Origin of the sequence: Gemella sp. 27098_8_92 (assembly GCF_041433685.1) — a bacterium.
Taxonomy (GTDB): domain Bacteria; phylum Bacillota; class Bacilli; order Staphylococcales; family Gemellaceae; genus Gemella.
Window position 1 is genome coordinate 1 of sequence record NZ_JAPWBZ010000007.1, and the last position, 82,046, is coordinate 82,046.

Genomic DNA, 82,046 nt, shown 5'->3' on the forward strand with positions numbered 1-82,046 from the left:
AGACTAGAACGTTGCCAGGCTTTTATTTTGGAGGTTTAGCTCAGCTGGGAGAGCACTTGCCTTACAAGCAAGGGGTCAGCGGTTCGATCCCGTTAACCTCCACCATTTATGCCGGCCTAGCTCAGTTGGTAGAGCAACTGACTTGTAATCAGTAGGTCGGGGGTTCAAGTCCTCTGGCCGGCACCATTTAAATTTAGAGCCATTAGCTCAGTTGGTAGAGCATTTGACTTTTAATCAAAGGGTCGAAGGTTCGAGTCCTTCATGGCTCACCATTCTTTTGCGGGTGTGGCGGAATTGGCAGACGCACTAGACTTAGGATCTAGCGCCTCACGGCGTGGGGGTTCGACTCCCTTCACCCGCACCATTCTAATATTCGCGAAAGTAGTTCAGGGGTAGAACATCACCTTGCCAAGGTGAGGGTCGCGGGTTCAAATCCCGTCTTTCGCTCCAATAGTTAATATAGTGCCGGGGTGGCGGAACTGGCAGACGCACAGGACTTAAAATCCTGCGGTAGCAATACCGTACCGGTTCGATTCCGGTCCTCGGCACCATTATATTAGCGCCCATAGCTCAATTGGATAGAGCGTTTGACTACGGATCAAAAGGTTAGGGGTTCGACTCCTCTTGGGCGCGCCATTTAAAACCTCGGGAAGTAGCTCAGCTTGGTAGAGCACTTGGTTTGGGACCAAGGGGTCGCAGGTTCGAATCCTGTCTTCCCGACCATTGAAAATAATTATTATGGGGCCTTAGCTCAGCTGGGAGAGCGCCTGCTTTGCACGCAGGAGGTCAGCGGTTCGATCCCGCTAGGCTCCACCATTTTAAATTGAATTTAAGCCTTTATTGGCGGCGTAGCTCAGCTGGCTAGAGCGTACGGTTCATACCCGTAAGGTCGGGGGTTCGATCCCCTCTGCCGCCACCAATAATGTTTAGTGAATTCTTAAGGAACACGGACTCTTAGCTCAGTTGGTTAGAGCTATCGGCTCATAACCGATCGGTCGCAGGTTCGAGTCCTGCAGAGTCCACCATATTAAGGAGGAATACCCAAGTCCGGCTGAAGGGATCGGTCTTGAAAACCGACAGGAGTGTAAAAGCTCGCAGGGGTTCGAATCCCCTTTCCTCCTCCATTTTTTATTATCGCGGGATGGAGCAGTCTGGCAGCTCGTTGGGCTCATAACCCAAAGGTCGATGGTTCAAATCCATCTCCCGCAATTTTCAACTAGGTCCCGTGGTGTAGCGGTTATCACGCCTGCCTGTCACGCAGGAGATCGCGGGTTCGATTCCCGTCGGGACCGCCATTTTTTTATGCAAAAATTAATATTTGCCTCGATAGCTCAGTTGGTAGAGCAATGGATTGAAGCTCCATGTGTCGGCAGTTCGACTCTGTCTCGAGGCACCATGTTGCCGGCCTAGCTCAGTTGGTAGAGCAACTGACTTGTAATCAGTAGGTCGGGGGTTCAAGTCCTCTGGCCGGCATTTTTTTATATAGGGAAGATAGCGAAGAGGCTAAACGCGGCGGACTGTAAATCCGCTCCTTAGGGTTCAGTGGTTCGAATCCACTTCTTCCCACCATTTAGGGACGTAGTTTAACGGTAGAACAAAGGTCTCCAAAACCTTTGGTGTGGGTTCGATTCCTGCCGTCCCTGTTCAGATGGATGTAATCTTTATGATTACATCTTTTTTTGTTTTTATTTCAATAAATTATATTCTTAAAACTATATAGTGAGCGTGATCAGTAGGTAAGAATGCAGTAAGCACTTTTTATCTATTTTTATTATCTTGAAATTTAGTAGATTAGGGAAATAATTTCAAGAATGTAATGTGAATAAGCCTTAGTAGATAAAATTTATCGGGAAATATTTTTGACAAACCAATATATATGTGATATTGTATTAGTGTAATATTTACTAATAGGAGGTAAAATATGATAGAGAGTGTAAAACCATTTAGTAAATTATATGATTTGACACACAGAGCTGAGAAAGTTGGTATTTCAGATGATGATGTCCTACGAGAAATATTAGTAGATAAAATAGTACCAAATAAATACCAACCAAGACACGAATTTACAGAAGATAAAATAAAAGAACTAGCAGAATCTATTAAACAAAATGGCTTATTACAGTCTATTACGGTTAGGGATATAGGGAATGGATTCTATGAGTTAATTGCTGGAGAACGTCGACTTCGTGCTATAAAATATTTACAACATGCGACTACTAAAGCAATAGTAAAAGAATTAACTGAAGAGCAAATGGCGACACTAGCGCTTATTGAAAATATTCAACGAGAAGAGTTAACTCCGATAGAAGAGGCACACGCTTATCAAGAGTTATTGCGTATAAACAAATTAACACAAGATGAACTTGCAAAATCATTAGGTAAAACTCAGGCGACAGTTGCTAATAAATTGCGTTTATTAAAATTAAGTAAAAAAGTAATAGAAGCAATTAATTCGAAAAAGATAACAGAGCGTCACGGACGAGCAATGGTAAAACTTGATGAATCTGCTCAAGAAAAGATTTTATCACAAATTTTATCACAAAATTTAAATGTTTCGCAAACAGAAGAAAAAATAGATACATATCTAAAAATTAAAAAAGATGTTAAATCTGTATCTACAAATACTAATTACGATGCACAGAAATTAGTAAGTAAATTAACAAAAGAAATAGCAAAATTAGAAGAAAAATATGGAATAGATTTAAATAAAGAGGAAGAAGAAAATATGGAAAATATAGTTATAAAAGTAACTATTCCTCGTTATTTGAAGAAAGAGGAGAACGATGAAAATTTTAGCGATATGTAACCAAAAAGGTGGAGTAGGTAAAACTACGACTTCAATAAATTTAGCAGCATCTTTAGCACATCTTAAAAAGAAAGTGTTGCTTATAGATACTGATCCACAAGCTAATGCTACTAGCGGTGTTGGAATAGATAAGGCAGGTCTAGAACAATCTATCTATAATATTTTAGTAGATGAGGTTGATATTAATAGCGTTATTATTAAAACTGCTTATGAGAATTTAGACATTGTACCTTCTAGTATTGCTTTAGCAGGTGCAGAGGTAGAATTAGTATCTGCGATTAGCCGTGAACAACGCATGAAAAATGCAATAGCGGATATAAAAGAAAAATATGACTACATAATAATAGATTGTCCACCATCATTAGGATTAATTACTTTAAACTCACTAACGGCTGCCGATGGTGTTATTATCCCTGTTCAAACAGAGTACTATGCTCTTGAAGGTCTTAGCCAATTGATGAATACATTTAATATAGTTCGTAAACATCTTAATTCTAGATTAGATATATTTGGAGTATTGCTTACAATGACAGATAGTCGTACAAATATTTCTAATCAAGTAGGAGATCAAGTGCGTGAGCATTTCAAGGGAAAAGCATTTGAAACAGTTATCTCTAGAACAGTTCGTCTAAGTGAAGCGCCAAGTTTTGGGGAACCAATTATAGAATATGCAAAAAATTCTAATGGAGCAAAACAATATTTATCATTAGCTAAAGAGGTGATTGAACGTGGCTAAAAAGTTAGGAAAAGGATTGGGACGTGGACTAGATGCTATTTTTGCAACGGAGCATATAGAATTAGTAGAAGATAATGATAAAGTAGTGGAAATTCCGCTAGAAGAAATCAAAAAAAATCCATATCAACCACGTACAGTTTTCAACGAAGAAAAATTAAATGAATTAAAAGATTCTATTGAAAAGAATGGATTATTACAGCCGATAGTTGTTAAAAAAGCAGTAAAAGGATATTATATTATCGCTGGAGAACGACGCTTCCGTGCTTTTGAGCTTTTAGGTAAGAAAACTATACCAGCTATTATAAAAGAGATGAGCGACGAAGAGATGATGATTTTCGCCGTTCTAGAAAATTTACAACGTGAAGATTTATCGTCGTTAGAAGAAGCAGAAAGTTATAAAAATCTAATGGACAAGATGGACCTTACTCAAGAAGAGCTTGCTAAAAAACTTGGGAAAAGCCGTCCATATATAGCTAATAGCCTACGCCTTTTGAAATTGCCAGCAGAAATAAAAGCAGAACTAGAAAAAGGAATAATTAGTGCTGCGCATGCAAGAACATTATTAGCGCTTAAAACTAAAAAGGCTATGATTGAAGTGTGTAATCGCGTTAAAGAGCGTCAGATGTCCGTTCGTGAACTAGAAGAGTATATTAATAATCTGACTAAACCCAAAATGACTAAAAAAGTAAAAGCGAAAGATATTTTTATAGAAGAGCAAGAAAATATCTTAAAAAAACGTCTTGGAACAGTTGTTACGATTAAACAAAATCGTAATAAAAAGGGTAAAATAGAAATAGAATTTAAAGATAATGATGAATTCGAAAGAATTATAGCACTATTTAAGGACTAGCGTATGAATTTTATTAATGAAAAAATTTTAAAAATATTCAATAATGTTGATCTTTGGCTTAATATTTTAGAAAAAGCATTATTAATAGTTATAATAATTGTAGTAGCAATAATAGGTGTAAAAATCCTAAACAAAATTATAGATTATATAATGACGACAAGGGACAATGCCAACAAAAAATTCAACATTAAGTTTAACGAAAAAAGATCAGAAACTCTGCATAAACTTGTAAAAAGTACGGTTAGATACACGGTTTACTTTATTGCTTTCTTCCAAATTTTAGCAACTGTAGGAGTGAATACAACTAGTATAGTTGCAAGTGCAGGGATAGCTTCTGTCGCCATTGGTTTTGGTGCTCAAAATTTAGTAAAAGATATTATTTCTGGATTTTTTATAATTCTTGAAGGGCAGTTTGATGTCGGAGATAATGTAAAAATTTATAATCAAGCGGCATTTATTGCGGAAGGAAGTGTTCTTTCACTTGGGCTGCGTTCGACAAAAATTCGCTCTAAAGGTGGAGAGATTTATTTTATTCCTAATGGTACAATTAATCAAGTTATCAATTACTCATTGACTTATAATCTAGCAATCTGTGAGTTTCCAATTAATATTGAGACAACAATAGAGGATTTAGAAAATGAAGTACAATCTATCCTAGACTCTGCTAATAATAATGACGCTTATAAATCTTATTTATACAAAAATGATAAGTTAAGGTTAGATGCAATTGACAAGATAGAAGATAATATAGCTTATATAACAATTGTCGGTAAGGCAAAAGCAGGAAAAAATTCAAGCATAGAAACTATGTTGCGCCGAGATTTTTACAATGTTTTCAAAGATAGGCTTAAAGGAAAAGATGAGAAATAGGAGGAAAGAAGTATGGATTATGGCTTAGGTGATATAGTAGAGATGAAAAAGCAACATCCATGCGGTACAAATAGATGGGAAATCACACGCATGGGAGCAGATATTAAAATAAAATGTCTAAAGTGTGATAATAATATTATGATGCCAAGACGAGATTTTAATAAAAAAATAAAAAAAATTATTGAGAAAAGATCAGAGTAGAAAAAACAGTAGAATTGAGAAATTCTGCTGTTTTTTGCATTATTTCATGTTTTCTTTTACAAAATTAACAAGTCCAGTTGAAATGATTTTGCTGTAAAAAGGAAATAATTCTTGAACCGTTAATTCTGGATGTTCAGTCCAATAATATAGTATAGAAATAAAACTTGCGGCTTGGAAATTAAATAAAAGATCCTTTTCTATATTATTTAATTTGAGTGAAGCGAGAGAGAAAGTTCTTTCAAAAACCTTAAGCATAGTATTATTTAATTTATTTTGAAATGTTATACTACCATTTTCACTCATAAGTATATGCATGGTACCAAGGTGTTTTTCAAATATATTAAAAAAGTTATTATCAACAGTTATATAATCCTTTATTTCGAAAGAAACATCTATATTTTTATTTGGTAAACTACTTATAAAAGTACCATGAAAATTAATAATTTCGGATAAAATACTATCTTCTATTTTTTCTAATACTTCATACTTATCTAAATAGTGGCGATAAAAGGTAGAGCGATTAATATCGATTAAAGTAGTAATATCGTTAACTGTTATAGCTTCAAATTTTTTAGTTTTCATCAATTCAAGTAATGATTCCTGTATTTTTCTTTTTGTTTTTGTTTTTTTATTAATATAACTCACCATAACCTCCATGTAAAAAATAAAAGAAACAAATTATTTAAAATTGTTGAAAATGCAACAATATGATGAAATTTGATTCTCGTTTTTTAGTTAATCAAAGTATATAATAAAATTATCAAAAAAGCAACAATGTGTTGTAAAAATATATAGAAAGGATTTTGAGGGATTTTAGCATAAATAGTTCTAAAACTCAAAAAGTAGGAAAAGAAAATGAAAAAATATGGAAAAATAACAGGACTACTTCTAGCTGTAGTAGTAATAATATTGAGTATATTTATGAGTACTCAAATACCAACAGTAAATCCCAAAATTACAGATTTACCTTTTGCAATAGTAAATCAAGATAAGAATGAAACAACTACTGCGATGATAGAAAAACTTAAAGAGAACTCTACTTTAAATGATAAAGTAAGTTTGAAATGGGTAGAAGTGGGTAGTAAAGATGAAGCTATAGAAAAAATGAATAATAAAGAATACTATGGAGCAATTGTTATTCCAGAAAATTATACAAAATCTTTAGCTACATTAGTGTCTTCAAACGCTAAGGCACCTGAATTCACAGTGCTCGTTAACCAAGGTATGAATAGCCAACTTTCAACTCAAGTCTCACAAATTCTTACACAGGTTGTAAATAAAAGTGGGGAGATGGCTAGTACACAAATAATCAAACAAGCTGAGGCAGCAAATAAGCCTTTGCCAGCAAAAGTAGTTGGGAACTTAATAAATCCAGTTAAAGTTAATGTAGAGGATATTAATGCTACCGGTGATTTCTCAACTGCGCCATCAGCATATTTTTCACCAATTTGGATGTCTTCTTTAGTAGGAAGTGTTATACTATTTATGTATAGTCGTAAAGAGGCGAACACAATTAAAGAAAGAGTAGTGCAAAAAACAGTTCAACTATGTATAATAGGCCTAGTTTCTGTAACAATAGGCTTACTGGCTCCGTATTTCTCAGAATGGATTTTAGGGGTGACAGTAGATAATTATTCAGGAATTGCAACATTTTTAAGTATTTCAACATTCGCATTTATAACGTTGATTTTTGGTATAATTAGCTTAATAGGACTTGCAGGAGTTCCACTGGCTGTTTTACTATTATTCTTTGCGCTACCATTGTTATCATTAGCGCCTGAAATGCTAAGTAGTTTCTATACAGATTGGGTGTTACCATGGTTACCAATGCGTATGTTATTTGACGGAGTAAAAAATATTCTATACTTTGGTCAAGGGGGATGGAATCTGGCTACTAAAGAATTGATTTATGTAGTAATAATTGGGGTGACTTTAATATTATTAAGTATCCTAAAAAAAGATAAAGTAAAAAATAACTTTTAAGTAAACTTTAATTATAGATTAAAGTATATGTAAAGTAGCAATACTATAATATAGTTATACCAAAACTTAATAATATTTTTTTTCATAATATATGGCTCGCCAATTGGCGAGCCGTTCTCCTTTTTTAGACACTTTAATTAAATGCTTTTTATTAATTTTACTTCAATTCCATTAGGATCTTGTATAAATATAGCATCCTCAGTTTCTTTTCTTATAGTAGTATTAGTTGCCTTAATATTTTGAATAAGCTTTAGATATTCATCTTTATCTGTTACGATAATTTCGAAATAAGCTAATCCAGGAAAATCTTTTTGTCTATCATTCAAGTTATTACCTGCCCAATTATTTACAGCAAGATGATGGTGGTAATCTCCATGGGCAATCCAGCTTGCAGATGGCACTGTGAATTTATCTAAAAAGTTTAAAACACTCTGATAAAATGCAGATGATACTTTAGAATCACGGACACTTAGGTGAATATGCCCGATAATAGTGTCAGTGGGTAATTCATATGGGGAGATAGTTTTAGAGATATCAAGTAAATGGTCTGCGTCTAATCTCTCGGTAATGCCGACGATAGTTCCATCAGGACGTCTATCCCAAAAACTTTCGTCTTTATCATAGTATACTTCAATACCATTTCCTTCAGCGTCACTCAAATAAATAGCATTAGAGTAACCGTGTTCAGCCCCACCTTCCAGCCTAGTTTTTGATGTTACAAAATGTTTAAGAATATCTGCTAAATCTTGTTCGGTTGGAACTAGGTATGCAATATGGTATAATCCGTAAGAATTTACAAATTTATGAGAAGTTTTTTGCAGTTTAAGAAGCGGAGTCTTATTTGAAGTACCTAAAAGAACAAAGTCCTTATCTTCTTCCAACACCGTCATTCCCATAATATGTCTATAAAAATTAGTTTGTTTTTCCAAATCTTGAACATTAAGACTTGCGATACCAAGTTTAATATTTGAGTTGTAGTTTTTCATTATTAAGCACCATTCTAACAATTTATTAGATATATTTATATCTTACAATATAGTTTACCTACTAAACTATATTTTGTAAAGTACGCATTTTTAGAATAGTTAGTATCATTTTAGATACTAATGGATAAAATTAATTATAATTTGCAAAAAATAATTCAAATAATATAATATTAAATGCTAAGATATAGTTTTTATGGTATAATATGGTAGTTGAGTAGGTGAAGGCCTAAATATTTAGAAAAATAAAGAAGATTTGTTTTTCGTATATATAAATAATAAAGAGAAAAGGAGTGATTATTACTATGGCATTAACAGCCGGAATAGTAGGATTACCAAACGTAGGGAAAAGTACACTTTTCAATGCAATAACGAAAGCAGGAGCATTAGCAGCAAACTATCCATTCGCAACAATTGATCCAAATGTTGGGATTGTAGAAGTACCTGACCATAGATTAAATAAATTAACAGAATTAGTAGAACCGAAAAAAACAGTACCAACATCATTTGAATTTACTGATATCGCTGGTATTGTAAAAGGTGCATCAAAAGGTGAAGGACTAGGAAATAAATTTTTAAGTCATATCCGTGAAGTAGATGCAATTTGTCAAGTTGTTAGATGTTTTGAAGATGAAAATATTACACACGTAGCAGGTGGTGTAGATCCATTATATGATATTGAAGTAATCAACTTAGAATTGATTTTAGCTGACCTTGAAAGTGTAGAAAAACGCATAGGACGTGTAGAAAAGCAAGCTAAACAAAAAGATAAAGATGCTGTAGCTGAGTTTGGAGTATTATCAAAAGTACGCGATATTCTTAAAGAAGAAAAACCAGCGCGTCTTTTAGAATTAGATAAAGAAGAACAAAAAATCGCTAAAAATCTACACCTATTAACTATGAAACCAATGCTTTATGTAGCAAATGTTAGTGAAGATGATTTACTAGACGTTGACGCTAATAAACACGTAGCAAGTGTTCGCGAATTTGCAGCAAACGAAGGAAGCCAAGTAATCGTGGTTTGTGCAAAAATCGAAGAAGAGATGGCGTCTCTTGAAGACGAAGAAAAAGCAATGTTCTTAGAAGAATTAGGAATTGATGAAAGTGGTCTTGATAAACTTATTAAAGCAAGTTATAGTTTATTAGGTCTTGCGACATACTTTACTGCTGGTGTTCAAGAAGTACGTGCTTGGACTTTCAAAAAAGGAATGTTAGCGCCAGAATGTGCTGGTATCATTCACTCTGATTTTGAACGTGGATTTATCCGTGCAGAGACTGTAAGTTACGATGATTTATTAGAATATGGAAGTATGGTAAAGGCAAAAGAAGCAGGACGTGTTCGTCTTGAAGGAAAAGAATACGAAGTTAAAGATGGCGATATAATGCTATTTAGATTTAATGTATAAGAATAAATAGAGAAGTAACCTTAGAGTTTTATTAAAACTTTAAGGTTATTTAAGTTTTTGATGATATTATATAATTGTTAATTATAAAAAACATTAAAAAATTACTAATTTATTATTTCTACTTAATATGAACTTAAAATTTTGGTAGTTCTTGAAATGAATATATATTCTTATATGAATGAGGTTGAATTTTTTCTTTTTTGATAAACTATAAACCATAATAATTTTAAATAATCAAATTATAAAAAATAACCGCCAAATAGTCATAAAGTGAAGAAAGATAATATGGTAAATATATAGTTGGTAAAAATATAATATATAGGATTTTAATTAAATATATTCGGAGGAGAGTAAGTAACTTTAATAGGATTTCTGTTAGAGCTTTGAGATGAATATAATAATCCTAACAAAGAGAGCATAGCTATTTATACTGTTTTGAAGTTTAAGATAATAAGATAAGGATACTTAATAGCGGTTTTTGGCGAATTTTATATTGCAGACGGTATGAGATTTACAATAAAAATTTGTATATTTATAGTAAAAAAGTAAAAGTATTTCAGTGTGGTAAAACTAAAATTAAAGGTTTTGAACACGATAATATTCTATATTAAAAAAAGATTCCTACATATATAATAGATATAAATCATATATTAGTCATATTATAAAATATAATTATTATATAGAAGAATGATAGGTGTAATTTCTTTAAAAATTTTAATATAGATATACAAAATACTAAAGATTTGGAGAATCTTTGTAAAAATATTACTGTGTATAAATATATAAGGAGTATCCTATAATATTAATATCTTACCTAATAGTAGCTATGTTATTTAATTTACTTAAAAAATAAAGAATTTCTAAAATTTGATAAATAAATGCTCAAATATATTATAAAATAGTATGGATATAATATCTAAGAGTTACTTAAGGTTGAAATTTTAACAGTAAATTACAAATAAAATTAGGAGAATTATATGAATAGAAAACTAAAGACAACTATCACAATTAGTGCAGTAATTGCAGGAAGTATATTAATGGTAAATGCTCAAGAAGCAAAAGCTAATGATGCCAACACAACATCATCTTCTCAGGAAACAGGTTTAATTACTAAAACTAAAGAGGGAACTGTAAAAAAAGCAGACGTTGATAAAGCAAAAGTAGAGTATGAGACGTCGAAAAGTAAAGAGGATGCTTTAAAAAATACGGTACAAGAAAAGACGGAAAAATCTAAAACATTAGAAGAAAAAGTTAAAAAGTTAGAAAATACTAAGAAAAAAGCCGAATCAATCACAGAAGATACGATGAAACAGTTTGCTAAAGAGATTGATAAAACGACTAAAGAAAAAGAAGAAAAAACTAAATCATTAGAGCAACACCGTAGAGATTTGGTTGGAGAAGAAGCAGCTGTAGATCAGGCAAAAACAGAGTTAGAGAAAGCTAAAAATCAAATTAAACTGAAAAAAGAACGTATAGGTGAATTAAAATCTCAAATCCAAGATATATCTACTAATGATAAACAGTTAGAAGATAAAAAATTAGAAAAAAATAACTTAGAGAAAAAAGCTAATGATTTAACTATAGAAAAGACTAAGTTAGAACAAAAAATTAAAGATTTGAAAGCCGGGCCTAAAGATGAGACAAGCACTGACAAACTTAATAAAGCTACAGAAGCTCTAAAAGGCGTTGAGCAAGAATTAGGAGAAGTAACTGAAAAGTTAACTAAAGTTGGAAAACAAATTAAAGATTTAGAAGAAAGAAAAAAAGTTGCTAATCAATTACTAAAAGACTTGACTGATGAATTGACTGAAGTTGAAAAAGATATAAAAACTTTAGAAGGCGCTTTGTCTGAAAATGAGAAAAAAGTAAATGATGGTACAAGCAAAGTAAAAAAATTAGCATTTGAAATTAAAGGATTAGAAGAAGATATTAAATCAATAGAGGATAAGTTGCAAAAATTATTAAATGATCAACAGGAGGCGCAGACTTTACATGCACAGTACCTTAAACTTGTTGAAGATTTAAAAAAAGCAAAAGAAGAATTGACACTGGCAAATGAAGAGTTAAAATCTGCACAGGAAAACTTGACTGCAGCAAGTGCCGATGCTAAAGCAAAATATGATAAATATACAGCTATTTTAAAACAATATGAATTAGAAAAATTAACATATGGTACCACAAAGGATGCTCCAACTATTGAAAAACCAGAATTTGATATTAGTAAGTTAGTTAAACCATCTAAACCAGATGGCTCAACTAAACCTACTAGTCCAACATTATGTGATGGGAATAAAGAAATCGAACGTAATCAAAAGGGGGGAGCGGTATTAGCGAAAACCGGTATAAATACTAAATCATCAGTATTTACGGGAATAATAATGTTAGTCGCTTCATTAATTATGCGCCTTATGAGCCGAAGAAAAACAAAATAGTTATGATAATTAGAGTCTAGAAAAAAAGTCTAGGCTCTTTTTTATTTTTTTACTGAATATTTTTTGTGATATAATATAAAAAGAACTAGAGAGATTGTAGAGAAGAGGGATTAATATGTTTTTACGTTTTTTCCATAATCCGTTACTTTTAGCGAAGTTAACTTGGTATGAGTATTTGATAAAAGGAAATAAGAAGCAAAGCACGGCTGAATATAAAATAAAAAGAATTATTCAAGACGTTACAGGTGAGAAAATAGATGATATAGTAGTCTATAATTGTGGTTTATCGACTCCAAAACTTGCAAAAAATGGTTTTCAAGCAACGGCTATTTATCTGGAAAAGTACAATGAATTGTTGGTAATTTTTCGAGGGACTGAGCTTGATGACATGAGTGATTGGTTTTACAATTATACAGGAATAGTTTCAGGAGAGAATACTAGTCAGATTGATTCTGCATTTGCATTTTTAAAATTTCTTAAGAAAAAAATACCTAATTTTGATGTATGTTATAAAGTTGCAGCTGGACATTCTTTAGGAGGGCACTTAGCTATAACAGTAGAATTATTAAGAAAGACTTTCCAGCGAGTTTATACTTATAATACGGCGTTACCACAATTAAAACAACTACGTAAATACGATAAAAAGTATAATAAGCAGTTAGAAGCATACTTTTTAGAAAAGGATCTAGAAGAAACCAATAAACTTCAAGAATTTACTGAGAATTATTATGCTAAAGATGCGCATCATATTTATAATTATTTAAGAAAAAATGATTTTGTTCAATCACTAAATATGACAGTAGGGACATTTAATGTAGGAAAAACTATAGAATTTCCTCCAGTATTAAAGACATTTGTTCCCCCAGAAGATTTCTTAACAGAAGAAGATACATATGAATTGGATAGAATTTTTGGGGATTTTTATAATAGATTACTAGAAAAAGGCTTTACCCCCGATTTGGTAAAGGAAAAGGAAAAAGAAATTGCTGATGAATTTGTTGCGTTTTTAATTTCTGAGATAAAAGATCCTATACAAAGCCAGGTAACAATCTTGCGCCGTAGGAATAATAAAGAAGAAGGAAATGAGAATATAAAAAAAGCGTATCGTACTTTTAAGGCTGTTTATAATTATATGTTATATCTTGCTCATTCTGGTATTATCTTAGAAGATGTTATAAATAATGAGGATGGGAAAAAGGCTCAATCAATGTTTGAAGAGATTTTGGGCAATGGAACAATAACTAGCTTTAAGAAATTAATAAAACCTCTACAAGAATTTTATACGTTAACGAAAGCAATATATATGATAACTCATGCGAAAGAATTAGATGATATTGAAGGCTGGGCAGAAGTCGCTGATGCTCATGATTTAACAGCTATGTACGATGTATTAGAAGGATAGAAAAGACTTAACAATACCGACTTACAAAGGTCAGGTGTTGTTAAGTCTTTCTTTTTTATGTTTCATAAAGTATAAAGAACAAATTAGTCATCCGTGTCATTATCTGATGAACGCTCATGAGGCTCTTCATTTTTATCTTTGTCATCTTTTTCCTTATCGTCTTTTTCTTTATCGTTTTTCTTCATAATAGTCCTTGGTGCGCCAAAAGTTAAATCTTTATCAATGCTATAACCAAATTTCGCAAGAATTTTGTCTTTAGATAATTCTGTAAAACCATTTGGAATCATATCAGAAATGGAACCTTTTGCGTTGTTGTAAGGATTTATAGAAAAATCTATTACAGAATTTGGTCTAGTGAAGGCTGTATCAGGAGATACAAGCTTACTATCATAGCTATAAATAGCATTCATTATTGCAGCCCAAGATTTGTGAGCATAGTCATAACTTGGTACAGTAGCTGGTTTATCATAACCATTCCAAACACCGACAGTAATATTTTTTGTTCCACCAACAACCCAAAGATCTTTGTAATATTCAGAAGTTCCTGTTTTTACAAATAGGTTTTTACTGCTAAAGTCAAGTTGTTTTGCTATATCAGCTGAAGTACCATAACTTGCATTAATTACATCATTAAGCATATTTAAAATTAAATAACTTGTAGAATCATTGTAAATGCGAATAGGTGTGTGATTGGCTTGGTAGATTATTTCATTATCATTGTTGCGAATTTCTTCTATGATATATGCTTTTTTATGTTCCCCCATATTGGCAAATGTGGAAAAACCACTAGTATTTTCCATTACAGAAACTCCATAACTCATTCCACCGATAGAGGCAGCAAGAGATGTATGATCTGTTTCTGTCATACCTTTGAATTCCATTTTTTCAAGATACTCTTTAACAGGATCTTCTTTTACAAAAGCGGAATATAACCTAATTGTCGATAAGTTAAGTGATTGAGCAAGTGCTTTTCTTGCAGAAATATAGCCGTATTCTATTCTTGTAAAGTTTTCAGGTGTCCAACCGTGATAGTTAAATCGTTTATCTAAGACAGTAGAATTTGGAGTGATATATCCTTTATCAATAGCAGGTCCATAAACCAGTAGAGGTTTGATTGAAGAACCTGGAGAACGTTTAGTACGAGTAGCATGATTTAGCTGTTGTTTTTTATAATTCATTCCACCGATAAAGGCTAAAACCTTGCCAGTGTCATTTTCTATAACTGAAGCCCCAATTTCTAATGGATATGTTGAGCCATCTTGATAAGACGCTGGATAGTTTTCAAATTGTTTTTTTATTTCTTGAAGTTTATCATAAAGTTTTTTATCTAAGGTTGTTTTTACTTTATAACCACCTGTAATAAATTTTGTCTTACTTTTTTCGATTAGTTCAGCGTGATAAGTAGCATTATTTTTAAATTGTTGAAACCTATTATTTTTTATTGCTGTTTGTTCAGCTAAGATTTCTGCAACAGATGCTGTTACTTCATCACGAATATAAGGGTATTCAGTATATTCTTCAACTTTTTGTTTAGTAAAAGATCCTTTAATATCAAAATCAAGAGCCTCTTTATATTGAGAAGAATTGATAAAATTATTCGCCTTCATTCGTGATAGAACATATTTTTGACGCTCTATACCAGCTTGTAGTTCTTCATCTGGTCTAATATTACCTGCATTATCAAATGGAGTATATCTGTATGGTGATTGAACAAAACCTACAAGATAAGCTGCCTGAGCAACATTTAAATCTTTAGCGTGAGTACCGAAAACACCCTGTGCAGCAGTTTCTATTCCGCTGATATTTTGACCTAAACTATTCTTTCCGAAAGAAGCGACATTTAAGTAGTTTTCAAGAATTTCCTTTTTAGAGAAGTGATTATCTACCCTAAGGGCTAATAAAATTTCCTTTGCTTTTCTTTCGTAAGAACGAGAGTTATCTAACAATTGGTTTTTTACAAGTTGCTGCGTTATTGTACTTCCTCCGCTAGTGTGGGCACCAGTAACTTCACTGTAAACAGCACGGATTAATCCAAATATTTCTACACCATTATTAGAATAAAAATTAGAGTCTTCACTAGCAATGGTTGCATTTTTAACATTTTCACCTAAGTCTTCATAACTTACAGTTTTTCTAATGAGCTCTGAGTTAAGGGTACCTAACTTTTCACCGGTACCGAAATAAACTTCACTGTTTTTACTAATATTATTAATTTGTTCTTTCATTTCTTTTTGGTCTAAAATAGGTTGATCCTTAACTAATCCTCCTATAAAACCAAGAGCTATCCCGGCTCCAAAGCTTATGAAAATAGTAAATATTAATAAAAAAATTCTAAGAAATGAAGTTTTAATCTTCTTTTTTTCCATAGAAATCCCCTTGGTTATATATTTTACTACATTATATCATATTTTTGAGAAAACTCTAAATTAAATCATAATAATGATAAAGTTTTATAGTCAAAAAATAGTGAAAAACTATCAAAGAAATAGCTAAATTGTGATATAATGGAAACATACGTATGAAAGAAACAAGGAGGTTAGCATGAGTAACTTGTTAGAAGAACTAAAATATAGAGATTTAGTATATCAACAAACTGATGAAGAAGGTATAAAAAAACTATTAGAAACGGAAAGTGTATCAATTTATTGTGGAACAGACCCTACTGGAGATTCTCTTCATGTTGGGCATTTATTGCCGTTTTTAACATTAAAAAGATTTGCGAAATATGGACACAAGCCAGTAGTTTTAGTTGGGGGAGGAACTGGAATTATTGGGGATCCTTCAGGACGTAGTGAAGAACGTCAATTACAAAGTTTAGAAACTATTGCGGAGAATGCTAAAAAATTAGAAAATCAACTGCGTAATATTTTCAGAGGAGATGAAAATATTAAATTTGTAAATAACGGGGATTGGTTAGGGAAAATGTCTATGATTGAATTTTTACGCGATTATGGAAAACTAATCAACGTTAATTATATGTTGGCAAAAGATTCAGTATCAAGTCGTTTAGAGAATGGTTTGTCATTTACAGAGTTTAGTTACACATTATTACAAGGTATCGACTATGCTTATCTTAACGAACATCATGGGGTAAAAATGCAACTTGGTGGTTCGGATCAATGGGGGAACATTACTACAGGGCTAGAAATTATGCGCAAACTTCGCGGTGATGTAGAAGCGTATGGCTTTACTATTCCGTTAATGTTAAAATCAGATGGAACAAAATTTGGGAAATCAACAGGTGGAGCAGTATGGTTAGACCCGGAAAAAACGACACCTTACGAGTTTTACCAGTTTTGGTTTAATACAGCAGATGGGGATACAATCTCAGCTATTAAAAAATTCACATTCTTAGAAAAAGAAGAAATTGAAAAGTTGGAAGAAAGCTTGGCAAAAGAGCCACACTTACGTCTTGCCCAAAAAGCTCTAGCAGAAGAGTTGGTAAAAATTGTACATGGTGAAGCGGCTTTAGAGAGCGCACTAAATATTACAAAAGCATTATTCTCAGGAAATATTAAAGAACTAACTCTTGATGAATTAAAAGTAGCTGTAAAAGGTATGCCAAAAGCTCAATTACCAAAAGAGGATATCAATATAGTAGATTTCCTAGTTGAAAGTGGTGTAGTTACTTCTAAACGCCAAGCACGTGAAGATGTAAATAACGGAGCAATTTCTATAAATGGGGACAAAGTTACTGATTTAGCTTTCACTGTAGATAGCAGCTCACGTCTTGAAGATAGTTTTACAGTTGTAAGACGTGGTAAGAAAAATTACAAGTTGGTAGAGTACAAATAATATTAAATAAATATATACATCATTAAAAGGGGAACGAAAAATGAATTTAAAAGAAGTTGTTGGTAAAGAAGCTGTTAATTATGTGAAGGATGGTATGATAGTAGGTCTTGGGACAGGCTCTACTGTGTTTTACTTTGTTCATGCACTAGCTGAAAAAGTGAAAGAAGGTTTGAATATAGAGATGGTATCAACATCTATTCAAACAGTGGAACTAGCTAAAAGTTTAGGGCTTGTTATTAAGGAACTAGAAGAAATAGATCATATCGATCTTGCTGTTGACGGTGTAGATGAGATTGATAAAAACTTCAACGCGATAAAAGGCGGTGGAGCTGCACTATTTAGAGAAAAAATAGTTGCGGATATTGCCGAAAAAATAATTTGGATTTTTGATGAAAGTAAAGATGTAGAAAAATTGGGGAACTTTAATCTACCTGTAGAAATTTTACCATTTGGATATAGCCATACTATTAGAAAAATGGAAAAATTAGGACTAAATCCAGTATTGCGCCTAAAAGATGGGAAAACTTTAGTAACTGATAACCATAATTATATTGTAGATTTACATCTAGGTTATGGTTTCGATATAGATGAAGTGAAGAATAAGTTGGCTGGTATTGTTGGTGTAGTTGAACATGGATTATTCTTAAATATGTGCGATTTATGTATTTCAGGAACTCCAAACGGAGCGGTAATAATAGAAAATCCAAATAAAAAATAATTTTAGAAGATAGAAGTTGGGTTAAAAATGAGAAAAAGTTATATAAGAGGATCAAAAGTTTCGATTATAATAGCTATAATATTGTTTGTAGTAAGTTTTGTGTTTACGGTTGCTTCGATAAATAGTTTTAGGAGTTTGGAAACATTATATAAAGAAGGAGACCACTTTTCTGGAGATTCTGGTTACTCAATTATTAAAGTTGCAGCTATAGAAGAACAAAATATAGTTGATGAAAAGCTCAAAGAAGATGAAAAATTTTATTTAGTCGACTATGAGCGAGGCTTTATAATGCTAAAAGCAACGGAAAAAGAATTAGAAAAATTCCTTGACGGTCGAAAACTACAAGATGGGAAACTGACTAATTTATCAAGTGAAAATATTTACAAACGTATTGATGCTATTCCAGAAGTTACTTATGGAAGACGCAGTAGTAGAAAAGTAAATATCACACATGAGCTAAGACGTAAATTTGTAGAATCAGTTCAAAAGAGTAGCTTAATAAAAGAACGTGTAAAGCAGATTCTCGATGAAGTTGGGATTAAAGATAATAAAGATGCTTATACAAGTAAATTGAAAGAAAAACCATTTTATTCTAATATGTACTTGAAACCAATAGGATGGGGATATTATGTTATGACTATAGGGGTACCGTTTGTTTTATCTGCTATAACTATAGGTATAATATTTTCAATAAGAAGAAGAATTCGTCATGCTCGTAGTGAATACGAAGAGCTATTTATTGAATTCCCTGAAACAGAAAGAGACTTGGATATTCTTTTGCGTGAAGCGCAGTACCTAGATGAAGGTCTTAAAGTTTTAATCTATAAAGATTCAATAATTGTTTATAAAGGCGTGTTTAATTTTGAACCTCTACGTGATATTAAGAGACTAGAGTTTAGAAAAGTTATAGATTCCAAAGGACGTTTACAAGGATATATGTTAGATATACTAAGATTAGATGACACATCTAACTTTGACATAAAGATAGGTATGATTAGAAAAGAAACAGAACAACATATAGTTCAACTGGGTAACTATATTAAAGAAGAGTATAAAAAAGGAGTTGGCTACAGATTTTAGGAATAAAATAAAAAGAGTAGCTGAAATAAGTATAAAGTTTTTTTAAACAGGAGGAAAAAAATGGAAACTTTAAAAGATAGAGTTATAGAGGCTTTAGAAAATGTAATTGATCCAGAATTAGGGATTGATATTATGAATTTAGGATTAGTCTATGATGTTAAGATGAGTGACGATAATAAGCATGCTATTGTAGATATGACATTAACATCAATGGGATGTCCTTTAGCACCGGTTATAATCGAACAAGTAGAAACTGCTATGCTAGGTATTGATGAGATAGAAAAAGTTGATGTCAATATAGTTTGGGAGCCAGCGTGGACAAAAGATAGAATGTCACGTTATGCTAAAATAGCCCTAGGAGTAATTGATTACGAATAAAATAAAAAAAAGTCAGATGAGTAGTAAAAAAATTATCTGACTTTTTGTTTAATCCAACAGGAACACCTACTAAAATTTTTAGTAGGTGCATTTGCAAATTATATCAGCTTAGTTACTTCAATAGTATATTTTCAGAGGAAGATTAAATATCCCTAAAATCTTCTACCAAAAATTCTTCTCATAATTACCCCAAAGACAAACTGAATATAAAGAGCCCTAGTATATACACTTATAGAATAACAGTAAATTTTGTCTTTGTCAACAGAGATTTAGTTTTTTTCTCCAAAAATTATTGTGTGATATAACTAGCTAGTAAGTCTAGGATGAGAATAGACTAAGAAGGAAAGAATATGCTAAAATAATAGTAGGAAAAAGAAGGGGGGAGAACGAGATGAAAATTATAAAATTGTTGTTAAACGCGATATTAATTGTTAGTTTTTTATGTGGTTGTAGTAAAAATATAGATAAAAAAGAGGGTGCCCCAACTAAGACGGAGGAGAATAAAAAAGAAGATAATAAAGTAAACCGTCAAGAAAATAATCCTAATGATAAAAATAATATTAATAATAATGAGGTTATAAATAAGACTCAAGATGGAGAAAAATCCCCAAATAATGAAACGTCTCAAGTAAAAGAAACACCAGAAGAAACTAATAGAAAAGTTAGACTTAATGTAACACCACAAGTACAAAAAGTTTGGTATTATTGTGCTCCTACTAGTGTTAGTATGATTTTATCATATCGCGGAGTATATGTAGATCAATTCACATTAGCTAAAGAAATGGGGACTTATGAACCATTTGGAACACATAATAAAGATGCTATAAGAGTATTAAATAAATATATGTTTGGATATGAATTCCCAGCTATAGGACAAGCAGGTTATCGTTTAGAAGCGGTAGTCGGTGGTGAGCAAAGTGTACAAGAAATTTCATTATTTAAGCAGAGATTAAAGAAAAACATAAAGGATGGGTATCCTATGTATTTAACAATGGATGTTTCTAAAATATATCCAGGTTTAAAGGGAGAACATAATGTTACAGCAATCGGCTATATAGAAACAGAAGATGGCTCTGATATAAAATATGTTTATTATTTAGATCCAGCTCCTAAAGTACAAGATAGCGTATATGGTGGGCTAAAAATAGAAACACCAGAGAAATTATTGAATTCAATGCTAACATGTGAAGAACCTAACTATGCATGGTAAGAAAATAAAGAATTAGTTGTTTACAAAAATAAGCTTATTTTTACAAGTGAAATATAGGAATAATTTTGCTTGTAAAAATGCTTAAATAATCTAACAACTAGTTCTTTTATTTTGTGAAAAATAATTGAGAGAAATAGATAATTAAGGTGGAATAAGAAGGAATAATTATGATATAATAAAAAAGATATGAAGAATAAAATGATGAAAGGAGAGAGTATGTATAGAGATGGAAAGCCCCAAAAGGGGGATGTAGTAAAAATAATCGCTTATAAACATGATGGTTCTATACATAGAATTTGGCATAAAAATATTGTTCTTGAAGCGGATGAACAAGTTTTAATTTTGGCAAATAATAGAACATTAGTTACAGAAAATGATGGCCGAACTTGGGTAACAAAAGAGATTGCTTTAGTTTATTTCCATAGTGAGAGTTGGTTTAATATAATATGTATGTTTAGGGAAGATGGCGTACATTATTATTCAAATCTAAGTAGCCCGTTTGCTTATGATGTAGACGGTGTGAAATATATTGATTATGACCTTGACATTAAAAAATATCCAGATGGTAAATACTTCTTATTGGATGAAGATGAGTATAACCAAAACAAAGTTCGTTACAACTATGGGGAGAAGATTGATAAAATATTAAAATATAATGTTAACAAACTGCAAGAATGGATAGATAATAATCAAGGAGCGTTAGCACCGGATTTTGCAGATGTTTGGCTAGAAAATTATGAAAAAATAACAAAAGAGGACAAAAATGTTAAAAGGTAAATTTTGCATAGAGACAAGGGATGATGAAGTTTCAGCAGAAATTGGAAATAAGTTAAAAGAATTTCTTCTTGCTAGTGGTGTGAAAGAAGATTTAGAAGATCCAGATTATGTTTTTGCAATTGGTGGAGATGGGACAGTGCTGCGTACTTTCAATAAGCACATAGATAATTTAGATAAGATAAAATTTCTATCTATACACACAGGTCACCTAGGGTTTTATACAGACTATTCGGTTCAGAATTTTGAAAAATTATTTTTTGATATGTTGGCTTTAGAGCCGAAAATAGAACAATATCCGATATTAAGATTAAAAGCATATTGTGAAGATGGAGAGCTAATAGGGGAGTATTATTCTTTAAATGAAATTACTGTAAATAATCATACAGGAACAACTTATGCGGCTAAAGTTTATATAAATGGTGTTCATTTCGAGAGCTTTAGGGGAGACGGACTATGTATAAGTACACCAACGGGATCTACGGCTTACAATAAAAGTCTTGGTGGGGCTGTAATTCATCCACAATCAGCCGTATATCAAGTTACAGAGATTGCAGCATTAAATAATCTGGTTTATAGAACATTAGGGAATTCTTTAATTTTATCAGAAGATGATGAATTAACTATAAAGCCTATAAATGCTGATAATCATCGTATAAGTGTTGACCATTTACATTTTAATTATGAAACAATATCAAAACTACAAATTACTTTAGCAAAGGATAAAAAGATTTCGTTTATTCGTTACAACGATGATAGTTTTTGGCAACGAGTAAAAAGATCGTTTATTAGCAATGACTAATTTAGTATTAACTTATACAATAGAAAAAGAACAATGTTTACGGGAGTTTTTGTTAGAAAATAACATCTCGCGTAAAACTTTAACAAGGATAAAATTTGATAATGATGGCAGTATTAAGGTAAATGACAAAGAAGAAAATGTCCGCTATATTTTGAAAAATGGTGACAAAGTAACAATAACATTGCCAAGTGAAAAATTTAGCGAACATGTTCGTTTTATAGAAGGGAATCTGGATATTATTTATGAAGACGAGTATTTTCTTGTAGTCAATAAACCTGCTAATCTACCTTCTATTCCTTCAAGAAATGAAGAAGATGCTTCGCTTTTAGAAATAGTTAATACTTATTTTCATGATAATAACTATGTTACTATTCCACATATAGTCACTCGCCTTGACAAAAATACTACAGGACTAGTTTTAATCGCCAAACATCGTCATATTCATGCGCTATTTGACAAAATAGACATAAATAAATTTTATCTTGCACTCGCAAAAGGAAAAGTTGCTGACCAAGTTATAGAAGCCAATATAAAAAGAGAAGCGGATAGTATTATAACCAGATGTGTTGCAGAAGATGGTGATTATGCAAAAACACAAGTTTGGTTAGAAAAATATGACGAAAAGAATGATGCGAGTTTGGTAAAATTAAAATTATTTACGGGACGTACTCATCAAATACGAGTGCATATGAGTCATTTAGGTCATCTGCTTTTAGGAGATGAACTGTATGGAGGGAACAAAGACCTTATAGCAAGACAAGCATTACATTGTCATAACTTGCAATTTAAACATCCGATAACACAAAAAGAACTTTCTTTGGAAGCTCCTTTAGCAGGAGATATTAAAAATATTACAGATAGTATAGGAATAGATTAATTTCTATGCTATTTATTTAATTTTTAAAAAAACAAGTACTTAATGTATTCAAAGTAGTATTTACCAAAATACTAAAGAATTATTTTGTAATAAATTTTCAGAATATTCGAGTTAAATAATTTTCTATAAATATAATTTATGATATAATCGAAGGTAAACAATTTTGTTATTTAATTAAATGAAAAAGGAGAGAGACTATGTTAACATCATCATTAAAATTTGTAGGGAATACACCTATATATCAGTTAGATAACACAAATATCTTCGTGAAACTTGAAAAATATAACTTAGGAGGAAGCGTTAAAGATCGTGCTGTTCTTGGTATGCTGGAAGAAGCAAAACGTCAAGGAAAAGTAAATAGCGATACTATTATCGTAGAACCAACTAGTGGAAACACTGGGATTGCTGTTGCTATTTTAGCATCAGTATTAGGATTGAAGGCTGTTGTTATTATGCCTGAAAGTATGAGTATAGAGCGTCGTACGTTAATTAAAGCATACGGAGCACAATTAATTTTGACACCAAAAGAATTAGGAATTAAAGGATCAATCGATAAAGCAGCAGAAATTCGTGAAAAATATGATAATGCTATTTCTTTAAGCCAATTTGATAATCCTGCAAATCCAGCATATCACTATGCAACTACAGCGAAAGAAATTTTAGAGCAAGTCCCAGATTTAGATATCTTTGTGGCAGGAGTAGGAACTGGCGGAACATTTTCTGGTGTCGCTAAATATTTAAAAGAAAACAAACCAGAAGTTTTAGCGATTGCACTTGAACCAGAAGAATCACCAGCTATTAGTAAAGGACATGGAGGAGTTCACAAAATCCAAGGTATTGGAACAGGATTTATACCAGAGAACTTTAATAAAGAACTTATGGATGAAATCTATACAGTATCAAGCGATGAAGCAATAAGTGAAACTAAAAACTTCGTGAGAACAACTGGTATTGGAGTTGGAATTTCCTCAGGAGCGGCTATTGCTGGTGCAAAAAAAGTAGCGGCTAAGTACCCTGATAAAAAAATTGTAACAATCTTACCTGACGGAGTAGATAAATATCTATCTATGTTAGAGTTTGATGAAGTTACATATGTAGAAGTGTAATGAAGTTTTTTGATAATTTACGCTATAACATTAACCGAGTACTTAGAGAAGATCCTGCTGCTGAGTCTAAACTTATGATATATTTAACATATCCACATATAAAGGCATTGAACTATCACTATTTTGCACATAAGCTATATAAGAAAAACCATCATACTTTGGCAAGAATACTTGCTAAACGCGCTAGACGAATAACAGGTATAGAAATTCATCCAGGAGCCCAAATAGGTAAAGGTCTATTTATAGATCACGGTATGGGAGTTGTAATTGGTGAAACTGCAATTGTAGGGGATAATGTTACTATGTACCATGGAACAACTTTAGGAGGGACTACATTAAATCCGATAAAAAGACATCCAACTATAGGGAATAATGTTATTATCGGTGCAGGGGCCAAGGTTTTAGGTAATATTACAGTAGGAGATAATTCTAAAATAGGAGCAAATGCGGTTTTGAAAAAGAGTGTACCTCCTGGTACAATAGTTTATGAGGCCCGTCCTACAACAAAATGTGAAGAATAAGATCAACTGAAATCCAAGTTATTTTGCTTGGATTTTAGTTTTTTTAATTATAAAATAATGATAAATAAAGCTAATAATTCATTTTTTAGGAGGTGAGATGGTGAAAAAAATAAAAAATTTAATTCTCGATTTAGATAATACATTGTATGACTTTAGTACGGTATGGAAAAAATCTAATAAATTAGTTTTTGAGTACCTTGGATATGATAAGATAACGTCTTATGATGAATTCTTTACAACTTATAAAAGTATAAATAATGAACTTATGAAAGAAATTCATAGAGGGAATCTTAAGTTGATAAATCTTCGTAATGAAAGATTAATTAAGACTATGGAAATATACGGATTGCATTTAACGTTGGAAGATTGCGGTATTTATTATAAAAAGCAGTTTGATTTTATAATAGATTGTATAGAACCGAATGAAGAATTAAATGAGAAGTTAAAAAAATTAAGCAAAAAGTATAAATTAATCCTTTTGAGCAACGGGAAGAGCTATGAACAAAGATTGAAGCTAAAAAAACTTGGTTTAGATGAATTATTTAGCCTGTATATTTCTGAAGAGACGAAAGTAAGTAAACCCAAACCGCAGGCGTTAACGAATATTTTGGATAATGAGAATTTAATTGCAGGTGAAACAATGATGGTAGGTGATTCACTTTTCTACGATATAAAACCAGCTCAAAAATTAGGATTAAAAACTTGTTTAATAGAGAAAAAATGGCACTTTGATGACAAAATACCCCATTATGAAGGATATAAAGTAAAAAATATTAATGAATTTCTTGAACAATTAGAGATGTTATAACATACAAAAATAAAAATTATTTTTCTGATTATAAAGAAAATATTAAAATATTTATGTTGGTAAAAAACTAAACTTACCATGTTAATAAGTTTAGAGTTAATTATTTAATTATATTCCTTGAAAATAAAATTAAAATAATTATTAAGTATTTAAAAAAGTGCTATTGTATGAAACTGTATAATCTGTTATAATGACCATGGAAACAATAACAATATATACAAAGGAGACAATTTTATGAAACAAAGTAAATTGTTAGCTGTAACTATGGCAGCTGTTTTATCATTAACATTAGCGGGGTGCTCATCATCTAAACCTGCAGAAAATAATAGTAATACTCCAGCAGTAAAAGCTATGTCAGGAGAAGATTTAAACAAAATCGAAAAAGATGATAAAGAAAAAGAAAAACACCTTGTAATTGATGTTCGTGCAGAAAACGAATATAAAGAAGGGCATGTTAAACACGCTATCAACATTCCATTAGCTGATATCGAAAAAAATATCGATAGAATCAGTGCTTGGAAAGAAAAATCAGTAATCGTATACTGTAATACTGGTAAGAAAAGTAAAGAAGCTGCTGAAAAATTAGTAAAAGCAGGATTCAAGGATGTAAGTGACGCTAAAGGAGTTAAAGAATATAAAGACTACGAATTAGTTAAATTTACTACATTACTTGCAGACCAATTCCAAGCAGCTATTGATAAAAAAGAAGGTACATTTATCGATGTTCGTGAAGCAAAAGATTTTGAAAAAGGACATGTAGCAGGAGCTAAAAATATTGATGTTAAGAATCTAGATAAAGATCTTGCAGCATTATTACCAGCTGATAAAAACGCACCAGTTTACACTTACTGCTACAGTGGTAACCGTTCAGCTAAAGCTGCTCAAAAAGCTGTAGAATTAGGATATACAAACGTTTATAATGCTTGGGATGGAGCAAAAGAACACGAATACAAATTCTAATAAAAAATTAATAAGTTAGTATCAATTATTAGTAACTAATAGGCCTTTAGGGTATACTAAAAGGACAAGGTGTTAATAAAAGTTTACGTTTCACCTTGTCTTTTATTAAGTAAAGAGGTATGAAGGGAAATAGGTTTAATGAAAAAAAATAAAATTTTAACTGCTAGTATAGCAGCAGTATTATCACTAACATTAGCGGGGTGTTCAGGATCAGCTTATTCAGTAAAAGGCGATGACTTAATGAATATCCAAAAAAATGAACAAGAAAAAGAAAATTATCTTGTTATAGACGTTCGAGATGAAGCAGCTTATAAAGAAGGGCATTTAAAATATGCTATTAATATTCCGGTTGCAAATATCGATAAAAGTATTGAAGGGATAAGCTCATGGCGCGAGAAAAAAGTTGTTGTTTATAGTGATGACAACAATAAATCAAAAGAAGCGCTAGAGAAATTGACAAAACAAGGATTTAAAAATATAAAAATTGCTCAAAATACAAAAGAGTATAAGTATGAATTTGTAAAATATACAGTATTAAATGGAGCTAAGTTCCAAGATGCACTATTAGATCATAATGCTAATAACTTCTTCTTGGATGCACGTGACAAAAAAGACTTTGAAGAACGTCATGCAATGGGTGCTAAAAACGTAGATTCAAAAAATCTAGATAATCTTCATTCTGTTTTACCAGAAGATAAAAACACACCGATATACGTTTATTGTTATACTGGTGATCGTTCATCGGTAATTGCACAAAAACTTATTGATTTAGGGTATAAAAATGTTTTTAATGCATTAGATGGAACAAAAGAACACAATTATAAATTTGAAATAGCAGATTGTTGTAAAGACCCTAGTGAAGTAACAAAAGGTTCAGAAAAATCTCATGAAGGGCATGCTAATCATGATTCTGCTAAAAAAGATGATCATTCAGGACACAATCACGGTTCTGATAAAAAAGATGACCATTCAGGACATAATCATCATTAATTAATGAAAGGAAGGGGGAGCATAGTCTTCCCCTTTTGTAATATTTTATGAAAGAGAAAATTATATTATTTACGCGAGTTCCTAAAGAGGGGACCACGAAAACTCGTCTTTATGACTTTATGTCACCGACAGAAGCTGTTAATATCCAAAAGAAATTGTTGAAGAAAAATTATGACTTATTAGCAGAAACTAATAGAGAACTACTTGTTTGCCATGATGGGAATAGTTCATATGACAAAGGAATGTCAGAACTTATTTCATGCGATAGATTTTATTATCAAAAGGGTGATAACCTAGGCGATAAAATGTATAATGCATTAGAGGAGGTCATCTTGGATAGTAAAGTTATTTTACTTGGTTCTGATATTTTCAACTTGGATAAAGATATAATAGAAGAGGCTTTTGAAAAACTTGAAACACATGATGTTGTTATTAATCCAAGTGAAGATGGGGGGTATTTCTTAATTGGTATGAAGAAGGCTATAAAAGAAGTTTTTGATTTACCGAGTTATGGGGATAGTTCAGTTTTAGAAAATTTAATTAAAGTTTTAGAGAAAAATAATCTTACTTATTATTTAGGTAGAGCTGCTCTTGATATTGATATAAAAGAAGATTTACTTTATGCTGAAACAGGCTATAAAAATATCAAACTATTAGGGGCTGGAGAGTATAATATTAACTTTACATTCGATGAAGATAATATGAAGAAAGTTCTTCGTTTAAATATGAAGAGCCAAATGAACTTGGATAATCAAATAGAATACGAATTTGAGACTTTGGAATTATTAAAAGATAGTGGAGTTACGCCTAAACCATATAAACTTGTGACAACTACCGAGTATTTACCATACAATTATTTGACGATGGAATTTTTAAAAGGTGTCGCATTAGATTATACGAAGGATATGAAGATTGCGAGTTACTTGCTTAGTAAAGTTCACAATACAGCATTTGGTGAGAATAATCTTATTAAAGCGGAGAATCCATTCCAACTTATGTATGACGAGTGCGAGAGCATGGCAAGTAAATATTTAACTTGGGAGAATGCAGACGACAAAGTTTCGCAATATATTAAAGATTTTTTAAGAATTTGTAAAGAGCTTATTCCAGCGGAGTACAAAATAAAAAATCCATGTATTATTAATACAGAGCTTAATTCTGGTAACTTTTTGATTGGAAATAGCAAGGAAGATAGTTATATTATTGATTGGGAAAAAGCTTTAATAGGAGAGTGCGAGCAGGACCTTGCACACTTTTTAGCACCGACAACGACGTTTTGGAAAACAGATATAGTTTTAACACCAAAAGAGATTGATGATTTCTTACAAGATTATAGCCAATATCGCAACTATGATTGTGCTCGCTTTGATAGATATTTGATTTTTAATTGTTTACGAGGCGTAACTTGGTGTTCGATGGCTTACAGAGAATATAGTGAAAGTACAAAGCTGTTGACAGATGAGTTTACTTTCAAGAAAATTTCATCTTATATTAGTTATGAATTTTTAGAAAAGATTTCAAAGTATTTTAATTAGAAAGTATAAAAGGAGAATATTATGACGGAGTTTATACAAAGTTTTGGTGTTGTTGCACCAATTGTCTATGTGTTGATGTTTGCGATACTGCCGGTGTTTTTCTTTCCAGTCCCAATTTTGGCTGTAGCTGGAGGACTTGCATTTGGATTTGTAGAAGGTAGCTTGTTAACATTTTTAGGAGCATCTATAAATTGTTATATAATGTTTGTTATCTCAAGACGTTTTGGGCGTGATTGGGTTCGTAATTACTTAGCGAGAAAGATGAAGCCAGAACAACATGCACGTATTTTTGGAGTGAGTGATGAAAAGTTAATGGTGAGTTTAGTTATATTACGACTTATTCCTTTAGTTCCATATAATATGATAAACTATGGATATGGACTTACTAATATAAGTTTAACAAAATATATGATAGCGAGTGTACTAGGTATTGTCCCAGGAACGATTGTTTTCTTAAACTTTGGGGCAACTAGTTCTAACGTTTTTAGTAAAGAATTTTTAATCGCTTCATTACTAGTGATACTATTAACTGTAGGTTCAATCTACTTATCAAAACTAGTGGAAAAAAGAGAACAACAGAAAAAATCTCAAGAACAAGAATAGAAAAACCTCTTTAAGACGTTTAATTTTATGTCTTAAAGAGATTTTTTTATGTTTAACCGTTAATTTATTATATATAAATTATACTTACTTCAGCAAAAGTAGCATTTCCAGTTAAAATTATTTTAACATCATTAGTATTTGGAGTAGCAAATGGAGTATTAACTTCTCCAAGAATCGAAGAGATTCTATTCTCGACAGACCATTCTTTAGGAACGAATATTTTTACATCTCCAAATGTTGCTGTAATGCTTATATGAACATCTTTGATAGAATAAGTATCTAATTTTTCAAAGTAAATATTTGTGCTACCAAATGTTGTAGTTGATCTGAAATAATCTAGTTCGTTAATATTGATATAGCGGACATTTTCACCAAAAGTAACGTTAGAATAATCCTGAGTTTCTGTTTTTTTAGTATATCCACGGAATCTATCTTTTTTACGTTGGAAGCTATATTTTAACTTTTTAGGAAATAGCATTGATATACCTATGCTAAGAAGAATAGCAATCCAAATTACTTTTCCAGTAGATATAGCTGCAAAATGGAAGTGTTTGTTATAAATAATAAATAGTAGTGCAGCTGGTAACATAGTTCCAAAAACATCAAAATCAGTTAACCCTCTTACAATAAAATACCCTAAAATAATAGTTCCTAAAGTTAGAAATATAGTTCCTGATGGAAAGAAGTTTAATTCGCCAAATGCGATTGATATTGCAAAAATAATAAATAGTAAACCTATTAGACTTTTTCTTCTCATAAGTTTTTACCTCATTTCTTTTAATTTTTCTTTAACAATTTTGTAATAATGTCTTGATATGTGAACAGTTTTTTTGCTTTTTGAAAAAGATGCGGTACTCGCTCCTGAAAAAGATTTTTCAAGCGAGTAAATTGCTCGAAGATTTATTATTGCAGATTTAGAAACTCGACAATAATAAAATGGGATTATACTTTCTAATTCATAAAGTTTGTATTTCACTTCGTAAAAATTATCATAAGAGTGTGCATAAACTTTATTATCATCGGTTTCGAAAAATAAAATATCACTAAGGGGAATAAAATATTCTGTGTCATCTTTATAAAAAATAATTTTTTGGGTACTTGCAAGAGTTTTTTCCACTAAATCTTTTATCGCAATAACATCATTACTTAACTCAGGAGATTTTATAACAACTTCTATATCCGTAATATTTGAATCAAGTTTAATATTAATTTTCATATTGTCTCCTTTCTTTATTCTTATATGTATATCATACTACATATTTGAAAGAAAATTAATAGTTTTTCAGTAAGTGGTAAAGAAGATAAGGTAAGTGGAGAGAAAGTAGTATTAAGATGGTTTGCTTTCTACGGTAAGCTATTGCTTTTTTATATATTTTATTGTATAATAAGTCTTGTTCATGGGAGTGGATGAGTTCTGGTGTGCTCTCTAGTCTTCAAAACTAGTATGAGGGGTTAAGAGCCTCTTGGGTGGGTTCGATTCCCACACATTCCCGCCAGTCTTTATAATTATAGATGGAGTCGGTGCAACGCATCGATTTTTTTTATTATATAGTGATATTATTTAAAATTATATAATTGTTAATAGAAAATAATCGTTTGTAAGAGAGTGAAGTAGAGTGTATAGTAGAATCTTAGGAGGATTATTATGGCGAAATTTTATGCAGTGAAAAATGGAAGAAAAGTAGGGATTTTCTCAACATGGGAAGAATGTCAAAAGCAAGTGGTAGGTTTTAAAGGTGCTATATACAAAAGTTTTAAAACAAAAGAAGAAGCAGAAGCATATTTGAATGAACGTGAAATTATCAGCGAAAAACTAGAGAAAGTCGAAGGAGTTTATGCCTATATAGATGGTAGTTATGATAGGATAAATGGCATTTATGGTTCTGGTGTTGTTATTGTTGATGGAGATCAACATTATGAATATAAGCATGCTGGCAATAAAGGAGAATATGCTGAATTACACAACGTAGCTGGTGAACTAGAAGCAGCAAAATTTGTTATGTGGTATGCAGTTGACAAAAAAATTTCAGAAATAACATTATTCTATGATTACCAAGGTATAGAATCATGGGCAACGGGTAAATGGAAAACAAATCTTGATTATACCAAAAATTATAAGGAATTTGCTGATAAAGTATCAACTAGGGTAAAAGTTAATTTTGTAAAAGTCAAGGCTCACACGGGTGTGGAATTAAATGAACGTGTTGATAAATTAGCAAAAGAAGCTATCACTGAATTTAAGAAGAACAAGATGTAAAGTTAGTTTGAAATAATAAAAGGAGAAACTTCAAAGGTAAATATAAACCTTTGAAGTTTTTTAAAAAAATATAGAGTTGATGTACAATAATTAATTTTCAATCTTTTTTGCTAAGAGCACTACATAAGGATATGAAGAATTTTTTGTTGGTTTTGGGTATTCTTCATATTTTATGATTTCCCAGCCGTTATAGTATTCTAGTAATTCATTTTTTATAAATGTAAATGGAAATGGTACTGCCGGAATATCTATAGTATTTAGTGCACTAACAATAAGGTTATAGCCACCAATATTAGTCTGTTTTTGCATATTGCGAATAACGCTAGAGATACGTGTGGGATTAATATACATAAAAACATCTGTGGCCACAATAAAGTCATAAGTATCCTTTATATTTGCTTCATTTATTTCATGTTTAAAGATATTTAAGTTTAGTTTTTCTTTTACAGAGATATCGACTAAATCTTGTAAAAATTTAGCATTAGTATCAACAGCAGAAATCTGGAAACCAAGTGAAGCAAGAAATAGAGAGTTTCGCCCTTGGCCAGCCCCTAAGTCTAAAACCTTGCATGGAGATAGATAGTTCATTGCATTAACAACTTCGGGGTGAGCAGCGCCTAAGTCATATTTATAGAAGAAGTAATCTTGAACTTCGCAATAAAACTCAATATGAAACTGTAAATCTGTTGAAGTTGGACTTATACGGAAAATACTCTCTGGCTCAATAAATCCAATATCAGTTTTTTTGTTATAATTAAATTCTTTTATACTTTGAAGATGATTATCAAGGAAAGCAAATTTTATTTTCCCTTTTATAATTATTAGTTTAGTCCAAACTCCGCTTTTAGTATAAAATCCTTCCCGATACTCTCTTGGTAATGAAAGAGCAGTAAGGGTAGATGTACGCTTAAAACAAAGAAGATTATGTTCCATGTGCTGCTCCTTACTAAATGATACTTTTTAATATATTATATCATGGGGGATAATTAAATAAAAATGATATCCGAAGAAAATAGAGAAATTAGAGCTATTTTTAAAAATAATTAAAATATAAATATAATCAATACTTTTTTGAATAATACCTTTATTATGAAATATATAAAAGGGCAGGCTTATTAAAGAATATTTTTTAGTTTTAAAATAGATATGATATAATTATATAAGTATATGAAGAAGAGGTAATATTATGGTAAAAGTACTATTTGTTTGTTTAGGGAATATCTGTCGTTCTCCTATGGCTGAAGCGGTATTTCGTAATATGGTAGAAAAAGAAAATTTGAGTGATAGAATAGAAATAGATTCGGCAGCAACATCATCGTGGGAGCACGGGAATCCTGTTCATCACGGAACTCGTGAAAAATTAGCGGAAGTTGGTATAAGTGTTGAGGGGATGTATTCACGACCTTTAAATGATGATGACCTTATAGCTGATTATATTGTTGGAATGGATGATAGTAATATTGATAATATTAAAAGATTTATTCGTGGTAGACAAGCTGGAGAGGTAAGAAAACTTTTAGAGTATGCTGGTCGTAATCATATTATAGATGACCCTTGGTATACAGGTAATTTTGAGGCAACGTACCGCGATGTAGTGCAAGGATGTGCGGCTTTATTAGAAAAGATAAAAAAAGAAAATTTATAGTAGGAGGTTGTTATGCTAGTAAGAGATGTAAACTTAGAAGATGCTGATAGAATAGTTGAAATATACCGCCCCTATGTAGAAGCTACAGCAATAACTTTTGATTATGAAGTTCCAAGTGTAGAATTTTTTGAAGAAAAGATTAGTAATACACTTCAAAAATATCCATTTCTGGTAGCAGAAAAAGATGGAGTAGTTTTGGGTTATGCCTATGCTGGAGAATTTTATCCCAAAGCAGCTTATGCCTGGACAACAGAGATCACAATCTATCTGGATAAACAAGCGCGAGGAGAAGGGGTTGGAGATGAATTGTATAGTGAACTTGAAAAAAGATTATACGATAAAGGGATTTGTCGAATAACCTCTTGTATTTCGTATCCAGATGAGGGAAGTGTGTCATTTCATGAAAAACATGGCTTTAGGAAGGTGGCTCATTTTGAAAATGTAGGCTATAAATTTAATCGTTGGTATGATGTGGTTTGGTATCAAAAAGATATAAGAGATGATAATGATATACCTGAATATATTGTATAAAAAGAATAATTAATTATTAATAAGACTAGTAGTATTCTACAATAGATGTTGTTATACTACTAGTCTTATTTTCTAGCTAAAAAATATAAAAAAGAGCCGAGCACATTTGTCTCGGCCTTTTATAGAAAAGGAAAGTTTATGAAGTTTATAACTATTTACTAGTTATATAAACATTATAAAAACCAAACCTTAAATATACTTAAAATTTATCTTTAGAGATAAATGATATCGACTTTTTTACTAATTGGTAAACAAATTGTTATTTTTTAAAAGAAATATTTCAACAGTGTTACAACATTGAATTTGCATTACAAATTGGAAAATCTATTGAAGTTTGTAACTTAGGGGGAGTATAATATAGGAGACTGTTAAAAGTTTAAAATTAATAAATTAATGAAGGAGAATAATTTGATGAAAAAACAAGGATTAAAGATAACGAGTAAAGTGTTAACAGGTTTAGTATTGTTGGCAGGAGTAACGGCAATGCCAACAAATGCACTAGATATAAATAGTGCAGCAATGGATGTAAATGTTAAAGATGTAAACGTAAGTGTGTATGAAAAAAATGGTCATTATTATGCACGTTTAACATCTGAAAAAGAAGTAGCAAACGTTGTAACGCGTATTGTTGTTGAAGAAAGCAAAGCTGAATTTGTTATCAAAAGGGATATAATAAAACCTGGAGAAGCGATAGAAGTAGAGTTAGATTTAAAATCTAAAACATCTACTAAAAAATTACCACATACAGCAGTAGAAAGAAAAACTATTAATACTACAGTAGAAGCTGGTGGGTATAAATTCAAAATTTCAGTACGTTATGAAATAGCTACACCAGAAGTTAAAGCTCAACAAAATGAAAATAAACAAGCTATTAACGAAAATAAACCATCTGCTAATGTAGATAACGCGGCTAGTGGAAAAGAAGAACAACCAAAAACAGAACCAAAAGAAACAGAAAAACCTGCTGAAGCTCCAAAACCAGAAACACCAGCAGTACCAAAAGAAAACACAGTGCCAAAACCAGAAACAGGTAACGCACAACCTTCTAATAAACCAGCAGGGGCAGAAACATTATTAAATACGCCAGCAGCTACACCAAAAGCTCCAACAGTTATGGATAATGTAACGCCAGCGGCACCTAAAGTAACAAACACTGAGAAAAAACAAGAAGCTCCAAAACAAGCAGCGCAACCAGCAGCTACACCAAAAGCAGCAGCACCAGCGCCACAAGCGATAACTCGTGAGGAGCAAATTAGACAAGCATATATCAGTAAAGTAAATGCTTTACGAGCAATGAATGGTTTAAGCGTATTAAAAGAAAATGCAGCTTTAAATGCAGGAACAAAAGCACGTTCTGTTACAGTATTACAAGGTGCATTTAATGCAGGAATTCATGGACCAGGAGGTTCATATGAAAAAGCAGCAGCAGCACAAGCTGGATATGCGGGAGCACAACATATCCTTTATAATGTAGCTATTAATACAGATAGTGGAACTCCAGATCAAGTAGCACAAAGACTATTAGATACTTTGTACCATGAAATAGGAAATGTAACAACAGCATATCCTTATGGTCACAGAAATACATTATTAGCAAAATCAGCTACTGAAATTGGTGTAGGGGTAACTATTTCTGGAGGAAGAGTAGCATTAGTACACCACCAAAATAACAGTGGAGCATTCCAAGGAACAACTCCTATTCCATCAGTTTACTTGGATGGAAAAAGATACTAAAATATAAGATATTAATTAAGAAGAAAACTTAGGTGAATTCTCACTTAAGTTTTCTTTTTCTTTTATATTAAAAAACTAAATAATACTTTTAAAAATCAATATAAGGTAGTATAATTATATTATATAATAGTACAGGAGGTAAGCATGGCAGAAAAGAAAATGAATATGATTGTTTGTGGAGGTTGAAACTCTAAAATAGGGCCGGGTGCTCTATCAGATATATTAAAAGATCTTCCAAAGAAATATGATGAAAACTTAATAGTAGGATATGAATCATCAGATGATGCAGCAGTTTATAAGATTTCTGATGATAAGGCTATAATCCAGACGTTGGACTTCTTCACAACAATGATAAATGATCCTTACCTTTTTGGCCAAATAGCGGCAACAAATGCATTAAGCGATGTGTGGGCTATGGGTGGTGATGTAATTTCTGCATTAAATATTGTAGCTTTTCCAGAAAATATGGATTTAGAGATTTTACACCAAATATTAAAAGGTGGAGCAGAAAAAGTTCATGAAGCTGGAGGGGTTCTTGCTGGAGGACATTCTATCCATGATGCGACTCCGAAATATGGGTTATCTGTAACGGGAGTAGTGCATCCGGATAAAATCTTACAAAATAATAATTGTAAACCAGGAGACATGCTTATCGTTACTAAACCACTGGGAATTAGTATTATTAATACAGCTCATATGGTAAAAGAATGTTCAGAAGAAGCATTCGCGCAAAGTGTTAAACAAATGACTACTTTGAATAAATATGCTGCTGATATGATGAAAGGATTTAATGTTAATAGCTGTACAGATATTACAGGCTTCGGTTTTTTAGGACATCTTGTAGAAATGTTAGATGGTAAGTATTCTGCAGTGATTAATATTAAAGATATTCCTTATATAGAAGAAGCATATAAATGTGCAAATGAATTTGTTATTACAGCGGGAGGCCAATTAAATAGAACATATGTAGAGCCTAATGTTGATTATCAGGTAAAAGACTTTGCATTGGAAGAGATAATGTATGATCCACAAACTTCAGGAGGTCTATTAATATCTATTCCTGAAGAAGAAGCTCAGCAACTTTTAGAAAATCTAAACACTTTAGAAATAAAGAGTGCAATCGTAGGAAGAGTTATTGAAAAACAAGAAAAAGCAGTAATAGTAAAATAAATTTAAAAAATACAGAAGTAGAAAGTACTACAATAAAAAGGAGATATTCAAATATGAAAAAAGAAAAATTAAATGCTCAAGGGTTAGCATGTCCACTACCAGTTATCCAAACTAAAAAACTATTATTAGAAAATGATGTAGTTGAAACTACAGTTGATAATTTTATAGCGACTCAAAACTTGGGAAAAATGGCGAATCAATTAGGGTACAACTTTAAAATGGTAGAAGAAGCGAAGGATAAATATATTGTTACTATATCAAAAGGGGAAGTAACAGAAGGTGTCGTAATAGATACTCTTTGTGATAAATGTGTTGTTCCAGTAACTCAAGCAAAAAGAACTTTAGAAGAAGAGCCAAAAGTAACTTTATTGGTAAGACTTCAAGAACATGTGGATAGCTTAGAAAAATTTGCAGAAAAGAATAATCACGAAATTAAAGTATCAACTATAGAAGAAGGATTTAAAGTAGAGATTACGCGTAAAGAAGTAGCAACACAAGAAGAATTGCCAGTAGTTAAAGATGAGAGCTACATAGTTGTTATTAATAAAAGTCAAATGGGACATGGTAGTGAAGAATTAGGGAAGCGTTTAATTAAAGGGTATTTATATGCACTTACAGAACAAGAAGTACTACCTAAAAAAATTATTTTCTACAACAGTGGAGGTCTATTAGTAGATAAAGAGAGAAGTCATGTTCTTGATGAACTAAGAGAATTAGAAAATAATGGTGTAGAAATTGTTTGCTGTGGTGCGTGTATAGATTATAACAAGATAGACCTAGCTGTAGGTAATCCAACAAACATGTACTTTATTGTAGAAGACATGAGAAAAGCAAATAGAGTAATTCAGCCGTAGGAGGAAGTATGATAGAAGAGGGATTAGTGGTTTTTAATAGCACACATGATGCGATAAAAGCGGATGATATTTGCGCTACAAAGGATTTAGGGGCATCATTAATTCCGACACATCCATCTATAAGTGCTGGATGCGGATTTATGCTAAAGGTAGCATGGGAAAAGTTTGATGGAGTTGTGAGAGTATTAATAACTGAGAAAATTGAATACAAAGGCCTGTACTATTCAAAAAAAGCAGGAATAAAAAGGGTAGTAACAGAATTGAAAGACTATCAAATAAAATAAATTTTTAAGAGTAGAGATAAAAGTAAATATAGTCTCTACTTTTAATATAAAAGGTGGAATTAGATGAATAATAACGTAATTATTGGAACTGCAGGTCATATTGACCACGGGAAAACAACGTTAATAAAAGCATTGAGTGGTATTGAAACAGATACAACACAAGAAGAAAAAGAACGTGGGATGTCTATAAACCTTGGGTTCGCATATTTTGACCTACCAAGTGGGAAAAGATGCGGAGTGGTAGATGTTCCAGGACATGAAAGATTTATAAAAAATATGTTGGCAGGAGTTAGTGGAATTAACTTAGTATTACTTTTGGTCGATTCACGCGAAGGTATAATGCCGCAAACAAAAGAACATTTCGATATTCTAACACTTCTTGGTATAGAAAACTATATTATTGTTATGACAAAAATAGATTTAGTTGAAGAAGAATATCGCGAGCTGGTAAAAGAAGATATTCGTGCGTTTACAGCAGGTACTCCTCTTGAGGACGCACCGATTATAGAGGTGGATTCAATTAGCAAAAAAGGGTTGGATACTTTATTAGAAACTATTGATAAAAAAACAGAAGATATTCAAGCAAGAAATATTGAAAAAAATGCACGCCTTAATGTCGACCGTGCGTTTCAAGTAAAAGGTTTTGGGACAGTAGTAACAGGGACTTTAACAGAAGGTGTAATAAATGTTGGAGATGAATTAGTCATTTATCCAAAAGAGATAAAAACTAAAGTAAGAAATATCCAAGTTCATGCTCAAGATGTAACACAAGCGACAGCGGGTCAAAGAACAGCTATAAACCTTGCTAATATCAAGTTTGATGATATTAAACGTGGAGATACATTAGCAACAGCGGGAAGTTTAACAAAAACATATATGATTGATACTGAAATTAAACTTATAAATGATGAAAGTGCTAATTTGGAGCTTTGGGATAGAGTGCGCGTTTATATAGGAACTGAAGAAATTATGGCTCGTGTAGTACCTCTTGGAGCAGAAGAATTAGCAGCCGGGGGTAATGGGTTTGCTCAACTTCGTTTAGAAGAAGAAATAGCTGTGAAAAATTATGATAAATTTATTATTAGAACGTACTCGCCGATGATTACTATTGGTGGAGGGGTTATCTTAGATGCTAATCCTAAAAAACATAGTCGATTTAATGAAGAAATTTTAGAAAAATTAAAAGTTCAGTTAGAAGGAAATTCTAGTGATTTAATAGCTAATTATCTATTATCTCACCAAGATTATTTAGTGGCTAAAGACAACATAGTAAAAGAGTTGCAACTTCCAGTAAATGAGGTTGAAGCTGATATAGCGCAGTTATTAGAAGAGGGACTTATTTATCAAACAAAAATAGGCTATATTCACAAGAAAAAATATGAAGAAATCTTAGAAAAATTGAAAAAACTTTTAATCGACTACCATAAACGTTATAAATTAAAAGTAGGAATACCGAAAATTGAAGTTATTTCTAAATTTAAATTATCTCAAAAAGAAGTTTTAGAGATGATAGATTTGTTTATAAAAAATAATGAAGTACGTCTAGAAGGAAATCTAGTTGCAGAAAAAGATTTTGTAGTAAATTATGATAAAAAACAACTGGCAGAAAAAGCACGTATTGAACGTGAATTACTTCAAGGAGGATTCACGCCGCCAACTATAAAAGATTTAACAAATGGAGTAAAAGCAAGTGTTGAATTATTAGATTCATTAGTAGATAATACAATAATTCGATTAGACGCTGATTTAGTACTACATAAAGATATGTTAGATCAAGCAATAAAGAAAGTGGAAGAACATTTTTCAACTAATGACAAGATGGCCCTTGCAGAGTTCCGTGATATGACGGGCTCAAGTAGAAAATATTCAATGGCGATTTTAGAATATATCGACAAATTGGGAGTAACACGTCGAGTAGAAAATTACAGAGTTTTAGCAAAAAAATAAAGAAGGGAGCAGGTTGGAATAATAAATAAAATTATTTTAACTAAAGTACGGAAAAGGTATGAGTTATTATTTTGATTATGGTGCAACATCATTAAAAAAACCAAAAGAAGTTGCTGATAAAGTTTACGAAGTATTATCTTCTGGGAAGTATGCCAATGCTTCAAGAGGAAGTTACTATGAAGCGAACAACGCCTTTCGTGAAGTCTATGAAGCACGTAAAGCAGTAGCGGACTTTTTTGGATTAAAAGAAGAAGATAGAATGGTTTTTACCTCTAATTCAACAGAAAGTTTAAATATTGCAATCTTCGGTTTATTGAATAAAGAAGATCATGTTGTGACAACATCTATGGAGCATAATTCAGTTTTAAGACCAATTTATTTAGCTCATGAAACTATTGGGTGTAACTATACGATAGTACGCGGTGATAAAACAGGTATGATAAGCTATGAAGACTTAGAAGCGGCTATTAGACCTAATACTAAGATGCTTGCTATTACGCATAGTTCTAACGTAACAGGAAATGTTATCGACCTGGAAAAAGTAGCGACGATTTGCAAAAAACATAATATTATTTCGGTTGTAGATGTTTCGCAAACAGCGGGAGTAATACCGATAAATATGGAAGAGTTGGGCATTGATGTATTGTGTTTTACAGGACATAAAAGTCTTTACGGACCACAAGGTATTGGTGGACTTTGCATAAGATTGAAAGAACCAGAAATTCGTCGTTATAAAGTTGGAGGTAGTGGTGTTCGTACTTTTGACAAAGAACATCCTGGAGAATATCCATTACGTTTAGAAGCAGGAACTCTAAATACAGTGGGAATCTTAGGATTGCATGAGGGAATAAAATATATAAACAAAAAAGGTATTAACAATCTTTACAAAAAACAAATAGGTTTTGCCGATAGATTTTATAATGAGTTAAAAGACCTTGATTGTTTAGAATTTTATGGAGATTTTACAAAAGAAAGAACAGCAGTTGTTGCGATGAATTTCAAAGATATTCCTGCCGCTGATGTAGCTGATGTACTTTCAGAACAATATAACATAGCGATACGACCAGGGGCGCATTGTGCACCATTAATGCATGAAGCACTAGGGACTAAAGATCAAGGAATAGTTAGATTTTCATTTTCTAGTATGAATACAGAAGAAGAAGTCGACTATGCTATAAATGCGGTTAAGAGCATAGCAAAAGAACTATAAAAGGAGAGACACTATGTCAAAACACTTACTTTCACAAATACCAGCAATAAATAAGATATTGTTATTAGATGAAATAAAAGAACTAATGAATACTTATACAGAAGTAGCGATAAAATCAGCAATAAAACAATATATTGAAGAAATTAAACAAGCTATTTTGAATGAAGAATTATCAGAAGTGCCAAGCCTTAGTAAAATAGTAGGAGAAGTAGCAAGAATAGTAGAAAAAGAAGATAAAAATTCACTGCGTAGGGTGATAAATGCAACTGGAACAATACTACACACAAATTTAGGACGAAGCTTATTAAGTGAAAAAATAAAGGAAAATATAGAAAGTGTTGCTTTTAATTACTCAAATCTTGAATTTGATATTGATAATAAAAAACGTGGTAGTCGTTATGTTCACCTGATAGATATTATTAAAAAATTAACAGGCGCAGAGGATGTTCTTGTTGTTAATAATAACGCGGCAGCAGTTTTATTAACATTGAACACTTTAGTAAAAGATCAAGAAATTATTGTATCACGTGGAGAATTGGTAGAAATAGGTGGGGCATTCAGAATTCCTGAGATAATCAAACTTAGTGGAGGAGTACCGGTAGAAGTGGGTACAACAAATAAAACGCATTTGAAAGATTATGAGAATGCAATTACTGAAGAAACAGGTGCTTTACTTAAAGTTCACACAAGTAATTACAAAATTTTAGGGTTTACTGAGAGCGTATCTAATGAAGAAATTTCATATTTAGCACGTGAGAATGAATTAGTTTCGATTAATGACTTGGGAAGTGGACAATTTGTTGATTTTTCAAAATTTGGCTTACCATATGAACCAACGGTAAAAGAAATATTAGATAGTGGTATCGATATTGTAACATTTAGTGGAGACAAGCTACTAGGTGGACCGCAAGCAGGAATAATTGTTGGTAAGAAAAAATATATAGAAAAAATGAAAAAAAACCAACTTACTCGTGCATTGCGTGTAGATAAAATGACTCTAGCTTCACTAGAAGCGACATTAAAACTATACCTAGATGAAAAAGATGCTTTAGAACACATACCAACATTACATATGATTTCTTTATCTAAAGAACGTTTATTTGGGAAAGCAGATGTCCTAAAAACAAAATTGAGTGATCTTGATTTTGATATTAGGATAGAAGAAGATAAAGCAGAAGTAGGAGGAGGAAGTTATCCAGCTAGTTATCTTGAAAGTGTTGCTGTAAAACTTACTCATAGAAAACTTCATGCAACAGAAATAGAGCGAAAACTATTAGAAGTAGAGATTCCTATTATTACACGTATTAAAGATAATAGCATTATTCTTGATATGCGTACATTACGCACAAGAGAATTCGATATAGTAAAAGCTGCTTTAGAAGAAGTAACGAAGTAAGTTTAAAAATTATAGTTTTAGGTAAGTAAAATGCTAAGGAATATTACTATATTAGATGCAAAAGAGATTCAAAAAATAAGTGATTATGAGTTGGGGTATGATGTCAATCTAGACATTGTGAAAAAACAAATAGAAAAATTAACTAAGGATAATAACCATCATATAATAATAGGTTTTGAAAATGAACAAACAAGAAAAATAATAGGGTTTGTCCATGCAGAGTCTTATGAAAGCTTATATATGGAGGCGGGTTTAAATATACTTGCATTAGCAGTAGATTGTAATTTTCAAGGGCAAGGAATAGGAAAAAAACTTATGAGTTCTATAGAAGACTATGCTTTGGAAAATAATATTAGTTTTATCAGACTTAATTCAAATGTTTGCCGTAAAGAAGCACATAAGTTTTACGAAAGTATTAGTTACGTATGTGATAAAACTCAAAAACGATTAATTAAGAAACTATAAAAGGAGAAGGCGGTAGAAATATCGTCTTTTCTTGTAATTGAATACAATGATTAGAATAACTAAAATATTGATTATTCATTTATTCGTGATATAATAAATAAGTATTTGAATAAACTATCCAAATAGGAGGTACCATGTCAGATTTAGAAAAATTATTTTTTAAAATAGATAAGCAGGTAGAAGAGACTAAAGGGCAAGGTTTATATTTTGAAGCTTTGACAAAGTATTTAACATTAGAAAATGATAAAGATTATTTTGATATTGTTGATAACTATGATAAAGAGACAATAAGAAAAGTTTACCAATTCTTGCTACTAAAAGCGTTGAAGGAACTAAATAATCCAAGTTATGATATTACACCAGAAGTGATAACGATGTATGTGAGTCATTTAATTGAATGTATTTATGGGGAAGAGAAGATTTCTATCGCTGATTTTGCTAGTGGTAGTGGTAGTTTTCTAATTAATATTGCAGCTTTAGTTAAAGGTGAAAAAGATTTTACATCTGTTGATGTTGATAGCAATTATGTAAAATTACAGCAAAATATTTTTAATCTATTAGAAGTTCCTGCAGAAATTATTAACCAAGACGTCTTAAAACCTCTAAATATCAAAAAACAAGATGTTATTATTAGTGATGTGCCATTTGGTTATTATGCAGATGAGGATAACAGCTTAAATTATAAACTATGTAGTAGTGAAGGATATAGTATTAATGCTTTATTATTCATTGAACAAGTGGCAAATTACTTAACAGAAGATGGTGTAGGAATGTTAGTTGTTCCGAAACAAATTTTGGAATTAGAAGATAATTTTAAAAAGTTTTTAGAAGAAGATATTAATCTAAATGCGGTTATTACACTACCGGAGGAAATGTTTAAAAATTCTTCACAGGCTAAAGCTCTTATTTTAATAACTAGAAAAGGGCAGAAAAAATTACCTAGTCAAGTCTTTTTAGCGGAAGTTCCAAGTTATCAAAATAAAACAGGTTATGCGAGTTTTATTGAGGAATTCAACAGCTGGCTAGAAAGTAAGTAATCAAGTATAAAATAATGAATTTAAAGCGAAGATATAGCCTAATAAAAAAACATTGGAAAATTAGTAAATTAACTTTGTTTAAGGTTGACAACGTCGCAATAATATAATACAATATTTAAGTGGATTGCTCATAGAGCAGTTTTTACTAATTAAATGTTTTGTATTTATTTTGTATTTAAGCATTTGATTACATTTAAATTAGATTTCGTAATATCGGAGGGAGGGAAAATCCAATGTCAAAAACTGTAGTTCGTAAAAATGAATCACTAGAAGATGCACTACGTCGTTTTAAACGTGCTGTTTCTAAAAACGGAACTATCCAAGAAGTTCGTAAACGTGAGTTTTATGAAAAACCAAGCGTTCGTCGTAAGAAAAAATCTGAAGCGGCTAGAAAACGTAAATATTAATAATTGTTAAAATATATACCATTTATTAATAAAATCTAAAATTTTCCCTCTTTTAGATTTATTTAAGACAAAACCTCATCTTCGCGATGGGGTTTTTTTATAAAGTTAGGAGAAGGTATGTTTGCAATAATTTGTTTGAATGTTATGCTATTAATTTCTTGTTGGTATTTAATTGCAGAAAATCAAAAGAATAAAACTAAAATTAATAGTTTGGAAGACGATTTAAATAAAGCAATTAAAAGAATAGCATCACTTGAAGAAAAATAAAAACTTATCGAGAAAATTGTGATGTATTAATCACTATTAATCTCGATAAATTTTTTTAATTTATTTTTCTAATTTTTCCATCTAATTCTTGAATAGTTTTAGCATTCATTAAAACCATTAAAAACTTGATTTCTTTCTTCCATTTTTCTATTTCTTCAATTAAGGCTTCTTTTCCATCATTAAGCAAGATATCTAAGAAGATTTTAGAAACACCAACAGCTTTTGCACCTAAAGCCAAACATTTTACAACGTCTAATGGATTACGAATACCACCGCTAGCGATAATATCAATTTTATCACAATATGGATATGCATTTTCAAGACTTTCAGCTGTAGTATAGCCGATATTTTCTAGATATACCGATTTATTATCTCGACGCCCATTTTCTATACGTGCAAAGTTTGTCCCACCCATACCGCTAACATCAACAGCAGCTAGCTTCAAATCAAGTGCAAGTCTTATTGTTGCTTCATTCATACCAAAGCCAGTTTCTTTTAGTATAACAGGAATAGTTGAATTTTTACTAACTTCTTGTAATGTTGTAAACCAAGATTCAAAGTTGTGATCTCCTTCTGGCATAACTATTTCTTGGAGAGGATTAGTATGCATTTGTAGGTAACGAGCATTTGTATCAGTAATAGCTTTTAAGATAAGAGAAGGTTCTTTATCAAGTCCAAGATTAACAGAATAACCTTTTGGATAAGCTTTGGCATCTTCTTCATTTTTTAATGCAGGCGAATAAGATCCTGGGAAAAATTCGATACCAGTGATTTTACTTATTTCAACAAAATCGTTATTTATTTTATTACAGTCTTCTCCTCCAGCGGTAATAGCATTTATAAAAAATGGAAAGTCCCATTTCACACCACAAACTGTAGTTGAAGTATCTATATCAGCTAGTCCAAAACGTGGAATACTGTTGTAGTCTATTGCGTAGTTATCAAGACTAGTTGCGGTTGTTTTGTCTTGAAGAGCTAGACGGATATGATCTTTTTTTCTCATAGTAATCCTTTCTTGATTATCATATATTTTTATAATTTTTCTAAATTCAATATTAAATTAAACTGCGCATCACTTTTATCAAAGCCAAGAACAATATCACCACTACCAGAACCACTTTGTTTTCCAGCAGGATAAGTATCAATATACTTTTTCATTGCGATAGTCTCCATAGGAATATTCGAAAAACTTTCTAGATAGTGCAAGTTATTTCGTAATTGCCTAAAATTTTCGAGTAATTCAGAAGTATTGCCATCAGATAGATTTACTGCTAAATCAGTTACTAAAGAGTTCGACTTTGAAACAAATTTGGAATATTCTTCTTTAAAATTATCTTTGTTTTCTTTCCAAAGTTTCACATGCTCTTTTGTATCAACACTCTCACCGGTCCAACGTGCAAAAATATTTATAGATGCTTTAGGTATCATATTTTTAATTACAAGCCCATCCCAATCAGCGTTAATAATCTCTACAATAGAATGATTTGCTATTAATTCTTTAACAGATGAACTATTAAATTTTTGATAATAAGTAATACCTTTTGTAAGGCTGGCAGCGACATCTCCCATAGAACCACTGATGTTATGAGTAAGATTAAATAGAGTAACTAATTTAAAAATAGTTATATCATCAAAAGCTATCTTTTCAAAATTCAACATTGCTTTTGCGATAGCGACTAGGACCGCCCCAGAAGAGCCTAGTCCGTATTTTTTATCTTCGCCATGTAGCTCGTTGTAAATAGTAAGAGCAAATGTTTTTTTGCTCTGTGTATATTGTTGCAGGAATATAAGAAATTCCTGAATAAGTTTGAAATTATCATTTTTTTCATAAAGTCCTATTGAGATTTTATGAACAGTATCGAAAATTGTAATTTCATTAGCTGGCTCGACAAAAGCGATTATTTTTTTATCTACACTTGTAATAAGTGCTTTTGAATAATCTTCTAAAATTGCATACTCACCTGCAAGATAGAGTTTGCCATAAGCTATTCCATGCACAAAATTATTTTTTTCTGCCATAATTTAGAAATTTCCTCATATATTTTTTCTTGATCTTCTTTTAAATAAAGAACTTTTACGTTAGGTCCTGCATCCATAGTGAAATAGCAGCGATATCCTTTTTCTCGTAAAGTTTTAACAATTTCCATAGCACGATAACTTTCATCAGTTAAGAAAGTAAAGCTTGGTGTTGATGTTGTCGTTGTTGCGTGCATAGCAAGGGCATTAGCTTCTGTTATTGCTCCAATTTTTTCAAAGTCCGCATTTTCTAAGGCTATCTTCATATCGACAAAATCTTCTTTTGCTTTTTCTACCCAAGCATCAAAAGTTGTGGATGTCTGAACACAGCGTTCCATTGCGATACGGCTAGAAATTTTTTTGCGATCTTCGTTAACAACAAGTACCATCATACCGAAATCTAAATCACAGCTAAGTTCTTCTACGCTACCATCTTCTAACCATGCGGCAAGTCGGTAGAAACTACGACATGAAGAACCTGATCCTTCTTTTGAGATTTCTACTAGTTCTTCAGCAGTCTTATTTAACTTAAAATATTCATTACAAGCTAAAACAAGAGCCATAGTTCCACTAGAACTAGACGATAAACCAGCTGCAGTGGGAACAGTGTTATAACTTTTTATACAAATTTTTTCACGTTCAACAGGTGTGAATTTTGCGATGAATTTCGTTATTTTTTCTACTTCTTCTTGACTTTGTTTTTCATCATTAATATAAAACTCATCTTCATCTGTTAAACTATGTTCAATTTTTGTTTTTGATAATAAGTTGTCTAACCTTAATGAAATATTAGGGTTAAAAGGTAAGACTGGATCTTTTGATTTTTTTCCCCAATATTTTACTAAGGCGATATTAGCATAACCTAAACTGTAACTATCCATGACTTATATCCTTTCTTTGCAAGTTCATTTTGAATTTTTTCGGCATTTTCTTTTGTTTTACTTAGAGCAATACAGCAACCACCAGCTCCGCCACCAGTCAGCTTAGCTCCGAGCGCTCCGTTATTTTTACAAATATTAACTACATCATCATTACTTTCATGACTAACACCAAGTTTTTGAAGTAGGTCATGAGCTTTATACATATAAGCTCCTACTATTTCAATTGCTTTTTTCTTTAATGGTTCAATAACTTTTTCAGTAATTTCCCCAAGTTCATCTATGTATGATTTATAGTTTTCAAAATTTTGTTTAATATGTTTTAAAGTTTCCTTAGTAATACCAATGACTCCAGTGTCGATAATAAGTAAATAACTGTCTAGATTGAAGTTTAGAGGTATAGCACCATCTTTTTTAGAAAATAAAAGCGGAGTATCGCTTAAAACTTGATTAACATCAATACCACTAGGATTTCCATGGATAAATTTTTCACATTTATCAGCAATTTCACGTATGTTAGTTAGTTTTTTCGCGCGTGCTATAGCTATGCTAAGGGCAGCAGAAGAACCAAGTCCGCGACCGACGGGAATAGTGCTATTGATATTAATTTCAGTTCGGTCATTAATACCACAAGCTTCTGATATAAATGATATAATTTCATCTCGTTCCTGTATAATATTTGTTTCTTTAAGTTCAACATCAACAGTCATCTGTGGTAAAGGGATAGTAATTCCCTTATAACCATAAACAACAGCGTGTTCTCCAAAAAAAATTGCTTTAGCATGTGTCATAAATTTTATAAACTCCAGTTAAACTCAATGTATATTTTTACAATAATTATATTAAAATAAATTAATATTTAAATACTTCTAAATACTTCTATATGTACAATAATTATACTTTCAGCAGTGAGATTTGTCAAACAAGTGAAGCTAGTAAAAAAAATAAAACTACCCTTTAAAAATAATAAGTTATTTTTGAGAGTAGTTTACGATTGTGCTTGTAATGTAGGATGACAATCTATACCATGTGGTTCGAGGTGAACTAATGTTTCACAATAATAGAATTCACTTGCAAGTTTTTTCTCTATATTGACGGTGATTTCATGACTCTTTTTAACATTAAGCGTAGGGCTAACCGTAACTGTAATATCAATAAAATACAATAACCCGTGTGTACGTCCTTTAGTATCAACTATAGAAATAACACCATCAATATCTTTGACAAGATCATTAACTTTTTCGATTACTTCGGTGTCAACGCCATCGGTAAGAACATAGGTAGATTCTTTGAAAATATTTATTGCGGTCCAAACTATAAGTGCGCCAACAATAATGGCTACTATAGAATCAGCAATAGGAAAACCTAAATATGTTGCAACAATTCCGATTAAAGTACCTAGAGAAACAAGAGAGTCACTAAGATTATCTAAAGCTGCAGCTTGTAAAGATTTACTACCTAGCTTTTTAGATAGACCAATATTGTAAAAATATACACCTAGCATAATAACACACGCTATAAAAGCAACAATAGCTGATAATATATTAGGTTGTTCATAGCTATTAGTTATAATTTTTTCTACAGCGTAAATTATAACTTCTATTCCTGCATAGAGCATAATAAAAGAGGCGATAAGTGTTGAAATAAGTTCTGCTCTAAAGTGACCATAGAGATGATCTTCATCAGCAGGTTTTCGAGAAATTTTTAGACCTACAAGAACACAAATCGAAGAAATTACGTCGGTTGCATTATTTATTCCATCAGCAACAAGTGCAGAAGAACGGAAGATAAAACCTGCTCCTAATTTTAATATAGTAAGGAATAAGTATGATAAAATACTTAGTTTAGCACCTTGTTCCGCCTTTTTTAAGTTGTCAAAAATAGAATTATGCATAATCTCACCTCCTGTATCATTGTTTTAACATTATAACAAGTTTAAAAAAATTATTCAAGAATAAAAATGTTATTTTTAAAATAAAATTATTTGCTATAGGTGAACTTTTTCAGAAAAGAAAGCTCGACGAATTGTTGTCGAGCATAATAGATTATAATTTTTTAGAATAATATTTTTTAAAAGTTAAATAAACATAAGTAATTGCTAGTATACTAAAGGTAGCATAGAGGTATAAAAAGTTATTTGAAAGTTCAATTCTTACAGTTAGATAATAAGGAAATACACTTAATTTTTCTAAGATTGTGACTAAGAATAAAGATATTTCAAATAATACAAGAGATGTAAAGTAAATTAGCCATTTATTTTTTTCTGTTTTTTTATAAAGTAGTAGATAAATGCACATACCAGATCCTAAAATTAGTACCAAAATAGAAAATACTGTTAAGTATGGTTGGATGCTTTTAGCGAAAATTGAAGGAAATAAAAGACTTATTATTAAAATTAAGATATAGGATAACATAAATCGATATGTAGTTGTTTTATTTTCTTTTGGTAATAATTTAATTATCGAATCAGGTAGTTTGTTTATATCATTACCAAAAGTTTCAGGAAAGTTTTTCCCTTGCTTTTGATATGCAATTAAATCTTGTAATATTTCTAATAATTGAATTTCTAGTACAGCTTCCTTAGCTATTATAGCTTTCGCGCGACAAGCAATCAAAAGTTCTTCGTAATATTTTTTATTTTCTTCATTAAGTTGCATTCTTAGTTTATTATTATATTCTAATAAATTTTGAATGTTCATAAGAGCCCCTCCTTTTTTATCTTAGTCATTTTTTAAAATCTCAGTTATCGTTGTACTTATATTGCTCCATACATCTTTAAAATTAACTATATATTTATTACCTTCCTCAGTAATCAAATAATACTTTCTAGGAGGTCCAAAGTTACTTTCTTTTAAATAACTAACAACCAAATTTTCTTTTTCTAATTTCATAAGTAATGGATAAATAGTTCCTTGAGCAACTATATCTAGACCATATTTGGAAAGTTGTTCAGTAATTTCATAGCCATACATATCTTTATTTTTTATTAGTTGAAGTATACATGCTTCTAAAGTTCCTTTTAATATTTGAGAAGTGTTAATTTCCATTAAAAATCTCCTTTCAACGAGTTGAAAAATCTTATTTGAAAGAACTATCTTGTTATACATAATAGTATCATAAACCCGTTACCTTGTAAAGCAAAATAGCTGGAGGTAATAAATTAGATGAGTTATTATAAAGTAGTAATTTTTAGTAACTTTTATTCCGAAAAAAGTATAAACAACAAAAAAGACAAGGCTTAAAAACCTTGTCTTAATCATTATACCAGCAGCCGGGGTCGAACCGGCACGATGTTGCCATCGCTGGATTTTGAGTCCAGTGCGTCTGCCAATTCCGCCATGCTGGCATAGATATATATTAACACATGAATATCTATTTGTCAATTTCACTTTATAGACTGCAAGTGTCAGGGGAGAAATATTAATTTATTTTTAAAAATTTATGAGAACTCTAACTAAAAATTTTATAGAGAAATTCTTAGAGAATTCATGAAATATTTCGAGGAATAGCTAAAAAAACTAGCTATTAATTTATTAAAAACATTTATTATTAAGGACATATTTTTTAAGGGTTTTCAGTTGGCAAAGTAAAATATTTCTTCAATATTATATTGCCAAAGGAGTATATATGTAGTATAATATAATAGTATATAGAATTATAAAAATATTAATGTTATTTTTATAAAGGAGTGTGAGTGCTGGTGGTTGTTACATTGTTTACATCGCCTAGTTGTACTTCTTGTAGAAAAGCAAAAGCTTGGCTTATAGAAAACCATATTGACTTTGTAGAGAGAAATATTTTTTCTGAGGCACTGACAACGGATGAAATTAAAAATATTTTATCTATTACAGAGCATGGTACAGAGGATATTATTTCTTTTAGATCAAAAACTTTCCAAAAATTAAATCTAGATATTGAGAGTATGTCGATTCAAGAGTTGTATAAAGTTATTCAAGATAATCCAGGGATGCTTAGAAGACCTATCATAGTAGATGATAAAAGATTACAAGTAGGGTATAATGAAGATGAAATAAGAAGGTTCCTCCCTAAGGAGATAAGAGTAAATCAATTAGAACAAATAAAGAATATGGTTAAGTAAGTACACCTTGATACTGCTTTTACCGCGTGATTTAAAGGTTGATATTGGGTGTCAGCCTTTTTTTTATGAAATAAATAGAAGTATGAATTGATATAAGTAATTGAATAAATCTAGAATAATAGTTAAAATATAAAAGAAAGAGGTATTAGATGGAAAAAGAAGATATTAAGTATATAACAGGAGAAATTCACTTTTTGGAGCTAGTGGAGAAAAAGAGTTCGTCATTAGTTTTTAAAGGGCCAAGCGATGAAGAAATAAGTTGTAATGAATCAGATGTAGAGAGTTTAGATGATTATGAAGTTGGCGAAGAATATTCTATGTTTGTTTATCCCTCAAGAAGTGGGAAATTATTCGCCACACCAAATACTCCAGAAGTTATCTATGGTGATTATGCTTTTAGTAAAGTTGTAAAAGTAGAAGAAGATAGAGTAGGATTAGATATTGGATTTTCTCGTGAAATTCCTCTTCTAGGAGAAGATTTACCAAAATTAAAGAGTGTTTGGCCAAAAGAGGGGGATGAATTATTCATAACTCTACGCCGTGACTTTAGTGGACAATTGTTTGCGCGTCTTGCGACAGAAACTATTATAAGTTCTCTTTATTCAAAAGCACCAAAGAGTTTGAAAAATAAAGATATAGAGGCATATCCATATCGTTTGATGCGTGTAGGTACATTCCTATTATCGAAAGATGGTTATAAGATTTTTGTTCACGAAAGCGAACGTGAACGCGAACCACGACTTGGAGAAAAAGTTACTTTGCGTGTTATTGGGGTTAAAGATAATGGTGAAGTTAACGGTTCGTTTTTACCACGTGCTCATGAGAGAATGGATAGTGATGGGCAAGCTATTATGGACTATATTGAAAACAACGGCTACTGCGAATTTACTGATAAATCGTCGCCAGAAGATATTAAAGCTGTGTTTGGTATGAGTAAAGGTAGCTTCAAGCGAGCGGTTGGAAGATTATTTAAAAATAAATTGATAATGATAGAAGAAGATGGATTATATAAACGTAAAGGAAGATAATTATTATGAAAAAAGTAAAATTAGATAAAAATACATTATTAGGTGGAATAATTTTAGAAAATGAACGCTATCAAGTAGTTCATATGAACCTAAAAACAGGGAACCAAACTGACTCATATAGCAATGATAAAACTATATTATTACTGAATATTAGTGGTAAAATAACAGTTGCTTATGATGAACAAGTAGAAATAGTTAATGAATTTGAACTATTAGAAATACCAGCGGGGTCTGAGCATGTTATTACTTGTTTACAAGATGCCCAGGTTTTTGTAGTAAAACTATAAAAAGAAAACTTCAGAGAAGATAGTATTTCCACTCTGAAGTTTTTCTACAGAGTATACTAAAGAACAAGGTAATAATATCAAATCTGAATAATTTGAAAGGAGGATAGAACATATGAAACTACAATTTTTAGGAACAGGAGCAGGACTCCCTGCAAAATTTAGAAATACGCAAAGCTTTGTTTTTAATTTTATGCAAGAGCTAAAGGAGTGTTGGATGTTTGATTGTGGAGAAGCGACACAACACCAAATTTTAAGAACAAATATTAAACCGACTAAAATAACAAAAATATTTATTAGTCACTTGCATGCTGATCATATATTAGGTCTTATCGGCTTTTTATCTTCGCGTAATTTTCTTTTAGACAGTAAGGAATCGGGAGTAACAATATATGGTCCAGTAGGAATAAGGCAATTTGTTGAACAAAATCTTCTGTTCACACATTGTTCACTTAACTTTGATGTTAAATACGTTGAATTTTCTAGCGAACAGTGTATAATAGATAATAAAACTGTAGTAGTATCCGCCTATCCTCTAAACCACAATATAGAGTGTTTTGGCTATAAAATTATCTTTAAAAATCAAAAGGGAAGCTTAGATGCGGAAAAATTAAAAAAATTAGGGATAATGCCGGGACCATTTTATAAAAATATAAAAGAACAGGATAGTTTTGTTTACAACGGAACTACATATAATTCTTCTGAGTTTTTATCGGAAGATAAACCAAAAAAAGAAATTGTAATTATTCCAGATACGAGATATTTTCCACAGTTAAATGAGTTTGTGAAAAATAGTGATATTATTATTTCAGAGTGTACTTATTTAGATGAAAAAGATGCACATCATGCTAGGAAAAATTATCATTTAAGTATTTTGGATATAGAAAACTTTATTATAGAGAGTACAGTAAAAAGATTATTTTTAACGCATATAAGTGCAAGATATGATGTTGATACAGAAAAAAGCGTGGTAGAAAAAATAGATAAAACTATTAAAGTATCAATTGCCCATGATCTTGATGAATATAATTTATAAGTAATTGGAGGAAGTTATGAGAAAAGATTTAGAAGAAAAAACAATATCTATTGAGAAAATTTTTAAAGGTAAAGTTCTTGATGTAGAGGTACATACAGTAAGTTTACCTGATGGAGAAGTGTCAGAACGTGAGCTTATAAATCATAGGGGAGCAATAGCAGTTCTTGCGTTGACAAAAGATAATGAAGTAATTTTAGTTGAACAATATAGAAAAGCAATTGAGGCTGTGACATTAGAAATACCAGCAGGGAAATTAGAGCCTGGAGAAGATAATAAAAAACTTTCTGCAATCCGAGAATTACAGGAAGAAACAGGATATACAGTAACAGAAGATCAATTAGAAAAAATCTGTGATGTCCATGTTGCACTAGGATACAGCTCGGAGTTAATTACGATTTACTTTGTAGAAGGACTAGAACATGCAGGTGAACAAAATCCTGATGATGATGAATTTATTAATTTAAAAAAATACCCATTAGATGAAGCTTTTAGACTTCTTGATGAAAATATTATAACTGACAGTAAGACTATGTTGGCATTAGCGTACTTAAAAAATAGGAAAGGCACGAAATAATATATGAATATTTATGATGAAATAATAAAAATTATTCAAAAATCTCCATATAAACTCACACCACAAAGAGAGAAAATTGTTGAGATTTTAGTAGAGAATAGCGAGCTGCATTTGAGTGCAGAGGAATTGTATTTTATCTTAAAAGAAAAAACACCAGATATTGGTATAGCAACGGTGTATAGAACATTAGATATTTTTTATGAATTAAAAATTTTAGAGAAAATATCATTCAGCAATGGAGTTTCTAAGTATCATTTAAGACAAAGTGTTGATGGACAACTGCACCATCATTTAATATGTACTAACTGTAATACGATAGAAAAAGTTTCTAATCCAATCTTTAATAAACTTATCGAGTACATGAAGAAAGAATATTCTTTTGAAGTACAAGATAATTCATTAGCGTTTTATGGAACTTGCGCTAAGTGTAAAATAAAAGGTGATAGATAATGGTTTTTGAAAAATCAGAAAAAACTTTATTAGTTATTTCAAGTATTGTGTATATTATTTATGTAGTTTTTATTGGCGGAATGATAAGCATATTTAAAGAGTATGTAGGAAATGAATATCTACGAACAAAGATTGTTAATCAGATTCGTGAGCAAACAAGACTAACACAAGATAGTGCTAATGTTTCGACTAAAGATATGCATTTTATTTTTCAAGTAATGGGGCAACTTGCTTGGCCATATTTCGCATTGTTAATAATACTGTTTTTATTATTAATATATGTACTATTTAAGAAAAATATTAATCATAATGTTGTTGCATTTTTATTGTTAGTATATAGTATTTTATTACTTATTTTCAGCCTAGGATTATTATTTATTAGTTGTATAATATACTTCTTTTTAGGCGTTAGAATAATATTGAAAAGGAATTCACAAAAATATAATAGTGTTTAAAAAAGTTTGGGGTATCTTTACTTCAAACCTTTTTTAAAAATTTTTATAAAAATATAGTTTAATTAAAGAAGAATGATGAGATTATATTTATAAAACATGGAGAAAAGTAGAAAATATAAAATAATAAACAAAAGATGAATTATAAAGAATGGAAGTCAGTTTATAAAATATAAAAAGATATGCTTTATCCATTATATATGACAAAAAAGTGTTTAGCATAGAATATTGATATATAGAATACTTATTTCTTAAGAAAACTCCATTTGCAAAACAGTAATATTATTACTATAATTGAAAAATATACTAGTTCATAAGAAAATAGTAGGAGGTATTATGAGTAAAAAAGTATTTAAAATTATTAAAAGATTAGTAATAGGATTATTGGCACTTTTAGTTATTGGTGCTGGTTATGGATATTATTTTGTGAATAAGTCATTACCGACGATAGAAGGAAAAGTCGAGGTGAATTTTTTAGAAAATAATGTCAAAGTAACTCGCAATAACAAAGGTATTCCGACGATAGAAGCACAAAATGAAAAAGATTTATATCGAGCACAAGGATATGTTCATGCTCAAGATAGGTTGTTTCAAATGGATTTAGCTCGTAGACAAGCGAGTGGTAGATTATCTGAAATTGTAGGGAAAGCCGCTTTAGAAACAGATAAAAAGTTTTTAGTATTTTCATTGCGTAAAGCAGCAGAGGATTCATATGCAGGCTATTCAGATGAGGCTAAAAAAATCTTGGAGGATTATGCAGAAGGAGTTAACGCTTATATTGATGAGGCGGTAAAAAATAATAAATTATCATATGAGTTTTCTTTATTAAATTATAAACCAGAAAAATGGACAGCTATTGATTCGCTAACAATTGGGAAGTATATGGCTTATGATCTTGGAGGACATTGGGATCACCTAGGATTTAACTCTTGGGTTCTAAATAATTTAGGAGAAGAAAATTTAAAACAATTATTGCCGGAAAGCTTTTCGAAAAATAAAGATAATGAAGATATTATTAAAGCTAACCTAGGTATAGATGTTAAAGTAGATGAGAAGGTAGCTAATACAGAACGTCCACCTATGGAAAATGGTAGTAATAACTGGGTAGTTTCTGGGAAGAAGACAAAATCAGGGAAACCTTTATTAGCTGATGACCCACACTTAGGGCTTGCAACACCATCAGTATGGTATCAAATGAGTCTAAATACTCCTGACAATAAAGTTTCTGGTGTTATTTTCCCAGGTATCCCAGGAATTATTCTAGGTCATAATGAGCATATAGCTTGGGGTGTTACTAATTTTGGTCCTGATGTTCAAGATTTATATATCGAAAAACGTGATGCAAATAACCCACATCGTTTTGAATATGATGGAAAGTACTACGATGCACAGGTAGATTCTTACAATATAAAAGTTAAAAATGGAAATGATGAAAAATTTGATGTAGTAAGAACAAAACATGGTCCAATTATTGATGAATTATTAAAACCTCTTGGAGAGACTAATAAGAGTTTTTCTATGCAATGGACAGCTTTAGAGTCAACACAAGAATTAGAAGCAATTTTAAAAATTGATAAATCTAAAAACTGGACAGAGTTTGAAAAAGCATTAGAAGACTTTAAAGCACCAGCTCAAAACTTTGTTTTTGCAGATAATGAAGGTAATATTGGCTATAAATCAAACGGTAATGTCCCTATTCGTAAAAAAGGTGATGGGAATTTACCAGTTCCAGGATACAGTAGTGAGTACGGATGGGATGGTTATATTTCTTTTGATAAATTACCAAAAGTTATTAATCCAGAAGAAGGTTTTATTGCGACTGCCAATACAGAAACATATAAAACAGATTATCATACTTCAAACGTTTGGGCACAACCGTATAGAAAAGCAAGAATTGATGAAGTGTTAAAAGCTAAGAATGATTTAACAGTAGATGATATGAAAAATCTTCAAATGGATACCAAAAATCTATATGCACAGGAATTTTTAAAAGATTTATTGAAAAACACATCAGTTTCTAACAAAGATGTATATAATAAATTAAATAGTTGGGATTACATGGATAATAAAGATGAAGCAGCACCGTTAATATATGATACATGGATGCGAGTTATTCGTGAAAAAATCCTAAAAGATAAGATGAGTCCGGAAGCATATAAATTTATGCCGCATAAAGAAAGCTATGTAGATAAGATTTTACGAGATGCTCTTACAGGTAAGAAAATAAATCTTATCGAAGAAAAAGGAGGCCTTAATAAGGTTTTAGAAGAAAGTCTAAACACAGCCATATCAGAACTTAAAACAAAATATGGAGAAGATGTAAATTCATGGAAATGGGGAGCTAATCACAAACTAGGTTTTAGACATCCGTTGTCAAAATCTTCAGATATATTGGCGTATTTCCTAAATCCAAAAGAATATCCGATTTCAGGATCTAAAGTAACTGTCCAAGCAGCTAAACAAACTGACGATGGTTTGGTAAATCATGGTGCTTCTTGGAGATTTGTTTATGATTTCGATACAAAAGTAGGACATCATGTAGTTGGTCCAGGACAAAGTGGACACTTTATGAGTGATTATTATAATGACCAAGTTCTTGATTGGGTAGAAGGAAAATATACACCTGAAACTATAGGAAAGATAGAAGGAAAAACTTTGGAGTTAGTCGCTAAAAAATAAAATAATAAACACAAGGAGTAGAGTTATAGTACTAGGCATTTTGGTGATAGAAAGGGTCTAGTGCAATTAGCCTGCTCCTTATATTTTTGCTTAAAATATGGTAAGATGATATTATAGATTAAATTTAGAGGTAATAAAGGTGAATGTAAAAAACAATTTAGAGAAAATTAATAACGATATAAAAAATATTTGTCAAAAAAGCGGTAGAAATTTCGAAGATATTACCTTAATAGCTGTAACAAAATATGTTGGTGATGAGCGAGTGAAAGAAGCGCAAGAAGCGGGTATTCATGGTTTTGCCGAAAATAGAGCTGTTAATTATGCTGAAAGAAAAGAAAAGTTTCCTGAGGCTACTTGGCATTTGATAGGAAGTTTACAAACAAGAAAAGTACGAGATGTAATAAACAAAGTGGATTATTTTCACGCCTTAGATCGTGAGAGCTTAGCGGTTGAAATAGAAAAAAGAGCAGAACATGTAATTAATTGTTTTGTACAGGTTAATACATCTGGAGAAGAAAGTAAACATGGTTTAACACCTGAAGAGGTATTAGAATTCATTAAAGGTTTAGAAGAATACCCAAAAATTAGAGTTGTTGGACTTATGACAATGGCTCCATTTCTAGAAGATAAGGCAACATTGCGCAGTTGTTTTAGAAAATTAAGAGAACTTCGTGATGAAATAAAAGGCTTATGTTTAGAATATGCCCCGTGTAAGTTTTTATCGATGGGGATGAGTAATGATTACGAAATAGCGATTGAAGAAGGCGCAACCCATATAAGAATAGGAACAGCGCTAGTAGGGAATGAGTTGAAATAATAAGACGAAGGGAGGCTTATTATTGTGAACAAAAAATTAAAAGTAGGGGAGTTAGATGTCACTGTGAAATACCGTAAAGGTATGAAAAGAATTTATCTACGAGTAGAAAAGAATGGTGATATAGTTGTCAAAGCCCCTTTTAGAACGCCAAATTATATAATTAAAAAGTTGATACATGATAATATAGCCGAACTAAAAAAATGTCAAAATAATATTATCAACAATTTACTTGAAAAAAGAGAATATAAAACAGGTGAAACTTATTTTGTTTTCGGGCAAGAGCTGCCTTTAGAAGTTGTAAATTCTAATAAAAATACCTTGATAATAACAGAAGAAAAAATAGTATTAGTTGTAAAAGATGAAAACCAAGATAGAGAGAAAATATTTCAAAAGGGTATAAGAGAAAAACTTCGCCAGCAAAGCCTTTACTTTATAAAAAAATACGAGCTGATAATGAATGTTAAAGCAAACGAATTGCGTATTAAAAAGATGAAAACACGTTGGGGTACATGTAATCTAGAAGCTAAGCGCATATGGATAAATGAAGAACTTGTAAAATATCCAATATCTTGCCTTGAACATATTATAGTTCATGAACTAACGCACCTGTTGGAAATTAATCATACACCTAAATTTTATAAATTATTAGAGTACTATTATCCAAATTATAAACAAAATGATATATTAATAAAAGACTTTAATCGGTATTTAAATGGGAGATAATGAGGAATAATATAGGCTACTTAAGGTGAATTTTGCTAGATACTAGTATGTATAAAAAAAGAGTTAGTATTAAAGCTCATTTGTTAAAAAAATATAGTGTAAAAACTCTTGGAAAGTACATTTTAGGACGCTAATAATTGACTTTTTATTACATTTACTATATAATTAATCAAGAGTTTTTAGTATTTTATACTAATATTTTTGTAATACTAAAAAGTATTTTGGAGGAAGAATAAATGTCACAAATTTTAAATCAAGAAGATGGAAAAGTAGTTATTTCATTTTCAGCATCAAAAGAAGAGTTTGCGAAAGGATTAGATAGTGCATTCAAGCGCGCTGTAAAACGTGTTAATGCACCAGGATTTAGAAAAGGTAAATTACCAAGAGCCGTATTTAACCAAATGTACGGTGAAGAAGCATTATACCAAGATGCAGTAGATGCAGTATTACCAGCTGCCTACACTAAAGCTATTGATGAGTTAAAAGTTTCACCATTAGCTATGCCAGATATCGATGTAAAAGAAATCAGCAAAGAAAATGGAGTAACATTTGAAGCAGTAGTTACTGTTAAACCAAATGTAGAATTAGGTGAATACAAACACTTAGGAATTAAAAAAGAAGAAGTAGAAGTAACTGAAGCTGACGTAGAAGAAAGATTAGAAAGATTACTAAGTAACCAAGCTGAATGGCAAATCAAAGAAGGTGAAGCTAAAAAAGGAGATATTGTAGTTATCGACTTTAAAGGATTCATTGGAGATAAGGCATTTGATGGTGGAGAAGCCAAAGGATATGAATTAGAATTAGGTTCAGGTTCATTCATCCCTGGATTTGAAGATCAATTAGAAGGGAAAGCTGCACCGGTAGATACTGAAGTTAACGTAACGTTCCCAGAAAACTATCAAGTAGCTGACTTAGCTGGAAAAGAAGCAAGATTTGAAGTAACAATTCACGATGTAAAAGAAAAAGTTTTACCAGAATTAACAGATAAGTTTGTTAAAGAATTTTCAAAAGAAGCGGCTTCAACAGTAGCTGAATATAAAGAAAAATTAAAAGAAGAAATTAGAGTTCAAAAAGAAGAAGCGGCTGCAAAAGCTTATTCTGATAAAGTAATTTCTACAGCAGTAGAAAATGCAAAATTAACAGTTCCAACAAAACTAATCGATCAAGAAGTTAATTCTATGTTTGAACAATTCGCTGGAAACTTATCACGTCAAGGGTTATCATTTGAATTATATGAACAATTCACTGGTAAAGGTGCTGATGAGCTTAAAGCAGAAATGCGTTCTGATGCTGAGAATAAAATCAAAACTTCATTCGTATTAGGAGAAATTGCAGAAGTTGAGAAAGTTGAAGTAACAGATGCTGATATCGATGCAGAAGTAAAAGAACTTGCAACTATGTACAATATGACAGAAGAAGGAGTAAGAACACGTATTAGTGTAGAAGACCTTCGTGGAGAATTAGTTATCCAAAAAACTGTTGAATTCCTAAAAGAAAACAACTAATTATATAAAGCAAATAACAAGCTACTATTCTAGAATAGTGGCTTGTTTTTCAAATAAAAATATACCCTTAGATAAATATTTATCTAAGGGTATTAAAATTATTTTATTTATCTTGATCTTCTTGGAATTTTTTAGCGATAGTAGCTTCAAAGTCTTCAGGGATAGAACGTTGTTTAATGATTATTACATCACATTTAGCATATCTAACGATACCTTCAGATACTGATCCCATAAGCATACGTTTGAATCCAGTTAAACCAGAAGATCCACAAACTACTAAGTCGATTTCTTTTTCATCGACGATGTCTTCGCTTAAGACAATTTTTGGGATACCTTGTTCAACAATACCAGTGACTTTAGTAAGACCGTCTGCTTTAGCAGATTCAACATAACTATCAACTAATTCTTTAGTACGTTTGTAGAATGAGTTGAAGATATATGGATCTGATAAACCAGAAGTAGCAATTGTCGCATCAATAACAGAGGCAATGTATAATTCTGCATCTTCATTTCTCTGTGCTATAGCTACGGCATTTTTAAAAGCCCACTCAGCTTGTTTAGAACCATCAACAGCAACTAGTATTTTAGAATATTTGTTTTCCATAATTAAAACCTCCAACCTATTTATTCTTTAATTATATTATAACACATTTACACAAAAAGTAAACGCTATTTTCAAAAAAAATAAAATAACTGATTTTAATTTAGAGCTATAAATTAACCCTTTTTTAGATTATTATTCTAAAAAAAGGGTTAATTATATATTCTTTGGAAAACATATTAGCTGTTTTCATCTATTACAGTGATAGTGCGAGTTCTTTTATGTTCTTTGCCATCGATATTAATTTTATAAACAATATCATAGGTCCCAGGTGTATTATTATCTACATGTCCTTCTATAATAAGATTATCAAGATAAGATTTTCCAGCCTTACGTGCAATAATACCATCTGAGTTTATATTTATTGTTTCGCCTACTCTAATAGAAGTATTCTCTGGAACAATAAAATAAACGGTTCTTTCAAGGCGGCGTTCCAGACGTTTTCTATATTTTTCTTCGTCCTCTGCACTCATTCTATCACGAAGTTTTTCGTCAACTAAAGGCATAAGCTCAACTTCAGTATCGGCAATACAAATTCTACTATTAACAAGGGTAAATGTTTGAGTTCTACCAGGGCCGCAGTACGATTGACAACCTATAATAAATTCAGCATTAGGTGCTTTTTTCTTAAGTTTAGGTATCAATGTTTTAAGGTTGACTCCTAGGCAGGCATCACATACTCTAAATGTTACTTTGTCTTCGGTAACTACATCTTTATTATTTTTAGCCATTATATTTCCTTTCATCAATTTATTATTGCATTAAGATAAGAACAATTATATCACATTCTAGAAATAAATAAAATTTTAAAACACAAGACTTTAATTAGGAAATAATTATCTAAGTATTATATTAAACATAATCAAATAGTCTATTTAGAAGTTATCTTTCTTTTAACAACAATATTTGTTATTAATAACAGGGTAAATACTATAAAAATATGAATAATTATTCTAGTAATTAAGCTAATAAAAAATTCCTCGGGTACCATTTTTATTAAATTAGACTCATCGGGGCTAAGTAGCCATAGGTCATTAGAAAATAAGATAGTATGGAACTTAATCCAAAACGAATTAAAGTTATAAGCAATAATGCCAGCTAATATAGCAATTAACAAGATAAAGATTGCTAAAGTTTTATTAAATGCTTTTGTGATATAAAGTAAAGTTTTAGTTTTCTTAGTAATTATGATGATTATCGTAGTTATAATAAAGATTATTAAGCAAATAATCATTACCTTGAAACTAACATTATAAAGATTTTTAACATCTATCATGTGTAATATATCTTTATCAGAAAACCAATTTTTATTTAATGAGGTATTATCTTTCAAATATGCTAGCAAATTTTCTGTATTATTTATTAATTCAGAACTGGTTGTATTTATAGAAGGAGCTAAATTCTCCTTCTCATAGAAATTTTTGTAAAAATCAAGATTAAAACAATTATAAAAAATGATTGCTAAAATACTGAATATAAATAAAGCAAAGTTTTGAATAGTTATAATGCTATATGTGAAAAAATATTTCATAGTTATACCTCCGCAATACATATTATAACATACCTACTAAATGTGTAAAAAGAAAAAATATAGCGGTGCATAACTTGTTTTAGAGAATGTTGGTTTACATATTTACAGCAAATAACAAAAATAATGTAAATAATGGAAGTTTTTGAGTAAAAACGTTTGATATTGTATCGAATTATGTTAAAATATAGACACAATTATTTATTTTTGGGGGAAATCATGAATAAGTTTTTTAAGATCTATTTAGAATTAAGAGAACAAATAGAAAATAAGCAATACAAAGCTAATAGCATTTTACCAAGTGAGAATGAATTAGCTAAAAAATATAATGTTTCTAGGGAAACTATAAGAAAAGCTTTGTTGTTACTTTTAGAAAATGGTTATATCCATAAAATACAAGGAAAAGGATCAATAGTTTTAGATGTTCATAGATATAGACTACCAGTAACAGGAATATTAAGTTTCAAAGAACGTCATCAATTCCAAGATTTAGAAGCGAAGACAAAAGTAATAGTAAATGAAGAAATTGAAGCTCCTGACTTTTTAGTTAAGCTTGGTGTTGTTCAACCTGGTGAAAAACTTACCTACTTATTGCGTCAACGTATTGTCAATGGCGAGGCGGTAATTTTGGATAAGGATTATATTAGAAAAAATACTATTGGTAATTTACCAACTAATCGTGTTGAAGAATCTTTATATGAGTATTTAGAAAAAGATTTAGGGATTAAAATTTCATATGGAAATAAAGACTTCAAAATTGAACCTGTCAGCGATGAAGATCATGTTTATATTGATTTAAATGGCCATCATCATATTGCAGTTTTAAGAAGTGATGTTTATACAGAAGGAACAGACTTTTTACATTATAATGAGAGCCGTCATAGAGTAGATAACTTCTATTTCTCGGAGTTTGCGCGTAGAGCGGTAAATAAAAATAATTAAACATTGAACAAAAAGATTTTAAGTGATAAGAACTTGCTTAAGATCTTTTTTAAATTTTTTTATCCTAATATTTTCTGTCAATTAAAAAGAAAAACGCGAGTAATTGATGATAGTAATATTAAAAAAAATAATAAATTTTCAAAATAAAAAAGATGAAAAAAATTGAGAAAAATAATTATTGAAAAAAAGAATAATAGAGTGTATAATAATTATTAAGTTAGAAATTTCCGGGAAATAATCTGGAAATATTTTTTGTGGGAGAGTGAGAAAAATGAAAGTAATTTTCTTTTCATTAACAGGTAATTGTAAAAGATTTGTAGAGATGTGTAAACTACCAGAAGAAGATGTTATTGATCTATGGGAAATCGATTATGAAGTTGATTTTGACTATATACTAATAACGCCAACTATTGGTTTTGGAAAAGTTCCAGAAGATGTTGAGAGATTTCTAAAAGGAAACTACAAGCACCTAAAAGGAGTGGTTGGAAGTGGTAATAAAAATTGGGGAAATAGATTTGCAAAAGCTTCTGAAATCATAAGTGAGCAATACAATGTTCCGCTACTAATGAAAATAGAATTACATGGGAATACAAAAGATTTAATAAAATTTAGAAAAATATATTTGGAGAGTGTTGATAATGGAGAAATTTAATCATATAGAGCTTAATAACGAAGTAACTAAAAGAGGAGAAAATGGATTTTTCAAGTTAGAAAAAGACCAGGAAGCTATTGCAGAATTTCTTCGTGAAGTTGATCATAGAACTGTAAAATTCAGTTCAGAAATGAAAAGATTAAGATACTTAGTAGAAGAAAACTTCTATTATAATATTTTTGATAAATATATTGAAGATGAAATAGTAGAATGCCTAGAACTTGCTAAAAACTTTAAGTTTGAATTCAAGAGCTACATGGCAGCAAGTAAGTTTTACAAAGACTACGCATTAAAAACTAATGATAAAAAACAATACTTAGAAAACTTTAATCAACACGTATTTATCGTAGCAATGTATCTTGGTGATGGAAATACAGCATTAGCTAAAGAACTTATGATTGCAATGCTTGAACAAAGATTGCAACCAGCGACACCAACATTCCTAAACTCTGGAAGAAGTCGCCGTGGAGAGTTAGTTTCTTGTTTCTTATTAGAAGTAGGAGACTCGTTAAATTCTATCAACTACATTGATTCAACAGCGAAACAACTTTCAAAAATTGGTGGGGGAGTTGCGATTAACTTATCAAAACTTCGTGCGCGTGGTGAAAGTATTAAAGGTATAAAAGGAGTAGCAAAAGGTGTTATTCCAGTGGCCAAATCACTAGAACAAGGTTTTGCTTATGCAGATCAGCTTGGACAACGTCCTGGAGCAGGAGCGGTATACTTAAATATTTTCCACTATGATGTGTTAGAATTTTTAGATACGAAAAAAGTTAATGCCGATGAGGAATTACGTTTGCCAACTATTTCTACAGGTATTATCGTACCGTCATTATTCTTTGATTTAGCACGTGAGAATAAAGAGTTTTATATGTTTGGACCACATTCTATTTATGAAGAGTATGGTTTAGTACTAGATGATATTGATATTGCAGGATATTATGATGAGTTCGTTGCTAATGAAAATATTATAAAACGTAAATTTGATGCACGTGATATGCTTAACCTTATAGCACAAACACAATTACAATCAGGATATCCATATTTAATGTTCAAAGACAATGCAAACAAAAACCATGCTCTTCGTGAGATTGGTCAAGTTAAAATGAGTAATCTATGTACAGAAATTTTCCAACTTCAAGAAACTTCTGTGATTAAAGACTACGGAGAAGGGGATGTTATCAAACGTGATATTTCATGTAACCTTGCTTCATTAAATATTGTTAATGTAATGGAAAGCAAAAAGCTTAAAGAGTCAATCTATTCAGGTATGGATGCTTTAACGTTTGTTAGTGATTCAACAAAAATCAAAAATGCACCTGGTGTAGTAAAAGCAAATGAAGAGTTCCACTCTGTTGGACTTGGAGCGATGAATTTAAATGGTTACTTGGCGAAAAACTTAATCGCCTATGATAGTGAAGAGGCAAAAGATTTTGCTAATGTCTTCTTTATGATAATGAATTATTATACTATAGAACGCTCAATGCAAATTGCTAAAGAACGTAAAGAAACATTTAAAGATTTTGAAAAATCTGATTACTACAATGGAACATACTTTACCAAATATATTACAAATGATTATCTACCAAAATCAGAAAAAGTTAAAGAATTATTTGAGGGGATTTATATTCCAACAAAAGAAGATTGGCACAGTCTAAAAAATAGAGTAAAAGAAAATGGATTATACCATGCATATAGAATGGCGATAGCTCCAACACAAAGTATTTCATATGTTCAAAATTCAACATCAAGTGTACTACCAATTGTTGATAAAATCGAGCGTAGAAGCTACGGAAATGCAGAGACATTCTATCCAATGCCATATCTAAGTCCAAAAACACAATGGTATTACAAATCGGCATTTACAATAGATCAAATGAAACTTATTGACCTTATGGCTGTAATTCAAGAACATATTGACCAAGGTATTTCTGTAATTTTATATGTAAATTCTGATATTACAACAAGAGAGTTAGCTAGGTATTATATTTATGCTCATCATAAAGGGCTAAAATCACTATACTACACAAGAAACAAACTTCTTTCAGTTGAAGAATGTACATCATGTTCGATATAGAAAAGAGAGGAATTATTATTAATTATGAAAGCAGTAAACTGGAATAAACAAGATGACCTAACATTTATGTATTGGCGTCAAAATATTGCTCAATTTTGGGTAGATACAGAGTTCAAAGTATCAAAAGATATAAAAAGCTGGAATGAAGATTTAAACGATAAAGAAAGAGATGCTTATAAAAAAGTTCTTGCAGGTCTAACAGGATTAGATACGCAACAAGGGGATAAGGGTATGCCCCTAGTATCTCTTCACACAGAAGATATGAGAAAACAAGCTGTTTATAGTTTTATGGGAATGATGGAGCAGATGCACGCAAAGAGTTATTCGACTATCTTTACATCACTTATCCCTAGTAAAGAAACAGATTACTTATTAGATGAGTGGGTTCCAAATAATGAAGAACTTCAATATAAAGCTCAACTTATCGAAAGTTATTATCTAAAACTATTCAAGCCGGAAGTATCAACTTATGATTTATATATGGCGCGTGTTGCTTCGGTATTTCTTGAGAGTTATATTTTCTATAGTGGATTCTTCTATCCATTATATCTAGCTGGGCAAGGAAAACTTACAACATCTGGAGAAATTATCCGTAAAATACTACTAGATGAAACTATCCATGGAAGTTTTACAGGTTTTGATGCGCAGGAAATCTTCAAAACTTTAACACCAGAAGAGCAAGAAAAAGCCAATAAAGAAATGTACACATTATTACTTGACTTATACGAAAATGAGTTGAAATATACAAAAGATATTTACGGAGAAATTGGACTATTCGAAGAGGTTAAAGATTATGTCGAGTACAATGCTAACCGAGCTTTAGCAAACCTGGGATATCCTGGATACTTCGAAGATAAAGAAATCAACCCAATTATCGAAAATGCAATGAATACATCTACTAAAAACCACGATTTCTTTAGTGTTAAAGGAGACGGATATGTAGTTAGTATGAATGTTGAGTCAATTGAAGACGAAGATTTTATTTTTGAATAATTAGGTTGTACTTATGAAAATATTATTAGTAAGACACGGTGAGACCGACTTTAATAAAAATAAACTTATTCAAGGGCATAGTGATATTGTTTTAAACGAAACGGGAAGAGAACAGGCTATAGATGCTGGGCAAAAAATCACCGATTTTAATATTGACGCAGCCTTTAGTAGTCCATTAAAAAGAGCGCTGGAGACAGCACAACTTATGCTTGAAAATTCTAACAATAGCCAAAATGAAAGGCTAGATTTGGTAACTGATTCAAGGTTAATCGAAAAGTATTTCGGAGATTTTGAAGGTTCAACATTCGATGAATATTTCAAAGCGCTAGATACAGGTTCAAACTTAGAAACAATTGAACAAGAAGAAAATGTCTACAAGAGAGCACATTCTTTCTTTTTAGATAAGTATGAAGATTACAATAATAAAACGATACTTGTAGTCTGTCATGGAGCTTTGATACGTATTTTTCTACGAGAATTAGGTCTATATCCTGAAACAAGAGAGCTTATAAAAAACACAGCGTTGAATATTTTACGATTTGACGGAAGTAATTTTATATTGGAAAAGTTTAATATCTAAAATTGATATAAATAAAAAGTTCTAAACAATATATTATTTTGTAATATATTGCATTAGAGCTTTTTTTGTTGTAATAGTACGGGTAAAACCTACTATATTAACTAATTTTTATTTTCTGTTGAAGCTATCTTTATAATATGATAGAATAGAAGAGAGCTTATAGCAATTTTTTTTAATCTTTTGCATTGATAATAGTTATCTCTATCAATTAAACTTTATTATTATCAATGGTATAAAGGATCGCTAAACAGTCTTTTCAAATAATTTATAAGAGGTGAAAACATGAAAAAGAATAACATATTGCCCATGATATTTGCTGGAGTTATTATTACAGCGATGCCGCAGTCTATTTCTAATCATAATTTAGCATTTGCTCAAAAAACAAATGAGTCTTCGACTACAGCTAGCTCTGGAACATTATCAGATAATAATTCTGGAAAAGTAGAAACGGGCGAAGCAGATGTAAAAAATCTTAAGAACGGAAAATACTCTGTACCTGTGAATTTGACGAATTTTTATACAGGGGGGGCCCTCTATGGCTAATGTCGCAGTTTCAGGGAATGCAACATTAACTGTGAAAGATGGAAAGTATACAGTTAGTTTAAATTTTAAACCTATTACATTAAACAATCTTACCGGATATTTGGGTAATCTTAAGTATTATTATGGAGATAAAACAGGAGGGAAACATCAAAATTCTTTAGATGACATTCGTGATGATGAATTTAAAGAGACAACAATAACGGAATATTATTCTGCAGATAAAAAGGATGAATTTTTTGAAACATATAAGAAAAAATATCCGGATCGTACAGCTTATCCAAAAACTATTGAGTATCAAGTAGATAAAGGGAAAATTGATAACAATAAGAAATTAACTACATATGGACAAGTCTTTGTACCTGTTATGGAAACTTTTGGTTCAGGTACACAAAACGTTACCCTTACATATGATTTTAATAATCTTAAAACTATACAGTTAGATGAAAAACCTAGTGTACCAAATACTGAAAAAAGTAAATATGTAGAAATAAAGGTTAAGGATGATACAGTAACAACACCTAAAGTACGTAAAAATGTTGATACTATTGGACAATTAGTTACAAAAGATAATGAGCAATATTTGTTGTTAAGATACTATAGTAAAGTTGGGGAAGGTCGAGATAATGATGGACTGCAAAATATAAAATATGCTTTCTCTGAAAATGCAAGCCCGAGTGACAGAAAAACTCCTGAAACAAAAGTCCTAGAAACAGTTGTTGCCAAAGGAGAAAATGACACTGTTTATGAAATTTCTGAAGCTAAAATACCTGTAACAGGAAAAAATCAAGTAATCGTTTTTGGAGATTTCCAGTATCCAGCAAAAATGGCGACACAATATGGAACAATTACTTGGAGTGATAAAGAAAACATTGTTCAAAAAGATACAACTGTTGATGCTCCGAACTTAGTGGCTATTAAACCAGTTTTACGAGGGGTTACCGTTAAGAAAGCAGGAGATAAGAAACAACCACTTGATTTTTCTAAAAATGGAATCTCTTATTCACCATATAATGGTATCAATGGTGATAAATTTAAGTTAGCTGATAATTATTTCTTTAATATAGATGTTGCTTTTGAGAGAAAAAATCTTATTAATACACAAACACGTCATATTAAATATACCCTTGATGGAAGTGAACCGACGTTTTCTTCTAAAGATGCCACAATAAGATTTGCTAATGCAGATCCGTATAAACCGGAGTTTTATTATAGTTTAACGATAAATCCATTTTCTGACGAATCAAAAGTGCCTGCTGAAGGTGGAGAACTAACTCTTAAAGTGAAAAGTTTTAATGCGGATGGTAGTGTTTCTAGTGAAACTAAAACATATAAGCTTCCTTTTGACAAGATGACTTTAGATAATGTTGATTCTAAGATTACAATATCAGAGAAAGAGTATAATGCGACACTTTCATCTAACAAAAAATTCCTATTAGATGATAATGTTAATGTTAAAACTGCTAATATTGATGAAGAAAGCTTAAATAAAATATTAGAAAGTCAAATTAAGGACTTGGGGCTTTCTAATGCCAAAACATTTAAACTAAATATTACTAAAAAAGATGGTTCTAAATTTACTCCTATTGACAAAGAAGGATGGAATATTTCAGAAAACCCAATATTTAAGTTAAAATTATCTAATTTTTCAGCCGATAAAAATACACATACATATATTTATGAAAATGGTCGCTTGAGATTAATACCATCTAGCACAAGTAGTTCTAGCTATGAATTTAATGTTAATAGTGATGAGGCGTACTTTGTTATAGCGCAAAAAAATACCGAAGCACTTACAAAAGAAAAAATAGATGAACTAAAAAATAAAGTTAATGAAGTGAAAAAAGTTATTTCAGAAACTTCAGATGTTTCTGTTGCAAAATCGAATTTAGAAGCAGAGTTAGTGAAGATTGAAAAAACACTTAAACGACAAAAACCAAGCTTAAATACGATTATTATGCATCTGGAAGTTTTAGATACTAATCTTAAAGCTATAAAATCGAATAAGACAGCTAATCTAAAATATCTACAAGATAATGCTAAATCACTTATTGATATTGTAAACTCTGATGTTTTACATTCTTTATTGACATCAAAAAAACTTACGAAGCTTGAAGATTTAAAAAATAAAGTACATTCTTCTTACAATGATGGTGAACAACTAGCTAAAAATATAAAAGAATTACAAAATGAACTTAATAACCTTGAATACAAGTATCCTACACAAGATATAGAATTTTCGGTGAAAAAATTCTATAGTCCAGAAGATACATCTATGGCCAATAATGTATTTGTTAATAAAGCAAAACTTATCTATGCACCAAATAAAACATATTTAGATATTGATTTAAAAACTATGATTTTTGGGAAAATACATGCACACTTACTTGATTTAGATGTATTTAAAGATGAAATTGATAAAGAAAAATTACCTTATCATGTGGTAAATAAATATGATGATATCAGTTCATTAACTGGAGAAATAACAAACTTCAAGAAAAAATTATTGGTGGAGTTGGAAAAAGATGTTAAAAATACCTATAATATCCGAGTTGCCAATGATGGTATGGGATCAGCTAGACCTGAAGCCAAATTAGTTATTTCGACAAAAATAGAACGTCCAGAAGTTCCTAGTGATGAAGAAGCTGCACGCCAACGTGAAAAATTAGAGAAATTAAATAAATTGAAAGAAATAGCTAAAACAGAGGTTACTAATAAACAAGGTATTCCTGTGCAAGAAAAAGCAAGATTGATAGATATAATAGAAAAAGCAACTTCAAAAGATGAACTTTCTACAAAACTGAATAATAAGGATGTTACAGTATCGCTTGATAATTCAGTTACTAAAGCTAAAGAAGTTGTAGTGAAAAATTCGGGTGTAGATATTGTTGATAAAGTAAAAAAACTTGTTGCAAGTAAGGTATCACCACAAGCAACAATCGCTAATACTTTTGATATTCATCTTGTCGATAAAAATAATAATGTAATTGCAAAAAATGGGGATACACGAGCAGTTACTTTAGATGTTGAGAAAAGTGATGATGAAAAAGTAGAAGTTTACTATGTTAATAATAATGCTCTAGAATTTATACCGAGCGCTTATAAAGATGGGAAATTAACATTCTTTACAAATCACTTTAGTACATTTACTATTGTAAAATCTAAAATTAACAACAATAACAGCAATAACAGCAATAACAACAATAACAACAATAACAATAATAATAACAATAATAACAATAATAACAATAATAACGATGATAAATCAAAAAACAATGGTGGAAATAACAATAATAATTTTGATAATAACCAAAACAATAATCTAAATCAAAATAATAATAGTAATCGAAAAGATAATTTTGGTATATTGCCTAAAACTGGTCTTACATCAGGTACTTCATGTCTGATAGTTGGAGTATTAGTATTGTTTGGAGCATTGTTGATTTCTAGACGTAGAAACTAAAAATCAATAATATAAATAAGAGGTACTTTATAAATTATAAGTATCTCTTATTATTTTTGGTAATAAAAATAAATATTTTGTGCTGTAATTTATATTTAACAATAATTATAAATATAAACAGATTAAGCTTTATTTTTAAAAATGAATATTTTATAATAATGTGTATAGTCAATTATAGAAGGAGAATCAATATGCGTATAATTTTAGCACGACATGGAGAAACGGATTATAATAAAAATAAAAAAGTACAAGGTCATAGCGATATACCGTTGAATGAAGAAGGAATAAAACAGGGGAAAGAAGCGGGGAAGAAAATAACGGATTACGATATAGATGTAGCCTATAGTAGTACTTTGGGGCGTGCTTTCGATACTGCTAGATATATGTTGGATAATTCTAATAATGAGATAAACAAAATGTTAGATGTTATAAAGGATAAACGCTTAATAGAAAAATCATATGGAGATTATGAGGGGGTATCATTTGCTGAGTATGCAGCAGGATTACAAAAAGGAGAAACGCGTGGTATGGAACTAGATGAAGATGCCGCGGATAGAGTAGAAGAATTCTTTAAAGAAAAATACAAAGAGCATCCTGATAAAACTATATTAGCTGTATGTCATGGTGGATTAATTCGTTCATTCTTAACAGAAAAAGGTATTAAAAGAGTTGGACGTGGTGTAATTAAAAATACTTCAGTTAGTATTCTTAAATATGATGGAGAAGTTTTTAAATTGGAAGAGTTTAATATGTAATAAAAGTATAATATTTAGTTAGGAAAATTTGATTTAGTTATAATTAAATTTTACAAGAGGTTTGTGAAAAGTAATATAAACGATATATTCTATCTTTATAGAGCGAAATAATATTCTATTAAAGAAAAAATACTATTCTATTCTCGTACTTATTTTACGTTAAAAATACAGAAATAGGATAAAAATTATTATAAATATATAAAACATATAAATGAAAATAATTTTTTATATAAAGGAATATTATAGCTAAAAATATATTTATAATTTTTTTATAGTTTATAATATAACAAAAAAAGGGCGCAAAATAGTTGTTTTATAGTATTTTTTATTAGGTTTTTGGTTTACAATTTTATAAAAATTTGTTACAATTTGTATAGATATATTTTTTATTTATTATAATAATATTTTTAAAATATTATTATAATAAATCATTACATTATTCAAAAAATTTGAGGAGGATAGAAATGAAAGAAAAAAATATCAAATCTAATACAAAGAGAAGTAGAGGTTTAGCTTATAAAGCTACATCAGCACTTCTTGCGGCATCATTGCTAGTAAGTACGGGAGGATTAGGGTACTCACAGTATTTTTCTACTAACAATGTAGCACAAGCGGCTAATGAAAACTACAATGGGGTAGTTACATTTGTTACAAAACATGGGAATGTCCAAATCAAATTTACCAATGGAAATCAACGCCTAGATCAAGCTGATGAATATGGAAGAAAAGTAAATTTTGGTGATTATGGACATGGAACAACAAAAGCTTACTTTATAGGTTTATCTGATACAAAAAACTATGCGGGAACAAAGGGGAAATTTGTTTATAAACATGAACCTATAAAAAATTTATTCCCTAATGGTTTAAAAGGTGGAGAAGTAGTACATGCTTCATATTTAGATGCGACAGCAGCATTCTCTCTTAATAGTAAGATAGATGGACAAATAGAGATTAATAGAGGAATGAATCCACGTAATTTTCTTTTTAATAATTTAAATGTAAAAGAAAAATCAGATAATACTGCTAAAAAAGAAATTACATATTATACAAGCAATAAAAATGAAAATTCAAAGCTAAACCTAGAGGGAGTATCTTTCGAACTAAATCCATTTTTAATGGCTATTGCAAGATATAGTCCAACTCATTACTATCAACCAGGGACGTTGGAGCATTACCCAACAACAAACCCACAAGAATTAAATGATCCCAATAACAAAAATTATACATATGTAGACTTACATGTGCAGATAGATAAAAGGGTAAAATTAAACAATACTCTAGACTTTAATTTCACTTCTTATTCATTTAAACCACATATGGTATTAAATAAAAATAAAGAAAAAATAGATGCAAACTTTACAATAACTAACGGGAATCCTTCATCAAGAGTAACGTTTAATAGTTCTAAAGTAACAGATAGTGAATTTATTTTAAGGGTAAGACTTCGTTCAGAACAAGAAATACCAAATGCAACAGTAAAAGATATTTCAGAAGATTCAAAAATAACTTCAAATAAAGATGATAACTTTATTCTTCCAAAAGAAGAAATAACAAAAATTTCTGAAGGAAAAGCAAAACCAATCGAAATCAAAGGTTATATCGATGGTTGGGCAAAATTATATCAAGCAAAAATACTTTGGTTCAAAATAGGTGGGTCAGGTCCTATTCCTAGAAAAGATGCTCAAAGCCTTGTTTTAAACTTCGCATATAACAAAGTAAAATTCAATAAAAACTCATCAACTTTAGAAAAAGCTGAACAAGATTTAGGACTAGTTAATGTAATTAACGGTAACACTATCGATGGAGATAGTTTGAATAGTGGAACTAAACCAGCAAAAAATAAAGTTGGAGATAGCATGCCAGCGGATTTATCAAATATAGTTGCTAATGGCAAAACATATAAATTTAAAGAGTGGAATACTAGTGCAGACGGTCGTGGTCAAAAATTCACCGGTTCAACAACTGTAACAAAAGATCAAACTGTTTATGCAATTTGGGAAGAAAAAGCAGAAGAACAACATATAAAAATTAATGAAGATGGAAAAGTAGCTACTAAAGATGGTCATGCAATCTTTAATATAGGAAGCCAGTATTATAATAGCGTTAAAGATTTAGAATATGGTATATATTCAGACACAACTTTCAAAACAAAATCAGCTAAAAATGCAAATGTTACTTGGAAAGTAGAAGCTGTTGCAGGATTTGAAAAATATAGAAGTACAACTACAGCAGCAAGCAATATGTTTGAAAAAACTACAACTGTTTATGAAGGTAACAAACTTAATGTTAACAGAATTAAGGCGTTAAGATCAGGGATTTATAAAGTTACTGCCTCAATTAATGGAGGACAATCATCAGATTATATTTATGCTGTTGTTCCTGGTGATGTAGATAGAAATGGGAACATTAACATCCAAGATGCTGATAAAATTAAAAAATACTATGAGACTGGAAAAATAGATGTATTCAAATATCAACCAGATGAATTTACATTAGCTTTAGCAGACTTAGATCAAAATAAAATAATTGATTTAAATGATGCAACAATAGTTAAAAATATATATACAGAAATATTAAGAGTAAATCGAATTAATATTTAATAGAAATTAAGAAGGTGTTTAATTAATGAGTTTCAAAAAAAAATTTAAAACTCCTGCCAAAATAGTATCAATAGGTGCTATAGCGTTGGGATTAGGGTTAACTACTTTAGCACAACCAGCAGTGGTAGGGCAAAATCATGTAGTAAAAGCTGAAGATTCAGGGCTTAATAGCACGGCTCCAGCAGGAAAAGTTACGCTAGAAAGATTAGAATCAGATACAAGACCGGACATTTTTGCTGGTGAGGAGTTTAAAATAAGAATTACATGGACGGCTGCTCCAACAGAAGATAGATTAGGTGGAATAGGGACTATCCTAAGATTTGATACCAATACAATAGAATATGTTAGTGTTGAATCATTATTTGATGGAATACCAAGTGCGAATGTGAATGAAAAAAAACTAAGAGAAGAAGGTTACACAAAAATAGGGGTAGTTCCACCGCATAGTGGACCTGGACAAAGACAGCTACCTGTAACATTTACATTTAGAGCGAAAAAAGATATTACATTTGAAAGCAATTATACCCTTGTATTTAAAGCAGATCCAGATGTGCATTATCCAGGAAGAATTCAATGGCAAACATATCCAACTTATGCTCAAGATACTCCAGTAATTTCTTCATGGGATGGATTAAATGCTGATGGAACTATCTTTACAAGATTAGTAAAAGAACTAACTTATAAAGTAAGTTACAAATTTATTAGTGTAACAGAGGGGAAAACCTTACCTGCAGAGGTAACAGCTCTATTACCAATAGATAAAAAAAGATACAGAAATAATTCAACTGTGGATGCTAAACAACCAGCACAGACAAAAGTTACCGTAGGTAATGAAACATGGGAATTTGTTGGTTATGAAGAAAATCAACAAATTGCAAATGGAAAAGATGTACAGTTTATAGGTAAGTGGAAAGTTTCAGAAAGTTCGAATCCACCATCTGTAAAAAAAGGTAGTGTAGTGGTTCACTATGTATCAACAGATAATGAAAAACTAAAAGAAGACTATTTTGATACAAAAGATGCAGCAGTAGGTACTGACTATAATACAGCAGAAAATGAAACAGAAAAACCAAAATCTATTACAAAAGATGGAGTAACATACAACCTTGTAGAGACAAAAGGTAATGAAAAAGGTAAGGTTGTAGAAGGATTAACTGAAGTTACTTATGTCTACAAAAAAGTGACTCCTCCACAAAAAGTAGGGGATAAATTACCAAATACAGGTAGTACCTCAACAAATACAGGATTAGCTAGTTTAGCTCTAGCGGGATTAGCTTTGACATTACGTCGTAAAAAAAATAAATAGGGTGTATAATATTATGTAGTAGAAATAAAAAAATAGGGAGTAGACTTAAAAGTAGTCCTCCCTGTTTTTGGCGCCTTATTAAGTATATAAAATGAAAAAATACTTAAAATATTATCAAAATATATAGAAGTTATCAAGGTGATTATATAGCTAAATAAATTTTTTCTAATTTTTGAGACTTTTTACTTGTATTTTTTTATTATCATGCTAGAATAATTAATTGTGTTTACACAAAAAGAAATAAAAAGAAAGGATTAATCAAATGAATAGATTGAAAAAAATATTTAGTATTCTATTAATGGTCGCGTTACTTGTTAATACATTTTTAGGTTCAACATCAAAAAATGCATTTGCAGATGGAACGCTAAAGACAGAACTTAAAATTATTAATATAAATGGTGATAATACCATTGATGAAAATACAGAATTTTGGGTAAATAAACCTATTCCTGCAGCGGTAGATTTATCGATATCAGGAACTGGGGTAAACCTAAAAAATACAAAATTAAAAGTTTCTGTTCAAAAAACAGATTCAGCTACAAGACCAGATTTTGCAGATTCAAAAAAAGCAATCGCAAATGAACGTTCAGAAGATAGTAATTATTACTATATGACATATACTTTCGACCAATTAAATGGGGGACTCAACTAGCATTACCTTTACCATTTAAGTTTTTAGAAAGTGCAAATAAAGGGGATAGCGTTACTGTTAAGGCAGAATTAGTTGATGAAAATGGAGCGCCTCTTGCTACAATAACAAAAACATATGTTGCCAATAAAGAAACATATACTTTTAATGATTCTAGCGTATATGCTAATACACCGGAATCGTTGCAAGAACGTATAGATCCTTCAAAACCAGCAAAAAACAACACTCTATTTGTAAAAACTGTGGATACTTATGAAGATACAGAAAAAACAAGTGCAGATGGAGAAGGAACAGTATTTAGAGCTATTTTAAATGCTACTATTAAGGATACATCAGCGGCAAACCCAAATGCGACATATGATCGCCCTAAAAATATCAAGTATGAACTAAAACTACCTGAAGGGGTAGAAATGGATGATGCAAATGGCTTTTCTTTTGATCCTGCAACAAGAATTGCTACACGTGTGGTTGATAATCCAGGTATAGATGGAGCTTTTGCTTTAAGTTATAATGAGCTTACTTTTTACGTAGGTCCAACTCTTAAGTTTAAAGAGAAAAAATATAATGAGGTTATTAACCTAGAGGCTAAATTCACAGTAAATGATGGTTTAGCAGATGAAAGAAAACTTCCAGATAGAACTTTACCGATTAAACTATTAAAAAATAAAAAAACCTTTTCACCACAAAATTGGTCTTCGGTATATAAGAATAGTTTAAGAGGAGCAGAAGCAACTGATCCATTTAATTATTTTTTAGGTGAACAAGGTACTTATACAGCGCATCATAATAAAATATTTGATGACCGTAATAATGATCAAAGTGAAAATGGTTTATTCTACGTTACAGAAATAGGTAACGAAAATAACGGATCATCTCCTACTAATCCAGGAGGCGGCAATGTTATGTATCTATGGTCTATAGAAGACACATTGATGAAAGATCCAGCCGTTCAAAGTGAGAAGAAAATATACTACAAATACTTCCAATTAGGTAAAGTAGAGAAATTTAGAGCTAGGGGTGGGGATGATACTAGAAGACAACAACTAGTAGATAACACTATTAACCAACTTAATAGTACTTCTAATAAACTTTACGGAATAAAAGAAGATGGTTCAAAAGTAGAGTTAGCTTCTAACGTAAAATACCAACAAAAAGTAGATATTAACGATACTACAGGGCAGTACGTTCGTTTATCATTGGAGTTTGATACACCGATAACATTGGACAACACTAGTATAAAATATTATACAGCTGCATTCCCTAGTGATAAAGAGATTAAAAAAGTACAAGATGGTGAATATAGTGCTACACAGTACTATTACGGAGCGGCAAAAATCAAATCAGAAATAGCTACAAGCTCTACTGGAAAAGATAATGCAACTGAAACAAGTAATTCTTATCCAGGTTCTGCGTTTACTGGATTAAAAGGACTTACACCGAAAGCTTGGATAGGTGCATTTGGTGGAACGGATACACTAATTTATAAAGGTGAAGATACATATGCTGATCTTGCATTAAATCCTGCAACACTGCGCGGTAGATATGGTGTTTGGGGGCCATACCTAGGTCAACCGGTTACCAATGTTAAGGTATTATTCTTACTACCTACAGAATTTAGCTATGTTCAAACAAATAGTAATACGCACACTAATATTACAAATGGTAGTATTGGAGAACCGGAAATTGTTAAAAATTTCAGAAATACTGGACGTACAGCAGTAATTTACTCTGTACCAGATATGACACCAACATTGGAAGATAAAAATGATTCTGTAGGTATTGGACTTAGAGTAAAAGCTAGCCCATATGCTAAACAAGGAAATAATGAGGTAGATGCATACTTCCTTTATGATAATAACGATATAATCCAACCATGGGATGCAAATCAAACTTATGTTGATGCATTGGATTTAGATGGTGATGGAAATCAAACAGAAAAATTCAGTTATATGAAGCACACAATTAACTTTGTACCACCATTAGAATTATTAGTTTCAAAACAAGTTGGTCTAACTCCAAATGATACTAAATATGCAGAGGTTGGAGATTTAGGTCAAACATTCTACTGGAATGTTACAATTAGTAACAATACAATATCAGAAGTAACAGATGTTAGCTTTATAGACACACTACCATATGTAGGAGACCGTGTAATAACTCCTAATAATGCAGGACAATATGCAGAAAGAGGTTCTAAGTTTACGACACCACTTGCTAATAGTTTAGAGTCAGTTTCAGAAAATACTGAAGTATTAAAAGACTTTGATGTTTTCTACCAACTTGCACCACAAGGTACTATAGAATCAGTACGTGATGGATCATGGTTAACTGCTTCTCAAGTAACGGACTTTAGCCAAGTTAAGAGTATAAAACTAGTACTAAAAGCGGGTTCTAAATTAGAATCTAAAAAAACAGTTAACTTCTACATTCCTGCAAAAATACCATTTGATACTACATTAACAGAAACACAAACAGCAAATAATACAGCAGCCGTTTCTACAGATAAAACTTCTTATTCAGAAGGAAATACGGCTAGTATCGGAATTGCTAAATATACAGTAAAAGGTACAGTATTTAGTGACTTCAATAAAGATGGTATTATGGGCAGTGACGAAAGTAAACTGAAAGATTATAAAGTTGAATTAATTGATAAAGCAACAAATGACGTTGCTGTTGATGCTAATGGTAATAAACTAGAAGCAACAACAGATGATGAAGGTAAATATAAATTTGATGTTTACAAACGTGGAGATTACTTCGTAAGATTCACTAAAAAATCTAGCGATGAAAAATTAACTAAGTCAAATGACAAAGTTGATGGAAATAATGCAACAGAAGAAATATCAGGAACAGATAAAGTAAAAACAGCAGATTTCACATTAAGTCCAACAAGAAAAGATGTAGTTAAAAATGCTGCATTTGAAGCGACTAAGAGAGATGTTACTATTAAGAAAATATCTTCAAAATTAGAACAAGGTGGAGCTAAGAAATACCTAAAAGGTGTTACTTTTGCATTAAAACAAAATGGTAACGTAGTAGATACGCAAACAACAGATGATAATGGTCAAGCAGTTTTCAAAAATGTTAAATTTGGAAATTACAAATTAGAAGAAACAGCTACATTAGATGGTTATGAACGTATTACTACAGAAAAAGATATAACAGTTGATGAAACTGGAGATGCTACATACGAAATAAGTAATAATCCAATTGTAGGAAAAATCGTAGCAACACTGGAAGATAAAGATGATTCTACTAAGAAATTAGCTGGAGTTAAATTCGAACTAAAATCTGAAGATGGTACAGTTATTACTGAAGGAACAACAGATACAGACGGTAAAGTAGTATTCAATGATGTTCCTTATGGAAAATACAAACTAGTTCAAAAAACAGCATTAACTGACTACGATAAAGCTGAGGACACTGAAGTAAGTGTAACAACTCAGGGACAAGAAGCAGCAGTTACAATCAAGAACAAATTGAATCCAACAACACCTGCACCTGTAATTGATACAGTAGATACTGATGACGAAAAAATAACAGGAACAGGTATAAATGGGGCAACAATCGAAGTGACATTACCAGATGGAACTAAGAAAACAACAACAGTAAACTCAGAAGGTAAATGGGAAGTACCAACACCTAAATTAGCAAAAGATGCAGTAGTAAAAGCAACACAAAAAGAACCTGGTAAAAAAGTTAGTGCGGAAGCAACAACAACAGTAGTAGAAACTATTGCAGATAAAACAACATTAGTAGATCCTGCGAAAACAAAAGTAGATAATCTAG

Annotated in this window: 78 protein-coding genes, 20 tRNA genes and 1 pseudogene; 80 read left to right on the forward strand and 19 right to left on the reverse strand. The window is 30.9% G+C overall.

Annotation, left to right across the window (positions count from 1 at the left end):
* Positions 1-29 precede the first annotated feature (29 nt).
* From O3802_RS05915 to O3802_RS06025, 23 genes are all read left to right on the forward strand, one after another.
* Positions 30-105 (forward strand) — tRNA-Val (locus O3802_RS05915).
* A 5-nt stretch (positions 106-110) separates the two neighbouring features.
* Positions 111-186: transfer RNA gene (locus tag O3802_RS05920), tRNA-Thr, on the forward strand.
* A 10-nt stretch (positions 187-196) separates the two neighbouring features.
* Positions 197-272 (forward strand) — tRNA-Lys (locus tag O3802_RS05925).
* Positions 273-279: 7 nt separating this feature from the next.
* Positions 280-364: transfer RNA gene (locus O3802_RS05930), tRNA-Leu, on the forward strand.
* A gap of 11 nt (positions 365-375) precedes the next feature.
* Positions 376-450 (forward strand) — tRNA-Gly (locus O3802_RS05935).
* A 14-nt stretch (positions 451-464) separates the two neighbouring features.
* Positions 465-551, forward strand: a tRNA-Leu gene (locus O3802_RS05940).
* Positions 552-559: 8 nt separating this feature from the next.
* Positions 560-636 (forward strand) — tRNA-Arg (locus O3802_RS05945).
* Between the two features lie 10 nt (positions 637-646).
* Positions 647-723: transfer RNA gene (locus O3802_RS05950), tRNA-Pro, on the forward strand.
* A 17-nt stretch (positions 724-740) separates the two neighbouring features.
* A tRNA-Ala gene (locus O3802_RS05955) sits at positions 741-816 on the forward strand.
* Between the two features lie 26 nt (positions 817-842).
* Positions 843-919, forward strand: a tRNA-Met gene (locus tag O3802_RS05960).
* 29 nt (positions 920-948) lie between these two features.
* Positions 949-1,025, forward strand: a tRNA-Ile gene (locus O3802_RS05965).
* Between the two features lie 6 nt (positions 1,026-1,031).
* Positions 1,032-1,124: transfer RNA gene (locus O3802_RS05970), tRNA-Ser, on the forward strand.
* An 11-nt stretch (positions 1,125-1,135) separates the two neighbouring features.
* A tRNA-Met gene (locus O3802_RS05975) sits at positions 1,136-1,209 on the forward strand.
* 10 nt (positions 1,210-1,219) lie between these two features.
* Positions 1,220-1,295: transfer RNA gene (locus O3802_RS05980), tRNA-Asp, on the forward strand.
* A gap of 25 nt (positions 1,296-1,320) precedes the next feature.
* Positions 1,321-1,396: transfer RNA gene (locus tag O3802_RS05985), tRNA-Phe, on the forward strand.
* Between the two features lie 4 nt (positions 1,397-1,400).
* A tRNA-Thr gene (locus tag O3802_RS05990) sits at positions 1,401-1,473 on the forward strand.
* Between the two features lie 12 nt (positions 1,474-1,485).
* Positions 1,486-1,569 (forward strand) — tRNA-Tyr (locus O3802_RS05995).
* Positions 1,570-1,572: 3 nt separating this feature from the next.
* A tRNA-Trp gene (locus O3802_RS06000) sits at positions 1,573-1,643 on the forward strand.
* A gap of 278 nt (positions 1,644-1,921) precedes the next feature.
* Entirely contained in the window at positions 1,922-2,806 is an 885-nt protein-coding gene (locus O3802_RS06005; protein ID WP_371458717.1) for a ParB/RepB/Spo0J family partition protein, read from the forward strand.
* Positions 2,784-3,542 carry a ParA family protein gene (locus tag O3802_RS06010; protein ID WP_371458718.1) on the forward strand — a complete coding sequence of 253 codons (759 nt, stop codon included), beginning with the start codon at positions 2,784-2,786 and terminating at the stop codon, positions 3,540-3,542. The genes O3802_RS06005 and O3802_RS06010 overlap by 23 nt, the downstream gene beginning before the upstream one ends.
* A complete protein-coding gene (locus tag O3802_RS06015) occupies positions 3,535-4,392 on the forward strand; it encodes a ParB/RepB/Spo0J family partition protein (protein ID WP_371458719.1) in 858 nt (285 codons plus the stop codon). The genes O3802_RS06010 and O3802_RS06015 overlap by 8 nt, the downstream gene beginning before the upstream one ends.
* 3 nt (positions 4,393-4,395) lie before the next feature.
* A complete protein-coding gene (locus O3802_RS06020; protein ID WP_371458720.1) occupies positions 4,396-5,262 on the forward strand; it encodes a mechanosensitive ion channel family protein in 867 nt (288 codons plus the stop codon).
* Between the two features lie 12 nt (positions 5,263-5,274).
* Positions 5,275-5,463, forward strand: coding sequence for a DUF951 domain-containing protein (locus O3802_RS06025; protein ID WP_371458721.1), 189 nt, complete (start codon positions 5,275-5,277; stop codon positions 5,461-5,463).
* Between the two features lie 39 nt (positions 5,464-5,502).
* On the opposite strand, the gene O3802_RS06030 is transcribed toward O3802_RS06025, so the two are convergent.
* Positions 5,503-6,108 (reverse strand): TetR/AcrR family transcriptional regulator, encoded by a 606-nt coding sequence (locus O3802_RS06030; protein WP_371458722.1) that lies wholly within the window; start codon positions 6,106-6,108, stop codon positions 5,503-5,505.
* 210 nt (positions 6,109-6,318) lie between these two features.
* Between O3802_RS06030 and O3802_RS06035 the strand changes: the two genes are divergently transcribed.
* On the forward strand, positions 6,319-7,446 hold the full coding sequence (locus tag O3802_RS06035; RefSeq protein WP_371458723.1) for a YhgE/Pip domain-containing protein: 1,128 nt from the start codon (positions 6,319-6,321) through the stop codon (positions 7,444-7,446).
* A 137-nt stretch (positions 7,447-7,583) separates the two neighbouring features.
* Here the strand turns inward: O3802_RS06035 and O3802_RS06040 are convergent, their stop codons facing one another.
* Positions 7,584-8,432 (reverse strand): VOC family protein, encoded by an 849-nt coding sequence (locus tag O3802_RS06040; protein ID WP_371458724.1) that lies wholly within the window; start codon positions 8,430-8,432, stop codon positions 7,584-7,586.
* Positions 8,433-8,734: 302 nt separating this feature from the next.
* On the opposite strand from O3802_RS06040, the gene ychF reads away from it, so the two are divergent.
* The 3 genes from ychF (at position 8,735) to O3802_RS06055 (ending at position 13,669) form a co-directional block, all read left to right on the forward strand.
* Complete coding sequence (gene ychF, locus O3802_RS06045; RefSeq protein ID WP_004633336.1) at positions 8,735-9,835, forward strand: redox-regulated ATPase YchF; 1,101 nt, start codon at positions 8,735-8,737, stop codon at positions 9,833-9,835.
* 977 nt (positions 9,836-10,812) lie between these two features.
* Positions 10,813-12,267, forward strand: a complete 1,455-nt coding sequence (locus O3802_RS06050) for a coiled-coil domain-containing protein (RefSeq protein WP_371458725.1) — start codon at positions 10,813-10,815, stop codon at positions 12,265-12,267.
* A gap of 115 nt (positions 12,268-12,382) precedes the next feature.
* Positions 12,383-13,669, forward strand: a complete 1,287-nt coding sequence (locus O3802_RS06055) for a DUF6792 domain-containing protein (RefSeq protein ID WP_371458726.1) — start codon at positions 12,383-12,385, stop codon at positions 13,667-13,669.
* A gap of 83 nt (positions 13,670-13,752) precedes the next feature.
* On the opposite strand, the gene O3802_RS06060 is transcribed toward O3802_RS06055, so the two are convergent.
* Positions 13,753-16,035 (reverse strand): transglycosylase domain-containing protein, encoded by a 2,283-nt coding sequence (locus O3802_RS06060; protein ID WP_371458727.1) that lies wholly within the window; start codon positions 16,033-16,035, stop codon positions 13,753-13,755.
* Positions 16,036-16,210: 175 nt separating this feature from the next.
* Between O3802_RS06060 and tyrS the strand changes: the two genes are divergently transcribed.
* The 15 genes from tyrS to O3802_RS06135 all read left to right on the forward strand — a co-directional run bounded on the left by tyrS (position 16,211) and on the right by O3802_RS06135 (position 29,826).
* Entirely contained in the window at positions 16,211-17,464 is a 1,254-nt protein-coding gene (tyrS, locus tag O3802_RS06065) for a tyrosine--tRNA ligase (protein ID WP_371458728.1), read from the forward strand.
* 40 nt (positions 17,465-17,504) lie between these two features.
* Positions 17,505-18,182: a ribose-5-phosphate isomerase RpiA gene (gene rpiA / locus O3802_RS06070; RefSeq protein ID WP_371458729.1), complete on the forward strand. Its 678-nt coding sequence runs from the start codon at positions 17,505-17,507 to the stop codon at positions 18,180-18,182.
* Between the two features lie 27 nt (positions 18,183-18,209).
* Positions 18,210-19,262: a hypothetical protein gene (locus O3802_RS06075; RefSeq protein WP_371458730.1), complete on the forward strand. Its 1,053-nt coding sequence runs from the start codon at positions 18,210-18,212 to the stop codon at positions 19,260-19,262.
* 60 nt (positions 19,263-19,322) lie between these two features.
* Positions 19,323-19,640 carry a metal-sulfur cluster assembly factor gene (locus O3802_RS06080; protein WP_371458731.1) on the forward strand — a complete coding sequence of 106 codons (318 nt, stop codon included), beginning with the start codon at positions 19,323-19,325 and terminating at the stop codon, positions 19,638-19,640.
* A 391-nt stretch (positions 19,641-20,031) separates the two neighbouring features.
* Positions 20,032-20,850, forward strand: a complete 819-nt coding sequence (locus O3802_RS06085) for a C39 family peptidase (protein ID WP_371458732.1) — start codon at positions 20,032-20,034, stop codon at positions 20,848-20,850.
* A 216-nt stretch (positions 20,851-21,066) separates the two neighbouring features.
* Positions 21,067-21,627 (forward strand): DUF402 domain-containing protein, encoded by a 561-nt coding sequence (locus O3802_RS06090; protein WP_371458733.1) that lies wholly within the window; start codon positions 21,067-21,069, stop codon positions 21,625-21,627.
* The gene (locus O3802_RS06095; RefSeq protein WP_371458734.1) at positions 21,614-22,426 is read left to right on the forward strand and encodes an NAD kinase; all 813 of its coding nucleotides are present in this window, start codon (positions 21,614-21,616) and stop codon (positions 22,424-22,426) included. The genes O3802_RS06090 and O3802_RS06095 overlap by 14 nt, the downstream gene beginning before the upstream one ends.
* Entirely contained in the window at positions 22,419-23,303 is an 885-nt protein-coding gene (locus O3802_RS06100; RefSeq protein ID WP_371458735.1) for an RluA family pseudouridine synthase, read from the forward strand. The genes O3802_RS06095 and O3802_RS06100 overlap by 8 nt, the downstream gene beginning before the upstream one ends.
* A gap of 197 nt (positions 23,304-23,500) precedes the next feature.
* Positions 23,501-24,409, forward strand: coding sequence for a cysteine synthase A (cysK, locus tag O3802_RS06105; protein WP_371458736.1), 909 nt, complete (start codon positions 23,501-23,503; stop codon positions 24,407-24,409).
* Positions 24,409-24,930 carry a serine O-acetyltransferase gene (gene cysE / locus O3802_RS06110; RefSeq protein WP_371458737.1) on the forward strand — a complete coding sequence of 174 codons (522 nt, stop codon included), beginning with the start codon at positions 24,409-24,411 and terminating at the stop codon, positions 24,928-24,930. The genes cysK and cysE overlap by 1 nt, the downstream gene beginning before the upstream one ends.
* A 97-nt stretch (positions 24,931-25,027) precedes the next feature.
* Positions 25,028-25,738: an HAD family hydrolase gene (locus O3802_RS06115; protein WP_371458738.1), complete on the forward strand. Its 711-nt coding sequence runs from the start codon at positions 25,028-25,030 to the stop codon at positions 25,736-25,738.
* A gap of 234 nt (positions 25,739-25,972) precedes the next feature.
* Positions 25,973-26,698: a rhodanese-like domain-containing protein gene (locus O3802_RS06120; RefSeq protein ID WP_371458739.1), complete on the forward strand. Its 726-nt coding sequence runs from the start codon at positions 25,973-25,975 to the stop codon at positions 26,696-26,698.
* 138 nt (positions 26,699-26,836) lie between these two features.
* Positions 26,837-27,688, forward strand: a complete 852-nt coding sequence (locus tag O3802_RS06125; RefSeq protein WP_371458740.1) for a rhodanese-like domain-containing protein — start codon at positions 26,837-26,839, stop codon at positions 27,686-27,688.
* Positions 27,689-27,735: 47 nt separating this feature from the next.
* Complete coding sequence (locus tag O3802_RS06130; RefSeq protein ID WP_371458741.1) at positions 27,736-29,223, forward strand: TIGR04282 family arsenosugar biosynthesis glycosyltransferase; 1,488 nt, start codon at positions 27,736-27,738, stop codon at positions 29,221-29,223.
* 21 nt (positions 29,224-29,244) lie between these two features.
* A complete protein-coding gene (locus tag O3802_RS06135) occupies positions 29,245-29,826 on the forward strand; it encodes a TVP38/TMEM64 family protein (protein WP_314006282.1) in 582 nt (193 codons plus the stop codon).
* Between the two features lie 67 nt (positions 29,827-29,893).
* Here the strand turns inward: O3802_RS06135 and O3802_RS06140 are convergent, their stop codons facing one another.
* Together O3802_RS06140 and O3802_RS06145 are read right to left on the reverse strand one after the other, a co-directional pair.
* Positions 29,894-30,583 (reverse strand): LiaF transmembrane domain-containing protein, encoded by a 690-nt coding sequence (locus tag O3802_RS06140; RefSeq protein WP_371458742.1) that lies wholly within the window; start codon positions 30,581-30,583, stop codon positions 29,894-29,896.
* Positions 30,584-30,589: 6 nt separating this feature from the next.
* On the reverse strand, positions 30,590-31,042 hold the full coding sequence (locus O3802_RS06145; RefSeq protein ID WP_276685542.1) for a LytTR family DNA-binding domain-containing protein: 453 nt from the start codon (positions 31,040-31,042) through the stop codon (positions 30,590-30,592).
* A gap of 183 nt (positions 31,043-31,225) precedes the next feature.
* On the opposite strand from O3802_RS06145, the gene O3802_RS06150 reads away from it, so the two are divergent.
* Both O3802_RS06150 and O3802_RS06155 read left to right on the forward strand, forming a co-directional pair.
* Positions 31,226-31,322: transfer RNA gene (locus O3802_RS06150), tRNA-Sec, on the forward strand.
* Between the two features lie 149 nt (positions 31,323-31,471).
* Complete coding sequence (locus tag O3802_RS06155) at positions 31,472-32,083, forward strand: ribonuclease H1 domain-containing protein (protein ID WP_371458743.1); 612 nt, start codon at positions 31,472-31,474, stop codon at positions 32,081-32,083.
* Positions 32,084-32,173: 90 nt separating this feature from the next.
* Here the strand turns inward: O3802_RS06155 and tehB are convergent, their stop codons facing one another.
* Positions 32,174-33,016 (reverse strand): SAM-dependent methyltransferase TehB, encoded by an 843-nt coding sequence (tehB, locus tag O3802_RS06160; protein WP_371458744.1) that lies wholly within the window; start codon positions 33,014-33,016, stop codon positions 32,174-32,176.
* Positions 33,017-33,269: 253 nt separating this feature from the next.
* Here tehB and O3802_RS06165 point away from each other — a divergent pair, with 253 nt between their 5' ends.
* The 13 genes from O3802_RS06165 to O3802_RS06225 all read left to right on the forward strand — a co-directional run bounded on the left by O3802_RS06165 (position 33,270) and on the right by O3802_RS06225 (position 45,030).
* Positions 33,270-33,728 carry a low molecular weight protein-tyrosine-phosphatase gene (locus O3802_RS06165; RefSeq protein WP_371458745.1) on the forward strand — a complete coding sequence of 153 codons (459 nt, stop codon included), beginning with the start codon at positions 33,270-33,272 and terminating at the stop codon, positions 33,726-33,728.
* Between the two features lie 12 nt (positions 33,729-33,740).
* Positions 33,741-34,259 (forward strand): GNAT family N-acetyltransferase, encoded by a 519-nt coding sequence (locus O3802_RS06170; RefSeq protein WP_371458746.1) that lies wholly within the window; start codon positions 33,741-33,743, stop codon positions 34,257-34,259.
* A 411-nt stretch (positions 34,260-34,670) separates the two neighbouring features.
* Complete coding sequence (locus tag O3802_RS06175; protein ID WP_371458747.1) at positions 34,671-35,993, forward strand: CAP domain-containing protein; 1,323 nt, start codon at positions 34,671-34,673, stop codon at positions 35,991-35,993.
* 195 nt (positions 35,994-36,188) lie between these two features.
* Positions 36,189-37,163 carry a selenide, water dikinase SelD gene (gene selD / locus O3802_RS06180; RefSeq protein WP_371458784.1) on the forward strand — a complete coding sequence of 325 codons (975 nt, stop codon included), beginning with the start codon at positions 36,189-36,191 and terminating at the stop codon, positions 37,161-37,163.
* Positions 37,164-37,216: 53 nt separating this feature from the next.
* Entirely contained in the window at positions 37,217-38,017 is an 801-nt protein-coding gene (gene yedF, locus O3802_RS06185) for a sulfurtransferase-like selenium metabolism protein YedF (protein ID WP_371458748.1), read from the forward strand.
* A gap of 8 nt (positions 38,018-38,025) precedes the next feature.
* A complete protein-coding gene (locus tag O3802_RS06190) occupies positions 38,026-38,301 on the forward strand; it encodes a putative Se/S carrier protein (RefSeq protein ID WP_276685530.1) in 276 nt (91 codons plus the stop codon).
* A 63-nt stretch (positions 38,302-38,364) separates the two neighbouring features.
* Complete coding sequence (gene selB, locus O3802_RS06195) at positions 38,365-40,248, forward strand: selenocysteine-specific translation elongation factor (protein WP_371458749.1); 1,884 nt, start codon at positions 38,365-38,367, stop codon at positions 40,246-40,248.
* A gap of 58 nt (positions 40,249-40,306) precedes the next feature.
* Positions 40,307-41,458, forward strand: coding sequence for an aminotransferase class V-fold PLP-dependent enzyme (locus O3802_RS06200; RefSeq protein ID WP_371458750.1), 1,152 nt, complete (start codon positions 40,307-40,309; stop codon positions 41,456-41,458).
* 13 nt (positions 41,459-41,471) lie between these two features.
* Positions 41,472-42,854, forward strand: a complete 1,383-nt coding sequence (selA, locus tag O3802_RS06205) for an L-seryl-tRNA(Sec) selenium transferase (protein WP_371458751.1) — start codon at positions 41,472-41,474, stop codon at positions 42,852-42,854.
* 30 nt (positions 42,855-42,884) lie between these two features.
* Positions 42,885-43,319, forward strand: a complete 435-nt coding sequence (locus O3802_RS06210) for a GNAT family N-acetyltransferase (protein WP_371458752.1) — start codon at positions 42,885-42,887, stop codon at positions 43,317-43,319.
* A 134-nt stretch (positions 43,320-43,453) separates the two neighbouring features.
* Positions 43,454-44,356 carry a class I SAM-dependent methyltransferase gene (locus tag O3802_RS06215; protein ID WP_371458753.1) on the forward strand — a complete coding sequence of 301 codons (903 nt, stop codon included), beginning with the start codon at positions 43,454-43,456 and terminating at the stop codon, positions 44,354-44,356.
* Between the two features lie 233 nt (positions 44,357-44,589).
* A complete protein-coding gene (gene rpsU, locus O3802_RS06220) occupies positions 44,590-44,763 on the forward strand; it encodes a 30S ribosomal protein S21 (protein WP_003147339.1) in 174 nt (57 codons plus the stop codon).
* A 117-nt stretch (positions 44,764-44,880) separates the two neighbouring features.
* Complete coding sequence (locus tag O3802_RS06225) at positions 44,881-45,030, forward strand: cytochrome C biogenesis protein (RefSeq protein ID WP_276685797.1); 150 nt, start codon at positions 44,881-44,883, stop codon at positions 45,028-45,030.
* Positions 45,031-45,085: 55 nt separating this feature from the next.
* On the opposite strand, the gene fni is transcribed toward O3802_RS06225, so the two are convergent.
* From fni to O3802_RS06265, 8 genes are all read right to left on the reverse strand, one after another.
* Positions 45,086-46,033, reverse strand: coding sequence for a type 2 isopentenyl-diphosphate Delta-isomerase (fni, locus tag O3802_RS06230; protein WP_371458754.1), 948 nt, complete (start codon positions 46,031-46,033; stop codon positions 45,086-45,088).
* Positions 46,034-46,062: 29 nt separating this feature from the next.
* The gene (locus tag O3802_RS06235) at positions 46,063-47,049 is read right to left on the reverse strand and encodes a GHMP family kinase ATP-binding protein (RefSeq protein WP_371458755.1); all 987 of its coding nucleotides are present in this window, start codon (positions 47,047-47,049) and stop codon (positions 46,063-46,065) included.
* Complete coding sequence (gene mvaD / locus O3802_RS06240; protein ID WP_371458756.1) at positions 47,016-47,927, reverse strand: diphosphomevalonate decarboxylase; 912 nt, start codon at positions 47,925-47,927, stop codon at positions 47,016-47,018. The genes O3802_RS06235 and mvaD overlap by 34 nt, the downstream gene beginning before the upstream one ends.
* The gene (mvk, locus tag O3802_RS06245) at positions 47,909-48,715 is read right to left on the reverse strand and encodes a mevalonate kinase (RefSeq protein WP_371458757.1); all 807 of its coding nucleotides are present in this window, start codon (positions 48,713-48,715) and stop codon (positions 47,909-47,911) included. Before mvk ends, mvaD begins: the two co-directional genes overlap by 19 nt.
* Before the next feature lie 197 nt (positions 48,716-48,912).
* Positions 48,913-49,818, reverse strand: a complete 906-nt coding sequence (locus O3802_RS06250; RefSeq protein ID WP_371458758.1) for a cation diffusion facilitator family transporter — start codon at positions 49,816-49,818, stop codon at positions 48,913-48,915.
* Between the two features lie 151 nt (positions 49,819-49,969).
* Positions 49,970-50,623, reverse strand: a complete 654-nt coding sequence (locus tag O3802_RS06255; protein ID WP_371458759.1) for a DUF1129 domain-containing protein — start codon at positions 50,621-50,623, stop codon at positions 49,970-49,972.
* Between the two features lie 21 nt (positions 50,624-50,644).
* Entirely contained in the window at positions 50,645-50,971 is a 327-nt protein-coding gene (locus O3802_RS06260; protein ID WP_371458760.1) for a PadR family transcriptional regulator, read from the reverse strand.
* A 215-nt stretch (positions 50,972-51,186) separates the two neighbouring features.
* Positions 51,187-51,270: transfer RNA gene (locus tag O3802_RS06265), tRNA-Leu, on the reverse strand.
* 354 nt (positions 51,271-51,624) lie between these two features.
* On the opposite strand from O3802_RS06265, the gene spxA reads away from it, so the two are divergent.
* From spxA to tig, 11 genes are all read left to right on the forward strand, one after another.
* The gene (gene spxA / locus O3802_RS06270; RefSeq protein WP_004633246.1) at positions 51,625-52,023 is read left to right on the forward strand and encodes a transcriptional regulator SpxA; all 399 of its coding nucleotides are present in this window, start codon (positions 51,625-51,627) and stop codon (positions 52,021-52,023) included.
* Between the two features lie 149 nt (positions 52,024-52,172).
* Entirely contained in the window at positions 52,173-53,051 is an 879-nt protein-coding gene (locus O3802_RS06275) for a CvfB family protein (protein ID WP_371458761.1), read from the forward strand.
* Between the two features lie 5 nt (positions 53,052-53,056).
* A complete protein-coding gene (locus O3802_RS06280) occupies positions 53,057-53,338 on the forward strand; it encodes a hypothetical protein (RefSeq protein ID WP_004633243.1) in 282 nt (93 codons plus the stop codon).
* A gap of 112 nt (positions 53,339-53,450) precedes the next feature.
* Positions 53,451-54,371, forward strand: coding sequence for a ribonuclease Z (gene rnz, locus O3802_RS06285; protein ID WP_371458762.1), 921 nt, complete (start codon positions 53,451-53,453; stop codon positions 54,369-54,371).
* A 16-nt stretch (positions 54,372-54,387) separates the two neighbouring features.
* Positions 54,388-54,945, forward strand: a complete 558-nt coding sequence (locus O3802_RS06290) for an NUDIX hydrolase (protein WP_371458763.1) — start codon at positions 54,388-54,390, stop codon at positions 54,943-54,945.
* Positions 54,946-54,948: 3 nt separating this feature from the next.
* The gene (locus O3802_RS06295) at positions 54,949-55,395 is read left to right on the forward strand and encodes a Fur family transcriptional regulator (protein ID WP_371458764.1); all 447 of its coding nucleotides are present in this window, start codon (positions 54,949-54,951) and stop codon (positions 55,393-55,395) included.
* A complete protein-coding gene (locus O3802_RS06300) occupies positions 55,395-55,850 on the forward strand; it encodes a DUF4064 domain-containing protein (RefSeq protein ID WP_371458765.1) in 456 nt (151 codons plus the stop codon). The genes O3802_RS06295 and O3802_RS06300 overlap by 1 nt, the downstream gene beginning before the upstream one ends.
* Positions 55,851-56,183: 333 nt before the next feature.
* Positions 56,184-58,526, forward strand: a complete 2,343-nt coding sequence (locus O3802_RS06305) for a penicillin acylase family protein (RefSeq protein WP_371458766.1) — start codon at positions 56,184-56,186, stop codon at positions 58,524-58,526.
* A gap of 139 nt (positions 58,527-58,665) precedes the next feature.
* Entirely contained in the window at positions 58,666-59,343 is a 678-nt protein-coding gene (locus O3802_RS06310; RefSeq protein WP_371458767.1) for a YggS family pyridoxal phosphate-dependent enzyme, read from the forward strand.
* Positions 59,344-59,367: 24 nt separating this feature from the next.
* On the forward strand, positions 59,368-60,066 hold the full coding sequence (locus tag O3802_RS06315) for a M48 family metallopeptidase (protein WP_371458768.1): 699 nt from the start codon (positions 59,368-59,370) through the stop codon (positions 60,064-60,066).
* Positions 60,067-60,302: 236 nt separating this feature from the next.
* Complete coding sequence (gene tig, locus O3802_RS06320) at positions 60,303-61,571, forward strand: trigger factor (protein WP_371458769.1); 1,269 nt, start codon at positions 60,303-60,305, stop codon at positions 61,569-61,571.
* Between the two features lie 103 nt (positions 61,572-61,674).
* On the opposite strand, the gene O3802_RS06325 is transcribed toward tig, so the two are convergent.
* From O3802_RS06325 to O3802_RS06340, 4 genes and pseudogenes are all read right to left on the reverse strand, one after another.
* The gene (locus O3802_RS06325) at positions 61,675-62,175 is read right to left on the reverse strand and encodes a universal stress protein (protein ID WP_276767030.1); all 501 of its coding nucleotides are present in this window, start codon (positions 62,173-62,175) and stop codon (positions 61,675-61,677) included.
* A gap of 176 nt (positions 62,176-62,351) precedes the next feature.
* Positions 62,352-62,609, reverse strand: a complete 258-nt coding sequence (locus O3802_RS06330) for an immunoglobulin-like domain-containing protein (protein WP_371458785.1) — start codon at positions 62,607-62,609, stop codon at positions 62,352-62,354.
* A pseudogene (locus tag O3802_RS06335) lies at positions 62,583-62,903 on the reverse strand (YuzB family protein); the annotation flags it as partial. The pseudogene O3802_RS06335 and the gene O3802_RS06330, both read right to left, overlap by 27 nt.
* Before the next feature lie 140 nt (positions 62,904-63,043).
* The gene (locus O3802_RS06340) at positions 63,044-63,703 is read right to left on the reverse strand and encodes a TIGR01906 family membrane protein (RefSeq protein WP_371458770.1); all 660 of its coding nucleotides are present in this window, start codon (positions 63,701-63,703) and stop codon (positions 63,044-63,046) included.
* 216 nt (positions 63,704-63,919) lie between these two features.
* On the opposite strand from O3802_RS06340, the gene treR reads away from it, so the two are divergent.
* From treR to O3802_RS06395, 11 genes are all read left to right on the forward strand, one after another.
* Positions 63,920-64,642, forward strand: a complete 723-nt coding sequence (treR, locus tag O3802_RS06345) for a trehalose operon repressor (protein WP_371458771.1) — start codon at positions 63,920-63,922, stop codon at positions 64,640-64,642.
* A 271-nt stretch (positions 64,643-64,913) separates the two neighbouring features.
* On the forward strand, positions 64,914-65,294 hold the full coding sequence (gene nrdI / locus O3802_RS06350) for a class Ib ribonucleoside-diphosphate reductase assembly flavoprotein NrdI (protein ID WP_371458772.1): 381 nt from the start codon (positions 64,914-64,916) through the stop codon (positions 65,292-65,294).
* Complete coding sequence (gene nrdE / locus O3802_RS06355; protein WP_371458773.1) at positions 65,281-67,371, forward strand: class 1b ribonucleoside-diphosphate reductase subunit alpha; 2,091 nt, start codon at positions 65,281-65,283, stop codon at positions 67,369-67,371. Before nrdI ends, nrdE begins: the two co-directional genes overlap by 14 nt.
* 24 nt (positions 67,372-67,395) lie before the next feature.
* On the forward strand, positions 67,396-68,364 hold the full coding sequence (gene nrdF, locus O3802_RS06360) for a class 1b ribonucleoside-diphosphate reductase subunit beta (RefSeq protein WP_371458774.1): 969 nt from the start codon (positions 67,396-67,398) through the stop codon (positions 68,362-68,364).
* Positions 68,365-68,377: 13 nt separating this feature from the next.
* Positions 68,378-68,944, forward strand: a complete 567-nt coding sequence (locus O3802_RS06365; RefSeq protein ID WP_371458775.1) for a histidine phosphatase family protein — start codon at positions 68,378-68,380, stop codon at positions 68,942-68,944.
* Between the two features lie 306 nt (positions 68,945-69,250).
* Positions 69,251-69,487, forward strand: a complete 237-nt coding sequence (locus O3802_RS06370) for a hypothetical protein (RefSeq protein WP_371458776.1) — start codon at positions 69,251-69,253, stop codon at positions 69,485-69,487.
* The gene (locus O3802_RS06375) at positions 69,480-72,947 is read left to right on the forward strand and encodes an LPXTG cell wall anchor domain-containing protein (protein ID WP_371458777.1); all 3,468 of its coding nucleotides are present in this window, start codon (positions 69,480-69,482) and stop codon (positions 72,945-72,947) included. The genes O3802_RS06370 and O3802_RS06375 overlap by 8 nt, the downstream gene beginning before the upstream one ends.
* Positions 72,948-73,138: 191 nt before the next feature.
* On the forward strand, positions 73,139-73,702 hold the full coding sequence (locus tag O3802_RS06380) for a histidine phosphatase family protein (RefSeq protein ID WP_371458778.1): 564 nt from the start codon (positions 73,139-73,141) through the stop codon (positions 73,700-73,702).
* Between the two features lie 464 nt (positions 73,703-74,166).
* Positions 74,167-76,302 (forward strand): dockerin type I repeat-containing protein, encoded by a 2,136-nt coding sequence (locus O3802_RS06385; RefSeq protein ID WP_371458779.1) that lies wholly within the window; start codon positions 74,167-74,169, stop codon positions 76,300-76,302.
* A gap of 25 nt (positions 76,303-76,327) precedes the next feature.
* Positions 76,328-77,608, forward strand: a complete 1,281-nt coding sequence (locus O3802_RS06390; protein ID WP_371458780.1) for an SHIRT domain-containing protein — start codon at positions 76,328-76,330, stop codon at positions 77,606-77,608.
* Positions 77,609-77,870: 262 nt separating this feature from the next.
* The gene (locus O3802_RS06395) at positions 77,871-78,260 is read left to right on the forward strand and encodes a hypothetical protein (protein ID WP_371458781.1); all 390 of its coding nucleotides are present in this window, start codon (positions 77,871-77,873) and stop codon (positions 78,258-78,260) included.
* Here the strand turns inward: O3802_RS06395 and O3802_RS06400 are convergent.
* The gene (locus tag O3802_RS06400) at positions 78,253-78,384 is read right to left on the reverse strand and encodes a hypothetical protein (protein WP_371458782.1); all 132 of its coding nucleotides are present in this window, start codon (positions 78,382-78,384) and stop codon (positions 78,253-78,255) included. The genes O3802_RS06395 and O3802_RS06400 overlap by 8 nt on opposite strands.
* A 55-nt stretch (positions 78,385-78,439) precedes the next feature.
* Between O3802_RS06400 and O3802_RS06405 the strand changes: the two genes are divergently transcribed.
* A partial coding sequence (locus tag O3802_RS06405) for an MSCRAMM family protein (RefSeq protein WP_371458783.1) occupies positions 78,440-82,046 on the forward strand: 3,607 nt, incomplete at its 3' end.

Coding starts and splice junctions, on each gene's coding strand:
- O3802_RS06005 (WP_371458717.1), top strand. CDS start 1,922: ATGATAGAGAGTGTAAAACCATTTAGTAAATTATATGATTTGACACAC.
- O3802_RS06010 (WP_371458718.1), top strand. CDS start 2,784: ATGAAAATTTTAGCGATATGTAACCAAAAAGGTGGAGTAGGTAAAACT.
- O3802_RS06020 (WP_371458720.1), top strand. CDS start 4,396: ATGAATTTTATTAATGAAAAAATTTTAAAAATATTCAATAATGTTGAT.
- O3802_RS06025 (WP_371458721.1), top strand. CDS start 5,275: ATGGATTATGGCTTAGGTGATATAGTAGAGATGAAAAAGCAACATCCA.
- O3802_RS06035 (WP_371458723.1), top strand. CDS start 6,319: ATGAAAAAATATGGAAAAATAACAGGACTACTTCTAGCTGTAGTAGTA.
- O3802_RS06040 (WP_371458724.1), bottom strand. CDS start 8,432: ATGAAAAACTACAACTCAAATATTAAACTTGGTATCGCAAGTCTTAAT.
- ychF (WP_004633336.1), top strand. CDS start 8,735: ATGGCATTAACAGCCGGAATAGTAGGATTACCAAACGTAGGGAAAAGT.
- O3802_RS06050 (WP_371458725.1), top strand. CDS start 10,813: ATGAATAGAAAACTAAAGACAACTATCACAATTAGTGCAGTAATTGCA.
- O3802_RS06055 (WP_371458726.1), top strand. CDS start 12,383: ATGTTTTTACGTTTTTTCCATAATCCGTTACTTTTAGCGAAGTTAACT.
- O3802_RS06060 (WP_371458727.1), bottom strand. CDS start 16,035: ATGGAAAAAAAGAAGATTAAAACTTCATTTCTTAGAATTTTTTTATTA.
- tyrS (WP_371458728.1), top strand. CDS start 16,211: ATGAGTAACTTGTTAGAAGAACTAAAATATAGAGATTTAGTATATCAA.
- rpiA (WP_371458729.1), top strand. CDS start 17,505: ATGAATTTAAAAGAAGTTGTTGGTAAAGAAGCTGTTAATTATGTGAAG.
- O3802_RS06075 (WP_371458730.1), top strand. CDS start 18,210: ATGAGAAAAAGTTATATAAGAGGATCAAAAGTTTCGATTATAATAGCT.
- O3802_RS06080 (WP_371458731.1), top strand. CDS start 19,323: ATGGAAACTTTAAAAGATAGAGTTATAGAGGCTTTAGAAAATGTAATT.
- O3802_RS06085 (WP_371458732.1), top strand. CDS start 20,032: ATGAAAATTATAAAATTGTTGTTAAACGCGATATTAATTGTTAGTTTT.
- O3802_RS06090 (WP_371458733.1), top strand. CDS start 21,067: ATGTATAGAGATGGAAAGCCCCAAAAGGGGGATGTAGTAAAAATAATC.
- O3802_RS06095 (WP_371458734.1), top strand. CDS start 21,614: ATGTTAAAAGGTAAATTTTGCATAGAGACAAGGGATGATGAAGTTTCA.
- O3802_RS06100 (WP_371458735.1), top strand. CDS start 22,419: ATGACTAATTTAGTATTAACTTATACAATAGAAAAAGAACAATGTTTA.
- cysK (WP_371458736.1), top strand. CDS start 23,501: ATGTTAACATCATCATTAAAATTTGTAGGGAATACACCTATATATCAG.
- cysE (WP_371458737.1), top strand. CDS start 24,409: ATGAAGTTTTTTGATAATTTACGCTATAACATTAACCGAGTACTTAGA.
- O3802_RS06115 (WP_371458738.1), top strand. CDS start 25,028: ATGGTGAAAAAAATAAAAAATTTAATTCTCGATTTAGATAATACATTG.
- O3802_RS06120 (WP_371458739.1), top strand. CDS start 25,973: ATGAAACAAAGTAAATTGTTAGCTGTAACTATGGCAGCTGTTTTATCA.
- O3802_RS06125 (WP_371458740.1), top strand. CDS start 26,837: ATGAAAAAAAATAAAATTTTAACTGCTAGTATAGCAGCAGTATTATCA.
- O3802_RS06130 (WP_371458741.1), top strand. CDS start 27,736: ATGAAAGAGAAAATTATATTATTTACGCGAGTTCCTAAAGAGGGGACC.
- O3802_RS06135 (WP_314006282.1), top strand. CDS start 29,245: ATGACGGAGTTTATACAAAGTTTTGGTGTTGTTGCACCAATTGTCTAT.
- O3802_RS06140 (WP_371458742.1), bottom strand. CDS start 30,583: ATGAGAAGAAAAAGTCTAATAGGTTTACTATTTATTATTTTTGCAATA.
- O3802_RS06145 (WP_276685542.1), bottom strand. CDS start 31,042: ATGAAAATTAATATTAAACTTGATTCAAATATTACGGATATAGAAGTT.
- O3802_RS06155 (WP_371458743.1), top strand. CDS start 31,472: ATGGCGAAATTTTATGCAGTGAAAAATGGAAGAAAAGTAGGGATTTTC.
- tehB (WP_371458744.1), bottom strand. CDS start 33,016: ATGGAACATAATCTTCTTTGTTTTAAGCGTACATCTACCCTTACTGCT.
- O3802_RS06165 (WP_371458745.1), top strand. CDS start 33,270: ATGGTAAAAGTACTATTTGTTTGTTTAGGGAATATCTGTCGTTCTCCT.
- O3802_RS06170 (WP_371458746.1), top strand. CDS start 33,741: ATGCTAGTAAGAGATGTAAACTTAGAAGATGCTGATAGAATAGTTGAA.
- O3802_RS06175 (WP_371458747.1), top strand. CDS start 34,671: ATGAAAAAACAAGGATTAAAGATAACGAGTAAAGTGTTAACAGGTTTA.
- yedF (WP_371458748.1), top strand. CDS start 37,217: ATGAAAAAAGAAAAATTAAATGCTCAAGGGTTAGCATGTCCACTACCA.
- O3802_RS06190 (WP_276685530.1), top strand. CDS start 38,026: ATGATAGAAGAGGGATTAGTGGTTTTTAATAGCACACATGATGCGATA.
- selB (WP_371458749.1), top strand. CDS start 38,365: ATGAATAATAACGTAATTATTGGAACTGCAGGTCATATTGACCACGGG.
- O3802_RS06200 (WP_371458750.1), top strand. CDS start 40,307: ATGAGTTATTATTTTGATTATGGTGCAACATCATTAAAAAAACCAAAA.
- selA (WP_371458751.1), top strand. CDS start 41,472: ATGTCAAAACACTTACTTTCACAAATACCAGCAATAAATAAGATATTG.
- O3802_RS06210 (WP_371458752.1), top strand. CDS start 42,885: ATGCTAAGGAATATTACTATATTAGATGCAAAAGAGATTCAAAAAATA.
- O3802_RS06215 (WP_371458753.1), top strand. CDS start 43,454: ATGTCAGATTTAGAAAAATTATTTTTTAAAATAGATAAGCAGGTAGAA.
- rpsU (WP_003147339.1), top strand. CDS start 44,590: ATGTCAAAAACTGTAGTTCGTAAAAATGAATCACTAGAAGATGCACTA.
- O3802_RS06225 (WP_276685797.1), top strand. CDS start 44,881: ATGTTTGCAATAATTTGTTTGAATGTTATGCTATTAATTTCTTGTTGG.
- fni (WP_371458754.1), bottom strand. CDS start 46,033: ATGAGAAAAAAAGATCATATCCGTCTAGCTCTTCAAGACAAAACAACC.
- O3802_RS06235 (WP_371458755.1), bottom strand. CDS start 47,049: ATGGCAGAAAAAAATAATTTTGTGCATGGAATAGCTTATGGCAAACTC.
- mvaD (WP_371458756.1), bottom strand. CDS start 47,927: ATGGATAGTTACAGTTTAGGTTATGCTAATATCGCCTTAGTAAAATAT.
- mvk (WP_371458757.1), bottom strand. CDS start 48,715: ATGACACATGCTAAAGCAATTTTTTTTGGAGAACACGCTGTTGTTTAT.
- O3802_RS06250 (WP_371458758.1), bottom strand. CDS start 49,818: ATGCATAATTCTATTTTTGACAACTTAAAAAAGGCGGAACAAGGTGCT.
- O3802_RS06255 (WP_371458759.1), bottom strand. CDS start 50,623: ATGAACATTCAAAATTTATTAGAATATAATAATAAACTAAGAATGCAA.
- O3802_RS06260 (WP_371458760.1), bottom strand. CDS start 50,971: ATGGAAATTAACACTTCTCAAATATTAAAAGGAACTTTAGAAGCATGT.
- O3802_RS06275 (WP_371458761.1), top strand. CDS start 52,173: ATGGAAAAAGAAGATATTAAGTATATAACAGGAGAAATTCACTTTTTG.
- O3802_RS06280 (WP_004633243.1), top strand. CDS start 53,057: ATGAAAAAAGTAAAATTAGATAAAAATACATTATTAGGTGGAATAATT.
- rnz (WP_371458762.1), top strand. CDS start 53,451: ATGAAACTACAATTTTTAGGAACAGGAGCAGGACTCCCTGCAAAATTT.
- O3802_RS06290 (WP_371458763.1), top strand. CDS start 54,388: ATGAGAAAAGATTTAGAAGAAAAAACAATATCTATTGAGAAAATTTTT.
- O3802_RS06295 (WP_371458764.1), top strand. CDS start 54,949: ATGAATATTTATGATGAAATAATAAAAATTATTCAAAAATCTCCATAT.
- O3802_RS06300 (WP_371458765.1), top strand. CDS start 55,395: ATGGTTTTTGAAAAATCAGAAAAAACTTTATTAGTTATTTCAAGTATT.
- O3802_RS06305 (WP_371458766.1), top strand. CDS start 56,184: ATGAGTAAAAAAGTATTTAAAATTATTAAAAGATTAGTAATAGGATTA.
- tig (WP_371458769.1), top strand. CDS start 60,303: ATGTCACAAATTTTAAATCAAGAAGATGGAAAAGTAGTTATTTCATTT.
- O3802_RS06325 (WP_276767030.1), bottom strand. CDS start 62,175: ATGGAAAACAAATATTCTAAAATACTAGTTGCTGTTGATGGTTCTAAA.
- O3802_RS06340 (WP_371458770.1), bottom strand. CDS start 63,703: ATGAAATATTTTTTCACATATAGCATTATAACTATTCAAAACTTTGCT.
- treR (WP_371458771.1), top strand. CDS start 63,920: ATGAATAAGTTTTTTAAGATCTATTTAGAATTAAGAGAACAAATAGAA.
- nrdI (WP_371458772.1), top strand. CDS start 64,914: ATGAAAGTAATTTTCTTTTCATTAACAGGTAATTGTAAAAGATTTGTA.
- nrdE (WP_371458773.1), top strand. CDS start 65,281: ATGGAGAAATTTAATCATATAGAGCTTAATAACGAAGTAACTAAAAGA.
- nrdF (WP_371458774.1), top strand. CDS start 67,396: ATGAAAGCAGTAAACTGGAATAAACAAGATGACCTAACATTTATGTAT.
- O3802_RS06365 (WP_371458775.1), top strand. CDS start 68,378: ATGAAAATATTATTAGTAAGACACGGTGAGACCGACTTTAATAAAAAT.
- O3802_RS06370 (WP_371458776.1), top strand. CDS start 69,251: ATGATATTTGCTGGAGTTATTATTACAGCGATGCCGCAGTCTATTTCT.
- O3802_RS06375 (WP_371458777.1), top strand. CDS start 69,480: ATGGCTAATGTCGCAGTTTCAGGGAATGCAACATTAACTGTGAAAGAT.
- O3802_RS06380 (WP_371458778.1), top strand. CDS start 73,139: ATGCGTATAATTTTAGCACGACATGGAGAAACGGATTATAATAAAAAT.
- O3802_RS06385 (WP_371458779.1), top strand. CDS start 74,167: ATGAAAGAAAAAAATATCAAATCTAATACAAAGAGAAGTAGAGGTTTA.
- O3802_RS06390 (WP_371458780.1), top strand. CDS start 76,328: ATGAGTTTCAAAAAAAAATTTAAAACTCCTGCCAAAATAGTATCAATA.
- O3802_RS06395 (WP_371458781.1), top strand. CDS start 77,871: ATGAATAGATTGAAAAAAATATTTAGTATTCTATTAATGGTCGCGTTA.